Origin of the sequence: Mesorhizobium sp. B2-8-5, assembly GCF_006440675.2 — a bacterium.
Taxonomy (GTDB): domain Bacteria; phylum Pseudomonadota; class Alphaproteobacteria; order Rhizobiales; family Rhizobiaceae; genus Mesorhizobium.
The window spans coordinates 2,219,179-2,329,476 of sequence record NZ_CP083951.1 but is presented as its reverse complement, the minus strand read 5'-3'; the positions used below and the strand labels follow the sequence as shown (position 1 = coordinate 2,329,476).

Below are 110,298 nucleotides of genomic sequence, written 5' to 3'. Positions count from 1 at the left end.
CTGCTCAGGATGCCATGCCAATGGCGGCGGCGGCATGGGCCCTGCGCTGATGGACGAAAAGTGGATCTATGGCAGCTCGATGGAAAGCATTCACGCCACGATCCGCGACGGTCGTCCGAACGGCATGCCGAGCTTTCGCGACAAGATCCCTGACGACCAGATCTGGGAGCTCGCAGCTTTTGTTCGCTCGCTGAGCGGCAACGCACCCTCCTCCGCCGCGCCTTCCCGAAATGACGATATGATGGTGCATCCGTCGGAAAACCGCATGCCGGACGCCGCCACGCTGGGGAAGTCGCCGTGAAACGCTTCGCCTCGATTGCGTTCGCCACGGCAATCGCCCTGCTTCTTCAGGGATGCGCAGGCTGGCAATCGGCGCTCGACCCGAAGGGCCCGGCGGCGAGCGAACTGGCATGGCTGATCTGGTTCTTCACCGGGCTTTGCGCGGTGGTGTGGGTGCTGGTGATGATCGCTCTTGCCGCGCCGCTGATGATGCGGCCGCGGGACCGGTTGGAGCCGCTTGTGCTTGACGCCGGCGCGGACAATCGGAAGCTGCGCGTGGTGACGGCCGCCGTCGGGCTGACCGCCGTCATCCTGATCGGGCTCACTCTGCTGAGCTTCTTCGCCAACAGGACGCTCGCCGCGATCGGCTCGGACGCCGCGCTGACCATTCGCGTCACCGGCCATCAATGGTGGTGGGAGGTGCGCTATGAGGACGCCACACCGAGCCGCATCCTGACGACGGCGAACGAGATCCACATTCCCGCCGGCGAACCGGTTCGGCTTCTCCTCACCTCGACCGATGTTATCCATTCCTTCTGGGTCCCGAGCCTTTCCGGCAAGCTCGACCTCATTCCCGGTCACATGAACGTGCTCGACATCAAGGCGGATAAGCCCGGCGTCTATCGCGGCCAATGCGCCGAGTTCTGCGGCGCGCAGCACGCCAATATGGGTACCTTCATTATCGCCGAGCCGCGGGCAAAGTTCGACGCCTGGTGGAACGACCAGTTGCAGCCGGCCGCTGGCCCGGCGAGCGACGAGGCAAAGACCGGCGAAGACCTCTTTCTCAAGCGGCCCTGCGTGATGTGCCATAGGATCGGGGGCACCCCCGCCGGAGGAACGGTCGCTCCCGACCTGACGCATATAGGCAGCCGGCAAACGCTTGCGGCCGGAACATTGACGATGAGCCGCGGCAATCTCGCCGCCTGGATAGCCGATCCGCAAGGCATCAAGCCGGGTTCTCACATGCCGGTTGTCGATCTGAGCGGCGACGAGCTCAACGCCATCGTCGCTTATCTCGAGGGGCTGAAATGAGCAGCGCGGATCTCACCAGCGAACGCGATCTGCCGCCCGAGCGCGAGGTGTCCGCCAAAGGCGATCTTGCACCCGAGCGTGATGGGCCGCGCGACACCGGCTTGGATGATGCCAGCCTGCATCGCTGGCTGGCGCGGACATGGCGCACGCCCCCCGGCATCATCGGTGCGCTCTCGAGCGTCGATCACAAGGTGATCGCACGGCGCTACCTCATCACCGCCTTCCTGTTTCTGTGCTTGGGTGGGCTCAACGCCGTCGCCATGCGCGTCCAGCTCTCGGGCCCGCAGCGCGGGCTCATCGGCCCGGATCTCTACAACCAGCTTTTCACGATGCATGGCGTCACCATGATGTTCCTGTTCGCCGTGCCCATCGTGCAGGCGACCGGTATTTATCTGGTGCCGTTGATGGTCGGCACCCGCAACATTGCCTTTCCGCGCCTCACCGCGTTCAGCTACTGGGTCTATGTCTCGGGGGGTATCTTCGCCTGGGTATCCTTCGCCCTCTCGATGGCGCCCGATGTCGGCTGGTTCGCCTATGTGCCGCTGTCCGGGCCGGAATACAGTCCCGGCAAGCGCGCCGATGTATGGGCGCAGATGATCACCTATACCGAAGTGTCCTCGCTGTCGGTCGCCGTCGCCACCATCGTGACGGTGCTGAAGCAGCGCGCGCCCGGCATGTCGCTGGACAAGATACCGCTTTACGTCTGGGCGTTGCTGGTCACTTCCTTCGTCATCGTCTTCGCCATGCCGGCGGTGATGATCACGTCGACCTTCCTCATTCTCGACCGGCTCGTCGGCACGCACATCTTCAACCAGGCGGAGGGCGGCGATGCGCTGCTGTTCCAGCATCTGTTTTGGTTCTTTGGGCATCCGGAGGTCTACATCATCTTCCTGCCGGCGACCGGCATGGTCTCCTCCATCATTCCAGCCTTCGCGCGGCGCCCGGCGTTCGGTCATTTGGGGCTGGTGCTGTCGCTGATCGCTGTCGGTTTCCTGTCGTTCGGCCTTTGGGTCCACCACATGTTCGCGACGGGACTGCCGAAGCTCGGCGCCAGCTTCTTCACCGCATCCAGCATGATGATCGCCATCCCCAACGGCGTGCAGATCTTCTGCTGGCTGGCGACATTGTGGGACGGCAGACCGGTGATCCGCACCCCGCTGCTGTTCGTCTTCGGCTTCTTCTTCATCTTCGTCATTGGTGGCCTCACCGGCGTCATGCTCGCCTCGGTGCCGCTCGACCTGCAGGTGCACGACACCTATTTCGTCGTCGCCCACTTCCACTACGTGCTGATCGGCGGCTCGGTCTTCCCGCTGCTGGCCGCAGCCTATTTCTGGTTCCCCAAGATCACCGGCCGCATGATGAGCGAGCGCCTTGGGCGCTGGCACTTCTGGCTGGCCCTGATCGGCTTCAACGCCGCTTTCTTCCCGATGCATATCGTCGGCCTGTGGGGCATGCCACGCAGGGTCTACACTTATCCAGCCGAGCTTGACTGGGGCAACATCAATCTTTTCATCACCGCCGGCGCGGTGCTGTTCTTCCTGAGCTTCGTGCTGTTCACCTTCAATCTCGTGCATGGCGCATTGCGCGGCGCGCCCGCCGGCGACAATCCATGGGACGCCGGCACGCTCGAATGGGCAACCTCCTCTCCGCCACCCAGCTACAATTTCGCGCGCATTCCGGTCGTGACAAATGTCGAGCCGCTGTGGGCCGAACGCGAGGCGCTCCCGGTCGCGACCGGGCTTCGCGTCGACGTGCGCGAGTTGGTCATCTCGACGGTGGCGGAAGCCCATCCAGACATCCGCGAGAAATCGGCGACGCCGTCGATCTGGCCGCTGCTGGCTGCGATCGCGGTCGGCGGCACCTTCCTTTATTCGATCTTCACGCCCTGGGCCATCGTCTGGGGCGTGGGCCCGATCGCCATCACCCTGATCGGCTGGTTCTGGCCCAAGGACGATCCGGAGGACGAGGAATGAACCAGCGTCCCGCCGCAGATCTTTCCGGCCTCCCGACCTTTGGACATGGTCCGGGCAGTCCCACCTGGTGGGGCACGCTTGGCTTCATGGCGCTGGAAGGGACGGGCTTTGCACTGGCGGCCGGCGCTTACCTCTATCTGGCGACCTTGTGGCCCAACTGGCGTCTGAGCGCTCCGGAACCCAACCACTGGCCGGGAACGATCGTGACGCTGCTTCTCATCGTCAGCCTGGTGCCGAACCACATGCTCAACCGCTACGCCAAGGAATGCGCGATCGGGCCGGTGCGGATCGGCATGGTGGTGATGTCGTTGCTCGGCATTGCGCCACTCATTGTGCGCTGGTTCGAGTTTCCGGCACTGAATATTTATTGGGACACGAACGCCTATGGCTCGATGCTGTGGGTGCTGCTTGGTCTCCACACCACGCATCTCATCACCGACGTCGGCGACACGATCGTTCTGACGGTGCTGATGTTCACGCACCATGGCTATAACGGCCGGCGCTTCGGCGATGTCGGCGACAATGTTTTCTACTGGGACTTCGTGGTCCTCACCTGGATCCCGATCTACCTGCTCATCTACTGGCTGCCGAGGTGGGGCTGACATGCGTGCGCTGCGGCTAGGCACCTCCTGGGGTGGTTTGTTGTCGGGGCCTTTGGCCTGGGCAATCTCGACGCAGCTGAACTACGCGCTTGTGCACTGGCAGTGCAATCGTCAGGTGCAGGTCGTGCTCCCGGCGGCGCTGTTGCTCGCCGTGTTTTCGCTGCTCGGCGGCGCGCTGTCATGGCGGGCGAAGCGGCAGGGCGGCGCCGCGTTCAAGCCGGAGCGCACGCGCAGCACCGAACGTTTCGTCGCCGATCTCGGCATGCTCGCGGCTCTGTTGTTTGCCCTCGTCATCGTCATGCAGGGCAGCGCGGCGCTTATCCTCGACGAGTGCCTGCGATGAGCTTCGATGCGTTCTTCTCGACCTCGATATGCTACGGCGCCGGCGCGCCCGAGGCCGGATGGACGTTGGCGTTTCCTATTGCGCTTCCCTTGGCTGCAATCGCGCTCATCTATGGGATCGGCGCAGGCCGGCTGTGGCGCCGCAGCGGCCGAGGCCGACCCGAGCGGCTTCGCCAGGCTCTTTTGTTCGCCGCCGGCTGGGGCGTGTTGACGGGAGCGCTGGTGAGCCCGATCCATGCGCTCGGCGAGCGGGTGTTTTCAGCCCACATGATCGAGCATGAGTTGCTGATGGCCGTGGCGGCGCCGCTTCTTGTCGCCGCCTGCCCGAGCGCGGCCTTGATGTGGGCGTTGCCGGCCACACTTCGGCGGGGGACAGGAAAACTCACCCATGGCAAGATGCTCCAGGCGGTCTGGGCGTTCGCCGCTCGCCCGCTCTACGCGACGATCCTTCACGGGATAGCGATCTGGATCTGGCATATTCCAGCGCTGTTCGAGGCAGCGCTACAGCAGGGCGTGCTGCATTATGCGCAACATGCGAGCTTCCTCGGCACTGCCTTGCTGTTCTGGTCGGTGCTTCTGCCGCGCTCTGGCCGACAGCAAACCTATGGTAGCTCCATCATGCATCTTTTCTTCACGTCGCTGCATACCGGCCTGCTCGGCGTCCTGCTGCTGGTATCGCCCAAACTCTGGTATCCGGAGAATGCCTCCGGCGCCGCGCTCTGGGGTCTGAGTCCCATCGAGGACCAGCAGCTCGCCGGGCTGGTGATGTGGGTTCCGGCCGGGCTCATCTATGGCGGAGCGGCCTTGCTGATCGCCGGCCTTTGGATAAGCAACAGCGGAACCAGGGAGGCAACGCATGCGCTCCGACCTGGCTAGGCTTATCGGCGGCGCCCTGGCCATGAGCCTGCTGCTCGCCGCGGTCGGCCTGGCGGCCTTATGGACCGACCGGCGCGATCGCGTCCGGCACGAGTCGGATGTCGCGACTGGCGGCGTGGGCGCACGCGCCATTCCGATCATGACCGCGAATGGCTGTTCCGGCTGCCATACGATTCCCGGCGTGCCGGGAGCGCAAGGCCAGGTCGGGCCGCGCCTCGACGGCAGCCTCGCCGGCCGCGTCTATATCGGCGGGGTGCTGGCGAACAATCCGGAGAATCTGATCCGCTGGATCCGCTCGGCAAGGGAAATCAACCCGCACACCGCCATGCCATCGATGAGGATTACCGACCAGCAGGCGCGCGATATCGCGGCCTATCTATACGGGCTGAGATGATCAGCAAGGGAACCGAGATCGCAAGCCGCGTGCAAGATCACCGCGGTTCCAGGATGAGAATGACGAATAGGCAGACAGGCAGGCCGCTCGTCCGCGGTTCCGCCCGGAATTGGGTCAAAACAAGAAGATGAGGCGGTTCGCCGTTTCCGTGAAACAGTGAAATGCTCCACCTCCTTGTTTTGACGCAATTCCGGGCGGAAAACCGCTCAGACTTTTCCTGGAATTGATCTAACCGCCGTCTCAGCGCTTGGCGCTGTCGCTATCTGCGTCCGCACGCGTCAGGAACGTCTGGGTGACCTGCGGAAGGTGGTCCTTCAGCCACTCGGCCATGGCTTCCTCTTCGCGCAGGTTCTATTTGCACACGCGGGCAATCTCGGCTTCGCCCACGGCATTGGCCGCGGCGATGAGGATCGTATAGGACGCGATTTCCATATGCTCGAATGTGTAACTCGCCAGAGAGCCTTTCATCACTTCGTCACCGGCGAAGACGCCGCTGATCGACTGCGCGGTGGCGGTCAGCTTGCCGCCTGCGTCCTTCAGCATGGACGATCCTTCGTCGAGGCCATCCAGGCAGGTCTTCAGCCGTCTGGCCTGCTCTTTCGTTTCTTCCAGATGGCTACGGATTCGCTCGTTGAGTTCGGGGTAATTGTCTATCCGACTCAATTGGCCCGACAGCATCGTCTCGGCCTGTTCCTCCATTGCGTGAGCGTCCCTCAACCATTGAACAAGCCATTCGCGCGATTCAGCCATTGCGGTGTCTCCATCAGTTTGACGCCGCCCGAACCGAGGGTGGCCCGCATTGTTCCTTGAACGTGATGAAAAGCGTCTACGATTTCCGGGACGAGGACGGGTCGGAACCGGAGAGTTTCTCCCGCATCGATTTGTCGGTCTTGTCGGCCGCGGCTTTGACAACGCCGCCGGCCTTGTCGGCCAGCGTGCCCTCGCTCGAGGCCTTACGTCCGGCTTCGTCGCTCGCCGTCTGGTAGGCTTCGGCCGCGACTTGCTTTGCAATGTCGAGGCCTTCTTTCAAAGTGTCTTCGGCACTGTCCCGAAGCCTCTCGCGATAGGCACCCAATCGCTCATCCTCGACCTCGGTGTGGGGCAGCATGGCGCCGATCGCAGCTCCGACGGCGAGGCCGATGGCGGCTGCTGCGAGAGGCTGGTCCTGAAGCAGACCATGCGCCGATCGGCTGGCGCTCGTCGCCATATCGGCCGCAGCCGCCGCCGAGCTCGCCAGTGTGTCGGCTGCGCTGCTTGCCAGGTTCGACACCGTGCCGGCTGCTTCGCTTGCCATTCCCGAAACAGTTTCGGCCGCTCCGCTGGCGGCTTCGGCAACAGAGCCTGCCGCATCCGACGCGCTCGAAGCCATTCCAGCGCCGAATGCGCCATGATCGAGGCCAGGACCGCGCCGCGTCACACGATTGGTACCAGCCGGGGTGGCGGAGGCGCCGCTGCCCAACATCAGCCAGGCCAGGCCCGCGCCGATCACGGTCAGCGGCAACGGATTGTCCCGTACCTGGGCCTTCAGGTTGTGAAGCATGTCGGAGCCCGCGCCGCCTCTGAAAAGCCCGGTGAACTCGTCGAAGAGCTGCCCGGGGGTCATCTTGTCGCGAATGGAGTCGGCGGTCGCCACCACCCTTGCGCGTGTGGCTTCCGCCTCGCGTTCGAGCTCGGCTGCGGATCTCTCGGTCATCTCGCTTGTTCCTTGATCACGTTCACGTCACGCTTGAGCTGTTCCTGTGTGCGGTCCGGCGCGAGCTCGGAAGGCGCCATGCTCGCCATGCCGGTCCGCAACAGGATGACGCCGAGCACGGCAACGACCACGCCGACGAGCAAAGCGGACCACCCGGCGCCCAGACCAAGGCGAGCCAGGGCGATGACGAGTGCCTGCAACAAAACCAGCAGCGCGGCGAGCAGACATATCGCGCCGCCCAGCACCTCCACGGCGCCTGCGCCGGCCTTGCTCGCGTTCTCCGATATCTCCGCTCTTAGGAGCCTCGCCTCCGTTTGCACGAGCGTGCTCACCTGCTGCGCCAGATCGGCGACCAATGTGCCGAGACTTGGATTGTCCTCAGTGCTCATTTCTTCAGCTCCGCTGCCTTCCCGGGTATGCCGCCATCGGAACCCCAATTTGCTGGAGCGTTATGCCGGCGCGCGCTCGTTCCCATGCCGGTTTGTCGGGGGTGATCGGGCGTTGCCGCGCCCTGCGTCGGGCGGCGCGTGCCGGGCGGCGAAGCCTTCATGAAGCGGCCAAGTGCCAATCCCGCCAGAACCGAACCGGCAAGAAGCGCCCCAGGATTCTGGCGGCCAAAAGACTGGACGTCTTCCAGCACCTGTCCGAACGGCTTCTCTTTCAACGAGGAGGACAGCCGCTCGAGCCCGCTTGCGGCTCCTGCATGAACTTCGAGGCCGCAGTCTGGTCGCTGTTAGCCAAGTGATTGCTCGCGGCGCGCAGGGCGCCGCCGAAAGCCGAAAGGCTCGATCCGATATCGCGCTGCGTCTGCTCGGCCTTTTCGGAGACGGCCTGCTGGGCTTCGGCGGCATACGCTCCAGCCCTGCGGGCAACCTCGTCGCGGGCATCGTGGAGAGCTTCGCCGGCGCTCTGCGCTTCTTGCCGGATCCGGTCGGAAATGTCGTCCTTCGCTTTGGCAAAGTCGGCGGACTGGGGGTCCCGATCATCCTCGCGCTGCATGGTGCCTCCTAGTGAAAGCCGAGGAAGGAAAGCACTGCGAGCACAACGACGATCAGACCAATGAGATAGATGACACTGTTCATGATGCAGCCTCCTCGATGCAGTCCGAACTTCCCGCCGGCTGCGATGTTCCCCTGGACGAGCGGCTTTTTAGCAAATTCTCATTTGCTCTCGGGCTTTGCCCTCAAAGCGGCAAGCTCCTGGTCCGGGCAAAGCAGCCGGGGGCGTGTCGGATCGGAAATATCGATCTTGTCCCAGGGAATGCGATAAAGGCCCTCATGGCGCCTCAGCGCGAAGAAGTCGAGCAATGCAGCGCCGATAGTCGAAGCGGACAAGCGCTCGAACGCTGCGAAGATGCCGACATGAAATTCGGTGGCGACGAGGTCGTCGCCGTCCCGCTCGGCGACGATCTCTTCGATATAGCCGATGCTCTTGCCGCGCTCGGAGAATACGGGCCTGCCGGCAAGATGCTCGAGATTTACAGTCGCCATCCTCAGGCTCCCGGGATTCGGCCGACGACATGTTCGCGCAGCCAGTCCTGCCAGGCGAAGATCTTGGTGCGTCGCACGTCGATGTCGAATTCGATGTCGACACCGATGTCGCGCACCTTGTGCCACGCGATCCGGTGCGGCCGTGCCTGGCGCTTGCCGCCAAGCTTTGCCGCGAGCCGCGCGGTCCATCGGCCGGGCCGCGCGCCAAGCCGACGTGCCAGCGCGATCGAGCCAAGCTCGATCGCAATGAGCCTGGGCGGCTTACCCGGCCTCAGCTCGGCGACCAGGCCATCAACCTTGCCGATCTTGACCTGCTCGCGATCGACGACCTGTTTGTCCAGGATATCGCGCAGCAGCTGCATCACGTGCCTCCGAATATCTGCAGCGGAATCGTCACGAGCGCCAGCACGAAGCCGAGCGCGATGACGAAAATCACGGCCGCGTTCGAGATGACGCCGTTGCGATGCTTGCCTACATAGCGGTCGTCGTTCAGCAGGAAGAGGAACGGCACAACCGTCAGCGGGAGGCTGGCCGCTGTCAGCGCCATCGAGAAGATAGTGAGCTTCAACGGGTCTAGACCGAGCGCTATCGGGACCGCGGCGAGGAAGAGCGTCAATGTGTAGATGAGGCTGAATCCGGGATCGTCGCGCGGCTTCAGATCCTCGCCCCAGGTCCAGCCGAATCCCTGCGCGACGAGATAGGCCTGCTGCAAGGCCACTTCGAGCGCAGCGCCGAAGCAGGCGATGGCCAGCGACGCGACGAAAAGGACGAAGCCCCAGAAGCCGAACATCGGAATCAACATCAACGGAAGCTGGTTGTAGTCTTCCACTTCGGTAACGCCATGAGCACCAAGAACCAGCGCCGCCACGATCAGAACGCCCACCGAGATCGTGCCGCCGAAACTCATACCGAGCCCGGCTATCGCCCGATTGGCGCCGAGATAGCTCTTGTCCCACTGATCTTCGATCGCGCCAGAGGAATAGAACATGAAAAGGTAAGGCGATATCGAGGCGCCGAGAATGCTGACGGCCATGAACCAGTATTTTGCCGTGTCGTGCTGCGGCAGGCTGGGCACGGCCCCCACCGCCACCTCTTTCCATTCGGGGCGGAGCATCACGGCTGCGACGACGAAGCAGAGCGTTACCAGACCAAGCATCGACACCCCCTTCTCGATGAGCCCGAATGTGCCTTTCCACAACAGCAGCCAAGCCACGAAAGCGACCGGCAAGGCCCACCATTGAAAGCTGATCCCCGTGGCAAGCTCGGCGGCGATAGCCACCCCGCCGATCTCGGCGGAAAGCACCAGGAAGTTGACCAGCAGGGTGGCAAGGAGCGGCCAGATGAACGCATTGAAGCCGAACCGTTCGCGGATGCCGTCGGCAATGGTGTGATGGCTGACCGCGGCGAAGCGACCGGCCATCTCGACCAGGAAGATGATGCAGATGGTACCGAGCACCACCGCCCAGATGAGCCGGAAACCGAACAGTGCGCCGGCCTGCGCCGCCGTCGCCATCGATCCGACCTCCAGGAAGCCGCCGACGCTGGTGACGACACCAAGCGAAATCTCCAGCAGCTTCTTCATCGTTTCGGCGAGAAATAGTTTCGATAGGCTGTTGCGAGATCGCCTTGCGCGGCCCGAAGCTCCTGTTGCGCCTGACCGACCTGCGCATCCTGTCCGGCCTCGACCGCGTCCTTGGCCCGCCTTGCCGCATTCGACAGCCGGCTAACAGCGGCCGCCAACGCATCTCGCTTTCCCCGGTCGGACGGAGACGCCGATTCCACTTGCCGGCCAGCGTCGGCGAGTGTCTCGGCAAAGGACTGCAATGCTGAGGACGCATAATGGGACGGCGCTGCGCCGGAGAGCCAGGCGTCGCTCACCAGCACTGCCGCCTGTGCCGTCGAGGCCGCAAGCTTCGATTGCTGGTCAACGGTTTCAGACGAGGAACAAGAGGCAAGCGCCAGCGCCAGCAGGGGCAGGAAGGCCCGGCTCGGCCGGGCAACGGTGCGCAACATCTTCCCCTCGCTGCAATCGCTTCAAATCCCGAAGATAAAGCCGCAGCCACCCGAAAGTTCCTCCGTGTTCGGGATTTGCGGCATCGAGGCTGGCCGGTTCCATGTCCGACTGAGCTCGCAATGTTTCAGCTTTATAGGGACGATCGTGAACGCGACATAGCCAAGACCTGGCTTGAGCGCGCCAGAGCCCGGGCAATCTCGCTCACCTAACAGAAAAGCGTCACCGGCAGGCAGGGCGGTGCTGCGTTCGGTCGATGGCCGGCAGCGTAGTTGCGGGAGGATCCAGCCTTCCGTCATGTGGAATATCTGGCGAACGAGTCCGGCCTGGAGGCGGCCGGCATTGCGTGACGATACTGCTTCGTGGGACCAGCAGCTCGACCGTGCTCGCGACCGCTCATTGCGACACGATGGCGATGCGCGACTATGGCGAGCTGGAAAATCTCGCCACCGTCCTGACGCTTTGACAGGGGCGTTGCGCGGCTCCCTGGCCGAAGCCGACCTGATCCCGCTGGCGCTAACTGTCGGACTTCGCTTTGTCAGCCCTGGCCGATGGCTTTTGCCGGCCGAGTTCGCGATCCACAGCCTTGCGTGAACCTTCCGCGGGATCTTCTTGCGGCAAGCGCCCGTGCGTCTCGGGCTCAACGGCTTCCAGCGCATCGGCGCCAGCGAACTCTCCTCATCGGGATTCGCTCGGCGGCTCTGTCGAGCACGCGTTGGAGCGTTCATGGAGCACCTCCTCGCATCGACTTAACCGGGCCGTGACGCCGATGTTCCCACAAACTCGAAGCACGAGGAACGAACGGACGGATGGAAGGTTGCAGCTCCAAGACCCGGCGAGGCATTCCATGACTTCCGACACGACAGCGCTTCACGGCAGCAGGACGGCCCGAATCAGGCAACACTCCTTTTCCAGCCGCCCACCATCTCCATCAACGGCGTGATTGATAGCGAGACGGTCAGCTTGTTCGGTTGTCTGGAACGCGATGTTTCAACACGACGGTCTTGTCGGAACTTCAGGTCCCCGGGCGGATTAGGAAAGAGCGCTGCAGGCGCACGATCGCAACCGCAAAGGAGCGTAAAAATGCCGAAGAAAGCTTCGTCCGCGACCTCGAAGGGCTTGGAAAGCCTCTTCCTGGACGGACTCAAAGACATCTACTATGCGGAAAAGAAAATCTTGAAGGTATTGCCAAAGCTGGCGAAAGCAGCACAGTCCGAAAAGATAAGCGCTGCCTTCGAAAAGCACCTCAAGGAAACTGAAGCCCAGGTCGATCGCCTGGAGCAAGTCTTCGACATACTCGGCAAGCCGGCCCGGGGCAAGACCTGCCCGGCCATTGATGGAATCATCGAGGAGGGCTCGGAAATCCTCGAGGAGTACAAGGACGAACCGGCGCTCGACGCGGGTCTGGTGGGCGCCGCACAAGCGGTCGAGCATTACGAAATCGCGCGCTACGGTACGCTGATTGCATGGGCCGAGGAGCTCAGACTCAAGGATGCTCTCCCGCTGCTCCGTCAGACCTTAAAAGAAGAGTCCGACACCGACGAGGCGCTCAACGCTCTCGGCGAGAACGATGCCAATCGACGTGCTCTGCAGGCGGCCTAGCGCCACGACGGAGTTGCAGCGGTCCTGCCGGCCACAGGACCGCTCACGCGAAAGACTGACTGGCTGCCCTCCCGTCCGCGGATGGTCACGAAACGCTTGCCCGTAGCTTGTGTCAAAGCAAGAGTCGTTGTCAGCTAAGGCTGGTTCGTCGAACATTGGGAACTGCGGTCGCTTTGAAGTGAGCCGCTGTTCGCGAGGAACGGGGTCGAGATCGGCGAGGCCGAGTCGCTGGTCGACCTACGTGATCGCCGAGGAACACGATGAAGAAGACCTGAAAGAAACCGACCATGCTCAGGTCGCCGCGGGTTTCGAGATCTCGCGATAACTGCCCGCAGAAATCCGCCCAAGAAGTAGTCTGCAAGTCTGCATGTCCCTTTCAACGGAGGCATGCAATTCCTGCCATAAAACGGCGCTGTCGAGGGCGCGCTCGCGAACGGCTGCGCTATCGCCGAGCTACACCACCTGCGGGGGACACGACCCGCGTTTTTGTGGGCCAAAATCACGAAGCTTCGCGTGTCGTTCCCTATGCTTCCGCGAGCAACCAGCGAGGTACCACCGAAAGTCTCCATCGCCTCGCCCTCTAGACCTGGTCCATAGGTTCAAATCACACCCAAAATCAAGCACTGACGTGGCGCTCGGCGCGTCCGACTGCTTAAATGACCCTCCCCGCGCGTTCAGCTCTCCTTCTCGAGCTCCTGAAGAGCATTTCGAATGGCTGCGACTAGCGTCGCTATCGAATAGGGTTTCTGCACCCAGCCCAGCGGTCTGGCCGCTTCGGCTCGAAGCCGCACGTCGCGATCGCTATGGGCCGTCGTAAAGACGCACCGTATGCCCAACTCGCGGTACAATTCCACGGCCGCGTCGATGCCGTCCCGCTTGCCGAGCAAGCGGATATCCATCAGGGCAAGCACCGGCTTGGTCGAGAGCGCCATACTTATCGCCTCATCGGCGCTGGTCGCGAGGCCCGCCAGCGAGAAGCCTTCGGCCAGCAGTCCCGCCTCTACATCCAGCGCGATCAGGTAGTCGTCTTCGACGATCAGAATCGGCTGGTTCAGAGCGGTTTCGGGGTGTCCTCCGCTCACATCATCTCGGGAGAAGACTACCTGCGGCTTGAAGGGCCGATTGATGTCCCCCGCACGGCTCAACTCAGGTATCGCTGCTTTTGGTCGCAAGGCCAATCTCCTGAGGCATCTGAGAAAAAATAATGGTGCATCTGGACGGGCTCCGGCTGACTTCGAACGTCGCGCCGATCTGTCGCACCAGGCCTTCGACAAGTCGCAGGCCGGACGACGACGAGCGTACCGAACTCAGTTCGAAGCCCGGGCCCTCATCCTCTACCACAAGGCTAATCGCCCGGCCGTTCTGTCTGATGGAAACGCGAATGGTTCCATGCTCATTTCCGGGCAAGCCATACTTCACGGCATTGATCAAAAGCTCGTTGATAATAAGCGCCAGCGGCATCGCAACGTCGTTCGGCAGTTGGATCGGATCTGCCTCGCAGACCAATTGAACGGCTGCGGGAAACATCTGTTTTGCTGTCTCGCAAACAGCTCCCAGGAAAGGTTCGGCACCGAAGTTGATGGCATCGGGCGTGTCATAGAGGACCCGCTGAGCGGCAGCCATGGCGGCCACCCGCTTGCTGGCCTCATGCAGAACGGTTTGAGCCTCCGAACTCTTGCTGGTCCTTGCCGCCATGGAAAGCAGGGACTTCAGCATCATCATGTTGTTCTTCACGCGATGATTGAGCTCGTCGAGCAAGATCCGTTGCTGGCTTTCTGCCTGCTTACGCTCGCTCACATCGACCAGCATGTTTATGGCGCCGGTGATGTTTCCCGCGGCATCGCGCATCGGTGTGGGATAGGGAATGAATGGAACCCGGGTACCATCCGGCCGCTCGGCCACCGCTTCATATCCCCGGAGGGGCCGCCCTTCGCGCAGTGAGATGGCCATGGGACACTGATCGTGGGGGAGCGGCGTTCCATCCGGCCAGTAGAGCTTCCATGTCACGCACCATTCGTCGGTGCCAATGACGGGCGTTCGGCCGGCAAGTTGCACCGCCGCTTCATTGAAGTAGGTGATCTTACCGTCGCCATCCGTGGTGTAGATCGCGGCAGGAATGGCCGCGAGCAGGTCTTGAAGGTGGCGCTCGCTGTCTTGTATCTTCGCTTCCGCTACCTTTTTGTCGGTTATGTTCCGGGCGATTTTGGATGCTCCGACGATATGGCCTGACGCATCCCGCACCGGCGATATTGTGAGAGAGATATCTACCAGCGTTCCGTCTTTGCAGCGGCGAACCGTTTCGAAATGATCGACGAGTTCGCCGTTGCGGATGCGGCCTAATATCAGCGGCTCCTCGTGCTGCCGACCCTCGGGAATGATAGTGGTGATGGGCTTACCGACCATCTCCGCGGCCGTATAGCCGAACAACCGCTCGGCGCCGCGATTCCAGGTCGAGACGACGCCTCTGAGATCCTTGCTTACGATGGCGTCATGGGACGACTCCACGATTGCCGCCAATTGCCGGGTCGCATTCTGTGTCTTGACACGCTCAATGCCAAAGCCGAGCTGGCGTGCAATTGTCCGGGCGACTTCAACCTCTTCGGCCGAGCATTCGTGCGGCTCGTCGAAATAGGCCATGAACTTGCCCAACAGACGCCCACCTTCGGTTATCGGAATGAAGCAGACCGCGTCGATGCCTTCTGTTCGGATTGCCTGTCTCAAGCCGTCGGGGAGTTCGGCCTGTTCCACATCGCGCATGCAAATCGGCTGCGGATCGCGGTCTGCCGCGGACCAGGGCGAATGGCCTTCCACGGCGCCTCGATATGCCTTCGACAAGCCCCGCCAGGCGACAAACTTCATGATCCCGCCTTCCAAGAGCAGAACAGAAGCACGCTGACATCTTAGCCCGCGCTGGATCGCGTCGAGCGCCGCCTCGTAGACGTCTTCGCGGGTACGGGCGTGCTGTAGCATTTCCGTTAATTGATGCAGCGCAGCCTGCTCCTCGGCCCTTTGGGCGAGCGTCGCCTCAATCTCTTTCCGCTCGGTGATATCGTGCTGCACCCGTACCGCGTAGTGAAACCGCCCACTGCCGTCGTAGACGCTGGAAGACGTCACGACAGCCCAGAAAAGCGACCCGTCCTTGCGTACGAACCGCTTCTCGATCGTGTAGCTTTTGATCTCGCCAGCGACCTGTTGGCGATATTTCATGCGATCCGCCTCGACGTCGGGAGGAAAGGTCCGATCGAAAATAGATCGGCCAACAAGGTCCTCCTTCGTACAGGCCAAAAGACGGCACAAATGTCCGTTCACCCGCAGCAGCCGGCCTTCGGCGTCAGCTTCCACGATTCCCACACCAGCGCTGTGATAGGTCAGGGCAAGCCTCTGCTCCTGTTCGCGCAACAACTCTTCCGCTTCGACCTTCTCAGTCACGTCGATGGTGATGCAGCGCGTATTGAGGAACTGACCACCAACCGAACGCACATTCGATGTTATCTCGACCCAACGCATGGAGCCTTCTTTGGCGCGCAACCTCGCACGATAATGTCGAAGCTGCTCATGCCGAGAAAGGCGGTGCAAAATGTCTTCGATCGCGGCGGGATCGGCGTGGAATTCGCGGATGTTCCGGCCGATGTATTCCTCCGCGGCATAGCCGAGCAAGTCCAGTTCGGCTCTATTGGCGCGCAAAATCGTGCCATCATTCGCGACCAGGTGGAGAGCCACGGCTGCATTCTCGAAGAAATCTTCCATATCGCTGCCGGGGAGCAGGACCGCACGGGGCCCTTCGACGTCCCTTTCATCGGCGAAGGATTTCGCGCCAGAAATGCTGGAGGGCAAAGCTCGTTGTTCCATGAAAGATTGAATTCCCCTAAACGCAGCTTAACACTCGATTTCACAAGAGGTTCCAACGGGCTGCACAATTCACCCGGCCATTAACGGCAGGTGTTATGCTGGAAGGCGTTCGCGGGCGCCGGACCAGCAAATCCGGCGACTCGATGATGCCGCTATTTTTCGAGCCGTCGCAGCACGCTTGCACGGCACCGCGACCTGACGCTTATCCAGACCTATGCGGAAAGCAGCCAGTCAAAGATCCGGTTCCCGGCTTGGCTTTTGCCGAGAAGCCGCCCGCTCCAAGGACATGCGCAACGGATGCTGCGGAGCGTTAATATTCTTCTGGACGCTAGTACAAGCCGCTACATATTTAACGATCGGGCAGCTGTCGGAGACCTTCTAGGCACACGACTGCCGACCAAAGGGATGATCCGCTGATTTCGGGATGGAGAAAGGCCGTGGAAGATCGCGCCGGCTCGCTGCCCAACGTAGCTGACTTCGTCATTCACAAGGTTCTGGATACGTTCGAATACTCCGACCGCGGCGCGGTGATCACGATGGTCGATCCGCAGGGCGCACGCATCCGTCTCCACGTCAACATCGTCACCGGGGAGTTGCTTTGCGAACACATTGCCGAAGCGCTGGAGCAGCGATACGGGAAATAGAACGCCTACTTCAACAGCGTCATCGTCCTGTCGACGGCGCGATGCAATAGTCGGCCCAATTGTCGATCAGGAAGTCGGCGATGAACGACGGCCGGTCAATCACCTTTTTCACATCGCGAACCGCCGAGTTGGGGCAGACGAAAATGTAGCTGGTGGGCAGCGTGAATTCGCCCTGGCCCGCATGGTAGAAAATTTCCCGAGCTCGGTGACGAACTCCGCCTTGCCCAAGGGCGATTTCAGGTGCTTACACTGATAATTGTGCCATTCGCCGTCGTAGCGTTGTTGGACAGGAATCCGACGGCGGCGCGACCCATGTCCGCTGATCGCGTGGGACGCTCAAATCCGATATAGCTGCTTTCGAGGCGTGCGAACCTCTTTTTGATTAAATCTTCCAGTTCGCTGTCGGTCAGATTCAGGACAAGGCGGTCTTCGTTAAACGGCATTGTGCGCTATTCCACCTTCGCACAAGAAGTGGCGAATATTCTTTTCGTTCTCAAGCTGTATTCGCCCAAGGTGACGCGGCGGCGGGGATTATATAGGGGCGCTTCAAGCGCAGCGAGCGCTCTCAATGCGGCTGACGCCGGCAAACTCGTATTCCAGTTCCCAAGCTCGAAGCGGACGGGGTTGGCCGCCAGTTGCCAATCTCGGCAGGCCAGTTCGAAGGCCTGCCGTTTTGCGCCTCGCGTCCGCAACCGCCAGACGGCTTGCGGGCCCAAGCCATGGTGCTGCCGACACCGCTCCTCGTCTGGCCGATCAAGGCAGCGGAAACTCATATGGGCCATTCTCATTTCGATGATGCTAGCCGAGGGCGAGCCGCGTTGAATGCGGCAAGAACTTGAGCGCCTATCCGACGTAGCGCGGACGGCCGCTTCAACGCGCTCGGTGGGTTGCTGACCCGTCGGTCTTTCGACTGGGAACCGGTCAGTCCGGCATCGAACTGCTGACGTTGGCTTAGCCCCAGAAGCGTTAATCATGCATCGCCTATTTCGAAAGCGGCGCTACCGCAGCTGCTCGCTCGAACTCTGTAATGGAGCGCGCAGGCGGCCGACCGTAGGCTTCCAGCAGAGCATTTCAGAATCGCAGCAGGAGCGCGCGCCGTTCATCCGGCGTCCAAATCTCCAGCTCTTCGTTCACGTCCACCCAAGGGCTCACAGCCGGGAAGCGTTGCGTTTGGTATTGGCCAGGCAAGACAGTCCCGGTCAGATCACCAGCGCCAAGTTTGATTCCGATCGGACCCTTGCCGCCCATCGTCCTGATGGCGGCGACGTCTCTTGCTCACGGGGATTTCTTTCCCACGTCTCTTGGCGAGCAATGCATGGGAAAATGGGCTCTGTTCGTTCGATTGTCTTCCCTTTGCATGGTTATTGATTTTCCTCTCGCAGGAACATGATGCGGTCGCCGCTGGCGAAAGCTCTCGCGCCGCGTTCCACTTCCACTTGAAATATCTTCGTCGAGATCGCCTGCAGCGCGCATGCGCTCGCGTGCTGCCTGGTTGAGCGCGCGCACCTCGTCGTTTGTGTGGGTGAGAATGATCCGGCTTGCCTCAGGCTGCGTCTGCCTGTCGCGATCCCAGCGTTCGACCAGACCGCTGCGCGCGTCGTCCCGAGTCGCCGCCTGATGCACCATGCCTTGCGCCTCATAGGCGTCGATCGCTGCGCCGATCCTGCCGGTTGCCAAATCGCAGGTGGCACCACGCTGCCAGTCCTCGCGCTGCTTGCGCACCTGGCCGATTTCGACGCCGCAGTGACGTTCGTGGATCGAACGGAACGCAGCACCCGCCTCGATCGCCTGCAGTTGCTGTGGATCGCCGACCAACCATACGGGGCATAGCGCTACTCATCCAAAGTGGCCGAGACTCTCGGCTCGAGTTCTCCAACGCCTCTCGCGGCGCGGGCGCGGCCGGAGACCTCCCAACAAAGCGGCGCGGACGATTCCACGCCCGGCATTCACCCAACTTGGTGGCTGATTGAACGTTCCATTAGCGATTGCTTGACTAAACCGCTGCCCGCTCCAGACTCCCTTTATGGCGAAGGGCAGCATCAAAGTCGGCGACGAGGTCGCCATCACCGCTAAGGTGCGGGGTCGCGTGACGGAGATCGCGTCAGCGTGACGATCCTCTCATACGACTTTCCCCACTCGATTATCGACCGAACGACAAAGATCACGCATGGCCAGGAGATCGAACTGACCGGCGACGTCACCCATGTCGACGAAGCGAAGGTCACGGTCAACCTGGGCATTCCCGTTACGGTCAACGCCGATACGGTAAGGCTGGTCATGCGCAACGTCCCGCCGAAGCGGAAGACGCCTCTGATGGACAAGGCGACATGACGAAGCTTTCGGAGCTCGGCCCATTCGAAGCTCACCTCAACGGAAGGATTTGCGAGCACGAAAGTGAGTATTTCTACCGCTGCCCCCGGTGCGGTCAGATGGTGGATGAGCGGGACGCGCGGCAGGTGGTCTGGCACTCTTTCTCGGAGCATCGGCGGCTGATCATCGATGGTGAGGCGCCTCACTTGCCATAAGCGACGAATTGTAGCTGGCAGCCGAAGCGTGCAGGCCAAAAAAACTGGCAACCGACGGCGGCCGTTTGAGGCGCCCCCATTCGAGCGCCTGCCGGCTGAACCTAGCCATCCTGCTCCTGCGGGAGGCCGTCGGTTAGATCGTAGAAATCGGACTTCGAGCCGACGAAAATATGCTTGGCAAGGCGCAGGCCGGTCGGTCGGTCAAGGGTTCCAGCAGCGACGAAGGTTTGGATGCCCGGAGCCGCCTTCCAGAATAGATTACCACCGCAGCGCGAGCAGAAGCCCCGCTCGACGTCATCTGACGACCGGTACCAACTGAGAGTCGACGACGCTTGCAGTCGGAGATCCTCCGAGCGACAGGCCGCCATAGCCGCGAAGTTGCCGCTTGTGCGGGCGCATTGGGTGCAGTGACAGGCTATAGGCTGTGCAAGCTCGCCCGCTATTTCGTAACGCACAGACCCGCATAGACAACGACCCGATGACATGGAGACCTTACCCGCAGAGGAAGATATTGTTCCATGAAGTTGCAAGCTATTAGAGTCATGGGCTGAAGTAGCGGCCGGAGTTCAAGGCGTCTTCTGAATCCGCTCGCGGCTACGGCGAAAGGCTTCAGATAATGTAAATCGCATACGCCGCTCGACCAGCTTGGGTTGCTAGTCAGCCAAATCGCTCCGCTCCAAAATGAGCACAAAGTAGCTGATCAGGCGGCGGGATCGCTGTCGCTCAGATTGGAAGAACCTTCGGCATTAGAGGATTGGTTGAGTTGGGCCATCTGCTTTGCCTGGGGCGCGCGCCGTCATGTTCTGTTCCTCGAAGGCAACCCGGCCAGGTATCTCTGATTGTGCGGCGAAGCTTCCGATTGGCCGCCCGGTGACTAGCAGGATAGAAAACGACTTGGCCGACCAGACCCAAACAACGAGCTAATCAACTTAACCGCAGACATCGTCTCCGCATATGTCGGCAACAATCCCCTCCCCGTATCGGGGCTGCCCGACCTCATTGCTTCTCTCGATACCTCGCTGTCCGGCATTCGCCAGCCAAGGCACCAGAGCAACCTGCGTTGGCGCCCACGGTCAATCCGAAGCGATCGGTGCTCCCCGACTACATCATCTGCCTCGAGGACGGGAAGAAGTTCAAATCGCTGAAGCGGCATCTTGCGTTGCACGGCCTGACGCCCGACGAGTACCGCGAGAAATGGGGCCCTGGCTTGTTACTATCCGATGGTAGCGCCAAATTATGCCGCGCAGCGGTCGGCACTGGCGAAGGCGAGCGGACTCGGTCGCAAGCCTGGGGCCAAGCCAGGGGGGATCGCCGGAAAAAAGCGCTCGGGCCGGTGATTGTACGCGTCGTCGTTGCGTGGGCGACTGCACCGCATCCGGCCCGGTCTGCATCGACGAATTGAACACTGTTAGAAGCTGGAATCGCCGTTCCGCTACGCCCGCGTCAGCCACCCGCTGAAACGTTGCTGCTCCGCGCGGGTGTGTATCATTTTAATACAATCCTCAATTTGTAGACTCCTGCGATGCATTGGCGGCTATTGGTTCTGGCCGTCATTTAGGAGGGAAAAGCCGCGCGGGAGGAATACCAATGACCATCCAAAAGGAAGACTATCGAACCAACAGAGCCGACTATGCCATCGCATCGATGCAAGGCCAATCGGCCGCTTTTGATGCTCGCCATGAGAGACGGGAAAGCAAGAAATCCCTGTGGCTGAGAGATCGGCGGCTCGCCAGATTGGCCGAAAATCCCTGTGAAACCGTGCCAGGATCAAGAGTCAGACGGCGCGGGAATTAGCGCGCTGGTTGTCGTTAGCCGGTGCCGTGTCTCGCCCCCGAGACCCATCGGCCAGGCCCGGCGTTTGCTGGCAGCTGCCAGCCTGCCGGGCCGCTCCTGCTGTCCTTTGCTCATCGCGCCAGATCACCCGCTTCTCGCACCGGATTTCGACAAGCCGCCGAAAGCGGATCGTGTGGGCCGGCTCGCCGGTCGCGTGAAATAGCTGCGCGCTCATCCATTCGCGGCCGCCGCACTTCTGACAGCGGGCTTTGCCCCTCACCTCGTCGATCGTGACGTTGCCGATGACCTCTCGCAACTCGATCGGCTTGTAGTAGCGCGTGATGTTGCAGCGGGCGGCAGCGGATCCCCGCCCTGCGTCGTGGGCATGCGACAAGGTCCAGGGAGCACCTCTCGGCCACTTCTTGGGTTGCTCAGGCATAGGAGTGAAATGAGGAACGCAATCCTGTGTGGTCAAGGGATCCCTTGACATTTTGTTCTCTTTTCGTTCACTGTCTCTCAATTGCGACGAAAGGAGCCCGAGATGCTGCATAAACCGCTGCACAAGCCGCCTCACATGCCAACTGGTGTCTCTATCGCAATGATGGACGACAGCATAACCAAGGTCGGGGTCTTAACGCTGCAGACGATCGGCGAGGATGTCGAAATTGCAATCAACCTTGAAGCCGTCGCCGTCATGACCAAGGCGCTTAACGCCTTGGCTCAGGAGCTACGCAAATAGAGGGCATTGGGCCGCCGCGTCGACGCAATTGCTTGCGGTTTTCGCAACTCACGTTTTTCGGCCGCAGTCAGCTTATCCACTGTCAATATGCGTTACATATATTAGCAACTGCTTGACAGACGCCGGCCGCCCCAGAATCCCAGAATGGCGAAGGGCTCTTTCAACATCGGCGACGAAGTCGCCATCACAGCGACGCTGCGCGGGCGTATGTGACCGAAGACCGGATCAGCGTGTCGACCCCAGCTACGACTTTCCCCATTCGGTAGTGGACAGGACGTCGAAGGTGAAGCACGGCCAGCCAATCGAGCTGATAGGCGATGTCACCCGCGTCGATGAGGGCAAAGTGACAGTCAATCTCGGCGTGCCGGTCACGTGAACGCCGATAAGGTCAGACTGATGACCACCTACGTTCCGCCGAAGAGAAAGACGCCACTGGTCGACAAGCCGACATGATCCAGAGTCTCAGTTTGAAATTTGCCCTCCCGCACATCCCGTTTGATGACATAGGCGGAAGCGCCTTTATGCTTAGCGCAATGCAAGGGAGGGGCGGCCCGCCGTGATCGTTGCTCAGATGACAAACGACTTCGTCACGGTGCAGGTTTCCGGGAGCCATTTGCGATAGGTGCATTGCCGAAGCCCTGCGTCTCAGCTCTCATGCGCATGCCGCCCAGACCACCGAGGCGTTGGGGACCACTTCGGATTTCATCCGACAGCGCGGGCGGTGCGCCAGATGCTGTAGCGAAAGGACAGTGACAGTCGCGCATCAGGATAAATAAGCGGGCCGTCCAATCCGGGTGATCTGCAAACAGAAAGCCCGTCGCAGCTAATAAGCGTAAGCGACCGGCTTTTCTGCGATGGGTGGTCAGCGGCTACACCCCGTAGAGATCGACCACTTGCCGACTCAGATGCGCGGATTTGGTTGCAGACAAATCAAACGAAAAAGCCGCCGCTCGCTTGAGTTGACTAACACCCTTCGGTGGTTGTTTTCATCTGGCCCGGGGCTGCTGATTTCGCGCTGGTATCTTGCTGGCCCGGAGCCGCCTGTTTTGCGCTGCCGGTCTGTTGGCCAGGTGCACAATCCTTTGCCGAATTGGAATTGGTGCCGCTAGTGGTGGTGGAGTCGGTGCCTTGAGCGCTGGGCATTGTCGTCGTGTTTGAAGAAGATCCACTCGTGGTAGTGCTGTTGGTCTGGGCCAAGCCTAGCCCCGTGGACATGGCCATTATCGCTGATGCTAAAAGTATCTGCCTCATTGTTCTCATCTCCTTGGAAGCTGCAACGTCCCTTCTGTTGCATAACATCGAGACAAGCGGGCGGTTCCAGATCCGCAAGTGCCTGGGGACTGTCAATGCCGATTTTTCAGGAATTGCGCTTCGCGGAGCAAAGCGGTCCAGTCCGTCCCAATCAGATGTATTAGCTCAGCGGCCCGCTGCTCGGTGATCCCGGTCTCTTTTGCCAGCCTCTCGGCCAGCTGCCGCTTTGCAACGCGCGCTCGTATCCGTTCGGTTCCATGTTGCACTCCTTCCGGATAAAAAGCAGGAGCTTTCGATTTTGTTTCGCAATCCCTCGGCTTCAGAAGGGAGAAGCCAGCCGGCGGCCCTCTAACGAACATTAGGGCGCATTAATCCTCACGGCGCCGTGCCGCGCCCCAGAATCGCTGGCATGGCAAAGAGCATCAAGGTAGGCGACGAAGTCGCCATCACGGCAACCGTGCGCAAGCGCGTCAGTCGACGAGGATACTGTGACGGTCGGCGGCAAGGATCTCGGGATTACGGTCAAGCGCAGTGCCGTGCGGCTCTTCACCAGCCATGTGGCACCGAAGCGTAAGGCTTGAAATTAAACCCGCCAGGCACAGGCGCACGCCCCCACACCCGTCCTATTTTGAGGCGGCTCAGTTCATGACACCCGATCTCGGGGCAGCTCGAGCGCGGCAGCGGCAAGCAGTCTGAGTTCCTCTCTTGTCAGGGCTATCTCGTAGTGCTGCTTGGATTTCTTTGTGTAGATGTCATCAGCAGTCACAGAGATTATAACAACGTCTTCCTCTTCCACCTGCACACTATCGATCGGTAGTGGCCCCGAAAATATGCACTTCAACGCGCCAGCCCTTCGGCTCGGCCGAGTATGTATCCGCATCTCGTCACCCCTTTCCGCTCTCGAAAGGGTCCAATGCAGGAAAGATGCCAGATCGTGGCCATTTCAACCTTGGGCCTCAACACCGTCCACGCCTTCGCGGGCTGAATATTAGCAACTGCTTGTATTTGTCCTACCGCAGGCAGATAATGCCATTCGGGACTTTGAGGGAGGTTCCGATGCGCTGGCCCCTTATCGTGATCGCGTTCATCACTGGCTTCATCCTCTGGGACCGCTTCGAAAACGACGGCACCTATACCGCCGACGTCGAGCGAAGTTTCCGTGAGGCATCCTTGGATATGCCGGGCGGGTGGAGGCCACCTACCATCACCATCAATCGCGATTTGCTAAAGCGATAGCCGAGGGGCCATCGTCTCGCTCCGGCCCCTTTTCATCACAGGAATGAAGCCGCAGCCACCCGCTTTAGATTGCTGCTGGCAACGTCGATCAGCGAATGTATATCGCCGGCCGGGCTCAATATTGGATTTCCTATTGCGCGCAGGCCACGTTCTCGGCTCGCTTTGCAAGACTGTTGAAGATCCAGAATTCGCGCATGCGAAGCAACCTGGTGCATGAATTGAGGCAGCTTCTGCCCAACGCCGAGGCTGAAAGGGCGGCGGAGGTGCTCAGCATGCTGATGGATGGCTTCTGGCTGCGAATGGCGGTGACCAAAACCGACCCCTCGCGAAAGGCCGCACTCGACATGCTTACAACCTTGTGGACAAGCTGGTAGGTCCGCATGGCAGCCGGAAGCCGGCCTCGTAGCCATGCAAGCACCGCAGCGCGCCAACCTTCGCCGGTGCGCCCGTGCCCGGACCGGTTGTGAAGATTGTCCCGATATGAGCCGCAAGGTCGTCACGCCTTTGCCAGCAGTCGATAACTGCCCGACCGTTGCTAAATTCCCGAGCCGGGTTGTCAACCCAGCCGTCCGCCACGCTCCACAAGCATTGCGATCGCCAGTGCGACCACCCCTTTTGTCGACGACAAACCTTGATCAGCGTGTCTTGCAGCCATGGGCGGCAACGGGGCCGGCATCAGTATGACCTCCCCAAAGATCCACAACCGTTTTGCCGCCGGCCACCACCGATCCGCCGCCGCCATGCTCGAGGCCTTGTTGCAAGCCTCCAGCGAATGCGTCGCGACCCTGGCAAAGCCTGGATCGCAGTCACCCTCAACGGTCGTGGCGCATGTCTTAATGACGTCGACCCACGAGGCTTTTGCCTAGCGGCTAATCCAGCGCAGCGCCGGCGGTTGAGACTGTCGCTCGCATAATGCGGTCCGAGATCATGGCGACAAGAGCGATCGACAGGCCTGCCACCAGACCCTGGCCGGGATCCGCTTTGCTCAACGCGATATAAACCTGCTGTCCCAGATCCTTGGTGCCGACGAGCGCCGCCACCGGCAGCATCGACAGCGCCCCCATGATCGTCTGGTTCACGCCGAGGACGACCACCGGCTTGGCGACCGGCAACTCAACATGGATCAAGCGCTGCCAAGCAGTGCAGCCAATCTGGCGCGATGTTTCGACAAGATCCGCCGGGACACTTCTCAGCCCGTACTCCACGTAGCGAATTGGCGGCACGATTGCGTACAATGCTATTGCAATCAGGCCGGTAAGCTCGCCGACCTGGAAAAACATCAGAGCGGGGATCAAAAATATGAACTGCGGCATGGTCTGGAGCGCGTCGCAGATGGGCTTCAAGACAGTCGAGAACCTGTCACTCTTGGCTGCGGCAACGCCGAGGAGCCCTCCCGTGAACATGCATATCAGCACGGCCAGGAGGCACAGATATAATGACTGCCCGAGCGGGCGGTAGAGACCGCTGCCGACAATGAAGCAAGTACCGAAAGCCGCGAGCGCGGCCAGGCGCGTACCACTGACCGACAACGCCAGGAATGTCACGACAACAATGAAGGCCGGCCAGGGAAACCCGTTGAAGCCGAGTAACAAAAAGGTCGCGGCTATCAACGTGCCGACCGCCATCTGCCATTGACCCCTGAACCATAGCCAGGCTGCCAGCGCTAGCGTCAGACCGCAATAGACGGCATTGATCTCAGGCGTCCAAGCAAAGCCCCAGGTGAAGGGCGTGACAGCGCCGACCAGACCGATGCGCAGTGGCAGCATGAAATGATAGAGGACAAAGACCTTCAATGCGTCGAGCGGCGCGGAAAAGTCGTGGACAAGCCCGATCACGAAGCGATTCAGGCCTGACGGGTCCATCACACCACGAGCCCGGTCGGCGAAGGCCATGGCCGATGGCGAGGCATGCAACAAGACAGCGATAAAAACAGGTAGCGCCAGGATCGCTAGAGTTCGCAGGATTTTGCGCCACGTCGTCGGCGCTTTGTTACGTTGCGGCTGGGCCATGCCGAAGGTAATACGGTCCACCACCATCGCCAAAACCGCAACGACGAGGCCTGACAGCAAGCTTTGACCGAATTCGGCCTTGCGCATGGCGTTCAGCACCTCCCAACCGACATCGTTGAAACCGCCAATGATGGCCGCCATGATGACCATGCTGAAGGCCGCCATCGTGGTCTGATTGACACCTGTCAGGATCTCTCGCTTTGCCGTCGGCAAAATGACATTCCAGAAGCGTTGCCAGCGCGTGCAGCCAGCCATGGTGCCGGCCTCGAGAAGAGAAAGGGGTACGCGCTCTAGCCCGAGCATCGTGCAATGGACCATGGGGGCCACCGCGTACACAAGGCAGGCGATCAAACCGACGATTGGCCCGAAACCGAACAGCAGCAGGAGCGGGATCAGGAATGCGAAGGCTGGCACCGTCTGCAGCAGATCCAGCACCACCATGGTGACGCTGCGGACAAAACGGGACGAGTGGGCCGCAATGCCGAGCAGGAAACCAAATCCGACGGCGAGCGGTACTGCCAGTACGACCAATGACAAGGTATTCATACCCTGTTCCCAATAGCCGGCCAGCACGACATAGCCCAGCGCTGCCGGCGTGAACAATGCCAACGGCCAGCCCCGGGCCAACCAGCCGAGCACTGCGAAGAAGAGGAGCATTGCCGGCCAAGGCATCCACTGTAGCGCTGCGCTGCAGGCATTCAAAGCCGCGCCTAAAATGGTGGCCAGCACCGCGCAGATCGGGGTTAGCAGGGGTATGATGAAGCCGAAGATCCCGGTGATGAGGGGAGCGACCGGCAACAACCAGGCACTGGGATAGTCTACGAGCCACGGCATCGCGGATCGCATTGCGACACAGATCGCAATGAAGGCCAGAACCGCGAGCCAGAACAATTGCCTGGATTTTATTGGCAGGCTTTCGTTCGGGGCAAACACTGCCTGTTGAGCGCTCACGCCGCTCCCCGCTTGATTGTGTCATTGGCCAATACTTTTGCGATGACCTCGGAATTCAAGAGACCTACCCGGCCCTCACCTTCCCGCGTGATCACAAACGTTCGGGCGCCGGCGATGCTTTGCGGAAGCAGGGCCTCGATCGGCACGGCGGCGTCGATCTCGTACGCGCCCTCATCGCCATTCCAGCCCTGTGGGATTGCTTCCATGACCGAGCCGGCGGTCACCACCTTGGTCAGCGAAACCTCCTCTGTAAAGCTCGCCACATAGGCATCCACCGGGTGAAGCATGATGTCGGCCGGCGTGCCGATCTGGATGATGCGGCCTTCGCGCATGATCGCGATGCGGTCGGCCAGACGAAACGCCTCCTGAATGTCATGGGTGATGAACACGATCGTCTTTTGGAGCAGGCGTTGCAGTCGCAGAAACTCGTCTTGCATCTGGCGCCGGATCAGGGGATCGAGCGCGGAGAAGGGTTCGTCGAGGAACCACAGCTCCGGATTGACGGCAAGCGAGCGTGCGATCCCCACGCGCTGCTGCTGTCCGCCGGAAAGCTCGTGTGGCATGCTGCGCTCGCGGCCCTGCAAGCCGACAAGCGAGATCATTTCACGGCCGGTCTCCAGGCGTTGGGAAAGTGGCATTCCCTGCATTCTGAGCGGGAATATCACATTGTCGAGCGCATTGAGACGCGGAAGCAAGCCAAAGGATTGGAATACCATTCCCATGACTTTGCGGCGCACGTCAACCAATCGACGCTCGGTGGCCAAGAGGAGGTTTTCCTGACCGAGCCATACCTCGCCGTGCGTTGGCTCAACGAGGCGCGACAGGCACCGCACGAGCGTCGACTTGCCCGAGCCTGAAAGACCCATGACAACGAAGATCTCCCCTTGCCGGACGTCAAAGCTGACATCTGCCAGGGCCAGGAAATTGCCGGCAGATTCTAGCCTTCGCCTGAGCGACGCAGGAGACTCGGTCGAGGATAGGGCCATGGCCAGGGCCTTCGCCGGCCGAGGTCCGTAGATCTTCCAGAGACTTCTGGACCTGAGCTTGGCGGGTGCCCTCGGCGCGGCGCTTGATCCATCCACAGGATTGGTCATGTCCAACTTTTCTTCAGCTGGTTCCAGAAGGGCGGCGAGCCGGACTTGGCGCCACCGCTCGCGATTGATCCGGGCTCAATTCAGTTCTGAGCCGCCTTCAGCCAGGACTGCCAGTCGCTCTGGTGTTCCTCGATCCAGCCATCGACGGCCTGATCGAGGTTCTTGCCTTGCTTGTCCACGGCATAAATCATCTTTTGCTGGTCATCGGCATGGATCTGCAGCGATTTCATCAGCTCATAGCCGGCTGGCCATTTTCCGCGAAACCCAGCCCACGCAACCTTGATCACCGGCGGCGCAACGATGCACTGGGCCAGGTTGTTCGGGTCGCAGGGCGGCATTTTGAGCCATTCCACCGGCACTTCGGCCAACACCCAATGCGGCGCCCAGAAACGCATGAGTAAGGGTTTGTGGGCCGCAACCGCTGCCTGTAGCTCGGCAACCAGCGCCCCCTCGGAACCGGCGGGCACCGGCGTAAACGGAATTTCGGCGTTCTTCAGCTCAGGCCCGCTGACCGATCCCCAATCGGCCGGGTAGTCGAGAAGCCGCCCGTTCGGAAATGTTTCCGGCGTTGCAAGCGCCTGCACGCAGGCGGGCTCTTTTAGCGCCGTCCACTCGGGCAATTTCGGACAGACGGTCTTGGTGTCGGCTGTGAACAGCCACCCATCCTTGGTTTCAAGACCGAGCTCGCCGATTTCTTCGAGCTTTCCCTCCGCCTTGGCCTTCGGGTAGACATCACCCAAGTTGCTCGGCCAAACCTCTGGTGACACAGAGAGGCTGCCACTTGCGATACCGGTGAACTGAGGCAACGTGCCGGCAGTGATATATTCCACCTTGTATCCAAGCTTTTCCAGCAACTTGCCGGTGATGTGCGCGGACAGGTTCTGGCCGGTCCATTCGTTGATAGCGATCTTAATCGATGTACTCGTCTCGCCCAAGGGCTTCGCCATCGCCGTCGGAGCGATCGCGAGACCTGCGGCAAGTGGCACTGTCCAAAGTGCAATTTTACGACCTATCATGATTTCTTTCTCCCATTGTCTTTCGTTCTTGTCATCAAACTCGGGGTCCCGGAGGGCTTAAGCCCCAAGTTGGCGCGGCGGAGCGCTGATAGGTGCAAATATCCCGGCAAGCATCCCACCATCGACAGGCAGCTCAGCCCCCGTCACGAGCCGAGCAGCGTCAGACGCGAGGAACAAGACCGCCTCCGCGATGTCCAATGGCACCGGCAGCTTGCGCATCGGCACCACTCCACTCAACCCGGCCACTACCGCTTCGCGGCCGCCGACCACATGTGCGAAGCTTGCAAGCATTTCTGAATCGACATAGGTGGGATGAACCGAGTTGCAGCGCACAGCCAATGAGTTGGCAGCGCAATAGAGCGCAACGCCCTTGGTCAACATCCTCACCGCGCCCTTGCTGGCGGCGTAGGCAACCGCGTCATCAGAAGCAATGTTGCCGTAGATCGAGGCGATGTTGACGATCGATCCGGAGTTGCTCTTTTCCTTCATCGCCGCCACGGCGGCACGGCAGCCCAGGAAAGTCCCGGTGGCGTTGATATCCATCGTGCGTTGCCATTCAGCGAGCGAGTAGCTGATGAAATCGCCGTCACTCCAGATCCCGGCGGAATTGACCAACACATCGAGCCTGCCGGCCCGCTCCAGAACCGCGTCGACCGCGCTTGACCAGGAATTCTCCTTGGTCACGTCGAGCTCGACGTAAGACGCAGACGCCCCGATCTCGGCAGCTGCGGCCTCGCCGCGCCGGCGATCGATATCGCCAAGGAACACGGTGGATCCCTCACGTGCAAAAAGCCGGGCCGTCTCCCTGCCGATCCCCGACGCCGCCCCAGTGATCAGGGTTACTTTGTCAGCGAGCCGCGCGGCCATGGAATTGCTCCTTCACGTTCAGGTCTGTCAGAGCCTATGCAGCCATCCGTTGTCCAACAATGGTGCCAACGGTCACCATCCGCGACGCCATGCGCTATCCCCTCAACCCGGCCGGTGGCCGGGATCGGTGCGCGACAGATGCTCCTCCCAGCTTATGTGAGGGATGCGGTGAGCCAGATAGTCGCTCAGCTGCTCCAGCGCTTCGAGTGCAGAAATTTTTGCCGGCCGCAGTCCGAGCCTGAGCCACAGCCCGTCGATGATTGTGGTTATTCCAAGCGCCACGGCCTCGCATTGATCGGCTGGGACCAGCCCAGACAAGGCGCTCATCAAATTCGAATGCATACGAGCGTGGACGACGCGCTGAATGCGCGCCAGCTGCGGCTCGCGCGGCACTTCGGAACAGAGTGCAAGCCAGGCATGGCAAATTCCCGGCGTAAAAAACGCTGTACTGAAATTGCCGGCGATGATCGCCCACAGGCGCTCGTCCGGGCTACGCGCCAAACGCATCAGCCGAATGACCTCGTCACGCAGCAACGAGTTCGAATGGCGCATCGTGTGCTCGAAAAGCTCCTGCTTGGTTTTGAAGTAGTGATGGACGATGCCTTTCGAGGCGCCCGCCTTCTGGGCGACTTTCTCGATTGTAGCGCCCGCCATGCCCTCGCTTTGCAGAACCTCAAAGGCTGCATGGCGCAGCTCGCGGCGTCGGATGTCACTGATTTTTGTCAGGCTCATGAGTTCACATTGACATATTTGTCCAAAAGGATCAACAATTGGCCAGATGACCAATTTTTGGGCCAAAAGGCCAAGGAGGAGAAATGAACGTCCATTCTCCGGTTAGAAACTACGTTCCGAACCCCGGCCAGATCCGGTCTGAAGTTCGAAACGGCATGGCGGGACTGGGATTTTCCACTGCGATAGGACGCGCGAGCGCCGCGATTGGCGATGATGTCTTCTATGACAGATTGCTCGAGGTGATTGCCTCCTTGGTCGAGGCCGACGCGTTTTCTTTGGTGCGGTATTCAAGTTCCGGAGCGCCGGACCTCATCATTCCACGCGAAATCCGCAGCGAGGTTGCCGCGCCCTACGCATCTGGTCTGTATACGCTCGACCCGTTTCACGATTATTGGCGAAGCGTTGGCTCGCCGGCGGTCTGTTCGTTGCGCCGTCTGGCGCCCGCCGAAATGTGGAAAAGCCGGTATGCCCTTGAGTTCCTGCGCGCGGCCAGCATCAGTGACGAGATTGCCGTGTTCTTGCCGCCGATCGGCGGCGCCAGTCCGACGCTCGTGGTCGATCGCGCCGTCGGCGAATTCGGCGCCGCGGAGCTTGCAACGATCGAGAATGCATTTCCCTTGCTGGCCGGTCTGCACGATGCCCACTTGAAAGCCATCATCAGTCATGGCCTGGCAGCAGATGCCACCGAAAAGCCCCTGCGCCTCCTTGACCGGCGCGGCGACGAACTCGCCGCAAACAGCGCGTGGCGCAGGCTGGTCGCCGATCCAAGGGGCGGGCTGGTGGAGGCATTGGTTGAGCTCGCCAGCACCGGCAACACCAAGGCATTGCTTCCTGATGGCCGGCTCGTCGTCCGATCGGCCCTGGGCGCGGATTTCGGTGCAGCACCTGGTGGCCAATGCGACCAAGTCGAGGTATCTGCCATGCACGCACCGCGTGCCGATCCAAATGACTGGCTATCCATTCTTACCAACCGCGAACGCCAAATCGTCGAGTTGACGCTCGAAGGCCATCCGATCGCCAGCATCGCGGATCGCCTGGGCGTCAAGCGTGGAACCGTCAAAAACCACCGGCTTCGCCTTTATCAGAAGCTCGATATCACCACCGAACGCGAGCTCTTTCTCACCTACGTCCAGCACCTGCGGGTGACAGGCGCCTAACGGCGTTCCTCACTCGGCTGCGGCCCGAAACTCCACATCGGCGACCCTGGGAACCGGCAGCCGGGTGCGCCCGAAGCCAAGAGAACGGGCGCGCTTGCGTCCGCGCTTGAGTTCGCCCTCGAGCTCCGAGAAATAGATGTCCTGGTCGAGCTGCATCGTATGGCGCGCCGACGCGTAATAGCGGCTCATGTGCTTCTTTTCATCGGCGACAATGGTGCGCTTCTGCTCTTCCACGTCGGGCAGTGCATAGTCGCCAGCAAGATATGTCGCTATCCACTTTGCCTGCCGATCTGCAAGCGCAAAGAGCGTGATGCTCGGTTGCGCCAGAGCGATAAAGAACAGGTTTGGTATTCCGGGTTTAAGCACGCGCTTGAACAACGGCAGGCGATTGCCCGGCGCCGAGATCAAGGACGGGTCGAAGAAGGGAAAAGAGACCTTGTAGCCGGTAGCCCAGACGATGATGTCGATCTTCTCACGGCGTCCATCTTCGAAGACGACGCTGTCACCGTCGAGCTCTCTGATGCCGGGCCGAATTTCGATATCGCCCGAGGCAACCAACGTTGGAAATGTGTCCGACACCGAAACGTGCGCTTCGAACACGCGGTGGTCAGGCTTAGGCAACCCGAAATCTTCCATGTGACCGACCGCGAAATGGAAGATCCGACGGCCAACCCAGCGCTGGAGCGACAGCGGCAGCCAAGGATAGAGCTTGCCTTTGTCGGCAGGCTTGCCGAGCAGGAAACGCGGAAAGATATGCGCGCCGCGCCGGGTGCTCACAAAGAGCTTGTTGGTGATATGGCGTGGGCAAAGTTCGTTGGCGATATCCATCGCCGAATTGCCCATGCCAACGACCAGGACGTTCTTGCCCGTGAAATCCACCGGCGTGAACGGGTCGCGATAGCCATGCGAGTGAAGCTGCATGCCCTCGAACTTGCCTGGATAGGCGGGCTCGGGCAGACGCGGATCCCAATGATGTCCGTTGCACACGAACAATGCGTCGTAGGAGCGCGTCTCGCCGTCGCCCAAACGAATCTGCCAGGTCCCATTGGCATCACGATCAGCCTTCTTGACCTCGGTACTGAGTTTGACCTTAGCGGTCAGACCGAAATGGTCCATGTACGACTTCAGGTAGGCCAGCACCTGCGTGTGGTGCAGATAGTGCGGAGTATCTGCGGGCATCGGGAAGTCCGCCAGCTCCAGCTGCAGCTTGGAGGTATCGATGTGCAGCGATCGGTATGCCGCCGACTTCCCATTCGGATTTTCGAATGCCCACTGACCGCCAACCCGATCGCTCATCTCGTACCAGTCGAAGGGAATGCCGCGTTGCGTGAGTGCCTTGGCAGTGACAATTCCGCTGCAGCCTGCTCCGATAATGCAGCATTTGGGAAGGGTATCTGGCTTCATGGCAATGGCTCCCGCGAGACAAATCGTGATCTTGGCAGGACCCTAATTCACGCTTTGAGACCTCAACAATGGTGCCGACGGTCACCATCTCGGACGCGGGTCGGCGAGATGATGCTATCAATAGTGACCTTCGGCACCATTGTTGCGGCAGCGCGCGGTGAAATAGCCTCACCGTTAGCCAAAATCGCCTTTTTCGCCGGAGCCATCACATGACATTCGCCAACCCCTCGCAGGAGAGTTCTTCTGCCCCGTTTCAGGTGCCGCAGCTGCTTGCCGGCCGACGCGCCGTTGTGACGGGCGCGGCCCGCGGAATTGGCAAGGCCATCGCAGACGCATTCGACCAGGCCGGCGCCGCAGTCGTGCGCCTCGACATCAACGCGTCCGAAACGGTTCGGGGCTGTGATATTGCCGACGAAGAGTCCGTAAAACGAATTTTGGCGGAAATCGCTGCTGAAGGTCCCATTGACGACATCGTTCACGCTGCGGCGATCGGTGTTGTCGCCCCGTTGGCCGACATGCAGGTCGCAGACTTTCGCCGTGTACTGGATGTCAACGTGATAGGGGCGTTCCTGGTCGCTCGAGAGGGATCACGGCATCTGCATCGCGGGGGCAACCTCGTCCTCATCGCGTCGCAGTATGGGCTGAAGGGATGGCCTTTGTGGGGTGCTTACTGCGCTTCCAAGGCTGGTGTCCTGCGACTGGCAGATGCGCTGGTGGGAGAACTCGCACCACGGGGCATACGCGTCAACACCATCTCGCCTGGCAGCGTCGACACGGAGATGGTGGCGGCGACGACCGCCAACATTGCGCGGCAGACTGGCAGCGATGCCGCAATCATCCGCGCCAGCTATGAAGCGGCGATCCCGATGGGGCGCTTCGCGCAACCGCAAGAGATCGCCTATGTCGCCGTGGCGCTCTGCTCGGGCCTCTGCTCGTATGTGAATGGGTCCAACATCGTGGTGGACGGCGGCGAGCTTTCTCGCTGATTGGCGGGGCACCAAGTCTCGGCCTGCGTCGTTCGGTGCGCTGCCGTTGCCGTCAATCGCCGCCTTCGTCGGGGGCTGGTGCCTACACTAAAAATAGTGCCGAAGCGTAAATGACGCGCGCAGCGGCGCCGCGTCATATCCGGGACAACAAGGAGGATAAAATGATCCAACGCGTGATGATCACTGCGGGAGGTTCGGGCATCGGGTGGGCTATCGCCCAGGCCTTCGCTGACAGTGGCGCCAAGGTCCATGTCTGTGATGTCGATGAGCGGGCATTGCACAATGTGACAAAGACCCATCCGCAGGTCTCGGGTAAGAAAGTGGATTTGAGCGACGAGAAGGCCATCAACGCCTGGTTTGATGACGCACTCGGTGATCTCGGCGGTCTTGATGTCCTCATCAACAACGCCGGCACCAAGGGTCCTACCGGCTATGTCGAGGAGCTCAAACTGAACGACTGGCGTGACTGTCTCAGTGTGTGCCTTGACGCGCAATTCCTGTGTGCCAGGCGCGCCGCGCCTCTGATGAAGAGCCAGTCCTCCGGCAGCATCATCAACATCTCTTCAACGGCCGGTCTGTACGGCTATGGGTTGAGGACGCCTTATGCCGCCGCCAAATGGGCAGTGATCGGGCTCACGAAATCTCTGGCTGTCGAACTCGGGCCATACGGTGTGCGCGCCAACGCGATTTGCCCTGGATCCGTCGATGGCGCCCGCATGCAGCAAGTTATCAAGGCCGAGGCGGAGAGCCGCGGGGTCGCAATCGATGTCCTCCAGAAGGAATATGTCCAATCCCAGTCGATCAAGCGCTTCGTGAACCCGGAGGAAATCGCCGACATGTGCGTGTTCCTGGCTTCGCCGGCCGCGAAAATGGTGACGGGTCAGGCAATAGCGGTCGACGGCCACACGGAGACTTTCCACATTGGCAGCTGAGCCTCGAGGTTCGACTTTCACGGGGCTTCTGAGAGGTCGACGCAACACGGGCCGCCGTCGCGTTCGGATGCTCAGTGATGCGCCCCAAACCGGCAAGGATCGGAAACATGCCAGCAGACATCGCGGAATGGAAAATCTTCGCCCCAACACGCGATCGGCTGGGCGAGAGCATCCTGTGGCACCCGGCAGAGCAGGCACTCTATTGGATAGACTTCTATGGCCCAACCGTGCACCGGCAACGACAAGGCAGTGGCGCCCGCGACAGCTGGAAAATGGATTTCGCCGAGACTATCGGGTCGCTCGTCCTTACCGAAAAGGGCCTGCTTCTCGCGGTGGATCATGGGCTGCACCTTCTCGACACAGCCACTGGGAAAACCCGGGTTTTCGCAAATCCCAAGCAAGGACAAATGAACCTCGTCTACAATGACGCCAAGGTCGACCGTGCCGGGCGCTATTGGGTGGGAACCTATGATGTGTCGGAGCGGGAGCCAAACGCGCTCTTCTATCGCATGGTCCCCGGCACAGGCTGGGTGGTCGGCGACCGGGGCTTCGTGATCTGCAATGGCCCGACTTTCTCGCCCGACAACCGCAAGCTCTATTTCAGCGATACCGTGGGCCGCCGCATCTTGTCTTACAATCTCGGCAATGACGGATCGATCTCGGGTCGTCGCGTGTTCTTCACCTTTGCCAACAATGATGGAATGCCTGACGGCCTTGCCGTTGATAGTGCGGGCAATGTGTGGTGCGCACTTTATGGCGGCAGCAAGGTTGTCTGTATCGACCCAAAAGGCACGCTTCGACGGTCGCTCTATCTGCCTGCCACATTCGTGACCAGCCTGTGTTTTGCAGGACCAGAACTCAAGACATTGTACGTGACGACCGGCTGGGACGGCAGCACGACCGAGGCGACCAAGGCGAACGACGTCGGAGGCGCGGTATTCATGCGGCGGGTCGATATCGCAGGGTTGCCTGAACCCATCATGGCCCTGTGAGCTGGTGGCCGTTCGGGCCGTCAGACAACCTGCTTGTGACTGCTCCGGGAAAATGGCATTTGCGATCCCAGTAGCCGGAATTGAGGCGCAAAGCTGCCGCTCACATTTGGATACCTGCTGACGCGTACCATGAGGAGGCAAACGCGCCAGGAAGTCGATGCCTAAAAATCGAATTCAGTATCCCCCTTTGTCCATAAGCCCCGCAATTCGGGCTGAGGCGCGACCCAGAAAGTTCGAAAAGCTTCCAAGAACCCCAGTGGATTGCGAGTTGTAGAAAATTTGCCGACCGCTTTGGGGCCGTCTTCTGCCAGTCAGGATTTGGAGCGACAATGCGAAGCGGACCTTCGAATTGCCTGCCCGCCGGAGTCCAAGCCGGCCAAAGTCTTCATGGCGGTGCCCCCCACGGCATTAGGCTTCGGGAGACAGGGGGTAGGAAGCGAATTGTTCTGCAGTCCCGCGCGGACTCTATCGCGCTACGCGACTTGCTGTCTGGCTAGAACCTGCATCCGACGCTCGACCGCTATCTCGCGACCCATAAACGATCCCGAGCACAAGCACAAAATATCCGACTTGCAGAAGCACCAACGTGAGAATGGCCCAGACGGCCGCGATCCATAGGGAGCCTGTCGCGCCATATGCCCGCGCCGCTAAGGCGCCCGACGTCACCACCATTCCCGTGAGAAACTGAGGAAAATACATGCCACCCAATTCCCTGCCATCATCCCCTCGCGGGCCGTATTTCATTATTTTAGCATGTACGCAAGTGCGTCGTATTGACGTGCCAACTGCCTCAGGAGCGCAGGAAGAACGGACATTCAAAACCGCCGCCTAGGGCCAGAAGGCGACATATTGCGCCGCAACGGCAACGGAGGCCAACTCTATTTCACGCTGGCCGCAGCCTGTCGTCCGTGGCGTTTCGGCTGCGGCGACGACATCGTGCCGAGATTGTTCCGGCCGTCACGTCGCGGCTTCAAACCGTCGAACAGCTCCCGCTGGCTCACCATTTCCGCCAGCATGTGTTCGCGAAACAGTCGCACACGCTTGGTGCGTCGGAGATTGGGATGGTAGAGCAGCCAGAGGCCGACATCATGATGCGGCTCCGGGGCGAGATAACGGAGCAGTCGGGCGTCATTGTCGCCCATGAAGCACGGCAGATAGGCGAGGCCCATTCCCTCGCGCAGCGCCGCGAGAGTCAACAAAGTATCGTCGACAAAAAAGCTGTAGTCGCGGTTGGGGCACGCGGCATTTGTCAACGACTGGTGGAAGGCGCAGCATTCCACGCCCAGCCATTTCCGCGTCGCGCCGGAGCGCAATGAGACTACATAGTTGCGCTCGCCATAGACGGCAGAGGCAACCTTGCCGAGCAACGTGCCGACCAGTGTCTCTTGCGGCGTGTTGGTCTGGCGGATCGCAACATCGGCCTGACGCTCGGCCAGGCTGACATACTTGTTCGAGACCTGCACGTGCAGCTCGATTTCTGGATATTTTGCGCTGAAGCGCGCGAATATCGGCATCAGCACCGACGAGGCCATGTTGTTGATCGCAGCGACGCGGAGTACGCCTGTTGGACGATCTTCTTCGCCGCCGAGCGCGCCTTCGACCTCCAGCACCTCGACTTCCATTTTGACGGCAGCGAGCTTCAGCTCCTCGCCCGCGCTGGTGAGCTCGTAGCCCGACGCCTTGCGCTCGATCAGGCGCGTGCCGAGCTGCTGTTCCAGCGCCTTGATGCGGCGCGAGACCGTCGAATGCTGCACGTCGATCCGTTTTGCCGCGCCGCTGATCGATTTATTGCGCGCGACAGCGAGGAAGACCCTCAAAACTTCGGGTAGTGTCTCAGTTTGAAATTTTGACGTTGGTTAAAATTGTCGGGACCGTTGCGCGGTCGCCGCATTAACCGGGGAAGCGGTCGCTCCTTTCAGGGGTGTAGCCGCTTACGAAATCGCAGGAAGCCCGCCGCTCGACTGGGTAGCGGCGGGCTTTTCGTTCCCTGGACGTCCTGCAATCGTTCTTCCGTAGCGTCATCTAATCGACCTGCGGTTGTTAGGAGTTGTCCGCAGCGCGCTTCTTATATGGACCGCGTGCCCGGCTTCGGCGCAACGGCGTCCATTTTCTCGCAAAGGTCTTCCATCGACCACAAAAGTGAACGTGCTTGCTATTTTCCCGAGTGTTTCGCTGCTGCCTTCTTAACGATCTCGGCGCCGCTCTGGCGTCATGTTCTCGGCGCGCTTCTTTCCGCCCTTGGCACCTAGCGCCTTGGCAGCGGGGTCTTTATGATGGGCGGCGCGTGTTTGCGCCGACTGGCAGCACTGCGGCCGCGGTGAAGCGGCAGCTGGCAGCCACGGAGAAGGCGTTATGATCGTCGTTCCGGCCGGCGTGAAAGTGCATCTGGCTTTGGGTCACACCGACATGCGCAAAGGCTCGATGGGCTCGCGACGCTGATCCAGGAACATCTGAAGAAGGAGCCGTTCTCGAGGCATCTGTTCGTGTTCCGCGGCAAGAATGCCTGGCTGCTGAAGATCCTGTTCTGGGATGTCACCGGTCTTTGTCTGTTCACCAAGCGCATGAACCACGGACAGTTCATGTGGCCGAGCCTGGCGGCTCGGTGACGCTGTCGCCGGCACAGCTGTCGGGTTGGCCGAACGTCTGCAATGTTTGGGAGTAGAGGCTGGGCATCCGGGAGAAGTCTAATGCCGGCACTCACCCTGGCAGTCGAGATTGCGGATGCGGTAGCAGCAGCAAAAAAGCGGCGGCGAGCTTCCTTTGATGTGAAATCCAAGGCAGAAGAACTGGCGAGGACTCACTCCAACGCGGGGGCCAGCGTCGGTGATGTCACAGATACTCTCGAAGAGGAGAGCTTGGCCGCTGGCATCATACCGATATCTGAGCCGGGCCATTAGGCCGCGCTCAATCGAGCAGCATGCGTTCCTCTTTAGCGGCAGCCTCGATCGTTCTCGACGGCGCCCGCGTGTTTCGTTCGGGCTTTGCCGGAATGCGGCTCGTCGCTGAGAGGCATTTCTCTTCCTGGTAGAGCAGGTGTGGCGCGGGAGGCCCGGCCTGTCGGCGACCTTCCGCGCCACATGTCAGCTCTTGATTTCGATGCGCTTTGCCTGTGATTGCGCTTTCGCGGTCTTCGGCAGCCTCACCGTCAACACACCGTTTTTGAAGCGGGCGTCGACCTCGCCCTCCTCGACTTCGTAACCGAGGGGGATGCGCCGCTCGAAGCGGCCGTAGTAGCGCTCCGAGAACTGCCGGTCCCTGTCCTCCGTTTCGGAGCGCTTCTCGCCCTTCAGCGTCAGCACGCTGTCATCGAGCAGCACTTCGATGTCCCTTTCCTCCAGACCGGGAACCTCGGCCGTCACCTTGATCTCCTTCTCGCCGTCGGAAATCTCGACGCTCGGCCAGCCGCTGCCGAATGAAGATAGCGTACCGAAGGCCGGTAGCGCAGGGCCGAAGCCACGGAAAGCGTCGTCGAACAGGCGGTTCACCTCGCGATGCAACGAGAGAAAGGGGTCGCGCTCGTCATCGCGAAACAAGCTCGGAAGCCGGCTATTTTCCCGTCTCCAAGGGATCAGATCACGTACACTCATTGTTGTTCTCCTTTCTGTTGATTGGATTTGACCAATCGTTTCGCGACGGCACCGGGCGAGGCCCGATGCCGCGCGCGCCAGACCATCAGCGAGCTCTCAGGCGACCTGCCTCTCAGCTTCGATCTTCCGGTTCGCCGCGACCTTCGGCATCGTCTTGTCGGATGCGATTTCGATCCTGCGCGGCTTCATCTCTTCGGGAATCTCGCGCTTGAGATCGATCGTCAGCAAACCATTGACGAGACCGGCGCCGACAACCTTGACGTGATCGGCCAGTTCAAAACGGCGTTGGAAGGCTCGGCCGGCAATGCCGCGATGCAGGTAATGGCTGTTGTCCTCGCCGACCTTCTGGCCCGACACCATGAGCATGTTCTGCTCCTGCGTGACGGTCAGTTCGTCTTGGCTGAATCCGGCGACCGCCATGGTGATGCGGTAGTCGTCCTCATCGGTCTTGGCGATGTCATAGGGCGGCCAGTTGTCGATCGGCTCGCCTCTGCTCGCAGCCTCGAGCGCGTTCAGCATGCGGTCGAAGCCGATGCTCGACCTGAACAGAGGGGTAAAGTCGAATGTCGTTCTCATAGCTACATCCTCCATTGAGCAATATAGATACGAGGAGCGCCAAGGATGCGGCGCTCCTTGACCTTCGCTGGCCCTTTCAGGCGCCAGCAAAATCGATCTGGGAATTCAATTCCACCGCGTCAAGAGGCAGAGCGGCAATCATCATGGCGCCCGAAGGCATCGCCGGGCCAATCGGGCTGCTGGCTGCCGATGGGGAGGTTCAACGGTTTTGACGCCGGCCATGCGGCAACCTTGACACGGCATGGGCGGCCAACCATCTCGACAAGGGGCGTTCGCCGATGGCGCCGCCCGATTGCTTGCTCGCAAAAAGACTGGAACAACAAACGGAGGAAGTGGTGAACGACGTTGGGTTTCCCGAACCGGTCAAGCTCGAATTTCCCGCCACTTCGCGCAAGGTCGCCAGCAGCTTCGAGGCATTGGAATGCCTGGATCAGCAATGGCCTGAATGGGCGCAGGGACGCAGCTGGCGCGCCGCAGAGCGGGCCTGCCGCGACGCGCTGGATGGTTGGCGCAGCGGCCGTGAGGCTTATAACGCTTTCAAGAAAGCGGCGAAACGGGCCGGCCTGATACCGGCAGATGGCCATTACGCGCTCCGCAAATGCCGTCCGATGAGGACGACCGGAGGCTTGCGATCTGACGCCACGCTCAGTGGATGGCAATGATCCCGTCGACGGCGCGCAATTCCGAAGGTTGGATGAGGCGATGGTGGGCGACTCGCACGGAATGCAGCGCGCCCACCAGTTCACGCTCCCAATAGCCCAGGAATTCTTGCAGCTCCGGAAACTCCGGCGCCAGGTCATATTCTTGCCAGACGTAGAGCTGCAGCAGGCTCGGGTGATCGGGAAAATGGTAATGGATCTCGGCGGTGGTCAGCCCGTAGCCAACCATCTGCAGTCGGAACTCCCTGCTGACCGCGTTGACCATATGCTTCTCCTTACGATTTCATGCGTCCAGTCGGTCAAACATGTGCCGATGATCGGTTGCCGGATATGGCGTCGCAGCCTCGACATCGAGTTTGCACAAAGCATCCATGATCTGGTCCAACGTTACCGGCCGCTCGGTACCCGGCGGCTGACGCAGCGCTGGCATGGATCCCACAGCGCAGGCATCCGAAGCCCAGGACGACAGAATCGCCCGCTTTTCCTGACGATCGAGCGTCTCGTCCTTCAAGACCTCGTCAGGATGCTTGAAATGCCTGGCCGGCGCCAGCAGGCGATCGAGCGAATAGTCGGATGTTTCGGGGGCAAGAGAGGAAATTATCGGCGAAAACGTCTGGTGGTTCATCGATGTCCTCCGTCTGCAAAAACTCCTCGAATAGCGTTCGTGTTCCAGGCTGCCGTCCCATGGGCAGCAGCAGCGATAATTTTGTCTGCGAGTCGCGAAAATTCAAGCTGCAAAGTCTCCCGTTCGAACGAAATAGCTGCACGATAACAGTCCGTTGGCACTCTCATATGCCGAGTGCTAATTTTTTTGCATCGGCCCCTTGAAACCCGAAAATCCCAAAACTAGCTCGATATGCGCGCGCGATGCCCGAGAGGGTCGCGTCGCCCCGCACCGGCCGATATTGCCGGTCCGGTGCGGGGGAACCTCAAAACCTGTTTGTCCTTGAAGGAGAACGACATGGCGTTCCGTCCATTGCATGACCGTATCCTGGTCCGCCGCATCGAAGCCGACGAAAAAACGGCGGGTGGCATCATCATCCCCGATACCGCCAAAGAAAAGCCGAGCGAAGGCGAAGTCATCGCCGTCGGCTCTGGCGTTCGTGACGACGGCGGCAAGCTGGTCGAACTCGACGTGAAGGTCGGCGACCGGATCCTGTTCGGAAAATGGTCCGGCACCGAGATCAAGCTGAACGGTGAGGACCTGCTCATCATGAAGGAGAGCGACGTGATGGGCGTGATCGAGCAGACTGCCACAATGAAGAAGGCCGCCTGAGGGCTTTTTCAAACAGTCAACCAGTCAATGAAAGCTGCCTAACGAGGAGTTATCCAATGGCCGCCAAAGAGGTGAAATTCCATACCGAAGCCCGCGAGAAGATGTTGCGGGGCGTCGACATCCTCGCCAACGCCGTGAAAGTGACGCTGGGACCAAAGGGCCGCAACGTCGTCATCGATAAATCGTTCGGCGCGCCGCGCATCACCAAGGACGGCGTCACCGTCGCCAAGGAGATCGAGCTCGAGGACAAGTTCGAGAATATGGGCGCGCAGATGGTGCGCGAAGTGGCATCGAAGACCAACGACATCGCCGGCGACGGCACGACCACGGCAACGGTTCTTGCGCAAGCGATCGTCAAGGAGGGGGCCAAAGCCGTGGCCTCGGGCATGAATCCCATGGACCTGAAGCGCGGCATCGACAAGGCCGTCGACGCAGTGGTCGCGGAGCTGAAGGCCAACGCCCGTAAGGTGACGAAGAACGACGAAATCGCGCAGGTCGGCACCATATCGGCCAATGGCGATGCCGAGATCGGCCGCTTCCTGGCTGAGGCCATGGAGAAGGTCGGCAATGAAGGCGTCATCACGGTCGAGGAAGCCAAGACCGCCGAGACCGAGCTCGAAGTCGTCGAAGGCATGCAGTTCGACCGCGGCTATCTCAGCCCCTACTTCATCACCAACCAGGACAAGATGCGCGTCGAGCTCGAGGAGCCCTACGTGCTCATTCATGAGAAGAAGCTCTCCAACCTGCAGGCCATGCTCCCGGTGCTTGAAGCGGTGGTGCAGTCAGGCAAGCCGCTGCTGATCATCGCCGAGGACGTCGAGGGCGAAGCGCTGGCCACGCTGATCGTCAACAAGCTGCGCGGCGGTCTGAAGGTCGCGGCCGTCAAGGCTCCGGGCTTCGGCGACCGTCGCAAGGCCATGCTCGAGGACATCGCCATCCTCACCGGCGGCACCGCGATTTCGGAAGACCTCGGCATCAAGCTGGAGAATGTTACGATCCAGATGCTGGGCCGCGCCAAGAAAGTAGCGATCGAGAAGGAAAACACCACGATCGTCGACGGCGTCGGCCGCAAGGAAGAGATCCAGGGCCGCATCGCCCAGATCAAGGCGCAGATCGAGGAGACCACCTCGGACTACGACCGCGAGAAGCTGCAGGAGCGGTTGGCTAAGCTCGCCGGCGGCGTCGCGGTGATCCGCGTCGGCGGCTCGACCGAGGTCGAGGTCAAGGAACGCAAGGACCGTGTCGACGACGCGCTTCATGCGACCCGCGCGGCTGTCGAGGAAGGCGTGCTGCCCGGCGGCGGCGTCGCACTGCTCAGGGCTGCAAAGGCGCTCGATAACGTCGCTGTCGACAATGCCGACCAGAAGACCGGGGTCGAAATCGTTCGCCGCGCGATCGAAACCCCGGTGCGCCAGATCGCCGAGAACGCGGGAGCCGAGGGGTCGATCATCGTCGGCAAGCTGCGCGAGAAGGCGGAGTTCGGCTGGGGCTGGAATGCCCAGACCAACGAGTTCGGCGATCTCTATACGCAGGGCGTTATCGACCCGGCGAAGGTCGTGCGCACCGCACTGCAGGACGCCGCCTCGGTCGCGGGCCTGCTCGTCACCACGGAAGCCATGGTGGCCGAAAAGCCTAAGAAGGAAGCACCGGTCCCGGCGATGCCGGGCGGCGGCGGAATGGATTTCTGAGCGCCGGCAGACTCGCTCCCCACATGGGGAGCGAGCATCGCCAGATCGATTGGGGAGAATATCATGAATGTGATGACCGGCGAGGGAACCGTTCCGGCCCCGGCATGCTCGCCGAGCGAATTCCTTGCCTACGAAGAGGAATGCCAAACGGCGCTCAAGCCGCTGCTGACGGGCTTGCTGGACATGGCCGAATCTGCGGGCTGGAACCGGCGCACGGTGACGTCAACGCTGATCCTGTCGGCGCACGTGTCGCGGCATCGGGAGTGTCTGCGGAGAGCCGAACCTGATGCTCGGATCTCGCGTCTTGGCAGAATCCGGGCAGGGCGTCGAGTTGTCCTTGCGGACAGGCCCGTTGCTCGGCACGCCGCAGTCGCAACGCTATCGATAGAGACTCAAGTCATGACAAACACGCGCTTTGAACAACCTGTCACAATCCTGGTCGGAATGGGTTTCCCGGTGACAATCGAGAACGCGATGGAAGCATGTTCCCTGCTTCAGGACTGGCCCGCCCCCGGCCGTAACGGGGCTCATGCGGTCGCGCTCAACGCCTGCAAAGCCGGCATTGCCGGTGAGGTCGATCCGGAGATCGTGCGGGCAACCCTGGTCGCCTTCGCACGTCGCAATGACATACTGGTGCCGAACACGCTGGTAGCGAAAACGATCTCACGGACCGCATCCACGGATCGGACCGCGTAGTCCACCAGCCGTCACGCAAAATCGCGCCTCGGGGGGCGCCGGCGAGCGCCACCGTCTTGCCGCCCCGCGAGGAAGAGAACCCCGCAATCCAATCTTAAAGCGTCGACCAGTGGCGACGGCCTCGATTGGGCCACTCAAGTAGGTTCTCGACGGCTGCCTGGACTTTGTTGACCTCTTAGCAGACGCCATGCTGCCGGTCTTAACCGAGACCGGCGGCGAGAACCAAAGGACGCCGTGGGTGCGCATCACTCATGCAAATCGAAGGCGACGAACCGGCCGAGCAAAACCGCCTCGAATATGATGAGTTCGGTGAGTTCGCAATCCTTCGAGGTGAGTTCGAGGCCAAGTTCACGGGCTGCCGCGATAGTTGCTTTAATGGAAATCGTTTCGTCCAGAGGCGCGCTTAGGAGCGCTGCATGGACAAGCTCTTTAGCGGTGCTCGCCGGCCTATGAGCGATTTAACGTCCACCAGCCCAACTCCACTGTACCCCGAATGCTCAATCGTTGTGGCAAGGCTCGCGGGAAATCAACCAAAATCTGTGTGAAAAAGAGATGAGGGGCCAGTCTACCCGGCTGGCCCTCTAAGTCCGCAGCCTTTTCCAAGAAGGGGGACTCCCAGGCTGGCGGGCTGGTGGAGAGGATAGCGGCATTAGGCGGACGGTTATTGATTTATGATAAAATGGTTGCGAGGAGACGTAACCACTGACCCTGACATCCGCTGATTGAGACGATTTGACGAGAGTGCGCCGGATCGAGATTGGCAATAGCTAAAACAGAAAATTCACATCTTGCAAAGGAACAGGGCCTGCACCGGCTAACACCGGCGCTATGCAGCTTGGGCACAGACGGTCCGGTTCATCCAGAAAGGTACCACTCTGCTGGCGATCCCCATCTTGGCGCAACGTCGTCGCTGGCCGTTACGAGAAGGTGGACGGCGAGGGCACCATCTAGCCGCCCTCGCCTATTGGAAGAGCAGTGATCGGGATCCGCGCAGCTCACCTCACGTTGCTCAGTTGGAATTCTTCGGTAAGCATTCGCTGGTTGGGATCGATCGGACCCAGGTTCTTCACGACCCTGAATCGACCGCTCTGTGCCTGTGCGATGTACATGTTCATCCGCACATGATGCTGGCCGGGAACCATCTCCGCCGGGCCCCCAGGTCCCTCACTGATCCGAGCGTGATCGAGCGCCCGGATAACCGCGTCGCGCTCGACGGTGGCGGCCTCATGAACGGCGGCCTCCCACATCTTGATCGCCCGGTAGTGACCAGTGCACCCGCTGCCCGCAGTCAAGGTAGCGCCACCGGGGAACCGCGCGCTGTAGCGCCGCAACAGTGCGCGACCGAACGGTTCGTCGAGTTCCTGGTAATAGTCGAGGCAGCTGTAGAGGCCCTCGATCTGGTCGGGCGGCACCAGGTTGAAGAAGTTCTCATCGAAGTAGGTACAGACGATCCGGCCGCCGCGTTTGCCGAAGCCGGCCTTGTGCAGTTCTTCGAGGAACGGTGTCAGCCCCGGCGGGACGATGGTGTTGAAAACCACGTCGGTGCCGCTCGCCATGATCTGCTGCACCGTCCGCCGGAAATCGACAGTGTCCAGCGGAAAATACTCCTCGCCGACGATCTCGCCGCCATTGGCGCGCACCACCTGGCTCGCGGCCTTGTTCAGCAAATGAGGCCAGATGTAATCGGCCGATGGCAGGTAGAATTTCCTGGCTCCCGTGGACTCCATGAGCCATGGGATCAGCGGCTCGACCTGCTGCGCGGGCACCGGGCCCGTGCAGAAGATCAAGGGATCGTTCTCCTGTCCCTCATACTGCTCGGTATAGATGTAAAGCGTCCTGCCCCGGGTGACCGCCTCGCTTTTGATGGCCAAGCGGGTCGAGCTGTATATGCCGCCGACGACCACATCGATCTTGTCGACGTCGATCAGCTTTGCGGTCCTTGCCTTGGCGGCGCCGTCGTTCGTCTCGCCATCCTCAATGACGAGCTCCACCGGCCGGCCGAGGAGGCCGCCCTTGGCGTTGATGTCGTCGACGAGCATGGTGGTGAGGTTCGCATTGGCGACGCCCATGAAAGACAACGGGCCGGTGAGTTCGGCGATAAGGCCGATCTTGATGGGTTTCGGATTCATGTCATTTCTCCGATTCTGGGTGTTGCGAGTTTTGGGGAATTCGGCTTCCGAGGTGTTTGCCGGGCGCGCCGCCGCCAGCCAGCAGGCGACGCGCAGCGTGGACGTCAGGCCTCGTAGTGACCGAGCAGCAATGCCGCCTGCGGCTTGCCCACATGGCCGGCTTCCTGCAGGATCGCAGGCACCTCCGGATCCGACACGAAATTCTTCCAACCCTCGGCGTCCCAGTCGAAGATCGCCCAGACGCGGTCAGGTTCGCTCGGGTCGCGGAACACGGTTGCGCCGTTCGAGCCGTGCAGCCGGCGCTTGTCGGCGCCCTTGGTCGAAAAGATCCGGATGAAGTGGTCGACGTCCGCCACCTTGGTCGTTGCGAGAAGCATCTGATTTCCTCCTGTCGGTCGCGGCCACCATTGGTCCATCGACAGGATCACGATGCGCGCGCCGAAGCGGGCGCACATGGGGTGGATTCCCTATGCCGGCATTTCGCCCGGTCGGACAAGGCCGTGCTCGACCGCATAGAGCGCGGCACCGGCGCGGGTGGTCACGCCGACCTTGGAGTAGACGCTCTGGATGTGGTGGTCGGCGGTCTTGGGCGAGATATCGAGCTTGCGAGCCGTCTCCTTCGCCGTAAGGCCGGCGGCGATCAGGCGCAGCACCTCGATTTCGCGCCGCGTCATGCCGGCTAGCGCCTGCGGTAAGGCCCGGCGCGACTGCTGCCCGGCGAAGGACAACACCGCCTCGGCGGCGTCGGGGCAGATACAGCCGTCACGAACAGCTGCACGCAACTGCGTCGCCGCCGCCTCGCTGGACAGCGCCTTGCGGTGCGGACGTTCCTCCCGCGACGTCTGAAAGGCCTCGGCGGCGGCCAGGATCCTGGCCGCCGGAGACAGATCGGAGCCGCTGACCTTGCGGTGATATCCCGAACCGTCCAGGCGCTCGTGATGGCGCAGCACGAGCGCGCCCATCGCATCGCCGCCGTGGCCGAAGGAAGCCAACGCCCGCTCACCGTAATAAGCGTGCAGTTGCGCCGCGTCGCGCTCACGCACCGACAAAGGGCCGTTGCGCATCCAGGTCGCCACCGGCACCACCAGTTCGCCGATGTCATGGATGCAGCCCGACCAGCGCAGGGCGCGGACATCGGCAGTGGGCAACCCGATCCGCTGGCCCGCACCCGCGGCCAGTTCCGACACAATTCGCGAATGGCCCTGCGTAAAGGGCATGCGCATGTCGATCATGTCGGCGATGGCGAGGAACGCCTCGTCACAAGCCGCCTCATCCAGCGTCACCGGCGGATCGGGCTCCAGCGCCAAAATCGTCTCGCGATCGACTGTCGCACCGATATCCTTCATCAGCGCGGTCGCGTTGGCCGAGACGAGCCGGGCTAGACCCGCTTCGTATGGGCCATCGCCGCGACTGGCAACGGTTTCGGCCATCGCGTCGATACCGACAGCATCGCTGAGCGCAATCACATCCTGCGCCAATGTGATCAGGCGGACGGCCGGCAGAACATCCTCGCCGCTCAGCCCGCGCGGCAGGCCCTTGCCGTCCCAGCGTTCGTAGATCTGGCCAAGGTTGCGCCGGATGTCCTCGGACAGGCCAAGCCGCTCGCCGATACGCTGGGCGACCTCGCAATGCGCAGTCAGCACCGGGCGGGCCACGGCCAGCGCCTGCGCCATCGCAGCCTCGATCGCCCTGGCCTGCGCGTCAGGCTCGAGATAGTAGTAGAACCGCTTGAAGGCCTGCACGAAGACCCTGCCCAATTCTGCACGGTTGCCCATGTCGAGAGCGACAAGATCCTGGCGCAGTGCGATTTCGTCACCGAAGGTGGCCGCCAGAAGGTCCGTATCCGCATTGCAGCCGACATAGCGCAGCATCGACTGGTGGTAGGCATTGCGCCGGTCCTGCTCGGAAACACCCGCAAGGTCCGCGATCCGCATTGCAAGTACGCAAGATTTCAGCGCGAAGTCGCGGGAATGGCCTGTCGCGAGGTCCGACGCATAAGCGAGGACCATCATGAAGTCCGCTCGGCGTATCGAGACTTCTGTCATCGCACACCCCAACCAGCACATATGCTATCCCGGCGCGCGCCGAATACCTAGGGCAAAAGTCGGAGGCCGGATGTGTATGCTATAAACATCCCGGCGACTCGACGGTAGCTGGTCGCGAATGCCTTGGGCGCCTCACCATTCGCGATGACGAGCGCTCTGGCTCCTGCTCGTGCAGATCAGCGGTGCCGGGTGCATTGGAAGATCAATCATTCGACCTGTTGGTGAGTACAAGTTTTGGCCGTTCAAGCCTCATTGGGCGTAAGCCATCGACAGGCGAGCATCCTATCGACGGCTCGGCTCAAGACGCTCGCCGGTCGTTGGCCACAGGAAAGCTCGGTCTAAGCCTCCTCCTTCTTTGCTTTCGCAAAACCGCGGTCCGTTGCGATGAACCGTTCAAGCATCGGCGCGATCAAGCGCGATGGATCGGCAGACGGCCGCCCGGTCTCGCGCCCAAGGATCTCTGCGTATTTCACCAAATCGCGATGCAGGGGAGCCGGCAGTTCCACCGTAATCTTCACTGGCTTGTCGTCGGCGATCGTTGCGAGTTTCAACTTGGCCATGTCAACCTCCGTATGGTTCAAGGGCAAGGTCGCGGGTGACGAGGACGCGAACGGGAAACCCCGGCCGGATCGTGAGCGTCGGGGCGATAGCGAGTTGCCGCTGAACGACCTGCTGGCCTACCTGGCTGACGCTATCGGAAGCGCCGCTTCGCAGAGCCCGCACAATATCGCTGTCTTGATCAGAAGAACCGGCCTGCGCGCCAACGCTCAGAATGGTCGACAACGCCGCGGCCTTGAACAACTCGCCCCAGTGATAATCGACGTCGTCCTCTAGGCCGGCATAGCCCTGTGCGTCCGCGCCAGGCTGCCGCTCCAGCACCATGGAACGTCCGTCGGGAAAGATCAGCCTGTTCCAGACAAGCAGCACGCGGCGCTGCCCGGAACCAATTCCGCTATCGTACTGCCCAACAATACGAGTGCCTTGCGGGACAAGCAGCGAGCGGCCGGTGGGGCTGTCATAGACATTTTCGGTCACCTGAGCGCTGATCTGCCCGGGAAGGTCCGACCGGATACCCGTAATGAGCGCGGCCGGGATCACGGCACCGGCTTGAAGCACATAGGGTGACGCGGGAGGTGTGATGTGATCCGGGGCCACTGTACGCCGGTCAGCGGCGGCAGACAGGAAGGAAAGCTGGCGATCCTGCGCATTTGGCTGAGCATACTGACTGGCAAGATCGCTAACAGGAGGGACGGACGCTTCGGCGGTCTTGGGATCTCCTTGCGCTGTCTGGAAGAAGACGCGCGAGGTTCTGGCCGCTTCCTCTTCGGCTCGTCGGCGCTGCTCAGCTTCGTCAACCGCAGGGCTCGCGATTGAGGGGGGCACGACGGCCTGCCCCTTCTTCTGGGCATCGAGGATCGGCCTGCCGAGATCGCCAGGCAGCGGCGGCCCAAGGATCGGGCCGACATAGTCGCGCGGCAGGCTTGCCAGTCCGTCCGCAGGCGGCCGATTGGAGGTAGGGTAGAGCTCCTCGCCCTGCTTGAATGTGTCGGCGTCCTGCAGAGCGTAAATCAGCGCGCCGCCGACACCGAGCGAGGCGACGAAGCCGATGCCTGCGAGCATCTTGCGCGACAGACGCGTCACACGCGGCGGGTCGGCGCGAAGCCGCATGGGTCCGACGTCCTTATCGTCCTCATTCATGGCTGCAGCGCTCTCCTGTGCATTGCGTTCGGCACCTTCGACGCGGCGCTGACGCTTGGCCTCCGCCACAATCCATGGTCTGTTCCTCCATCAATGCGCACGATCCTTACCGTCTGCTGCCGCTTGCCAGCGCCAAGACGCAGTTCGGCCGCACCAAAAAGGCGGTCGACGATCAGGACGTTTCGATAGACGCGGCTGTTGGTGATTTCAGCCTCGCCGTCCGGACCGATGACGAAAATCGGCGGCATCTCGCCTTGCACGATGCCGCGCGGAAACTCGATATAAACCCTGCGCCCATCATCGTAGGCGCTCACCGGCTTCCAGGGCGGGCTGTCCCCGGTGAGGCCGTAGCGATCGTTGCGCACTGTAACGTCCGGTATGACCGGCGTTGTGGCGATCGTCTGCGGGAGGTCCGCTTTCAGAGCCGGATAGGACCACGCAACGGCAGGCATGTAGGGCTTCGCGCCTGAGCGTAGCTCAAGCATATAGCTGCGCCGGTCCGTGGCGATGATAAGGTTCGTAGTGATGTCCGCCCGCGAGGGTTTCACCAGGACGTGGACGCGTCGGGCAATGCCGGACCCGCTTTCGGTGTCGCCGATGATCCAGCGTGCGGTATCACCGGCGGCGATCGGACCGTTTCCGGTCAGGCTCTCGCCCGGCTCGAGCGCGATGTCCGTTATCTGGCCAGGTGAGGCGTAGACCTGGTAGAGCGCTCCCTCGCTCCACGGGTAGATCTGAATCGCGTTGTAATAGCCCTCACGGCGCGGTTCCACGCGCGCCGCGGCGTTTGCGTTTTCGATTCGGGCGGTCGGCGTTTGCCCGACGGCGCCGCCCCGCGCGGGTGCCCAGCCTGGTGGCACGCGAAGAGGCTTCGGCCTTTGGTCGGTCGCGGCGGCCGGAGCCGGCGGCAAGGGTGGAACATAGGTATCGTAGCTGATCGTCGGCGGCTTTTTCGCAGGCGTGGCGCAACCCGCAAGCAGCGTCGTCCCCGACACCAGCATGGCCGACAGCAGATATCTTGGGAAAGTCGTGCCGGCAACAAGACGCGATGTCGGGCTCATTGGCTCATCTCCCGCGACCAGTTGATGGCGTTGACGTAAATACCGAGCGGATTGGCGCGAAGCCGTTCGGCGTCGCTTGGCATCTGAGTCACGATCGTCAGGATCGCGGTCCAGCGCTCGGTGCCTGAAAGCTGACCGTTTTCGTAGTGGTGCTCGATCCAGGCGACACGAAAGGAGCCCGGCGAGGCTCTGATGACCGAAGAAATGTCCACCGCGACCTGCTGCTTGCCGACCTTGGAGAAAGGATCCGCAGCGCGCGCATAGTCGTTGAGCGCCGCAGCACCCAGGTCGGTGGTCCAATCATAGGCGCGCAGCCAGTCCTGGCGCAGGATGATCGGGTCAGCGGGGATGGAGCGTACCTGCTCGATAAAGCGGGCGAGATGCCACGCGATCTGCGGATCGGTCGGCTTATAGTCGGCGGTTGCCGGCTCGATCGCTTGAGCCTGGCCGAGCTTATCGACCTGCACGACCCAGGGCACGACCGTGCCGCGGCCCAACTGCCAGACCAGTGAGGTGGCTAGCCCCGCCGACAGGATGAGCGACCCGAACGCCATGGCGCGCCAGTTGCGAGCCTGCACGCGTGCGGAGCCGATGCGTTCATCCCAGATCTGCTCAGCCTTTTGATAGGAAGTTTCCGGTCGAGGGCTCTTGCCGTAGTGGACGGCGGGGCGCCTAAAGGTGCTCATGGTTCATTCGCCTTCAGAAAGAGAAATCGAGGCTCCGCCGCCATGGCTGTCACCGGCGCGCACCGCGTGGGCGGCGGTCTGGGCGCCGTGGGCGAGGCGCTGGGAGCGATGCAAGCGTCTGGCCCATTCGGGCTGTCCTTGAGTGCTGGATGGCTTGCCCACGCCGGACGCGGTTGGCGCAGCGGCGCCGCCAATCGTTCCCATGGTCGACGAGCCGCCGGTGATTTCAGCGGCCGAACCGACGCCAGAGGCAAAGTTCGACTTAAGAGCTTGATCGGTGTTTGCAGCGGCGCGCTTGAGTGGAGAGATTGCCGCTGAAGCGCCAGCGCGCGCAATGCCGCCCAAGCCGGAGGCGATGCTTGTCACGCCAGACTGGCCGGCGGCGCCAAGCATATAGGCGGCCGAACCGCCGCCAGCGAGTGAGGTCCCGCCACGCACGGTTGAGGCCGCCCCCGCGAATGCGGCTGTTCCGCCTCGCGTCGCGAGGCTGGCTGCTCCGTAGCCTGCAACGGCGATGCCACCCGCGGCCAGGCCAGTCCCGACGGCCGCACCGGCGCCAAGCTGCGGTCCACCCGCGACGAGGCCGTTGGCGATGCCGGGACCGAAGATGCCGAGACCAAGCAGCGACAGCGCTGCCAGCACGATCGCCATGGCCTGGTCGATGGTGGGGTTCTCGCCGCCGAAGCCTTGGGTGAATTCGCCGAAGAGCGTGGATCCGATGCCGATGACCACGGCAAGCACCAGAACCTTTATGCCGGACGAGATGACGTTGCCGAGCACGCGTTCGGCCATGAAGGCCGTCTTGCCGAAGAGCCCGAAGGGGATCAGCACGAAGCCGGCCAGCGTCGCCAGCTTGAACTCGATCAGCGTCACAAAGAGCTGCACCGCCAGGATGAAGAAGGCGAGCAGGACGAGCGCCCAGGCAAAGAGCAGGCAAGCGATCTGGATGAAGTTTTCAAAGAAGGAGACGTAGCCCATCAGACCGGAGATCGCCTCAAGCAATGGTCGTCCGGCGTCGAGGCCGGTTTGCGCCACCTTGCCCGGGTGCAGCAGATCCTGTGCCGAGAAGCCGGTTCCACTCGCCTTGAGACCAAGACCGGAGAAACTCTCGAAGATGATTTGGGCGAGGCTGTTCCAATTCGAAATCAGGTAGGCGAAGACACCGACAAAGAGCGTCTTCTTGACGAGCCGCGCGAGGATGTCGTCGTCGGCGCCCCAGCTCCAGAAGAGCGCGGCAAGCGTTACGTCAATAACGATTAGCGTGGTGGCGACGAAGGCGACCTCGCCGCCGAGCAGGCCGAAGCCGCTGTCGATATAACGGGTGAAGGTGGCCAGGAATTGGTCGATGACGCCGGTATTGCCCATGTCTACCGGGCCTCGTGCTGGCTAGCATCCGGCGACCGCGAAGTGGCCGGCTCGACGATCGAATTCCCCGACGGCTTTTCCAGACCGAGGAAGCGATCACGCTGTTCGGCCCACAGCCGCGCACATCCATCATCACGCAGGGCAGCCTCGCCGAGCGCCTGGCAGCGGCGCAGGCCATCGCGATGCGAATTCGGGACCGAGGCCGCCGGTGTGTGCTGACCCTCCCCCACCGGTTTGTGTTCCTTCCGGCTCATCTCGAGCGCCGTCGCCGTCATGGCGACGGCGACCAAGACGACGGCCACGACGCGAGCGAGGGTTTTGCCGTCCATGGCGATCGACCTCAGCGGTTGAACATCTGGACCGAGCCGGCCTGGTAGCCGGAGCCAGGCGCCAGAAAGCGGCGGCGTTGCTCACGCCCCTGATCGACCGCGGCAGCACGCTCGGCCTCGGTCAGCGCCTGGGCGCGACCATTGGCGGCTACCAGGGCGGTCAAGTCCGCAAGCTGCTGGCCCTGAAGCGCAAGCAACTGATTGCTGGCTTGCGTCGCCTGCAGCGCACCGGTCGCCGACTGGCTGGCGCCGACCAGCGCCGACATCTGCGCGCGGCCGGTGTCGATGTTTCCGACGACGCCCGCCTGGACGCGCATTGCGTCCTGGAGAGCTCCCACTGTGTTTTGCCAGCGCGAGCGCGCGTCCGTGACGAGTTGCTGGTCGGAAGCAGAGAGCGAGACGCTGCTGTATTGCTGCTGAAATGCCTTGTCGACCTGCTGGACGTCGAAGGCGATGTTCTGTGCTTCGCCGAGAAGCTGTTGCGTGCGCTGCACCGACTGTTGCAGTTGCTGCAGCGAGGACAAAGGCAGGCTCGCCAGGTTGCGCGCCTGGTTGATCAGCATCTGGGCCTGGTTCTGAAGCGAGGTGATCTGGTTCGTGATCTGCTGCAGCGAGCGCGCAGCCGTCAGGACATTCTGGGAGTAGTTCGATGGATCAAACACGATCAAGGCATGCGCTGGCAAAGTCATCATCGGCGAGATCGCGATCGGCGCGGCGAGCGTCGCCGCGACCAGAAGAAGGACGCGCCGGCGGCTTTGACGAACAGTCATGGTTTGGAATCCTTTTCAGGTTCGGGAACGGAGAGGTTGGGAATGAGGTCGGCGGCCCACCCGACGTCGCGGGCACGCAGCCACGCCGACAGGAAGCCGTCGCGGCCATGCTCGGCGATGATGCTGCCGATCAGGGCCTGATCGCTCTTCGAGGACGCGGCGCAAAGCGCGAGCCCGACCTCGGACAGGCCGAGCTCGAAGAGACGATTGCCGCGACGGGACTGGCAGTAATAATCGCGCTTGGGTGTGGCCCGGGCCAGAATCTCGATCTGGCGGTCGTTCAGGCCGAAGCGGCGATAAATGGCGGTAATTTGCGGCTCAATCGCGCGTTCATTGGGCAACAGCAGCCTGGTTGGACAGCTTTCGATGATCGCCGGCGCGATAGCCGAATTGTCGATGTCGGAGAGTGACTGGGTGGCGAAGACGACGCTGGCATTCTTCTTGCGGAGCGTCTTCAGCCACTCGCGCAACTGCCCGGCGAACGCGTCATCATCGAGGGCAAGCCAGCCCTCGTCGATGATGAGCAGTGTCGGACGACCGTCGAGCCGGTCGCCGATGCGATGAAACAGATAGGACAGGACGGCCGGCGCGGCCTGCGTGCCCACCAGACCTTCGATTTCGAACGCCTGCACGGATGCCTGGCCAAGGTGTTCGGCCTCTGCGTCGAGCAGCCGGCCGTTCGGGCCACCAACACAGTAGGGACGAAGCGCCTGTTTCAGGTCATTGGCTTGCAGAAGCACGCTGAGCCCGGTGATGGTGCGCTCCTCGACCGGAGCCGAGGCGAGCGAGGTCAGCGCCGCCCAGATATGCTCCTTTGCGTCCGGCGTGATCTGGATATCCTCGCGCGTCAGGATCGCGACGATCCAGTCAGCCGCCCAGGCGCGCTCGTACGTGTCATGAACGCGGGCGAGCGGCTGCAGCGAAACGGAAGCGTCCATGCCTTCGGTGAGATGACCCCCGAGATCGTGCCAGTCGCCGCCCATGGCGAGCGTCGCCGCGCGGATCGAGCCGCCGAAGTCGAAGGCGAAGACCTGAGCGTTGCGGTAGCGGCAGAATTGCAGCGCCATCAACGCCAGCAGCACCGACTTGCCGGCGCCGGTCGGGCCGACGACCAGCGTGTGACCGACGTCGCCGACATGAAGAACCAACCGGAACGGGGTCGAGCCTTCGGTCTTGCCGTAAAGCAAGGGAGGACTGACCAGATGCTCGTCCCGTTCCGGCCCCGCCCACACGGCAGAGAGGGGGATCATGTGGGCGAGATTGAGCGTCGAGATAGGCGGCTGACGGACGTTGGCATAAGCATGCCCGGGTAACGAGCCGAGCCAGGCGTCGACGGCGTTGACGGTCTCGACGATCGCCGTGAAGTCGCGGCCCTGGATGATTTTCTCGACGAGCCGTAGTTTCTCGTCCGCGACGCGCGAATCGGAATCCCATATGGCCACGGTCGCGGTGACATAGGCCATGCCTGCCATGTCGGCGCCGAGCTCCTGCAACGCCGCGTCGGCGTCGGCCGCCTTGTTGGCGGCGTCGGTGTCGAGGAGTGCTGATGCCTCGTTGGTCATCACCTCCTTCAGGATCGAGGCGATGCTCTTGCGCTTGGCGAACCATTGCCGCCGTATCCTGGTCAAAAGGCGGACAGCGTCGACCTTGTCGAGCAGGATCGCGCGGGTCGACCAGCGGTACGGGAAGGCCAACTTATTGAGGTCATCAAGCAGGCCAGGTGTCGTGGCGGTCGGGAAGCCGACAATGGTGAGCACGCGAAGATGCTTGTCGCCAAGCCGCGGTTCGAGCCCACCGGCGAGCGGCTCGTCGGCCAGCAGCGCATCGAGATAGATTGGGGTCTCGGGGACGCGCACCGGATGGCGCTTGGTCGAGATAGTCGAATGCAGGTAGGTCAGCGTCTGGCCGTCATCGAGCCAGTGGCATTCAGGCATGAACCCGTCGAGCAGGGACAGCACGCGCTCAGTCCGGTCGACGAAAGCGCGGACGATTTCGCCCGGATCCGCGCCGGCCTGGTCGCGACCCTCATAAAGCCAGCCCTCGGCGCGCGTGGCGTCTTCGGGCGGCGGCAGGAACAGGAATGTGAGAAAGTAGCTCGATACGAAGTGAACCCCTTCCTCGTCGAAGTCGGCTTTGCGCTCGGCATCGAGCAGGCCGGAGGCCGCATTGGGAAACTGGCTCTCGGGATAAGAAGCCGCTTCGTGCCGCTGCGCTTCGACGAAGATGCTCCAGCCCGAGCCGAGACGACGAAAGGCATTGTTGATGCGCGATGCCACCGCGACAAGTTCCGCCGCTACGGCGGAGTCGAGATCGGGTCCGCGAAACCTCGCGGTGCGCTGAAAGCTGCCATCCTTGTTGAGCACGACCCCGGGGGCGACGAGTGCCGCCCAAGGCAGAAAGTCGGCAAGGCGAGCAGCAGTCCGGCGGTATTCGGCAAGGCTCATCATAGCGGCGCCCTCAAACCGACAGATGCCCGGGCAGCCGCATGTGCCGGCGCCCGACTTCGAAAAAAAGCGGATCGCGCCTGGCAGCCCATGCCGCCGTAAAATGTCCGATTGCCCATATCAGAAGACCGGCCAGCCAGAGCCGCAGCCCAAGACCGACAGCGCCCGCCAGCGTGCCATTCAGGATCGCGATTGCGCGCGGCGCGCCCCCGAGCAGGATCTGCTCGGTCAGCGCCCGGTGCACGGGCACGGTCCACCCCGGCACTGTGTCGAGCTGTTCGAAAGCGGTTGTCATCAGATCAACGCTCCGCCGCCGAACGAGAAGAACGAAAGGAAAAAGCTTGAGGCCGCGAAGGCGATCGAAAGGCCGAAAACGATCTGGATCAGCCGCCTGAAGCCACCCGAACTGTCGCCGAAGGCCAGCGTCAGGCCGGTGACGATGATGATGATGACGGCGACGATCTTGGACACCGGTCCTTCGACCGACTGCAGGATCTTCTCGAGCGGCTGTTCCCACGGCATCGAGGAGCCCGACGCAAAGGCGCCCGGCGCGACCATGAGGTTGAGGGCAATGGCGGAACTGGCCGCCGCCAGGCTGGCGTGGCAGCGCGAAGAAAGGCGGATCATGAAATTTCTCCTGTGTTGATCGGGTTAGCTTCAGCGATGCGATAATCGCCATCGGGGCCCAGACCCTCGACCCTGACCAGTTCGATCAGCCGTCGCGCGGCGCCGCGTCCGGCGAGCACGGCGACAAGGCCGATCGTGTCGGCGATCAGCGCACGCGGGACAGTGACGACGGCCTCCTGGATCAGTTGTTCAAGTCGGCGCAGAGCGCCAATACCGGAGCCGGCATGAAGGGTGCCGATGCCACCGGGATGCCCGGTGCCCCATGCCTTCAAGAGGTCCAGCGCTTCGGCGCCGCGCACCTCGCCGATGGGAATGCGATCGGGCCGCAGGCGCAGCGAGGAACGAACCAGGTCGGAAAGCGTGGCGACGCCATCCTTGGTGCGCATCGCGACGAGGTTGGGGGCAGCGCATTGCAGTTCGCGGGTGTCCTCGATGATGACGACCCGGTCCGTCCCTTTCGCCACTTCGGCGAGCAGCGCGTTGGTCAGGGTAGTCTTGCCCGTCGACGTGCCACCGGCAACGAGGATGTTTGCGCGGCCAGCAACCGCGGCGCGCAACATAGCGGCGTCGCCAGAAGTCATGATGCCCGCCGCGACATAGTCATCGAGCGTGAAGACGGCGACCGCGGGCTTACGGATCGCGAAGGCCGGCGCGGCAACAACGGGCGGCAGCAGGCCTTCGAAACGCTCGCCGGTTTGCGGCAACTCGGCCGAGACGCGTGGGGACCGGGAATGGACCTCGGCGCCGATATGATGGGCGACCAGCCGCACGATCCGCTCGCCAGCGGCAGGCGCGAGCATTTCGCCCGTATCGGCCAAACCTTCCGAAAGCCGATCCACCCAGATCCGGCCATCCGGGTTCAGCATGACCTCGACGATCGCGGGGTCGTCCAGGAACCGGGCGATGGCGGGTCCGAGCGCGGTGCGCAGCATACGCGAGCTGCGCGCGCGTCCTTCGGTATCGTTGTGCGAGATAGCCATCCTGTCCCCGTTTGGCCCGGGAACCCGTCGAGCAGTTCCGGTCGGGGATGAGCAAGAGAGGCCTTAAGCAGCCCGGTTCAACAGCTTTCGACCGCCGTCGTAGCGCAGCGAGCAAAAACCGGCGAACGGCGGCGCAGAGCTCAGGAAGCTCTGTGGCGGCGTTTCGCGGCGTTCCAAGATTGGCAGAATATAAACTTTCGCAATACTATGTACATGTTTATTGACACCTGACTCCCACCGGGTTTATGAGAGGGCATCGATGACCTGGCCGAACGGGCGATCGCCCTTTCCACGGCGCGGAGGATTGTCATGCGGTTTGGTCCGGAGGGCTCGGTTTCGCAGCGCCAAACAGGCGTTTCCAAATATGCTCGAGGCGCCACGACCGTCGCAACGCCGCGCCCCTTCACGGCAAAGGGCGGCGAAGCTTCATGAGCATGCTCGACATCTGGCTTGGGATCCTGCAAGGGCTGCGCATAACGGCAGCGGTTACCGCCTATGGCTTGGTCTTCGCAGTGCCCTTCGCGCTTGTTTTCGGGGTCGCGCAGTTTCTGACCACCGGCTTGACGCGCTTTCTGGTCACGGCAGTAATCGAATTCTGGCGCAGTTCGGCGGTCGTCGTCCTGCTCTTCGTCTTTTACTACGTTCTGCCGGTCATGGGGGTCACTCTATCGGCAATGACCGTCAGTGCATTGGTGCTCGGCCTCAATAGCGGCGGCTACGCCAGCCAAGCGGTGCGGGCCGGGCTCCAATCTCTTCCTGCCGGCCAACGCGAGGCTGGCATGGCGCTCGGCCTCTCGCGCCCGGCGATCCTGCTTCTGATCGAGCTGCCCCAGGCGTTGGTCGCCATGAGCCCCACATTCGTCAACAATCTCATTCAGCTCGTCAAGGCGACTTCCCTTGTCTCGTTGGTCACGTTGACGGACATGACCTTCCGCGCCAAGGAAATCTCGCAGACCGAGTACGACCCGGTCGCGATTTATTCGGCGCTGCTGCTAGCCTTCTTCGTCGTCTGTTATCCGATCGCGCTCGCCGGCCGCTGGCTCGAGGCGCGGGTCAGTCCCGAAAGAGGAACGCCTCGTGGGATTTAACTTCGGCTTCGCGCTCTCGATCATCCCGACCATTATCGGTGCGATCGGGGCCACCCTGCTCGCCACGGTCTTGAGTTGCCTTGGCGCTTCGGCGCTTGGCTTCACTTTCGAAATGATCCGCCGCGGCGGGGGTGCGCCTGGCCTCGCCGTGCGCTTCCTGATCGACTTCATCCGCTCGACGCCGGTTCTGGCCTGGCTCTATTTCCTGTATTTCGTCATGCCCTTCTACGGGATCCGGCTTGGCGCCATGACGGTGGGCATATTGGGGCTAAGCCTGTATTACAGCGGTTATCTGGCGGAGGTGTTCAAGGCGGGCATCGACGCTATTCCGAGGGGCCAGCAGGAAGCAGCCAGAGCCTTGTCGCTCACGCGCCGCGACACGGTCATCTTCGTCATCGCACCCCAAATGCTGCGCAACATCGCCGCGCCCCTGGGCAACTACCTGGTTTCGATCCTCAAGGCGACGCCTTATCTCGCGATCCTGGCGGTGCCGGAAATGCTCGGGCGCGCCTTCGATATCGCTTCCGAAACCTATCGCTACGCTGAGCCGCTGACCGTCGCCGGCGTTCTGTTTCTCGCCCTGGCGCTGATCGTTTCTTATGGCGTGAAGCGCATCGAGAAGTTCCTGCTTGCGAGCGGGCGTCGCTGATGCTCGACCGGCGCGCGCTTCCGACCTCGAGACATGAATCCCTCCCCCTCGTGCGGATCGACGGCCTCAACAAATGGTTCGGTGCCCTGCACGTTTTGAAAAACATAGATCTGACCTTACGGCCGGGTGCACGCGTCGTCGTTTGCGGACCGTCCGGGTCCGGCAAGTCGACATTGATTCGCTGCATCAACGGTCTTGAGCGTTTCCAAAAGGGGACGATAGAGTTTGAAGGGAGAAGTCTGGGAAAAAGCGATCGCGATGCCGCGACGGCGCGCCGGCTAACCGGCATGGTGTTCCAAAGCTTCAACCTCTTCCCTCACCTCACCGTGCTTGCCAACTGCACGCTGGCGCTGCGCCGGGTCCTCTTGAAATCGGCGCACGAGGCCGAAGAGATCGCCATGCGGCATCTGACGGCCGTGCACATCCCCGAAAAGGCGCGGGCCTATCCGGCCCAGCTGTCAGGCGGTCAACAACAGCGAGCGGCGATCGCGCGCGCGCTCTGCCTCGATCCCCGCATCATGCTGTTCGATGAACCCACCTCGGCGCTCGACCCGGAAATGATCAAGGAAGTGCTCGACGTCATGATCGCGCTCGCGAAAACCGGCGTGACCATGGTTTGCGTGACGCATGAAATGGGCTTTGCACGCGAAGTCGCCGATGAGATCATTTTCATGGACGAAGGCAGCATCGTCGAGCATGCCTCTTCCAACGACTTTTTCTCTAGAGCCGCTCACCCGCGCACGCGGCTGTTCCTGGATACTATCCTGAGCCATTGAGAACAGATTGCGTATGCACCGGCGTGCCGGCAATGGACGTGCACGAACGCCAACAGGGCGATCGGCAGGTGCGGAATCGCCGAGCAGGTTACCAGTCCGGCGCGAACGCGTAGCCGGCCGAGCGGACGGTCCGGATCACATCGCTTCCCACGCATGCCCGAAGCCTTTTGCGCAACCTGGCAATATGAACGTCAACACCCCGTATATCGGTTGCGGCGGCGTGTTCAGGCCATGCGGTCGCGACCAGTTCCTCCCGGCTGAAGACCTTGCCAGGTTGCGCCAGAAGGCTGCGCAAAAGCTTGAACTCGATCGGCGGCATAACGATCTCTTTTTGCTTGAAGAATGTCCGGTGGGTCTGTCGCTCCAGCCGGAAATCGCCCTGCACCAGATCGCCTGTCTTGGTTTCGCGCGAAAGCTTCGCGACACCTGCTTTGCCATGCAGCCAGGTCAGAAGCTGCTCGGGCGCAAACGGCCGCGAAAATATCTCGTCGACGCCAGCCTTGATAAGGTCCAGGTGCAGTTTGCCGGAACGAGGCGCGACGAGACCTGCAAGAGGCGTTGCTCTTGTCGCTTCGGACGACTTCAGCGACAGGCATTGCTTGGCGATTGCGCGGTCGCCCGGATGACAGTCCAGGATAACGGCAAGCGGCGTTTCGGCCACGATGGCAGGCGCAATCTCCTTGTCTGCCGTGATGAGGCGGGTTTCGAAGCCGGCGACTGAAAGGATGTGCCCGAAAACCAGAAAGAAATCCGGGTCCTTCGAAGAGATCAGGACCAGCGGCGTCATGAGTCCATCAACCGAATTCGGTGCATCATAGGGCTGACTACCGCGCAAATGGGCGCGATGACAATATCCCCTGGCGTGCGAACCTTTAGCTGCCGGTGGCAATCAGCCTAGATTTTATCCGCAAGTATGACGCCGCTGATGCCATAAGCGCGGCGCGTCTGCTCAATGGCCTCAGGCGTGACATCGATCAGCAGCGCGATGATGTCTCCATCCGGATGCTTGAGAGCGTTGCCGAGTTCGAAAAGCGACCAGCCGAGCGCGCGCAGGCGTTTCGGCCAGAATGTCTCGCACACCACGCTGATCTGTCGAATCCCCAGACTCTGCGCCGTCTCAAGAAGACCGCACAGCACGATGCCGGCGATCGGCGACGACGCTCCGTGCGTGCGAAGCGATGGGACGACAAAAAACCGCGCCCATTCGAAAATTTCGGCCGCTCTCGGAGGCGTGCCGCCGGCGAGAACCGGGAAGACCTCGCTCATCAGATGCGGCTCCAGCGTCGGAACAAGACGGGAGCCGCCGACGATCTTGCCGTTGGTATCGAGCGCCAGCACATAAAGCGCATGCTCGTTGTCGAAGGCGTCGATCTCGATGTTGATGGGCCGGGCGACGGCGCGCCATCGTCTCTGCTTGACGTAAATGTCGTACCGGATGCGGAAATAGCGCTCCAGCACTCTTCTATACTGCTTCCTGTTTTCCCAAGTGACCAGATGAATACGGACCATGTCGCCTCCAAAAGTGGAGGTCGTAGGAAAACGCGCTTCGTGCCCGTATAATGGTATTCAGGTATTGCTAAATCTGGATTTCCTGTCGTCGCAGAGCTTTGACGATGGCGTGGGACACGTTGATGGCGTCGAGCTTTCCTCGAATGTTGCGTTGATGACTCTCGACCGTGTTTCTGGTAACGCCGAGGATGCAAGCGATGTCTTCCGTGGATTTGCCTTGTGCGCTCCACTCCAGAAGCTCGCGCTCGCGCGCCGTCAACGGCGTGGGCTGATCTCCCCCGCCAGGTGTTCCTAACGCTGAAAGGCTTCGGAACGTATGTACGCACAGCGTCTCGATGAAGGGCATGGCGCTCGGCGGTAATTCAATCCGGTCACTCGCGGCGGTGACGACGCCGGGACCTGACAGCGGGACGTGTACCGGGACGCAGATGCCTTCTTTCATCCCGAACTCCGCCGCCTCGTCCATCACCAATCTTGCGCGTTTAAACAGTCTTGCGGCTGGAAGGTCGCCCCACAGGAAGGGCTGTGGCGAGTGCCGGCACTGAGCAACGCAAGGATCATGCAAGAAATGATCCTCCGAGACATATCGAAGATACCATTCGGGAGGCCAGCCGTCCCCCAGGATCTCGCGTTGCCAGTCCGCGTCGTGCGGCCCCGGCAGGCCGGTGATCAGAAAATTGCGCAATCCATACCGTCCCATGACGGAGCGAAACTCCTGGAGGATTGCATCAGTCGACCGCGCAGTGTCGATCCTTGAGATTGCTGCGTAAAGGTCAGCAACACCTTCGCTCTCCATTGGCAGACCTCGACAAAAGCCAAGCCGCACGCCGCGCCACACTTATGCGCGTCTCCACGATCTTCAATGGGAGCTAGAGCGAATGTACACTGCAGGAGTCAATTAGACGGCTAAAGTCGACAAAAGTGGAAATGTGCTCAATATCTCGAAAGAACACCTGAGCCTTCATTCTGTCGACTTCGCAGCCCCTTGTTTCGTCACACGCACAGCTCGCCGATTCGATGGAGCGGCCGCGATCAACTCTTGCGGCTCGACATCCAAGGCCTTCGCCAGGATCTCGACTGTATCCAGCGTGGCGTTGCGCCGACCGGCCTCAACGCTGCTGATATAGGCTCGCGTGCGGCCCGAAACGAAAGACAACTGCTCCTGAGACAGTCTTCTTTCTCTGCGTAGCCGCTGCACGTTCAAACCAAAAACGCCGCGCAGTTTCATCGAACAACGGATGCTACGACGCGCACTATGGTGCGACACACTATAGTGCACATTCCGCATTGACAGCTGCACCGTTCGCTGTTTGAAACAACGAGCGAATTCATCGTTTCCTGACGCAGGAATAGCCATGCCGAGCCGGCCGTTTCGCAACCTCGCGCACAACATGTCCGCGCATTCTTCGGGAGAGATCAGCCGTCCCGGGATGAACAAAAGCCGGGTCCTTAAATTCGTCTGCATCCGATGCGGCGCTCCCTACCCCGCCGATGTCACCATCGACTCCAAGGGGTGCGCGCGGTGCCAGAACACCGCGCCGGCAAATCTTCGGCCGGTTTATCCGGACCCGCATCCTGATCCCTTGGACGGCGCCACCCCCTCGCGCTCGCTATGGCGTTTTGCGCATAGTCTGCCTTGCACAGCCGCGGATGCAGTGAGCCTTGGCGAGGGTTTGACACCGTTGCTTGCGGCGCCACGCATCGGCGCGTTCCTCGGTGTGCCCAACCTCGCAATCAAGGACGAAGGCCGAAACCCGACGTGGTCGCATAAGGACCGCTTTTCGACGGTCGCGGTCAGCGTGGCGCGCGCACGTGGCGCGAAGATCGTCGCGACCGCCTCCTCCGGCAACGCCGGCGCTTCGTTGGCGGCCTACGCTTCCAGAGCCGGGCTGAAGTGCGTTGTCACGACTTTCGCCGGGTCGGCCGGCGCGATGCTGGCTCAGATCCGAAAATATGGCGCGACGGTGCTGCCCTTGGTCAACAAGATGGATCGATGGTCGCTGCTGGAACAGGCGGCTGCCCGCTATGACTGGTTCATCGCCTCGCCCTATCACGGTCCGGTCGTCGGCAGCCATCCACTCGGCATCGAGGGCTACAAGACGATTGCCTACGAGATCGTCGAGCAATCGGATGGCACGGCGCCAGACTGGTGCGTCCTGCCGGTCTGCTATGGCGATGCATTGTCGGGCGTGTGGGCGGGCTTTTGCGAGTTGTACGCGCAAGGGACGATCACGCAGCTGCCCCGTCTCGTCGCCGCGGAGGTGCACGGGTCATTGGCGGACGCGCTTGCCAGCGGCGCCGATGCCTTGAGTGAACGCAAAATGCTCTTCGACAGCCTCGCCGTATCGATCGGCACGCCGCGCAGCACCTTTCAGGCTCTGAAGGCTCTGCGCGAATCCGGCGGACACGCCGTCCCCGTCGACAATCACGGCCTGATCGCGATGCAGGAACGTCTTGCGCGGGACGAAGGGATCTTTGCCGAACTGGCGTCTGTCACGCCGCTGATCGCCATATCGACGTTGAAGAATCAAGGTATCATCGCAGCCACAGACCGCGTCGTGGCCGTTGTGACCGCCAGCGGTCTCAAGGACCTCGATCGGTCCACTGGATCGAACGAACACGATCAGATCTTCCAGACGACGGAAGACGCCTGGCGCTGGCTCGACAAAAGCGGGCTGGATCTCGTTTCATAGATTCTCCACCGCACCAATAGCCGATGGCACCTCACTTGCTGTCTGCGTTTTCAGCACATCGTCGAGACTACGGCGCAGCCAAAGAAAACGCGTCCATTGCGCCTCTGCGGCCGGTGCGATTGTCGTCAGCGTCCTCGGCTCGGACAAGTCCTTGCAGGGCCAGCCAGGCAGGGTCGAAAGCCAGTCGTCATTGTAGACAGTCTCGGCATGGCGATGGCCTTCGTCAGGCATGATGACCGCTACTTGCGCGTCCGGCAGGGTCGTTGCAACCCATTGCGCCACCAACGCGGCGGCGCCGCTGGTCGGCCCCATGAATATACCGTGCTCGCGCAGCAAACGGTGCGCGCTCAGATACGCCGGATAGGCGCCAACCCAGTGGATCTCGTCGACAAGCTCATGCCTGACGTTTTTCGGCAGAACGCTGTTGCCCAAGCCCCGCAGCATGCGTTTGCCGACGGGCTGCCCGAACAGAATGCTGCGATGGGTGTCGACGGCAAACACCGTCAGATGGGGAAAGACCGTTCGCAGAAAGGACGCGGTGCCGCATAGCGAACCGCCAGTGCCGACGCAGCCGACCAGGCAGTCAACCCTGCCCACCGCCCGGATGAACAGTTCAGCCAGCCGCGCGTAGGCGAGCCAATTTCCCGGACTGTCGTATTGGCGGGTCCAGAAGCCGTCCGGCTCCTTGGCCAGGATTTCCTGCAGGCGCTCAAGCCGGCCAGGCTGATTGCCGTTACCGCGCGGATCGTCAAGTGCAATGACCGTGGCGCCGATGCGCTCCAGCCGGGCTTTGTATTTGGCATCGATAAGCGTTGAAGCGGTGACGAGGGTAAGGCGATAGTCACGCGCCGCCGCGAGCAGCGCCACCGCCATGCCGAAGGTGCCGGACGTCGTCTCGACAATGTGGGACCCCGCCTTCAGTTCGCCATTCGACGCTGCCCTATCCAGGATGTAGCGGGCCGGCATCAGCTTCATCAATGGAAAAGCCGCCGCCACCAAATTTGGCGCCAGGCGAGCAAGGCGTGGGGTCTCAAGATCCCTGAAATAGTCCACTCCGAGGGTCACCATGTCCAGCCCTCCGCATTGACCAGATGGACCTCGACTTCCTTGAAGCCGGCGCGCCTTATCTGTTGCGCGACCAAAGCTGCCCGTCGCTTCAGATTCAATGCGAAAAGATCGAAAATCAGACCAAACAACGAGCCGCTATGGGCGACTTGCACCCCGCACGCTCCAGCCCGCCTGGCGATTTCGGCGATCTCGTCGAAACCCTCTTTCGGCAAGTGCCGTTGACTGATCAAGGCGCTGGCCGAGGCGGCACGTCCAAGAAGATTCGGATCCTGAAGGTAGACCGCCCGCGCCACCAGCGCCCGAAGCACGCCGAATTCCTGGATTTCGGCGCTGTCGTAACGCGCCGGCGGCAGCTGCAATGTGTCGACCGGGACGCCGCCATTCGCCTTGAACCCGACCAGTAGCAGCGGCGGCAGCGAGCCGCCGAAATTCTCGATCACCGTGCCCTCGCGTTGCGCGAACAGGACCGCATGCTCATCGAATGCGATCGCGTCGCTGGCGCGCTCGGCGGCAACGGCGAGACGCCCGATGCTCGAGGGCCGCAACTGGACCTTGTGGGCCGCGGCTACAGCGCGAATGGAAGCGACGACGTCCGCGGTCGATGAGCCGTAGCCGTGCCCCACGGGAATCGAGCTTTGAAGTGTCAGCACGCCACCGCCGGTTACCTTCAAGAAATCGAGCGTGAGCCGCGCGGCTGACGACGCCTTGACCTTATGATCAGGGTGGACAATGACCGCATCGCCGTCGGTTCTGGCAAAGGTGGCCTCGGACCTCAAACCGGCGACCGGCAGCGTGACGAGCCCGCGATGAAGGCGCCCGCCATCATCCTTGAAGACGCCCTGGATGAGTTCGCCGTGATGCGCTATCGCCGCTCCCGTCCCGATCGAAGACCGCAGCGTTTCACGGCTCATAAAATCGCCGGCGCCAGCCATTTTCAGTTCTCCCCCACGCTCTCTCGCAGCGGAGGAGGATGGCGCCGACGGCTGACACCCGCCCTCAAGGAATTCCGGTATTGACGGCTTCCTGTCGAACGAGCCAGCCGGAGGCGATGTGGGATCGATCGTCAGGCGGCGGAGCCGAGGTGCCTCAGCGGCCGGCCAACCGAAACCGCTTGAGCCGCGGCCATAATACCTTGCGCGTCGATCCCGTAATGCCGGTAGAGATCCGCGATCGTGCCGGTCTGGCCGAAATGCTCGACGCCCAAAGCGCGCGTACGGTGGCCATGGACCGACCCCAGCCAAGCGAGCGTCGCGGGGTGCCCGTCCAAGACCGTAACGATGGCGCAGGAAGCCGGAAGGCCGGCCAGAAGGCGCTCGACATGACTTGAGGCGCGCGGATGGCCGTATTGGCGCGCCCGGGCCGCGGCTGACCAGCCGGCGTTCAGCCGATCAGCCGAGGTCACGGCCAGAAGCCCGACATCGCGCCGATCGCCGGCCATCAAGCCCAGCGCCTGTACCGCTTCCGGCGCGACTGCCCCGGAGTAAGCTATCACCAGGTCGGCGTTCGGGCCGGGCGGGCGCAGCCAGTAGGCGCCATCGACGATGTCGCGCGCCAGCTTGCTTTCCATCGGGCGTGTCGGCTGCTCGATCGAGCGCGTCGAGAGCCTCAGGTAGACCGAACCCCCGGTTTGATCACGCAGCCAGGTATGGTCGTCAGGCTCGGCTTCGCCGGTACGCTGCATATACTCGAATGCCCAACGCAGGATGATTGCCAGTTCATCGACATAGGCCGGCTCGAACATCGCGAGACCGTCCTGCGCCATGCCGATCAGCGGCGTGGCGATCGACTGATGCGCTCCGCCTTCGGGAGCCAGCGTCACGCCGGAGGGCGTCGCGGCCAGGATAAAGCGGGCATCCTGGTAACAGGCATAATTGAGCGCATCGAGGCCCCGCTCGATGAAGGGGTCATAGAGGGTTCCGACCGGAAGCAGTCGCTCGCCGTGAAGCGAGTGCGACAGGCCGAGCGCCGAAAGCATCGTGAAAAGGTTCATCTCGGAGATGCCCAGCTCGATATGCTGTCCGGACGGCGCAAACGTCCAGTTGAAGGTGGAGGGGATGCGCTCCTCGCGGAAAATGTCCGCCTGACCGCCGCGCGCGAACAGACCCCGCTTGTTTACCCAGGCGCCGAGATTGGTCGAGACGGTGACGTCGGGGGATGTCGTGACGACACGGCTTGCAAAATCGCTGTCCGACTTTGCGATCTCGTGCATCAAAAGCCCGAAACCTTGTTGTGTCGACATGGACGGCTGAGCGCCGAAGCTGATGCGCGCTGGCACCGGAATAGCTGTGGCATTGTGACGACGCGGGGCTGCCTGCGCGAAAGGCGACGACGCGAGGAAGGATCGTATCGCAGCCTCGTCGTAGGCGAGGCCCTCGAACATGTCCCATTCGCGGCCCTCGCCCACTCCCATACCTTGGCGCAGGGCTTCGACTTGCGCCGGTGTCATCAATCCGGCGTGGTTGTCTTTGTGGCCGGCGAGCGGCAGGCCGAAGCCCTTGATCGTATAGGCGATGAAGCAGGTCGGGCGATCATGCCCGCGCGCTTCTTCGAAGGCATCGATGATGGTCTCAAGATCGTGGCCGCCGAGGTTTGCCATCAATACGGCAAGCTCATCGTCGCTGCGCTTCTCGATCAGGCGGCTGACCGGTCCCTGATCGCCCAGATCGTCCAGCAGGCGCCTGCGCCATGCAGCGCCGCCCTGGAAGGTCAGCGCGGAATAGAGCTGATTGGGACATGCGTCGATCCAGGCCCGCAGCTTTTCGCCGCCCTCCTTCTCGAAGGCGGCCTGTTGCAATGTCCCGTGTTTGAGGATCACCACATCCCAGCCGAAGTTGCGAAAGATGGTTTCGAAACGCTGCCACAGGCCTTCGCGCACCACCGCGTCCAGGCTCTGCCTGTTGTAGTCGACGATCCACCAGGTGTTGCGCAGGCCGTGCTTCCAGCCCTCGAGAAGCGCCTCGAAGATATTGCCTTCATCCATTTCGGCGTCGCCGAGCAGAGCGACCATCCGGCCTTCCGGCTTATCGGTCTTCCACCCTTTTGCGCTGACATAATCTTGGACCAGGGAGGAGAACAGGCTCTGCGCGACTCCCAGTCCAACCGACCCGGTCGAGAAATCGACATCGTCGATATCCTTGGTTCGGGACGGATAGGACTGCGCGCCGCGATAGCCACGAAAATTCTGCAGCTGCTCGAGCGTCTGCTTGCCGAACAAATACTGGATGGCATGGAAAACCGGGCTGGCATGCGGCTTGACGGCGACGCGGTCCTGCGGCCTCAGGATCTTGAAGTAGAGCGCCGTCATCAAGGTCGAGGCGGACGCCGAAGACGCCTGGTGGCCGCCGACCTTGAGGCCGTCCGTCGACTCGCGAAGATGATTGGCGTGATGGATCATCCAGACGGCCAGCCAGAGGACCTTGCGCTCAAGCTCGGAAAGGATCGTCATCGTCGGCTCCTGTGAAATCGCGCCTAAACGATACCTGCGTCGATCTTCCGAATGTGGCTATTCTTGCACAAAGCGATCGATGATATTGGCTGATCCAGCCAATTACGGCCCACCGATGAGGGAAACATGCCAAATCCGGCGCTTGACGCAATCGACCTGAAGATCATCGCCGCGCTGCAGAAGAACGCCAAGGCGACTTCGAGCGACCTCGCCGAAGCCGTCGGACTTTCGCCCTCCCCTTGCGCGCGGCGCGTCAGGCTCCTGGAGAACGCCGGCGTCATCAAGGGCTACACCGTGGTCGTCGACCAGAAGAAGCTCGGCCTGCCGATCAGCGCTTTCGCGTCGATCAAGCTTGAAAGGCAACGCGAGGACGATCTCGACCGGTTCTCGCAAGCCGTGCTTCGCTGGCCAGAGGTGGTCGACTGTTATCTGATGACCGGCCAGCGCGACTACCTGATGCGCATCGTGGTGCGCGACCTCGAGGCCTATGAGCGGTTCATCAAGGACAAGCTGACGCGGCTGGACAATATCGCTTCGATCGAAAGCAGTTTCGCCCTGGGCCAGGTCAAGCGCTCGGAAGTCCTGCCCATATGATCGAGCGAGTATTCTGGGACGCCCATCGCGGCGGCAGCCGGTCTGCGTGCCCTTGCGCTGATCGAGGGCAGATGCGCCTCAAGATCGGCCGTCCCTGGCCGCGTCCTCGATCAATTTCGCCAGCAAGTGGCGGAATCTTTGGTCAGACTTATCGCCAATGCTTCCTATATCTTCCGCCACCATGCCGGGTGCAGAAACTGACGCCTCCCCACTTATCGAAACGCTGACCCTGAACGCCCTTGCCTGGCTTTTCTCGCCTGCTCCGTTCCGGTAAATTCGGAATTCAACAGACGGCGCAATGGCGCTAGCCTCGCGGCGCGGCATGGGGTTTACATCGATGGTCACCTCTCCCGCCACGTCTGCCTTGGCCGCTTCCAACGACGCAACGACGACCTCCGTTAGCCAAGCTCTGGCTTGGGCGCCAAAGTCCACCTTTGGGGTATTCCCATCCGCTCTCTCGTCCTGCCGACGGCGAGCTTTCTTTCCCCGCTCAAGGGCCTCTTTGAACTTGGACATTGTGGCGGCCTCCGACTGGTCAGCACATGAGGATGCGGCAGATCGGCCGCAACTCTTCAATTTAAAGAACGCACGCAATCCTGGGATGTTGCGCCTAGACGAAATTGGTGCTTTGGCCACGCATACCTGATGGCGCTCCCCAGGCTCGCTTACTGAGTGCAAGGCTGGACCCCGGTTCTGATGGCCTTTCGCAAGCGCACGTCGGCATCGAAGTGGGCGGAGGTCTTAAAGTGATTTGGGCCGCGTGGTTGCTCGCCTTCGCTTCCAGAAGGATGAACTGAGCGCCGCAAGTTAAGCGGCTTCTCACTACGCTGCCTTTCGAACAGCAGCCCTGAATGGATGGTCGATGGTGAAGGCGTCCGGCCGGATTCCCCGCTCGATCTGCGTCCATGTGACAGGATGGGCAATAGGAAAGCCGGGCCGCGCTCGTGGCGAGAACGTACCGACTGCAGTATTGCCGCGCCCGTTGCGAAGATAGTCGAGGAAAATGCGACCAGTCGGGCTGCTGGATCGGCTGACAAGAGGTAACGGTCCGGCTTAGCATCGATGAGGCACTGGGCAAGCGATTTAGCCAGTTGCCGCGCCCTGTCGTGGGTCACACCCGAAGCCAGCGGAGCCGTCAGGTGAATGCCTTTGCCCCCGGTGACCTTCGGCCAGCTCCGCAACCCAGCAGCTTCCATGATGTGACGTACCGACAGCGCCGTCTCGATCACCGCATCCCATGGCACGCCTTCGCCAGGATCGAGGTCGAGCACGAGCTGGTCAGCATGCTCGATATCGTCAATCGTAGCGTTCCAAGGATGTAGCTCGACGGCATCCATTTCGACCAACCCAAGCAGCCCGTCGAGACCATCTACCCAGACCCGGACACCTTCGCCGCCCTCGCGCTTCTGAACGCGTAGCTGGTGCACCGGTCCTGGTATCGGGGGCAGCGGTCCCTTGTGATAGAAGGTGGCCCCCTGCGCATGACGTACCAGCTTCAGTGGTCTTCGTCCCAGATGGATCAGGGCTCGGTCAGCCACCCGCCGCCAGTAGCCCATCAGCTCTTCCCTGGAAGGTGCAACAGCATCGGGTAACAGCTGGAGAATGTTCTCGCGAGGAACGCCATGTTGGCCCTCCAACCTGCGCTTGGAGGGGGACGGCGGCTTCGCCGGGATCACCTGGAGATCCTCGCGCAATCCCTTGAACACGGCCTCGCGCAAGATGCCGCATGCACTCGAACTCCTGGACCGGGATTCAAACCGGGCCGGAGCAATCGGTTCCGAAGAGTTTAGCAAAATTGAATATGATCGCGGCCGCCGGCGCGGTCGGCTGCTGCCTCTGAAGCTTTTAGAAACCTTGTAGCAATGATCGTGCGCTGAGCCTTATTCGCTCAACGGTCAGTCCAGCGGTGAGCCGCCAAAGAGGGCTCGAGTAGGAAGACCGAACGGTGAAAAGCGCGCCTGACCGAGAGTCTGCTGATCTGCATCGTCTGCGGGGTTGGGGCCTGGAAAATTGAAGACTCCAAATATTCGGCCCGGTCACCTCGCCTCCCATTGTTTGAGAGGCGGCAATATTTTGTACATATTTTGTATATCTATATTGACGCATTGCCTGCCCTCAACGTAGCGTTGAACGGCTGGGGCCGAACCCCTGCGCGCAACTCAATCTCATGGGAGGACTGCACGATGAAATTTCGAGCCCGATCGGCCGCCATCGGCCTGGCCTGCATCGCCTACGCCGCGATTGTCGGATCTGTGCTGCCGGCCACGGCGGAAACGACAAAGGAACGCATCTTGAGAGAGGGCAGGATCGTGATCGGCATCCACAACCGCGCGCCATGGGGCTACAAGAAGGAAGAGACCGGCGAGTTGCTCGGCTGGCACCCGGACCTGCTCAGAGCGGCGTTCGCCGACCTCGGCGTCAAGCAGATCGACTTTCAGGTCACCGAGTTCGGCGCGTTGATCCCCGGCTTGATGGCCGGGCGTTTCGACGCCGTGGCGTCCGGCCTATCGATAACGCCGCCGCGATGCCAGCAGGTCGCCTTCGGCGCTCCCGACCTGAGGCAGGAGGACGCGGCGATCGTACTCGCCGGCAACCCAAAGGCGATCCATAGCTATGCGGATCTTGCCAAGAAGGCCGACACCATCATGGGTGGCGGCCGCGGCAGCAACGTCATCCAGAACGCCATCGCCGAGGGCGTCCCTCAGGATCGCATCCTGCAGTTTCCCGACATCGAGACCAACATCGCGGCACTGCGCGCCGGCCGTATCGACGCCGCGGTATTTTCGTCCCCGACTGCGATCGGGCTGCTGGCCGGCAAAAAGAGCCCCGATCTGGAGCGCGCCAACCCATTCACGACCGATGAGAAGTCGATCAGCTACGTCGCGATCGCGTTCAGGAAGGATGATGGTGACCTGCGCGACCTCTACAACCAACGGCTGGCCAAGGTGATGTCGAACGGCACGATTGCCACCATCATGGCGAGGTACGGGTTTGGTCCCACGGAAAAGGTGCCGCCAGGTTTGACGACTTCGCAGTTGTGCGGAGCCGCCAACTGACCGGGTCGGCAACGGGAAGACGTCCAGCAATCGACAGGACCTGAAGGCGCCGCGCGAGCTCCGGCGGCGCCTTCGCCCGCAGGCCCTCGCATCACTATCGCTCGGGATCGCCGGGTGGCACGATGTCCTCGGGAATTTCCTGCCGCAAGCTCGGCCCCTTGGCCAGCCGCCTGCCAAGCGCGGAAACGAAGGCGTCATAACGCTCGCTTGCCTTGGCGCGCGCCGCCTGGGCCAGCGGCTCAGGCAAGGCCGGAGTGGTGGCAAGCCAGAAGCGAATGAAGACCGCGTGGGTTTCAACCGAAATGCCGACGTCGCGCTCTACCCGGGCGATCCGGCGATCGATCCGGTCGAGACGTTTGGAGATCGCCGCCTCGCGTTGCGCGTCGGCATCCGGAGAGAGGAACGAGGCGATCGCCGCCTCAGCAATGAGCGACTGCGAGCGATCGCGCCGGGCGGCATAGTCGACCAGCAAGGCCATCACGGCAGGGTCGAGATAGACGGAAATTTGGACCTTCTTCTTTCTTGCTGTCACGAGCTTCACAACTCCATGCCATCGTCCGGGTCGAGCGCGATCTGACGTGCCACGCCCCGAACAAGGCGAGCCATCCGGCTGCTCTTCGCGGCGAGATCATCCGTCTCGTCAGGCGCTTCGATCTCGAATTCGTTGACGGGCGGCAACTCCGCCGCAGCCGGGAGAAGCGGATCGAGCTCCGGCTGGCGTCGCAACTCGCTCTCGATCGATCCCTCCTGGACCTTCGCCGCCGCGCTCACGGCTGCCGTACCCGGTGGCGGAACCGGCAACGGAAGCGCCGTCCAATCGTCAGGCTCCGCCTCGGTTCGAGCCATGACAGCCGGTGGCGGCATGATGCGCTCCCGCAGCCGCGGGTCTTCGAAATAGCGCGCCTTCTTCGCCCGGATCGGCGGCGTCCCCGCCAGCATGACGATCTCGTCGCCTGCCGGCAGTTGCATGATCTCGCCGGGTGTCAGCAATGGCCGCGCCGTCTCCGAGCGCGAGACCATGAGATGACCGAGCCATGGCGAGAGCCGGTGACCGGCATAGTTCTTCATCGCCTTCAGCTCGGTTGCCGTACCAAGGGCGTCCGAGACGCGCTTGGCGGTGCGCTCGTCATTGGTCGCGAAGCTGACCCTTACATGACAGTTGTCCAGAATAGAGTTGTTCGGGCCGTAGGCCTTCTCGATCTGGTTGAGGGACTGCGCGATCAGGAAGCTTTTCAACCCATAGCCGGCCATGAAAGCGAGCGCGGATTCGAAGAAGTCGAGCCGTCCGAGCGCCGGGAACTCGTCCAGCATCAGAAGCAGTCGATGCCGATCCGCCCTCGCCTGCAGATCCTCGGTCAGACGGCGGCCGATCTGGTTGAGGATGAGACGGATCAGCGGCTTGGTGCGGCTGATGTCGGAGGGTGGAACGACGAGATAGAGCGTCGCCGGACGAGGATCGGCGACCAGGTCGGCGATGCGCCAGCCGCATGCGCGCGTCACCTCCGCCACCACCGGATCGCGATAGAGCCCAAGGAAGGACATGGCGGTCGAGAGCACGCCGGAGCGTTCATTGTCCGACTTGTTCAACAACTCACGGGCTGCGCTGGCGATGACCGGGTGCGGACCACCCTCCCCAAGATGCGGAGTCGTCATCATCGCGGCCAGGGTTGATTCGATCGGCCGCTTCGGATCGGACAGGAATGCCGCGACGCCAGCAAGCGTCTTGTCCGGTCCGGCATAGAGCACATGCAGGATCGCGCCGACCAGCAGCGCGTGGCTCGTCTTTTCCCAATGATTGCGCCTTTCGAGTGAGCCTTCGGGGTCGACCAGGATGTCGGCGATGTTTTGCACATCGCGGACTTCCCATTCACCGCGGCGCACCTCGAGCAAAGGATTGTATGGGTCCGATCTTGCATTGGTCGGATCAAACAGCAGAACCCGGCCGTGGCGGGCGCGGAAGCCGGCGGTCAGACCCCAGTTCTCGCCCTTGATGTCATGGACGATTGCCGAGCCAGGCCAGGTCAGCAGCGACGGCACAACAAGCCCGACACCCTTTCCCGAACGCGTCGGCGCAAAGCAAAGCACATGCTCGGGCCCGTCGTGGCGCAGATAATGAGTTCCATAGCGCCCCAGCACCACGCCGTCGGGGGCAAGCAGGCCTGCCGCCTGCACCTCGCTTCTTTCGGCCCAGCGCGCGGAGCCATAGGTCGCGACCTCCCTCGCCTCGCGGGCACGCCATAGCGACATGCCGATCGCTACGGCGATCGCGATGAAGCCGCCCGAGGCGGCAATCAGACCGCCGCGCGCGAAGATGGCTGGTGCGTAGGCGTCGTAGAAATACCACCACCAGAAGATGGCGGGCGGATAATAGACTGGCATGCCGCCAATGACGAACCAAGGCGCTCCCAGCCGTTCCTGATAGCCCAGCTGCCAGGCGGACCATTGCGTCGAGGCCCAGATCGTGAAGAGCACGATCAAGATGACCACGACAATCTGTCCCCAAAGGACTTTCGTTCCCGACATTCGCTTCTCCTTGTGGCGAGAGGTCAGCAAGGTTGGCGCGACATTCAACAGCGGGCTCACGCCGATCGCGTCGCGTCGTACTGTCGGCAAGGAAGACAGGGAATCGGGAAGCCCAAGAGCCCGGGGCGCGAGCGAGGGCGCCGTCCTCCTGGATTGCGCATTTGAGCATCAAACATCATACGCGATTGCGTATATCCGATCTCTATACGCAGTTGCGTATACGGTAGATCTATACGCGATCACGTATATTGCCAAGTCATACGCGATCGCGTATATATGCTCAGGAGACTATCATGACCGAACAGATCGCTCGTAACGAAAAGCAACTCGGCGCCATTCTGCGTCGCGCCCGCAGGCAAGCCGACCTCACGCAACAGACGCTTGGCAGCCGGATCCACCTGCGTCAGGCCACCGTGTCTCGCCTTGAAGCCGGCGAGCCGGCAGTGCAGCTCAGTACGTTGATGGCTGCGCTCTCCGCCCTCGACCTTGAACTCGTCGTTCGCCCGCGCGGCAAAAGCAGCGCCACCGACATCGCGGACCTGTTCTGATGGCGCGGCGACCGGCTCACACGCCGCTCAATGTCTTCGTGAACGGTCGGCTGGTGGGCGTGCTGCGCAGGCAATCCACCGGCGCCGTGGACTTTCAATATGCCCGCGAATGGCTGGACTGGCACGGTACCTTCCCTGTCTCGCTTTCGCTTCCCTTGCGGGAGGACCGCTATATCGGCGCGCCTGTAGTCAATGTCTTCGACAACCCCCTGCGGCGCAGCTAAGACTGCCTCTTCTCGGACCCACGGCATCGCTAACTTCCGAAATCTTGGCGCAGCTTCGCCCCTTTCGCCAGGCCGTCTCGCACCGTAATGAAGGGCTGGTAGCGTTCGCCCGCCTCCTGCGCGCGCAGGCGCATAAGTGGACGGGCAAGCCGGCGCGATCGACCAGCGCGGCCCGAGGTGCGGCCGAACGCCAAGTCTCCATGCCGCGATTGTGTCGCCGTCGAAGTCGTCAACACCACGCTCAGGAAAACGGTGGGGATCTGCTCCCAAAGGATTTGGCGGCGGACATGGCAGGATCCATTCTTTCAGCTGCTAGAGACCTAGCCCGCGCTTGCGGGCAAAGCTCCAATCGACACCGCCGTGGCCGCGAGTGCTGCCGCTGACATGCTGGCCAAGGTGCTTCTCGAGCGAAGGCGTCCAGGGCACGAGCTGGAACCCGAGGCCATCATCGATCATCGCGAAACGGCCGGACGCGAGCGTAAAACGCTGCCTGTAGGTGCCGGACACGGATTCGCCACTTGCCGCACGGTTGAAGGTGCGCGCGGATTGGGTCGCGATCCTGCCGCCCAGCGCATCGAGTTCCTTTCGGCGCAGCGTGTCGATCAAGTTGCCGGCAAAGACGGTCCCGCCCGGCTGCCGCTCAGCCAGCCCCAGTCCGATCAGATGCTCGACGCGCCGATCGAGCGCCTGGCGCACTTCGGCGCCGAAGCCGCCGTCGGAAAGAGCCGCCGCAGGACGGGCAAGCGCCTGCCGGTCGAGCCAGGTTGCCCCCTCAGCAACCACCTGTCTGTCGACATCGAGGTCGGAGCGCACGGCAAGCGCCAGTCGCGGGCGTCCCTGAGCGTCCTCGAATTTGCGCAGTTCGACGATCGCGCCCGGCGCACCGTCGCCCGCCGCCTCGAGATCGGCGAGCCGCACGTGATGGCAACGACCGTCGACGCCATCGATGATTGCATAGGCACTGCCACTCAGTTCGTCATCCAGTCCGCGCTCGATCAGACGGCCGCTAATCGTCTCGCCGATGGTCTCTGCGGCCAGCACATAGCTGGCGCTCGCGCGTTCGATGTCGCGGGCTGAGAATGCGCGATGCAGGCGTTTGATGATATCGGCGCGCTCACCCATCTGGCGCAGCGTCGCCTCGGCTCTCTCGCTGAGGATCCATTTGCCAGGACCGAGTTGCTCGGCGAGGCCCAGCGTTTCCAGCCTGCGCAGCCGCCCGATCTTTGGCGCGATGAATTCGTCAGGCCGGCGATCGGCACGTGGCGTGAGATCGGTGACGCCGTTGTCGCGTGCGTCGCGGAGCAACTGGCGATCGAGCCCGGTCCACCGCTCGGCCTCGACCTGGCGCTCGACATGCCGGAGGATCTCAAGATCCGACCGGGGGCCGAGCTCCTGCGTGACGAGGTCGCTGGCGCGATCGCGCATGCCACGGCTGATGTAGTCGCGCGAGATCACGAGGTCCTGGCCGTCGTCGGCCCGGCCGCGCAGGATGACGTGGACATGCGGATTGTCGGTGTTCCAATGATCGACCGCGATCCAGTCGAGCGTCGTGCCGAGATCCTTCTGCATGCGCCACATGAGATCACGGGTGAAGGATTTCAGGTCGGCCATCTCGGCGGCATCCTCGGGCGAGACAATGAAGCGGAAATGGTGCCGGTCGTCCTTGCAGCGATCGACGAAATCCGAGGTCGACGCATCGTCGACCTCCGGTCCGAACATGCGGGCTCTCGCGTCGTCGCGTGTGACCCCCTCGCGGCGCAGATAATTGAGGTGGGTCGCCAGCGGCGCGCCGCGTTTCGAATGGCGAACCACGCGGGTCTTGATCATGCAGATGCGGGAGCGGGCGGTGAGGAAGCGATTGGCTTGAAGGCTCGCTGCCCTGCCCCGCCCGAACCGCGAACTGTTGCCTGTCCCGATCCGGCCTGAGCGCGATACGCCGCCGCCAGCCTTTTGCGCCGCCGCAAGCGCTTGGGCCATGAAGGGCCGCGACGATTGGGCTCGCGTCGAGCGAATGCGGCCTGGACGGATGCGGAACTCGTGCTCATCGGACACGGCACCGGCCCTCACCTTGCCATAAGTACGGCAAATACAATGATTTGCCTGTTCTCAGCACATTGCGCCGTGGCGCTGCAATGTGCGGGAAGCGGCAAAAAACCCAGCAAATGCAACCAACCGACCGCAGCACAATGTGCGCCCTTTTATCTTGCCATCCCTCGGTTGTTATCTCGTGGCCTATGCGCATCAAAGGCCGCGACGCCCAACGAGAGGCCGGGATGCGATGTGACTGAGACTCCGTCATCGCTGCGCTCTCCGCAGGTCGGACCCAGTGAACAGTTGCCGCGGCTGCGAACTGGCCGCGAAAAGTTTGCCCACCAACGGTGACGATGAGACGTCGACGGAAGCGTGTTCTCCGGACGAAAGACCGGAACCGGCCAGGGACCCCGACCGCACTATGAACAGCGGCGCGGTCTTCCGGGTGACGGCCTTGCTATGGCTGGCGATGAGCGCGCCGGTCGCATCACCGCCGCCCGACAAAGGGCGAAGCTTTGCAACATAGGCCCGGGTTTCGGCCGGCAGCGGGCGGCCCCTCAAGGAGGCTTCGTAGCGCCCCGGCCCCGCATTGTAGGCGGCAAGAAAGCCCGGTGAACCGTATCGATCATAGAGTTCGCGAAGATAGGCGGTGCCGGCAAGGATGTTGTCGTGCGGATCATAGGGATCGCTGCCGAGCTGGTGACGAAGGCGCAGCTCGGCCCAGGTTTCGGGCATGATCTGCATCAGACCCACTGCACCCTTTCGCGACACGGCACGCGGGTCGCGGGCGCTCTCGAGGTGCATGACCGCCCGTATCCAGAGCTGAGGAACGCGGAAGCGATGCGACGCCTCGGCGATATGGGCGGCATATGGATCGTCGGCGGATTTGTGGGAGACCGGCGCGGATTGTGCGGCCGCCCCCGTGATCGCGTGGCAGAGGATCAGCGTGCCAGCGACAAGCCAACGTGCTTGCCTCCGACCAGGCAAGCAACTGACGGGGCGGCTTTCGTCCGCATATCTCGGCGCCGATAGCCCACTCATCGAGCGCGCTCCGGCCGCCATTTCGGCCGGATCCAGCGCAGCGACCAGGAACCGTCGTCGGATCGGAAGAGACCGGCGCGAAAGCGTCGACCAAACAGCGGATCCTCCAGTCGACAAGACAGATAGTCGCCAGCCGTCTGCCCGGTTTCCTTCCAGGCCGCGCCGACCTCGGGGCCGCTGCCATCGCCGATGTGGATGCGAAAATCCGGCGCATTGCCGCTGGACGTCCTGATCGGGACGAGCACCAGCTCGACGTCCACCAGCAGTGTTCGAATGCGTCCGGAATAACCGGATTCCGTTTCCTGGAAGACGCCGATCTCGGCCATGGACTATCTCCTTCCTGTTGTTGGATGTGCTGAATTTCAGTTCGCGGGAGCGAGCCAGGTGTAGTGGCCATCGCCCCTCTCGTCTGTCCAAAGCGGCAGCGCGCGTCCGACGATCGAGCTCGCCGGGAACGGGCCGAAATAGCGGCCGTCGAGACTGTCCTGGACCTTCCGGTTCATGACGAAGATTTCGGCGGCGGCGATAGTGCGGCAGCCCTGCCAGTCAGGCAGCGCGCGTCCGTTACGATCGCGCTCCAGTGCGGTGCCGATCGCGATCCCGTCGACCGTGATGACGCCGGCAACGCGACAAACTTCCTGTCCAGGAAGCCCTTCAATGCGCTTCAGCATTGGCACACCAAGCGGAAGGTAGCCGCGCTCGGCGGCGAACCGAGCGACGGTCTCTGGCGGTTCGATGACGGCGAGCGCGCCAGCCGCCGGAACGGCCATTTTCCGGATCGCATAGAGCCCGAGGGGCGCGCTGGCCGACGCGTTCCATAGCAGCAGCGGCGGCATTTCCACGGCAGCCGGAGCGGCCGTCGCGACGACGGCCGCAAGCGTCGCGGCCATGCAAGCGGCGCGGCTCATGATGTCGCTCGCTTGCGCAACAGAAAGGCCTGGTGCTGCTCGAGCGAATAGGCACACGGCGTTCCGCCGGCAACCATTCGGTTGTGGGTCTGACGCCAGTACTCAGGGGCGGCGTCGACCGGATCGAGGCCGATCGCCTCGATCGCATCGATCAGTTGGAGAACCCGCTCAACCTTGCCCCAGCCTGCGATCTTGAGCAGGATCTCGGCGCCTGGCCGGATGTAAGGCAGCGTCTGAAAAGGTTCAGCGGGCAAGACGGCGCGCACGATGTCGATGCGCGAAACGACAGTGCCAAAGTCATTCGCCGCCCAGCGCACGAACGCAAAGACACTGCCCGGCGCAAATCCGACGACGCGGCGCCGCTTGTCGATGATCGTCTCGTGCGCAGGGCATCCGAAGCGGATGCGGTGCTCGATCCGCTTCTCGATCCAGATCAGCTCGACCGTCGTGAGGCCGCCACGCGGCGTCGGTTGGGAAGACGGCATCATGTGTCGTCTCTCTCGCGCCGGCCAACGCACCTCCGCTTCTGCTCCCCGCCGCCAGTCCGCGGCTTCTCCGCAAGACTGTTAGATTGGGAGTTAGACTCTAAGTTAGGAGCGCGATTTCCCATTTCGGCCCCGTCCCTTAAGCCAAATCGCGGTTCCCGAAAGCACGACGATGCGGTTCCCGATGGCACGATAGTTCGGGTTCCTGATGGCACGATCCTGTCAACAAGCGTCGGCGCCGGTTCGAAAGCCAACAGCACACGGCCGCTGGCTTCGACCTCCGTGAACAGAAGGTACCCGGGAAGCGGTTGGCGGCGCACGATGTCACGCAGCTCGAAGGCGAAGCGCTTGAGCGGCGAGAGGCTGCCGGACTTCCGATGCAGGTGGCTGATCTCGAAACGCCAGCCGGCGCGCTGGCGCCCGCCATGCTTGCGCACCAGCCGATAGAGCCAGCGCTCCAGGCCGCCGGTCAGCCCGAAATAGGCGCGATCGATGGTCAGAATCAGGGCGTCGTCCATGACGGCGCGATAGAACCAATCCGGCAGGATCAATTCGACGCCGAGCGGGCGGCCGTTTCGACCGCAGCGCTCCTGCCATTCGTTGATCCACGAGAAACGATGGCGCCGGCCCTCCGCGGGTTGGCGGATGGAGGTGACGACGCTTGTCGACTGCAGGCGATCGAGTGCCGCCTTGAGGCGCAGGTAATCTCGCTTCGAGACACCGCGGCCGATGAAGGTAAGCATCTCGTATGGCGTCGCGGCCATCAGGCGCGACGTGCGCAATCCGGCGTCCCGCGCGCTGACGATCTGGCTCGCGGCCCAGATCAGGATATCGGCATCCCAGATCGTCGCCATGCCGTGATCGGGCATAGCTTCGACACGGATCGCCACATCGCCGGCGCGAAAGTCGATCGGCACGACGCGCCTGGATTTGCCGAGGGAGAAGAAGGGATAGGCCATGAGGTCCTGCGCATCGCGTGGCGCGACGACGCCCGGCAGCGCCTGGAACAGGTCGAGCTGTTCGCGCTCCAATGGTTGACGTGGTCTGGCCGACAAGGGGGAGATCAGCGGGCTCAACGCCTTTCGCGCCCGGCATAGGGGATCAGGCGGGCGGCCTGAGGCTTGGCGGGCAGCACCGAGCCATGCGGATCGGATGTCGAGGTCTTCGCGCCGCGCTGAACCCAGGCCTGGAGGTCGTCGACGGCGTAGACGACGCGGCCGCCAAGTTTGCGATAGGCAGGCCCGGTCCCATAGGTGCGGTGTTTTTCCAGGGTGCGCGCAGAAAGACTGAGGAAATGCGCAGCTTCCGAAGTGCGCAGGTAGCGCGGCGGCAATGGCGCGGCGGCGGCGTTCATAAGGTGTCTCCTTCCGGCCGTTGCGGTTGAACGGCAATCGATGGCCAGGATGGAGGAGCGTGGGGACGGTGATCAGGTGCGCAATTGAGGGGCGCTATTTCGCACCGCTAAGAGGCCTTCAGGAGCGGCGCCGGCGAGCGCGCAGCAATCGGCGGTAGCGGCGCTCGACCATCTTCACGCCGTCGCGCATCAGCAACGTATCTGATGATAAGAAGCCCGTCATGGCGGCCGGCGGCGCGGAGAGCTTGCGCGATCACCGGCAGAAGATGCCTCGCCCGGTAGCGGGCGAGGCATCTCCAAGTTCACTCGCCGTTGCGGCGGTTGGGGCGGGACCAGATGAGGCTGTGGCCCTCGCCTTCCTCGTCGGCGAAGAGGTTGGCGTAGATCGGGGCGGTGAAGCTCGGATCGTCCAGCTTGAGTCCGAGATAATCGCGGCCCTCGTTGGAGCGCTTGGACCAGGCGGCGCCGATCTCGGCCTTGCCGACCACAACGCGGTGGCTTGGAGCGTTCTCGCCGCTGGCCCGGGTGTCGGGGACGATGCGCACCCCTTTGGCCTGGACGCTGAGGGTGACGATCTCGCCGGCGAACTCGTTCGCATTGGTCTTCTTGAAGGTCCCGATGGTAGCCATTTTCAGTCTCCGTTCTCGTTTCCGAGCCCGCACCATGCGGCCTCGATGGCGATCTTGAGGCCGAAGGCGACCGCTGCCGCATCGCTTGCGACCGCAGCAAAGCGCAGGATGGCGCAGGCGCGCGTTTCTTGGTTGCGCGAGGAATGGGCTTCGCCCAGGGGAAGAAACTCGCGATGCGTCATTGCGGCATAGGCGGTCGAGGCGCAGCCGTCCTTCGGCCAGATCAGCCCGTTCGAGAGGTCGTTGGTGCGCTCCGAGAAATGGAAGACGGGGACGATGGGATCATCTGCGACTAGGAGATGATGTGGACCGTTTCGCCGGTGCTGATGTCCACCACGGCCTGACATGTGCCGCATCAGAGCCTGGATCCATCTGGCGATTGCGGATCGGATCGACCTTGTCTCCGCGTGCATGACTGGGTAATGCCGTTGCTGGCTGCTATCGGAGCTGGTCCAGACACGCGCTCCTACTGGAGCAGCCATGAAAAGGCACGCCGAAGAAAGGCTTCGCCACCCGTCCTGACGATCTCGCCGTGCGCCACGACGACGTTCTCGGGATGTTGTCCGATCAACTCACGAATCTTTGGGCGCGCGGTTGCACGGTTGCGGAAACTGATCCGATAGTCGATCGGCGGATAGCCCCATCCTTCGACCATTTTCGAAAGTCTTGCGATTGGCCGCATCCACCAGGGCCAATGGCGTTTCAAGAACGTCTCGCTGAAGGTCTGCGAGAGGTCGGCGATGATGACGGTGCGCGATGCGTGGTGAAAGAAGATCAGTTCGTCCATGAATGGTGAATTGGTGAAATAGAACTGGTCGATCTGTCCTTTCCATTCGGCTGGCGGCTCGTCGGTCAGAGCTCGGGAAAAATGAAGTTCCTTGCACTTGGCGATTGTCGCCACGGTCGCCCATAAACTCGCGTCCGGGAACGCGGCCTGCCACTCGCCTAGGAACAGATAGTGTAGCTTATTGGGGCTGACTATATGCCGAACAGGCCCCAGAGCTCGAATCTCAGCCTCGATCGCAGCCGTCCTTTCGACCGGCGACCACAACCACAGTCCCCCATCGGCAAGGCGCACAACGGCCATGCGTGTTGGATAATCGAATCCTTTGAACGAGACGATTCCGCCATCCGCAATCCATAGGTTCGATCCCAGCGGTTCCAGCATGCTCGCCAAGTCTAGTCCGCCAGATGGACGCTTTCCAGCCAATAAGGGCAGTCGCAGCGCGATTGCAACGCATCGAAAACAGTGGTCCGACGGCCGAATGTCCTGGATCCGGAAAAGAACCTTTCCCCGGTTTGGACATTGATTTCAGCCAGATGGCTCCTTGACTTCCAAACTCTTTCTTTGACCCGCTGACTTCTGGCGGCGGGTTTTCATTTGGAACATCGCGGTCGTTCTTAGGTCGCGCCACTCCTCAGGTCAGCAGCATCCGAGACCAATATGCACCAATCGCCATTTGGACGGCGAACGCGCTGAACCTGAGACTGACCCCGAGCCGGTTGGTCGAGACGAGGTGGATCATCGACTGCACGATTCGCGCGCCTAACAGCGTGTAGGCCAAGGGATCCGTGACCTCTGTTTTTGAAATCATGATGGAGACTCCGATCAGACCTCCGAAGATCGGAAGCCCTTCAATGCAGTTGGCGTGGGCGCGGGCAAACCTCTGCATGAATGGGGAGAGTGTTGCGTTGTCTGGCGTGAAGCCGTTTGCCGGGACTTGCCTCGAGATCACCAGGTAGGTCCGGATGACTTCCATGACGATCAGCAGGGCCAGTGCCCATGAGATGAATCCAGTCATTGCATAAGCACTCGCCGACATATGCCGTCGCTTGTTCACCCTCTCGGCAGTTGTAACTGATCAACTGGTCCACTGCCAATCGACGAAGGTGAGGCGGCGTTGGGGCCGCAAGCGGACTGGCCATTCGCAGGCGTGATCGCCGGATCCTGGACGTGGCTTCGGACCTCCTGCTGGCGAGAAAGGCAATCCAGGTTCGAATTCGGTTCGAATGTGGCTTCTATTCTCGATTTGGCGCATGTTCGCGCCTCGGAGGGCTGGGGACCGTGAAGATTAGCCGAAGCACGAAATGGGTGTCTGACCGGATGCTCAACGCTTTACTACGCGAATATGAGGTGAACACCGAACTGAGCAAAGGTGGTCTCAGCTACAAGCGCTACGACTTCAGGGAGCTGTACGAGATCTTGCCTGACGCTTTCGTTGTGAGCCCCATGATTCGCCGTTCGGAAGCGATCGGCCTGTTCTCCAAGGCGCTCCGAGAATGCCGCCGGGCCGGCACGATGAACTCCGAGGCAATAATCAAACACGCAACCGCAATTCAGAAGAAGGCGCTCGCCGTGCCGCAGGACCCCTATACCCTATGGACGAAATTCCGGGCCCGCGACATGGCGCACAGCAAGGGGTTCACGCTTGCTTGGCGTGGAGTGAAGCTTCGCACCGCCTCGCATCTGCCCGCTTGGTTGCAGCGCGAAGAATATCTTCTGAACGGCGTCGGTCGTATTTATCCGCGCAAGCCCGATTTCTACGGGCATGTGATCCTCGCATGTGACGACCGGAACGAGGATCGCGCGGTTGATCGGATGATGGATGCGCTCCAGCTCATGTACGGGCTTCTCAACCTCTACGAAACTTGGCGACGGCACACCCATTGGGGCGGGCGCAATTCGACCGAGGGCAAGCTCTGGCCCGGGCCAAATCAGTTCGTGTTCCGAAAAAAGGAATTCCGCGGTGAGGATCGCATCTGGTTCAATCCTGATTACGAGGAGGAGGCATGGGAACGGTTCCCGCCGCCGATGCAGCGCATCCTCCAGGTCGTCCCTTGGGCGCGCAAGGCCCTTGCCGCGCTTGATGCACATCCGTTATGCGATGTGCTGGTTCGGGCAATCATGCTGCTCCAGGACGGCTTCGCGACTCGCGACAGCAGTCACCGCCTCTTGCGCTACTGGTCGGCGCTCGAACAGCTCTATGTCGAGCCCGACGCGAAGAGTCGCTCCAATGACAAGGTCCTCGAACGTGCGGTGTTCGCCGAGTTCGAGCCCGAGCTATCGAGATGGAAGCTTGAGCATATCGCGCGGCTCAGGAATGACTATGTTCATGCTGGCGGGTCGGGCGACGATCTTCACCACATGTGCCAATTCCTGCGTGAATTGCTCGCGCGCCATATCAACCACTGGATCTTCCATGGACAGGACTTTGCTGACCATGCCGCTTTACTCCAGCTCGTCAAATTGCCGTCAGACCGCGCGGCGCTGGTGCAGATGCGAGAGATGATCAGCCGTCGCCTGGCCTATCTCGACACGCAGCCGGCTGAGAACGGTGCCGAATGAGCACACTGAGCCTTTTGAGCCGGACTCCCGACGCGAAGTATGGCAGCTTTTGGAGTTCGTCCCGACCAGCGGAACGACCTACTTGGGGCGCAAAACTCCCGTTCACTTCAGAATGGTAGGCCTGAGCCTGAAGACAGTGCAATAGGTGGACCAGGCGGCGGTTGGAAGCCTTCAGGAATGGCGCCTTCGTGCGCGCAGCAATTGGCGATAGCCGCGCTCAACCATCGTCCGGCCATCGCGCACGAGGCGATGCGTCTGGTAGCGAAAACTCGAGTCGTGCCAGTCGGCGACGCTGACCAGTCGCCGACCGAACAAGGCGGTCGCGACTTCAAAATGGGATGCCTGCTCTTCCCGGCCATCGAGGCATCGCAGCATGTGGCCAAGGCGCCGGCGCTGGGCCGCGGTCAAGCGGGCGTCGGGAAGGTGCTGCCTGTCGATCGAGCGGATGAACCGCTCGATGGCTTGCAGCCGTTCGTGCGCCGTGTCGTCCAGCGGTATGATGGCGGCGAGCGGTTCACCTGGCTGCGCGTCGCCGAGAAGCGCCAGTTGTGTGCCGCCAGACCGCATATGAAGGCCGACCTCGTCACGCCGGCCCGCGGCCAGCTGGACGCCGGAGGTGCTGCCCTGGCTCGTGCGCAGTTCGGCCGGAGCCTCGACAAGGTTGACGACCCCAGGGTCAATCTGAGGCGCCCAATAGACGGGCTGCTCGACCGCGGACCGGTCAGGCCGGGCGGCGAAACTGCAAACCCCAGCGCTCGCGTAATGCGCGCATCGCCTTAGCCGAGCGGGAGGTTGCGAAGTCCTGCTGATACTGCGGATTGCGTCGCAGGAACTCCCAAGCGATCTCATCGGCGGATGCGCCTTTGACGAATGCATATGCCTGTGGGTCACGCCACTGCGATGTATTGGGCTTCATCCGCGTCTTTCCCTTCTCAAGGATTTGATAGGGGGACGCGGCGTTAAGCGAAATCCTTGGATTCCGTCATTGACGAATGGACGAGGAGAGAACCCGGGGCCGAACGATCAGGCCGGGACGTCAGCGATGCCTATTGGCTTGCGCCTTGCAGTATTTTGAATGTGCGCGTCCAGGTGCGATAGCCTTCGTCGTCACCCTGGCACCACGCGCTGAAGGCGCGCCAGGCCGCAAGAGACGAGGCGGGCTGCTCGAACAACGAGCCAATCGATTGGTCGCCGGCGCGCAAGCCAGCTGACTGATCGCTTATCGCGTCCTGCGTAAGACGCCGCAGATCGGCCAAGGCCGAACGGATGTGCGGCAGCGGAAATTCGAAGATGTCGGTGTTGTTCTTCGCTTCCCGAACCACGGCCGCAAGCTTGGCGATCACGCCTGCCAACGATTGAGCAGGCGTCGCCGCAAGCTCGGCCAACAGGGTGTCGGCCTTGTCGGCGGCATCCTGCTCCGCCGCTCGCAAATCTAAATAGCCGGGGTCCGCGTCAGCTCCCTTTCCGCGCCGGCAGACTTCGCCGGTTGAAAAGTGCGCGGCGCTCTCCAGGAGCTTCTCCTCGGCCTGCTGCTGCCGAACACAGGAAGCAAGCATCGCAACGTACGCATCAATCCAAGCAAGGGAAATTAGGACCGCAGGATCGGCTGACGGCCGGTCCTCGGCTGCACGGTCGGCAGAAGGCCTGGGATGCTTTGTGGTCAACGGAGGTCAAGCTCCCGTCCAAGCGTGACGGAAGGCAAACTCGTGGTATTGTCGGAATCAGCCATGATCCGAGCTCCACACAGCTTGGCATTGGTCAGGTCGAAAAGGGTGTTCGCGCACCCTCTTCGACCGCAAGTTCGAGACAGGGATATTATACAAATTGATTGAGGTCAATCATAATATTGGGGAGAAGGCGGCGAATTTCAGCGCCGAACAGTGCCGTGGCGCACGTGCAATGTTGGGATGGAGCCAAGATGATCTGGCCCGCGCGGCGACCGTCGCGCGGCAGACAATCGCTGATTTCGAACGCGGCGCGCGGACTCCGATTGCAAACAACATATTAGCGATCGTGAATGCGCTTGAGAGAGCTGGCATCGAAGTACTGCCCAACAATGGAATTCTGTTGCGAAAGAGCAGCTGACCGCGGCTTTACCACTGAGGACCACTGCAAATGAAGAAGCCGTCCGACTGGAGTCGAACGGGCTCGCTTGACAGTTATTCAGAGTTGCGGCGGTTGGGGCGGGACCAGATGAGGCTATGGCCCTCGCCTTCTTCGTCGGCGAAGAGGTTGGCGTAGATCGGAGCGGTGAAGCTCGGATCGTCGAGCTTGAGCCCGAGATAATCGCGACCCTCGTTGGAGCGCTTGGACCAAGCGGCGCCGATCTCGGCCTTGCCGACCACGACGCGGTGGCTTGTGCGTTCTCGCCGCTGGCCCGGGTGTCGGGGACGATGCGCACGCCCTTGGCCTGGACGCTGAGGGTGACGATCTCGCCGGCGAACTCGTTCGCATTGGTCTTCTTGAAATTGCCTCAGTTTTAACGCAAAGGTTAGACGGCTTCGAGCTTCTGTATCCCCATGAGACCGCGCTCAACCAACTGGTCGATCAGGCCGAGCGCGCAGGTACGCCGAATTGGATGTTCGCTATTTGAAGCATAGATCTTAAGCGCCAGTTCGCCGATTTCGTGCAATTCATATGCTCGAGGATCCCGACCAGAATCATTCCTCTTCCTGACCGTTTCTTCAAGGAGGTTGAGCACGAGATCGTCGAGACCAGGAGGTGCATGTTCAAGCCGATGCAGGAAATAGGTTCGCTCGCTCTCGAAATACTTGGACGCCGCATAAGCCTTAAACACCTCAGCATGAGCTGAGATGTCTTCAGTCTTCATACGACGAAAACAGTCAAACGCCTCCTGTCGTACGGCTGTCTCGTCATCGTCGAAAAACCGGATCAACCAATCAGTACAAGTGGTACCGGAGCGCGCAGATTCGAAATTGGCAGCGGCGACCGCAGCTGCTGCAGAGCGATACTCAGCATCGGCTTCAATCAAATTTTCGGCGAATGACAACCAGTCTCGATCATCGAGGCATCGCCGGAAGATGGCTAGCGCGCCAAATCCTCTAGCGAGCGGGTCCTTGTTAATCAGATAAACTTTGATCAGTTGCGCGAAGCCTTCGATATCGAGTTCAGCGACCCAGCTCAGGATCTGCTGACCATCGTTGGAATACAGAGCTTCGGGACAGTTGCGCGCAACGCGGAGCACCCACTCGATGGCTTGCTTGCCTCCGCCATCGTCGCCATGGGCTGGACGGACCTCGTCGGTATCGAGCCACGACAGATCGCCTTCGGCCTCGCCGTGCCCTCGCTTGCGGAAGAAGAGGACGTCCACCACCACATCGGTGCCGGCGTCGGCCCGGAAGCTGCCCTCGGGAAGGCGGATGGCGGCGACGAGATCGGCGGTCTTGCCGATGTGCTCGCGTACCGAACAATCCGTCTTGTCCATGGTGCCCGAGCTGGTGACGAACGCCGCGAGACCGCCGGGCTTCAACAGGTCGATCGAGCGGGCGATGAAGTAATCATGCAGGCGCAGCCCCATCGACCTATAGGCGCGATCCGAGCGGACGATACGGTTTGAGAAGGGTGGGTTGCCGATGGCGAGATCGAAGCCAGCCGGCAAGTCGGTGCGGGCGAAGTCGGCGTTGAGAATGCGTGCCGGAGGCTGGAGTAGCCTGGCAATTCGCACGGTCACCGGATCGAGCTCGACGCCGGTGACGTGCACCTGGTCGCGCAGCTTTGCCGGCATCAGGGCCACAAACAATCCCGTGCCGATACCCGGCTCAAGCACCCTGCCCCCACGCCAGCCGAGACGCACGAGGCCTGCCCACATCGCGCGGACGATGAACTCTGGCGTGAAGTGCGCATACTGCGTGCAGCGCGCGAGCGAGGCGTAGTCGGTGCTCGACACCATCTCCTCGAGCTCGGCGCCCATCGCGTCCCAGCCGGGGCGGAAACCATCGTCGCCGGGACGGCGAAACATGGCATTGGCGAGCTCGGAGGCACCGAAGCCGGTGAAGCGGATCAGCCGCGCCTGTTCCTCGCGCGTCGCGGGCCGATCGGCGCTCTCGATTTCGGCGGCGAGCCGCATCGCATCGAGATTATCGCGGGCTCGCTGCTTCCAGCCCCGGCCAAGACCGCGATCGGTCTGGAGGACGAAGTCATCGCCACCGAGCCCGGCCGCGCGGCGCGGCGAGTGGACTGGCGGGGAGGCCGGCTGTGGCTCCGGCACGGCGGGCGTCGGAGTCTCTTTAGTTTTGGGCTCGCCAGCGCCGAAGTCGTTGCCGAAGGCGGTGACGCCGAGACCGAGGCCCGACGAGAGCGTGGTGGTGTTAAACAGATCGAGCGTGAATGGATCGTCGTTGGACATCTGGAGAAATCCTCGTCGTGAAGGCGCGCGCGAGCCCCCCGGCCGAGCGGGTCGGCCAGGCGATCGACGTCGTGGGTTGGGAAGTCAGCGGGTGATCAGCGAGAGCGCGATTTCGGTCTCGGTGAGTTCGATGTTGAGGTGAGTAGCCCGCAAGTTGCGGTCGAACAGCGGAAGCAGACGCTCGGCCTCGATGAACTCGATGCCGTCATCGGCGCCGAAGTGGCGGCGCTTGTAGTCGCACCAGTCAATGTCGCCCCTGGGGTGGCATTGCTCGGCATAGATGACGAGCGCGCGTATCCCTTCGACGAGCCTGCCGTTGGACATGATGTAGACGCCCTCGTCGCCGACCAGCCACAGACCCGGCCTCTCGCCCTCGCCGGGGCGGGTGCCGTAGTAGGGATTGCGGAAGCCGCCATTGGCCGCGGCATCGTCAATTCCGCGCTCTATGACCTTGCGCACCGCTACGATCGGGAAGGTAAACATCGCCGCCTCCCTCACGCCGCTGCGCGGACGGGGAGGTGCCTGAGATGCACCGGCAGCTTGGCCGCGATCTCGTCATCGGTCAGGTCATCGAGCAGCTTCTGCTCGGTCGTCCCCAGGCCATAGACGAGGATGGTGCGTTTGCCGCGATGCTCGGCTCCGAAGCGCTCCCCGGCGTAGCCGCGGTACTCGTCATGGGTCGCGCTCCAGACATGCTCGAGGCGCTCCGCACGCGTCATCGCCTTCACTGGCCAGGACTCGCGCTCGACGATGGCGTCGCGCATTTCGACCGGCGAGCGCGGCCGCGCGAGGTCGCAATAGGCATGGAAGTAGCGCGTCCTGCCGTCGATGCGCAGTGTGTAGAAGACGCTGGTCACGCTCTCGGTCAGGAACTCGCGCAGGGCGAACATCTCGCCGCGCATCCAGAGCGGCGGCAGCAGGTCGAGCATGTAGTCGTGCTCGGCTCGCGCGATCTCGAACCACTCGCCGGCGAACAGGCCGCCGTCGTCATTCTCCCAGCGATTGGGCCGCTGGGCGTGGCGGTCGAAGAGGCGGAACATCTGCCGGCGATCGGCGACGCCGAAGTAGATCTTGCGGATGGAGGATTGGGTCATGGGGAGGCTCCTGGCCTTGTGCGGGCCGGAGCGCGGTTCATCCCCTATGGATCACCATCTTCTTCGGCTCTTCCGGACCCCTCCCCCGCGGCCGCCTCTCCGCCCGGGCGGGTCAAGGGCCGGCGCGAGCCGGGCGAAGCTTCACCCTTGAGGCGACCGGCGGGCATGCGGCAGCTCCCTCCTTCCTCCCCTCCTGCTTCCGCTTTCATTCTCAGATCGGCGTTCCAGTCGTCCGCCACAGGTCGAAGGCGATCACCGCCGCACCCAGCTTCCTCCCCCAGTCCGAGCAGGCGGTCGGCATAGATGTCGCCCTGTTTGTTGTTGTCGGTAGCAGCGACGAGCTCAACACCCGGCTTGGCGGCAAGCGCGCGGAGCGCCGCATCGGTTGCCGGCGACCAGCCGCCGCCGGTGCTGAGATAGAGCGTGTCGGCGCGAAGGCCCTCAAGCGCGGCAAGGCTCATGGCATCGATCGCCGCTTCGGTCACGCAAAGGCGCAGCGCATCAGGACGGCCGAGGCGGCACAGCACCTTGGCGCCGCCGGCGGCAAAGCCGCGCCAGTCCGGTCCGCGTTCTTCCCAGCCGGTAACGGTGCCGTCGGTGTCGACATGGGCAGCCCACATCGAGCCGTGCGGGCCTTCGCGCAGAATGCCGGCGCTGATTGCGGCGCGGACGATGCAGTCGGGAAGATGGCGAGCGTCGGTGAGATAGCGCCAGGTCGCCGATCCGCGCCATGGCCTGCGCCGTGCGTGCCAGCGCTCCGGTATCGACAGGTCAGGCTCCCGCTCGCGGGATACCCGCTGCCAGACCGGCGCGGACGGCACGAACCCGACGAGGCTGGCGACGTCGTTCATTGCTTCGACGAACGGCACCCTCTCGAGATGTTCGACCAGGCGAAAGACATCGCCTTTGTCGTCGCCAAGCGGGTCGAACCAGCCCTTGCCGTCATGGATGACGATGATGATCAACGCCTCACGGCGATACTTCATCGCCTTTCGCGTGCTCTCCTTGACGTCGAGGGCGAACCCCGCGCGCTCCAGCACCGCAGCGCAGGGCACCTTGTCCTTCAGCCTTTCAAGTTCTGCTTTTTCCATTTTCGCCCGCGCACCTTTGCAGCGCTTCCCTTCTATTCGGTTCTCGCCCAAACACTCGGGCAGGAACAGGAGAGGCCGCGAAGAGCAAGGCGGGCAAGGGCGCGGCATGCAACGCGGCGATAGTGACGGGTTGCGCCGCGGCGCAGCTTCCCTTGCCGGGCGCGGCACGCAAGCGGCACGGCGCGCCACCGTCAGTTTCGGTGACGCTCCCCCTCCGCGACCACTGCACGCATCGCGTCGATGTTCATTTCCGCAAACGGAGCGATTCGGGCGACCTCGCAGCCCACCTTGGCCCAGTGGTAGAACTCGGCACGGGCAGGGCAGCGTGGCGCTGCGCGAGCGTCTTGTCCGAAACTTGTAGCATTCTTCGGACTTTAAACGTTGCTGCTGTCCGAAACTTGTGGCATATTTCGGACATGATCACGGTGACACCTGAGACCGACACTCGCAGGCGCGTGCTTGCACGCATCCAGTCCAAGCCCGACGAGGTGTGGACGCCGGGGGACTTCGCCGATCTGGGCGCGCGTGCGGCGATCGACAAGACGCTGCAGCGGCTGGCGGCGGCCCATGAGCTGCGCCGGATCGATCGTGGCCTCTACGATCGACCCCGGACGAACAGCCTGACCGGGCGAGCGACTGTGCCCGACTATCGGGCCGTGATCCGGGCTGTGACCCGGCGCGACAATGCGCGGGCCGTCATCGATGGCATGACGGCAGCCAACGATTTGGGCCTCACCACGGCCGTGCCGGCAAAGATCGAGGTGCTGGTCGACGCGCGATTGAAACCGATTAAGCTGGGCACCCAGGAAATTCACTTCAAATACGCGGCGCCAAGTCGCCTCTATTGGTCTGGGCGGCCGGGGATGCGGGTCGTCCAGGCATTGCATTGGATGCAGGACATGCTCGCCCAGGAGAGCGAACGAGAACGCATCCGCACGGAGTTGCGCCGCCTGCTTGACGATCCGAAGCATGGTGAGGCTATCCGCGAGGACCTGCGCGGCGGGCTTTCCGCGGTGCCGATCTGGATGCAGGAGTTCTTGCGCGAGTTGCTCGTACCCAATGCTTCGGTCGAGGCAAGCCATGAGCACTGACGCTTACCGCCAAATCATTGCCGCGCCACCACGCGACAGGCTCGACCTGTTCCTCGCCACGGCCAATCGCATTGGCGCTCCGGTGGGCAATGTGGAAAAAGACTTCTGGGTCTGCTGGACACTCAATGCGCTCTATCACGAGCGGCCCGCGAGCGAGCCGCGGCTGCTCTTCAAGGGCGGCACCTCGCTGTCGAAAGGCTATGACCTCATCAAGCGGTTTTCCGAGGACATCGACGTTACCGTGTTCCGCGGCGACCTCGAGGAGCCAGCCTCAGTCGAAGAACTCGAAGCGCTGTCCAATAAAAAGCGCCGCGCCAAACTCGACGCCATTCGAAACGCATGCCGCGCCTATATCACCGGGCCGCTCAACGCGTTCCTCGCCGCTCAATTGGCCGACGTCACCAATGGGGCAGGACGCGTGGAGGTCGATGACGCCGATCCCGACGGACAGACCTTGCTGCTGTGGTACCCAGAGGTGGAGCCGCGTGACAGGGCATATGTTCGACCGGCCATACGCCTCGAGTCGGGCGCAAAATCGGCGCTCGATCCCCACGGGCCGCTGACGATCACACCCTATGTCGCCGAGGAAGCGGCCGGCACAGATCTGGCCGTGCACGAAGTGACGACGATCGAGGCGGCGCGGACCTTCTGGGACAAGGTGGTCATTGCTCATGGGTTGCGCCGCTGGTTTGAGCAGCGCGGGGAACTTCGACAGGAGGGCCAGCGGGTGTCGCGCCACTATTACGACCTGCACTGCCTTGTGCAATCGGACACCGGCAAGGCTGCGCTCGCCGACCTCGATCTCGGCGCCGATTGCGTGCGGCATGCCCGCATGTTCTTCGATCGCCCGGACTTCGACCTGGCCTCCGCCGTCCCCGGAACCTTCGCGATCGAGCCTGCGAAAAAAATGGCGGATGCGCTCGCCCGCGACTACGCCAACACGACCGCCATGATTTTCGGCGCGGCACCGAGCTTTGATGATGCTCTGGCCTCGGCCCGACAGATCGAAAAGGCCCTGAACGCCGGCAGCTAGCGCGCCGGCCAGATGCGCCTGCGGCCCCGATGCTAAATCAATCGCCTCCTTCCTCGACAGACTGGCGGCGCAGCTTCTGCTTCGCCGGGCCGAAGCGACCTAAGGTCTCTAGCTATGATTTTTCGCGCCGAGATCGCCACCCCGTACGCCTCCTGAGCGCGAGACCCTGTCGATAGGTTAGACACCTTTGAGTTGGAAATCCGCTTTCGACGACGGCACCCCCCACGATAAGCACGTTGGTTCCGCTGTAGCTGCGATCCGTACTGGAATTCTTCGGCAGGAGAGCAAAGGCTTTGCTCCTCTCTTTCCGTTATCAACCGGTCGCTGAAAATCCGGCCCTTCTCGGACTCTCCGTCGGGAGAGCCCACTGCTCTCCTGACCAATGTGAAAAGGGCGTACAGAGTGGAGGCACCGAAATGTCCGTAAGCGCAAACAAGTCAGTTCGGTGCTGGAGCAGGTTCGTGGCCCTGAGACCGGTTCAACAGGGGCGGCCGAAGGAGCATCAGCATAGCGCCGCCGTAAGGCGGATGCGGGACCGACAGCCCCCGGCGAAGGGCGCCATATGATGACGACCAGTCCGGTTCCAGCAATACTGGTTTCGATGTGATCGATACCAAATGAAACCGGGTGAGAAATGCCGCGGAGTCGTGCGTCGCAAAGCCAATTTCTGGATGCTGATGGCATCTAAAAGCCAAATACGCTAGCCTCAACCACTCACCCGTTGCAGCGAAGCCGGAACTGGCAGCTGGATGAGTGGGGGGAAGGCGGTAACGCTCTCCCGCTACCAACCTACTTATAAGCTATTGAAATCACAGTAAAAACATTAGCCTTTGGTAGCGCCCTGTCCGAAAAATCTTCAATGATTTCAGGGCCGAGCCTGCTACCTTGTGGTCCAACGTACGTCGCAAATGCGCCGGAAGCGGTCTTTGCTGAGCAGATGTTCTAATGTCGCCTTTGGACGGGAACGGCCAGTCTGCTTTTAGGCCGGCCACCAACAAGCTGCCGCTCCCAACCACACAGGGTCGCCGGCGGAAGCGCCAGACGGCGTTTCGATCATCCTGTCTCATCCGCCGATGTAGGCCGCCAATTCATCAGGTGTCCCCCTGGGAAAGGCTTCCTTCAAATGGCCGAGGAACGCAGACACGCGGGCGCTCAGCAAGCGCCGGGACGGATAGAGCGTCCATAATGCGATGTCTGGGCCGTCGACATCGCCCCAATGCATCAACGTTCCGGCTGCCAGATCGTGACTTACAAGCGAGATCGGGAGACGTCCTGCGCCGACTCCCGTCCGCACGGCATCGCGGATCATGAGGAGCGACGAAAGGCGAAGGACGGGCTCGATCGCGATGCGTGACCGTCCGGCTGGCGCCACGATGTCCCAGGCTGCAATACGGTCGCCGGCCCCCCGCACGATGGCCGGAACGGCGAGATCGTCGGGCGGTCTGGCGAGGCCCGGGCTCGCGACCACGACCAGCCGATCGCGCAGGAAAATCCGTCCGACAAGGCTTTCATCGGGCTCGGGATTTACCCGGATCACCAGGTCATATCCCTCCTCGATCATATCGACGGACCGGTCTTCCGTCGTGACCTCGAGCCGGACTTCAGGATATTTCAGCGCGAACCCGGAGGCCAGCCTCCCCATGGCGGTTTGGGAGAAGAGCAGCGGCGCGCTGATCCGCAGCCTGCCGCGTGGCGTGTGTCCGCCCGAAGCTATCGCCGTCGCGGTTTCGTCGAGTTCGGTCAGCAGCGCTCCCGTCCGCTCGAAGAGCGCGCGTCCTTCCTCGGTGAGCTTCAGCGCGCGCGCCCCGCGCTCGAACAGACGCAACTCGAGGGCGGCCTCCAGTTCCGCGACCCGGCGGGACAGGGTCGCTTTCGGGCGCCCCGCGGCGCGCGCCGCCTTGCCGAACCCTCCGTGCCGCGCAACCAGGTTGAAATCAGCGAGGGCGAGAAGATCCATCTGTTCCACCATTGAGACGCCATGTCCAGATATAGCGTCTATCGGTTCGAATGTGGATCACTCATCTACAGGGTGTCTTTTGACCCAACCCGGAGTGAACCCCATGACCATTCTCGTTACCGGCGCGACCGGCAATGTCGGCAGCCATGTCGTCGACCAACTCGTCAAGCGTGGCGCCGACGTCCGTGCTCTTGTCCGCGATCCCTCGAAGGCGAGCTTCCCTGCGGACGTCGCCGTCGTGCAGGGCGACCTGCTCGACGTCGATTCCCTGCGCAGCGCCTTCTCGGGCGTTTCCACCCTGTTCCTGCTCAACGCCGTGGTGGCGGATGAATTCACCCAGGCGCTGGTTGCGCTCAACCTGGCCCGCGAGGCAGGCATCGAACGGATCGTCTACCTGTCGGTGATGCACGGCGAGCTTTACGTGAACGTGCCGCACTTTGCCGGCAAGCTCGCGGTCGAGCGCATGATCGAGCAGATGGGCCTCAACGCCACCATCCTTCGCCCCGCCTACTTCATGAACAACGAGTTCATGATCAAGGACGTGATCCTCGGCCACGGCGTCTATCCGATGCCGATCGGCAGCAAAGGCTTGGCAATGGTCGACGCGCGCGACATAGCCGGGGTCGCGGCGATCGAGCTGCTTCGCCGCGAGCAGGCCGAAATTGCCCTCCCGCTCACACGGATCAACGTCGTCGGTCCCGAAACGCTGACCGGCCCGGACGTCGCGGCGATCTGGTCGGATGTGCTGGGTCGCCCGATCGCCTACCCCGGCGAAGACCTTGCAGGCTTCGAACAGAACCTGCGGCAGTCCATGCCGGGCTGGCTGGCGCTCGACATGCGCCTGATGGGCGAGCGCTTCATCAGCGAGGGCATGGTGCCGGATGCCGGCGATGTCGACCGCCTGACCAAGTTGCTCGGCCGTCCGCTGCGCACCTATCGCGACTTCGCTGCGGAAATCGCTGCCTCGGCCTGACGCCAAGGGCAGCCTGCCACCCGACATCAACCCCGACAAAGAGGATACGACCATGATCTATTCAACCGCCACTGTCCCGGTGAATCCCGAAGGCGCGACCAGGCTGAGCCGTGCGCAAGCATGGGCCGGCCTGGAACTCAAGGCTCGCGACGCCCGCGAATTCCTGCCGCCCGGCCTCTGCACGCGCTGCGACGTCGTGGAAGAAAGCGCGACGCATTTCGTGCGCGAGGCGACCATCGCGGGTGCGGATCTGCGCGAGATCATCACGCTGGAACCGGAGAGCAAAGTCACATTCTTCCAAGCCACCGGGCCGCGCGAGGGCGCGATCATCAACGAACTGTTCGAGGAAGCCGACGGCACGCTCCATCTGCGCTTCTACTGCTATCTCGGCCTGCGCGGCAAAGAGCCTGATGGCCCGGAGGAGCAGGCCGAACAGGCGCAGTTCGACAGCGACCAAGGCTACAAGGCTGCCCTTCTGTCGACGCTGAAGCGCACCCGCGAGCTAGTCGCGCAAGGCCGGCTCTGACCATCACCCATGAAAATAAATCAGGGGCTGCCTCTTGAGAGGCGCCCCGTCTTGGCTCGCCTCGCACAACGGCGTGCGCGGGTTTTTCTTGAGGCTGTGACTTCTTCGACAGGCGAGGCCAAATGGTTTGAGGATCTGTGATGGAGGCAGCGTCTGTGAACAGCTAAACGGCTATCACGGCCTTGATAAGTCCCGACTTTTGGTTGACCCAATGCGGGATATCGCGGACGCTATCGCGCAGGGTCGTGCGGTCCGTTATAAGCTTGGCCACAGGAACGGTGTCATTGTGCATTGCCGCCATGACGTGGTCAAAGTCGACACGAAGCGCGTTGCGGCTGCCGATCAACATCATCTCGCGTTTGTGGAACTCGGGGTCGGAAAAGCTGATCTCGTCCTTGATGACGCTGACCATGACCAAGGCGCCGCCATGCGCCACATAAGCGAAAGCAGCCTCTATCGACGCCTTATTGCCGGTCGCATCGAAAACGAGGTCAAAACACTCGCCATCGGTTCGCTCTCGCACCAGGTCGATGGGTGACAACGAAAGTCCATCGATAACGGGAAAACCGAGTTGACCTTCGGCGAAATCGAGCCTTTCCCGGCGGACGTCCATGATCGTCACTATCTGGCCGGCAATACGTGCAAACAAAGCCGTGCCGAGTCCGATAGGACCGGCACCGATGACCAGAGCACGTGTACCGGCAGCAAGCCTGGAGCGCCTCACGGCGTGGGCACCGATGGCCAGGAATTCGATCGCTGCCGCATGGTCGAGCGACAATCCTCCGATCGGATAGAGATTGTCGGCAGGCACGAGCAACTCTTCGCACATACCGCCGTCGCGATGAACGCCCAACACCTCGATCCCCGTGCAGCAATTCGGCTTGTCATGACGGCAGGCTATGCATCTGCCGCAAGCAAAATAGGGATTTACGACGACGCGTTCGCCGATGCGGATAGGGGCGCCTTCCCCGATCGCTGTCACCGTGCCTGCAAGTTCATGCCCCATGACACGGGGATAGGCCAGATAGGGATGCTTGCCTTCGAAGATGTGATAATCGGTGCCACATATTCCGACATGGCTGATGCTGACCAGCGCCCATCCTGCCTCCGGCGGGCCGGGTGGGGAGCGATCTTCGAAGATCAGTTCGCCGGGTCGTCGGCAAACGAGCGCTTTCATGCGGATCACCTTCCTTGGAGTGTTCCAAAACGAACCCGGCGGTTGAGAAGACCGCCGGGCCAAGGTGTGGGAGCCTATTCGAAGTCCTTGACGTTCTGCGGCGTTACGAGGCCAGCGCCAGTGTCCACATCGGCGTCGACGGCCTCTCCACGGATCGCCTTGACCACAGTGTCGATGCCCAGCTCGCCCATCTTCGCCGGAAATTGTGCTACGCTGGCGTCTTCCGCACCCGACTTGATCGCTTCGATCTCGCCGCAGCAGGCGTCGAAGCCGACCAGTATGATCTTATGATTGGCCATGCCCGCATTGCTGATCGACTTGACGGCGCCTGGGATTGGCGGGCCACAGGCCGAGTAGATCGCCTTGAGATCGGGATTGGCGGTGAGGATGTCTTCGGTCACCGACGTGCCAAGTTCGAGCGTGCAGTTGGTTGCGCCCTTGCCGACAACGTCGACCTTGACGTCGCCCAACCCCTGCATCATGCCGGTGACGCGGTCGTCCAGTGCCGGCACCCCGGGAACGCCCTGCAGGATACCGATCTTGTCGCCACTCTTCAGCACGGTCTTGAGGTACTCCCCGGCGATCTTGCCGCCGTTGAGATTGTTGGTCGAGACCAGTGCCGTCTGACCTTTCCAGTTGGGAATGCTGTTGTCGACGAGAACCACCTTGATGCCGGCGGCGACCGCCTTGTCGAGCGCCGGCGCAACCGTCGGATCGACCGGAGTGACAGCCAGGCCCTTGACGCCTTGCGTGATCATGGACTCGATCAGCGCAATCTGGCCCTCGATGTCGGTCGCGGCCTGACCCTGGCCGGTGACCAGTTCGATCTCCGGATGAGCGGCCGCGTATTTCTTGGCGGCATCCTCCATCGTCGAGTAGAAAGGCACAGGAAATTTCGTAATCAGGCCGACCTTGATCTTGTCGGCCGCCGAAGCCGGCACCGCAACCGCAACGGCGATCGCCAGCCCAGCGAACAGTTTTGAGTTGATTGGCATTCCATTCCTCCCTTGAATTGAGACGCCTCCCGGCGGGAAACGCTTCAGGCATTTGAGGGCCGCAGCGGTCCCCAAAATCTCGAACGGATCAGGCTCCAACGATCATGGAAACCAGCTCTTGTTTGTTGTGCCTTGTCGGCACCAGCTCGCCGACCTTGCGGCCCTGGCGAAGCACCACGGCGCGATCGGCGAGTTCGACGACATGCTCCATATTGTGAGTTATCATGATCACGGCATTGCCCTGGTCGCGGAGCGCTGCAACCAGATTGAGCACTTGGCGTGATTCACGCAGACCCAGTGCAGCGGTCGGCTCATCCAGGATGACCACCTTGCGGGCAAATACGGTGGACCGGGCCACGGCGATGGCTTGCCTTTGTCCACCCGACATCATGGCGACGACGGCATCCAATCGAGGTAGCGAAACCTTGAGGTTTGCCAACAGAACGCGGGTCTCGGCATCCATCCTGCGCTGCTGCAGAAATCGCAGGCCGCGAGGAAGCCATTGCGGCCAGGCCAACTCGCGACCGGCAAAGAAGTTTTGTCCCGGCGTCAGATTGTCGAACAGCGCCAGGTCCTGATAGACGGTCTCGATGCCGGCGAAGCGCGCATCCGCAGGGGAGCGTATCTGCGTTAGCGCACCGTCCAGAAGGATCGCGCCGGCATCGAGTTGGTGCACACCACTGATGCATTTGGTCAGCGTCGACTTGCCCGCGCCATTGTCGCCGAGCAGGCCGACGATCTCGCCTTGGCGCACTTCGATATTGACATCGTCCAGGGCCAGAACCGAACCGAAACGCTTGGTAGCACTGCGTACGGCCAGCACGGGTTGGTCGGCAGTGGCGGCACGATCGGCGTTGGCCGCAACGGCGGTCATGGCTGCCTCCCAGCCTGCATGACACGCACACGCCCTTCGAGATAGTTGCGCAGCACGTCGGACTCGACCGCGATGACGATGACCACGCCGATGACAATGAGCTGGAAGAAGACGTTCACGTTGAGCAGGTTGAGTGCGTTGCGGATGACGCCAATCATGATGGCGCCGATCAAGGCATGGCCGAGATGGCCGCGGCCGCCAAGAAAACTGGCGCCGCCGATGATCACCGCCGCAATCGTATCCAGTTCGAGCAAATTGCCGAACAAAGGGGAACCGGCATCGGTGCGACCGGCGAGTAGGACCGCGCCGATGCCGGCGCACAGCCCTGAGATTACATAGACCGAAACCAGGACCCAGGACACAGGAATGCCCATGCGCAAGGCGGCGTCGGGTCGACCGCCGACGGCGTAAATCCACCGCCCCCAGACCATCGTCTTGGCCACGGCGAAAAGGACCGCGGCAACGCCTGCAACGACAAAAACCGATCCGGGCAGACCCCAGACCGCATCGCGCCCAAGCGCATCTATCGAATCCGGCATTCCAGGAATGGCGCGCCCATCGGCCAGTTGAAGCGCCAAGCCTTTGGCGATGCTCAATGTCGCCAGCGTAATGATGAAAGGATGCGGCAGCCGCCCGAAGACGTAGAAGAGCCCGTTGATGGCGCCGACCGCAGCACCCGAGGCGATCATTACCGCGATCACCACGAAAGCAGGGGCGCCGGCATGAAAGCTGAGGGCGCCCACGACGGAGGCTAGTGCCAGGTTCGAGCCAACGGAAAGATCAATGCCGCGGGTCAGGATGACCAGATGCTGTCCCATCGCAACCACCGAGATGACGGCGGTCTGGGCGAGGATGTTGCTGAGATTGCGCCCTGTCAGGAAATACGGGGACAGGAAGCTGAGGACGATTATCAGCAACACCAAGATGACGACCGGACCAGCGCTCAGCAATGCTAGGCCGAGCGCCAGGCCAGGGAGGGCGCCCGCCTTCTTCGGCCTCAGCATTGAGGCTTCGCTGACAGCGGTGCCGGTGTTTTCCGTTTTGGGCAAAACCCCCTCCCCGCCCAGGCTTACCTAAGCTTGGAGCGTCAGAACCAAGACTGTATTTCAGCTTCCTCTTATCGATAAAAAACAATCAACCCCCACTTGGTCAAGTTGTTTTTTATGGATAAAGTTCATGCAAAAAGAACAAGGTTGGTGAGAGGCAAGTCCGATGCGAACAGACACTGTCTACAAGAAGGCTTTCAACCGCGCCGCCACCATGCTGCGCGATGGACAATTGACTGGCGAACTGCCCTCAGAAAATGAGCTCAGACGGCGAGTGGGAGTAAGCCGCACGACGGTCCGAAAGGTCCTGCAGGAACTTGCTCACCGCGAACTTATCGCCGAGCGCAGCGGCGTCAGGATGGCAGGCCGTGCGGTGGAGGATAGCGACTACTATCCCGACGCCGAAACCACGTCACGTGCCAAGCATGTCGAAGAGCAGTTCATGGAATGGATGCTGCGGGGTGACACCAGACCCGGCACCAGCATCAACGAACTCGAGCTCGCGCGGCAATTCGGCGTTGCGACCAACGGCATTCGCGAGTTCCTCATCCGCTTCAGCCGATTTGGATTGCTGGAAAAAAGGCCGAATACCGGCTGGCTCTTCAAGGGGTTCACAGAAGACTTCGCCCTCGAACTGTTCGAGATTCGGGTGATGTTCGAGTTGCGGTCGGCGCATTTGTTCTCAAGGCAGCCTGACAACTCGCCACTTTGGGGAAAACTCGCAGCGCTCAAGAGCGCCCATACCGAACTACTAAAGCGGATTGAAAGCCGCTTTCAGGACTTCTCGGGTCTCGACAACCGGTTTCATCGCCTCATAAACGAAGCTTCGCCGAACCGCTTTATCGACGATTTCTATGACATCATTACCTTCATTTTTCACTATCACTATCAGTGGAACAAGCGGGACGAGAAGCAGCGCAACCAAGCGGCGATCCTTGAGCATCTCTCCTATATCGACGCCCTTGAAAGCCGCGACTGCGAGCGGATTGAGCGAGCCTGCGAAGCGCATCTGGCTTCGGCAAGAGCAACGCTGATGCGCTCGCTGGTTGGACTTGATGAATGATGAAACCGCTGATTGGCAACGGGGTATCTCTGGAATATCTGGAGACCAAAGGTTGACACATGACAGATTCCCACCCGCGCGCTAGCCGGTATGCTTGTCATTGTCGTCGTTGACGAGAGCAAGCAGTTGCTCGATCCCGATCCGCCCAATCGGCACCCAACCCGAACTTGGACAGATCGACCGCAGCGCATCGACCACTTGAGCTGACGGAAGGCGCTGCTCGCCTGGCGGCCCCATCATTCGGTGGCCATCAGCATCTTGCGCCGGCGGGAGCGCCGCGACAGGTAGAAAGGCAAGATGGCGACGGCCGCGGCCAGAACCCAGAGCAGGTTGCAGATGGTACTGCTGAAGAGGATAGACGGATCACCGCCGCTGATCGCCAAAGCATTGCGCAGGTTCACCTCCATCAGCCGGCCCAGTACGAAGCCGAGGATGATCGGCGCCATCTCGAAGCCCGCCTTACGCAGCAGCCACCCCACCATGCCGATGCTCATCATCAGGAAGATAGAGAAGACCGACGAGTGAGTGGAATAGACGCCGACCACCGACAGGACCAGGATGCCCGGTACGAGCAGCCAGTTCGGCACGGTCAGGACGCGAGCGAATATCTGGACGAGCGGGAGGTTGAGCGCCAGCAGGATCAGGTTGCCTACAAATAGCGAGGCGACGAGACCGCCCACGATCTCGGGCCGTTCGGTGAGTAGCATCGGGCCCGGCTGGATGTTGTAGAGCATCAGCGCGCCAAGCATGACGGCGGTGGTGCCCGAACCGGGAACACCGAGCGTCAACATGGGCACGAAGGCGCCGCAGGCCGTCGCGTTGTTGGCGGCTTCGGGCGCGGCGAGGCCACGCACGTCGCCCTTGCCGAAGGTTCCTTCAGTATCGGATAAGCGCTTGGCTGTCGTGTAGGAGATGGCGCTGGAGACCGAGGCGCCCGTACCCGGCAGAACACCGATGACGAAGCCGATGAGTGAGCTGCGCAGGGTCGTGCCGGTGCATTTCACGATGTCGCTCATGCGTGCGGTCATCCGACCCAGTTCACGGATTACAGTCATGCCGCGGCCCTGGTTTTCCAGGATGATCAGCGCTTCGGAGATCGAGAACAAGCCGATGACGAGCACGACGAACTCGATGCCATCGCCAAGCTCCGGCTCACTGAAGGTGAAGCGGTAGGCGCCAGACGTTGCGTCAAGACCGACCGTTGCCAGCATCAGGCCGAGCGTGCAGCCGATGAGCGTCTTCGCAGGATAGCTGCCGACCATCGAACCCAGTGTCGCAAAGGCAAACATCATCAGCACAAAGTATTCGGCGGGGCCAAAACCGATCGCCAGACCCGCCAGCAGGGGCGCGAACAGCGCGAGGCCAATGGAACCGAGTATGCCGCCCACAAAGGAGGCGAGGCCGGAGAGGGCGAGTGCTTCTCCTGCACGCCCCTGGCGTGCCATGGGATAGCCGTCCATTGCCGTCATGACGGCGCCGGCATCCCCTGGCACATTCAGCAAGATCGAGGAAATGCGGCCGCCATATTCGGCGCCGCAATAGATTGCCGCGAGCAGGATCATGGTGCTCTCCGCTGGCAGGCCCATCGTATAGGCAATGGGAAGCAGCAGCGCTATACCGTTTATGGGGCCAATGGCTGGCAGTGCGCCGACGAGCGTACCGATGAAGCAGCCGATTAAGCCGATGAGCAGATTCTGTCCGGTCAGAGCGACCCCAAAGCCCTGCCAGAGATATTCGAGGTTCATGGAATTGACCTTTCCGATTCCGACCTGTCTCAGCCTCTGAATAGCGTGCCGACCGGCAGGTAGACTTCCAGCAGGTAGGAGAAGATGACCCACCAGAGGGTGGCATGGCCGGCCGCTCCGATAAGCGCCTTACCCGGCGGCGCACCGAAGATAACTGCGGAGCCGAGCGTTAGGATGAAAATGGAAACAGCAAAGCCTGCCGATTCGAACAGGACGACGGAAACGACCAGGAGAACCGGCAGCGCAAGCACGCGGGCAAGCAGAGCGCCGGACGGAAAACCCTTCGCAGGGCCAGGCGAGAAGAAATACCAGACAGCAAGCAGGCCGAGCACCACGGCAAGCGCTATTGGAAAGACCCGCGGGCCGAGGGGATCGGAGGAGAAGGAGTATTCGATGACGCCTCCGCCAATGCCGTAGGCGACGGCAAGCGCGAGCAGACATGTGGCTGCGCCGCGGCCGATCACCTGCACGGCCCGCGGAGAGGGATGCGATTCATCAGACATGGGCATTCCTTTATTTCCGAGACCGCGGCCGATGTCCGCTGCCTTCCTCGCTTTCCGACCCGCGCCATCGGCATGCCGATGGCGAGGGTCCTCCGCCTTGTGTCTTGACGGGAGTATGCGAGGGCATCGCATTACATGCCGGCTTCCTTGGCGAGGATCTTGAAGCGGGCGACATCCGTCTTCACGCGCTCCTCGAAGTCCTTGCCAAGCAGGGTGAACTCGAACAGGCCCCGCGCTTCACGCTCCTTGGCGAATTCCGACGTTTCGGAAGCTTTCTTGAAAGCATCCACCCACCAGTCGTAATCCGCATCCGAGACGTCCTTGCCGACATAGTAACCGCGCCAGACCGGCCAATCGATGTCGAAGCCTTGTTCATGCACTGTCGGAACATCCGCAAGGTCACCCGGCAGACGTTCCGGCGACATGACCGCAAGGATGCGGATCTTGCCGGCAACATGGTGCTTGACCATCTCAGCCGCATCGCCCGAACCGACTTTCACATGGCCGCCTTCGAGGGCGGTCAGAACCGCGCCACCGCCTTCAAGCGCGACATAGCGCATGGATTTGGGCTCTTGGCCGGCCGCCTTGGCGAGCAGCGAACCCTTCATCCAGTCCTGCGAGCCCACGGCGCCGCCACCGGCAATTGCAAAGCTAGCCGGATCGGCCTTGTAGGCCTCGACCAGTTCGCCGAGTGACTTGTAGGGCGAATCCGCCGCGACGACGAGCACGCCATAGTCGGCGCCGAGCGCACCGAGCCAGCGCACGGCGTTCTCATCATACTGGCCGAACTTGCCCTGGGCGAGAAGCAGCGCTGATCCGGAAGACGCCGCGGTGATCACGTTGCCGTCCTTGCCGCGCTTGCCGATGACGTGATTGTAAGCGACGGCGCCAACTCCGCCTTCCATGTAGGTGACGGCCATGGGCTTGGAAATCTGCTTCGTCTCGAGCAGAGCATTAGCCGCAAGTCGGCAGGTCAAGTCGAAGCCGCCGCCGGGCTTAGCGCCGGCAAGGCATTCCGGCTTCGTCGGTTCCGCCTTTGCGGATGCTGCAAATGCCAGAGCGGCCATCGCCGCGCCAAAAAGGGCACTGCTGAAAACTTGTTTCATAGGGTTCCTCCCACGGAATCTTGAGCGGTAACGAGAGAATTCCGCACGCCGCTGACTGCATCAGACCATTTGGCCTGGCATGTCAGTGGACATGTCTGATTTCCTCCCGGACCGGCCCCTTCGCTCTCCACCGGGCCGGCACGATCACACTAGCCCGCGTTCCTGTCACCATCCTGTCACGCCTTTGCCGCAGCTGTGAGCGCGTCCCTTCATCAACTTGTTGGCGGCACGGACGCATGCGATCATGGCGCGTGCGTATTCTCTTGGTCGAAGACACTCATGACGTGGGCGAAGCCATTAGCCGGCGCTTTCAGCAGACGGGCCACACCGTCGACTGGGAGACCGATGGGGTTGCCGCATCCGAAATCCTGAACTTCACCGAATACGACCTCGTCATCCTCGACGTCATGCTCCCCGGCGTCGACGGCTTCTCCATCCTCAGGAAGCTGCGCCAGTCCGGGAGCGGCGTCCCCGTCCTCGTGCTGACGGCCCGCTCCGAGGTGGACGACCGGGTCAGTGCGCTCGATCTCGGCGCCGACGACTATCTGGTCAAACCTTTCGATTTTCGCGAGTTGGAGGCGAGGGCGCGCGTCCTTCTGCGACGGCGAAGCGGCGGCGAGCCGACCAACGTGATCGTTTGCGGCGATATCAGCCTCGATCGCGCCAACCGCAATGTGATGGTAGGCAAGCGCGAGATCCAGCTTAAGCGCCGCGAGATCGTCTTGCTCGAGATCCTCGCTTCGCGCCCCGGCAAGGTCTTCAGCAAGGATGAACTGCTGGACCAGTTGTTCGGCTTCGAGGAGGCTGCGGGCGAGAACGCAATCGAACTCTATATAGGGCGCCTGCGCAAGAAACTGGAGGGCGCGCGCGCGCGGATCGTCACACTCAGGGGCAGCGGCTATCAACTGGTCTCCGACGATGCCGCATAGAAGTTCGTTGTTCTCCCGCCTCATGGGGCGCGTCGGCGTCGTTCTGGCGCTGGGTGCGGGAACACTCATCACCGCCGCCTGGATTTACGCGCGCGCCGCCGCGGACGATGCCTATGACCGACTGCTCCTCGGCGCCGCCTTCCAGATGAGCGAAAGCCTCAGCGTCGCCGACGGAAATCTCCGGTTCATCCTTCCGCCCTCGGCGTTCGAACTTCTCGGGCTCGCCAATGACGACCGCATCTTCTACCGGGTCATCGACCCTTCCGGCGCGACCCTTACCGGCTATGCCGATCTGGCAGCCAAGGCGGACCTTTCCGCGAGCCGTGCCGCCCCCATCTTCGGCGATGACGCCTATCTGGGCGCCCCGGTGCGCACTGTAACCGTGTCGCACGCCATGAGCATGCCCGAAGGGCCGGGCTGGGCCTATGTCGTCGTGGCGCAGACTGTCGAGGCCCGCCATGCGCTCGCCTCGGAGCTGACGGCGCGGGCGACGATGCTGGTCGCGCTGATGAGCCTCTTCGCCGTCGCCGGGACAGCGCTGGCGGTGCGTTACTCGCTGCGACCGGTCGATGACCTTGCCGCCGCGCTGCGGCAACGCGACCCGCAGGATCTTACACCTCTCACGGTCGCGGTGCCCGACGAACTGTCCCCCTTCGTGACGTCCATCAACTACTTCATCATCCGCCTCGACGAGCGCATTAAACTGCTACAGCGCTACATCGCCGACAGCGCCCACCAGATCCGCACGCCGCTGACGGCGCTTTCCGCCCAGGTGAGCCTGATCGACGAACAGAAGCTTGCGCCGGAAGATCGCCGCCATCTGAAGCGCGTTCAAAGCCGCACTCTCGAATTGGCGGGCTTCACCAATCAGCTTCTCAACCATGCAATGGTCATCCACCGCTTCGACTCAGTCCAGCTCGCGCCCGTCTCGCTGAACGATGTCGCGCGCATGGCATTTCGTAACGCCGTCCCGATCACTGTGGATCCCGACATTATCGTCTCCTTCGAGCCGGCAGATGAAGACCTCATGGCGATGGGCGACGTCCTCAGCCTTCGGGAGGCGGTCGTCAACGTCATCGATAATGCGCTGCGTCATGGCGCGATCGCCAAATTGGAGGTGCGTGTGCGTCAGCGAGAAAATTTCGGCCGAATCGAGGTGATCGACGATGGACCGGGGATCAAGGAGGACGATTGGCCGAATGTCATCAGCCGCTTCTATTCGCGAAGCCCCGATGCGCGCGGGTCCTCAGGGCTCGGTTTCGCCATCGCGTCGGAAGTCGCGACGGTCCTGCGTGGCCAGCTCGGTTTCCGTAAGCGATCTGAAAACGAGCCGTTTTGTGTCTACCTGGAGTTGCCGCTAGTGGGAGGACAGCCATGACAGCGCGCATTCGCACCCTCGCGCTCGTCGGGCTCGCCTGGCTGGTGGTCCCCACCCTTGCCGGCGCCCTGGAAGGTGAACGCGAGACTTTCCCCGCGAGAGCGAAGGAGACGGGCCACCTGGTGATCCACGCGGCGACGGATCTCGAGGCCATGCGACCGCTGCTGCGCGATTTCCAGGCACTCGACCCTAACATCCGGATCGACTACGTAGACTACGTCACCAACGATCTTTTCCGCGAGGCACGGGACGCATGCAGAGCGGGGACCTCCGAGGCGGACATCCTCCTCTCCTCGTCGGTCGACCAGTTGGTTCGG

115 protein-coding genes and 6 pseudogenes (2 of these 121 cut by a window edge) are annotated in these 110,298 nt (G+C 61.9%); 42 read left to right on the top strand and 79 right to left on the bottom strand.

Annotation, left to right across the window (positions count from 1 at the left end):
• The 7 genes in view from FJ430_RS11285 to FJ430_RS11255 are tightly spaced (at most 1 nt apart) and all read left to right on the top strand, a layout consistent with a single transcriptional unit that may run on beyond the window.
• A protein-coding gene (locus FJ430_RS11285) for a c-type cytochrome (protein ID WP_140654249.1) crosses the window boundary here: on the top strand, positions 1-301 show its 3' portion. 233 nt of this gene lie to the left of the window's left edge; 301 of the gene's 534 nt are visible here — the last part of the coding sequence; the start codon falls outside the window, past its left edge; the stop codon is at positions 299-301.
• Positions 298-1,311: a cytochrome c oxidase subunit II gene (gene coxB / locus FJ430_RS11280; protein WP_181166811.1), complete on the top strand. Its 1,014-nt coding sequence runs from the start codon at positions 298-300 to the stop codon at positions 1,309-1,311. Before FJ430_RS11285 ends, coxB begins: the two co-directional genes overlap by 4 nt.
• On the top strand, positions 1,308-3,284 hold the full coding sequence (gene ctaD, locus FJ430_RS11275; RefSeq protein ID WP_140710523.1) for a cytochrome c oxidase subunit I: 1,977 nt from the start codon (positions 1,308-1,310) through the stop codon (positions 3,282-3,284). Before coxB ends, ctaD begins: the two co-directional genes overlap by 4 nt.
• Complete coding sequence (locus tag FJ430_RS11270) at positions 3,281-3,886, top strand: heme-copper oxidase subunit III (protein WP_140710521.1); 606 nt, start codon at positions 3,281-3,283, stop codon at positions 3,884-3,886. The genes ctaD and FJ430_RS11270 overlap by 4 nt, the downstream gene beginning before the upstream one ends.
• Before the next feature lies 1 nt (position 3,887).
• Positions 3,888-4,229 (top strand): hypothetical protein, encoded by a 342-nt coding sequence (locus tag FJ430_RS11265; RefSeq protein WP_140646416.1) that lies wholly within the window; start codon positions 3,888-3,890, stop codon positions 4,227-4,229.
• Positions 4,226-5,104, top strand: a complete 879-nt coding sequence (locus FJ430_RS11260) for a cytochrome c oxidase assembly protein (protein ID WP_140710519.1) — start codon at positions 4,226-4,228, stop codon at positions 5,102-5,104. The genes FJ430_RS11265 and FJ430_RS11260 overlap by 4 nt, the downstream gene beginning before the upstream one ends.
• Positions 5,085-5,498 (top strand): c-type cytochrome, encoded by a 414-nt coding sequence (locus tag FJ430_RS11255; RefSeq protein ID WP_140646420.1) that lies wholly within the window; start codon positions 5,085-5,087, stop codon positions 5,496-5,498. The genes FJ430_RS11260 and FJ430_RS11255 overlap by 20 nt, the downstream gene beginning before the upstream one ends.
• 240 nt (positions 5,499-5,738) lie before the next feature.
• Here the strand turns inward: FJ430_RS11255 and FJ430_RS11250 are convergent.
• The 9 genes and pseudogenes from FJ430_RS11250 to FJ430_RS11210 all read right to left on the bottom strand — a co-directional run bounded on the left by FJ430_RS11250 (position 5,739) and on the right by FJ430_RS11210 (position 10,694).
• Positions 5,739-6,248: pseudogene (locus FJ430_RS11250) on the bottom strand (ferritin-like domain-containing protein).
• Between the two features lie 76 nt (positions 6,249-6,324).
• Positions 6,325-7,191 (bottom strand): DUF3618 domain-containing protein, encoded by an 867-nt coding sequence (locus FJ430_RS11245; RefSeq protein WP_140710517.1) that lies wholly within the window; start codon positions 7,189-7,191, stop codon positions 6,325-6,327.
• Entirely contained in the window at positions 7,188-7,580 is a 393-nt protein-coding gene (locus FJ430_RS11240) for a phage holin family protein (RefSeq protein WP_140710515.1), read from the bottom strand. The genes FJ430_RS11245 and FJ430_RS11240 overlap by 4 nt, the downstream gene beginning before the upstream one ends.
• Complete coding sequence (locus tag FJ430_RS11235; RefSeq protein ID WP_226892154.1) at positions 7,577-7,855, bottom strand: hypothetical protein; 279 nt, start codon at positions 7,853-7,855, stop codon at positions 7,577-7,579. The genes FJ430_RS11240 and FJ430_RS11235 overlap by 4 nt, the downstream gene beginning before the upstream one ends.
• Complete coding sequence (locus FJ430_RS11230; RefSeq protein WP_226892153.1) at positions 7,852-8,190, bottom strand: hypothetical protein; 339 nt, start codon at positions 8,188-8,190, stop codon at positions 7,852-7,854. The genes FJ430_RS11235 and FJ430_RS11230 overlap by 4 nt, the downstream gene beginning before the upstream one ends.
• Before the next feature lie 161 nt (positions 8,191-8,351).
• Positions 8,352-8,681, bottom strand: coding sequence for a PRC-barrel domain-containing protein (locus tag FJ430_RS11225; RefSeq protein WP_140646425.1), 330 nt, complete (start codon positions 8,679-8,681; stop codon positions 8,352-8,354).
• 2 nt (positions 8,682-8,683) lie between these two features.
• Positions 8,684-9,043, bottom strand: a complete 360-nt coding sequence (locus tag FJ430_RS11220; RefSeq protein ID WP_140646427.1) for a hypothetical protein — start codon at positions 9,041-9,043, stop codon at positions 8,684-8,686.
• On the bottom strand, positions 9,043-10,263 hold the full coding sequence (locus FJ430_RS11215) for an NRAMP family divalent metal transporter (RefSeq protein ID WP_140646429.1): 1,221 nt from the start codon (positions 10,261-10,263) through the stop codon (positions 9,043-9,045). The genes FJ430_RS11220 and FJ430_RS11215 overlap by 1 nt, the downstream gene beginning before the upstream one ends.
• Positions 10,260-10,694 (bottom strand): hypothetical protein, encoded by a 435-nt coding sequence (locus FJ430_RS11210; RefSeq protein WP_140710513.1) that lies wholly within the window; start codon positions 10,692-10,694, stop codon positions 10,260-10,262. Before FJ430_RS11210 ends, FJ430_RS11215 begins: the two co-directional genes overlap by 4 nt.
• Positions 10,695-11,775: 1,081 nt before the next feature.
• Here FJ430_RS11210 and FJ430_RS11205 point away from each other — a divergent pair.
• Entirely contained in the window at positions 11,776-12,294 is a 519-nt protein-coding gene (locus tag FJ430_RS11205; protein WP_140646431.1) for a ferritin-like domain-containing protein, read from the top strand.
• 674 nt (positions 12,295-12,968) lie between these two features.
• Here FJ430_RS11205 and FJ430_RS11200 read toward each other — a convergent pair.
• Positions 12,969-13,466, bottom strand: a complete 498-nt coding sequence (locus tag FJ430_RS11200; RefSeq protein ID WP_226892151.1) for a response regulator — start codon at positions 13,464-13,466, stop codon at positions 12,969-12,971.
• Complete coding sequence (locus FJ430_RS11195; protein WP_226892150.1) at positions 13,441-16,143, bottom strand: PAS domain S-box protein; 2,703 nt, start codon at positions 16,141-16,143, stop codon at positions 13,441-13,443. The genes FJ430_RS11200 and FJ430_RS11195 overlap by 26 nt, the downstream gene beginning before the upstream one ends.
• A gap of 437 nt (positions 16,144-16,580) precedes the next feature.
• On the opposite strand from FJ430_RS11195, the gene FJ430_RS11190 reads away from it, so the two are divergent.
• Complete coding sequence (locus tag FJ430_RS11190) at positions 16,581-16,787, top strand: hypothetical protein (RefSeq protein WP_140646433.1); 207 nt, start codon at positions 16,581-16,583, stop codon at positions 16,785-16,787.
• 236 nt (positions 16,788-17,023) lie between these two features.
• Here the strand turns inward: FJ430_RS11190 and FJ430_RS11185 are convergent, their stop codons facing one another.
• Entirely contained in the window at positions 17,024-17,230 is a 207-nt protein-coding gene (locus tag FJ430_RS11185) for a hypothetical protein (protein ID WP_140710511.1), read from the bottom strand.
• Between the two features lie 927 nt (positions 17,231-18,157).
• Positions 18,158-18,608, bottom strand: a pseudogene (locus FJ430_RS11180) (AAA family ATPase); the annotation flags it as partial.
• A 285-nt stretch (positions 18,609-18,893) separates the two neighbouring features.
• Here FJ430_RS11180 and FJ430_RS11175 point away from each other — a divergent pair.
• Positions 18,894-19,118: a hypothetical protein gene (locus tag FJ430_RS11175; protein WP_319023004.1), complete on the top strand. Its 225-nt coding sequence runs from the start codon at positions 18,894-18,896 to the stop codon at positions 19,116-19,118.
• A gap of 295 nt (positions 19,119-19,413) precedes the next feature.
• Here FJ430_RS11175 and FJ430_RS11170 read toward each other — a convergent pair whose 3' ends face one another.
• Complete coding sequence (locus FJ430_RS11170) at positions 19,414-19,680, bottom strand: GFA family protein (protein WP_246682878.1); 267 nt, start codon at positions 19,678-19,680, stop codon at positions 19,414-19,416.
• Positions 19,681-20,235: 555 nt separating this feature from the next.
• Here FJ430_RS11170 and FJ430_RS11165 point away from each other — a divergent pair.
• A pseudogene (locus tag FJ430_RS11165) lies at positions 20,236-20,649 on the top strand (MucR family transcriptional regulator).
• 437 nt (positions 20,650-21,086) lie between these two features.
• Here FJ430_RS11165 and FJ430_RS11160 read toward each other — a convergent pair.
• Positions 21,087-21,479 carry a hypothetical protein gene (locus tag FJ430_RS11160; protein WP_226892149.1) on the bottom strand — a complete coding sequence of 131 codons (393 nt, stop codon included), beginning with the start codon at positions 21,477-21,479 and terminating at the stop codon, positions 21,087-21,089.
• A 147-nt stretch (positions 21,480-21,626) separates the two neighbouring features.
• Here FJ430_RS11160 and FJ430_RS11155 point away from each other — a divergent pair, with 147 nt between their 5' ends.
• The 3 genes from FJ430_RS11155 (at position 21,627) to FJ430_RS11140 (ending at position 24,685) form a co-directional block, all read left to right on the top strand.
• Positions 21,627-21,824: a hypothetical protein gene (locus tag FJ430_RS11155; RefSeq protein WP_140710507.1), complete on the top strand. Its 198-nt coding sequence runs from the start codon at positions 21,627-21,629 to the stop codon at positions 21,822-21,824.
• 2,307 nt (positions 21,825-24,131) lie between these two features.
• Positions 24,132-24,311 carry a hypothetical protein gene (locus tag FJ430_RS11145; RefSeq protein WP_140648186.1) on the top strand — a complete coding sequence of 60 codons (180 nt, stop codon included), beginning with the start codon at positions 24,132-24,134 and terminating at the stop codon, positions 24,309-24,311.
• 95 nt (positions 24,312-24,406) lie between these two features.
• Entirely contained in the window at positions 24,407-24,685 is a 279-nt protein-coding gene (locus tag FJ430_RS11140) for a TetR family transcriptional regulator C-terminal domain-containing protein (protein ID WP_140708153.1), read from the top strand.
• A 495-nt stretch (positions 24,686-25,180) separates the two neighbouring features.
• Here the strand turns inward: FJ430_RS11140 and FJ430_RS11135 are convergent, their stop codons facing one another.
• The 5 genes from FJ430_RS11135 to betI all read right to left on the bottom strand — a co-directional run bounded on the left by FJ430_RS11135 (position 25,181) and on the right by betI (position 30,980).
• A complete protein-coding gene (locus FJ430_RS11135) occupies positions 25,181-27,271 on the bottom strand; it encodes an ABC transporter permease (RefSeq protein ID WP_140708155.1) in 2,091 nt (696 codons plus the stop codon).
• Positions 27,268-28,365, bottom strand: coding sequence for an ATP-binding cassette domain-containing protein (locus tag FJ430_RS11130; RefSeq protein ID WP_140708157.1), 1,098 nt, complete (start codon positions 28,363-28,365; stop codon positions 27,268-27,270). The genes FJ430_RS11135 and FJ430_RS11130 overlap by 4 nt, the downstream gene beginning before the upstream one ends.
• Before the next feature lie 80 nt (positions 28,366-28,445).
• Positions 28,446-29,381: an ABC transporter substrate-binding protein gene (locus FJ430_RS11125; RefSeq protein WP_226892148.1), complete on the bottom strand. Its 936-nt coding sequence runs from the start codon at positions 29,379-29,381 to the stop codon at positions 28,446-28,448.
• 57 nt (positions 29,382-29,438) lie between these two features.
• Complete coding sequence (locus FJ430_RS11120) at positions 29,439-30,248, bottom strand: SDR family oxidoreductase (protein WP_140708159.1); 810 nt, start codon at positions 30,246-30,248, stop codon at positions 29,439-29,441.
• 102 nt (positions 30,249-30,350) lie between these two features.
• Positions 30,351-30,980 carry a choline-responsive transcriptional repressor BetI gene (gene betI / locus FJ430_RS11115; RefSeq protein ID WP_140708161.1) on the bottom strand — a complete coding sequence of 210 codons (630 nt, stop codon included), beginning with the start codon at positions 30,978-30,980 and terminating at the stop codon, positions 30,351-30,353.
• 83 nt (positions 30,981-31,063) lie between these two features.
• Between betI and FJ430_RS11110 the strand changes: the two genes are divergently transcribed.
• Positions 31,064-32,137 (top strand): helix-turn-helix transcriptional regulator, encoded by a 1,074-nt coding sequence (locus FJ430_RS11110; RefSeq protein ID WP_226892147.1) that lies wholly within the window; start codon positions 31,064-31,066, stop codon positions 32,135-32,137.
• A 9-nt stretch (positions 32,138-32,146) separates the two neighbouring features.
• On the opposite strand, the gene FJ430_RS11105 is transcribed toward FJ430_RS11110, so the two are convergent.
• Positions 32,147-33,541 (bottom strand): flavin-containing monooxygenase, encoded by a 1,395-nt coding sequence (locus FJ430_RS11105; RefSeq protein WP_140708163.1) that lies wholly within the window; start codon positions 33,539-33,541, stop codon positions 32,147-32,149.
• Positions 33,542-33,750: 209 nt separating this feature from the next.
• On the opposite strand from FJ430_RS11105, the gene FJ430_RS11100 reads away from it, so the two are divergent.
• The 3 genes from FJ430_RS11100 to FJ430_RS11090 all read left to right on the top strand — a co-directional run bounded on the left by FJ430_RS11100 (position 33,751) and on the right by FJ430_RS11090 (position 36,451).
• On the top strand, positions 33,751-34,527 hold the full coding sequence (locus tag FJ430_RS11100) for an SDR family NAD(P)-dependent oxidoreductase (RefSeq protein WP_140708165.1): 777 nt from the start codon (positions 33,751-33,753) through the stop codon (positions 34,525-34,527).
• 110 nt (positions 34,528-34,637) lie between these two features.
• Positions 34,638-35,459 (top strand): SDR family oxidoreductase, encoded by an 822-nt coding sequence (locus FJ430_RS11095; protein ID WP_226892146.1) that lies wholly within the window; start codon positions 34,638-34,640, stop codon positions 35,457-35,459.
• A gap of 107 nt (positions 35,460-35,566) precedes the next feature.
• Positions 35,567-36,451, top strand: a complete 885-nt coding sequence (locus FJ430_RS11090; RefSeq protein WP_181175509.1) for an SMP-30/gluconolactonase/LRE family protein — start codon at positions 35,567-35,569, stop codon at positions 36,449-36,451.
• Between the two features lie 878 nt (positions 36,452-37,329).
• Here FJ430_RS11090 and FJ430_RS11085 read toward each other — a convergent pair.
• Positions 37,330-38,268: a LysR family transcriptional regulator gene (locus FJ430_RS11085; RefSeq protein ID WP_140708169.1), complete on the bottom strand. Its 939-nt coding sequence runs from the start codon at positions 38,266-38,268 to the stop codon at positions 37,330-37,332.
• Between the two features lie 618 nt (positions 38,269-38,886).
• On the opposite strand from FJ430_RS11085, the gene tnpB reads away from it, so the two are divergent.
• Both tnpB and FJ430_RS11075 read left to right on the top strand, forming a co-directional pair.
• Positions 38,887-39,057, top strand: a complete 171-nt coding sequence (tnpB, locus tag FJ430_RS11080) for an IS66 family insertion sequence element accessory protein TnpB (RefSeq protein WP_319023014.1) — start codon at positions 38,887-38,889, stop codon at positions 39,055-39,057.
• Between the two features lie 81 nt (positions 39,058-39,138).
• Entirely contained in the window at positions 39,139-39,348 is a 210-nt protein-coding gene (locus FJ430_RS11075) for a hypothetical protein (protein WP_140708171.1), read from the top strand.
• 183 nt (positions 39,349-39,531) lie between these two features.
• Here the strand turns inward: FJ430_RS11075 and FJ430_RS11070 are convergent, their stop codons facing one another.
• Entirely contained in the window at positions 39,532-40,038 is a 507-nt protein-coding gene (locus tag FJ430_RS11070; RefSeq protein WP_140645537.1) for an Hsp20/alpha crystallin family protein, read from the bottom strand.
• Between the two features lie 96 nt (positions 40,039-40,134).
• Positions 40,135-40,614, bottom strand: a complete 480-nt coding sequence (locus FJ430_RS11065) for an Hsp20 family protein (protein WP_140645538.1) — start codon at positions 40,612-40,614, stop codon at positions 40,135-40,137.
• A 278-nt stretch (positions 40,615-40,892) separates the two neighbouring features.
• Between FJ430_RS11065 and FJ430_RS11060 the strand changes: the two genes are divergently transcribed.
• On the top strand, positions 40,893-41,276 hold the full coding sequence (locus FJ430_RS11060) for a DUF982 domain-containing protein (RefSeq protein WP_226892145.1): 384 nt from the start codon (positions 40,893-40,895) through the stop codon (positions 41,274-41,276).
• On the opposite strand, the gene FJ430_RS11055 is transcribed toward FJ430_RS11060, so the two are convergent.
• Positions 41,260-41,538: an usg protein gene (locus FJ430_RS11055; RefSeq protein ID WP_140708173.1), complete on the bottom strand. Its 279-nt coding sequence runs from the start codon at positions 41,536-41,538 to the stop codon at positions 41,260-41,262. The genes FJ430_RS11060 and FJ430_RS11055 overlap by 17 nt on opposite strands.
• 18 nt (positions 41,539-41,556) lie before the next feature.
• Positions 41,557-41,898, bottom strand: a complete 342-nt coding sequence (locus tag FJ430_RS11050; RefSeq protein ID WP_140708175.1) for a hypothetical protein — start codon at positions 41,896-41,898, stop codon at positions 41,557-41,559.
• Positions 41,899-42,234: 336 nt separating this feature from the next.
• Between FJ430_RS11050 and FJ430_RS11045 the strand changes: the two genes are divergently transcribed.
• From FJ430_RS11045 to FJ430_RS11035, 3 genes are all read left to right on the top strand, one after another.
• A complete protein-coding gene (locus FJ430_RS11045; protein ID WP_140645542.1) occupies positions 42,235-42,549 on the top strand; it encodes a co-chaperone GroES in 315 nt (104 codons plus the stop codon).
• Between the two features lie 56 nt (positions 42,550-42,605).
• On the top strand, positions 42,606-44,237 hold the full coding sequence (groL, locus tag FJ430_RS11040; protein WP_140708178.1) for a chaperonin GroEL: 1,632 nt from the start codon (positions 42,606-42,608) through the stop codon (positions 44,235-44,237).
• Positions 44,238-44,300: 63 nt separating this feature from the next.
• Positions 44,301-44,933 (top strand): DUF982 domain-containing protein, encoded by a 633-nt coding sequence (locus FJ430_RS11035; RefSeq protein ID WP_226892144.1) that lies wholly within the window; start codon positions 44,301-44,303, stop codon positions 44,931-44,933.
• Positions 44,934-45,928: 995 nt separating this feature from the next.
• Here FJ430_RS11035 and FJ430_RS11030 read toward each other — a convergent pair.
• The 14 genes from FJ430_RS11030 to trbB form a co-directional block, all read right to left on the bottom strand.
• The gene (locus tag FJ430_RS11030) at positions 45,929-47,062 is read right to left on the bottom strand and encodes a substrate-binding protein (RefSeq protein ID WP_140708180.1); all 1,134 of its coding nucleotides are present in this window, start codon (positions 47,060-47,062) and stop codon (positions 45,929-45,931) included.
• A gap of 104 nt (positions 47,063-47,166) precedes the next feature.
• Complete coding sequence (locus FJ430_RS11025) at positions 47,167-47,439, bottom strand: hypothetical protein (protein WP_027024197.1); 273 nt, start codon at positions 47,437-47,439, stop codon at positions 47,167-47,169.
• A gap of 90 nt (positions 47,440-47,529) precedes the next feature.
• Entirely contained in the window at positions 47,530-48,933 is a 1,404-nt protein-coding gene (locus tag FJ430_RS11020) for an HD domain-containing phosphohydrolase (protein ID WP_226892143.1), read from the bottom strand.
• A gap of 512 nt (positions 48,934-49,445) precedes the next feature.
• Positions 49,446-49,667 carry a DUF2274 domain-containing protein gene (locus FJ430_RS11015; protein WP_140645548.1) on the bottom strand — a complete coding sequence of 74 codons (222 nt, stop codon included), beginning with the start codon at positions 49,665-49,667 and terminating at the stop codon, positions 49,446-49,448.
• A gap of 1 nt (position 49,668) precedes the next feature.
• Positions 49,669-50,805, bottom strand: a complete 1,137-nt coding sequence (locus tag FJ430_RS11010; protein WP_140645549.1) for a TrbI/VirB10 family protein — start codon at positions 50,803-50,805, stop codon at positions 49,669-49,671.
• Complete coding sequence (trbG, locus tag FJ430_RS11005; RefSeq protein ID WP_140708184.1) at positions 50,802-51,866, bottom strand: P-type conjugative transfer protein TrbG; 1,065 nt, start codon at positions 51,864-51,866, stop codon at positions 50,802-50,804. Before trbG ends, FJ430_RS11010 begins: the two co-directional genes overlap by 4 nt.
• The gene (gene trbF / locus FJ430_RS11000) at positions 51,863-52,552 is read right to left on the bottom strand and encodes a conjugal transfer protein TrbF (RefSeq protein ID WP_140708186.1); all 690 of its coding nucleotides are present in this window, start codon (positions 52,550-52,552) and stop codon (positions 51,863-51,865) included. The genes trbG and trbF overlap by 4 nt, the downstream gene beginning before the upstream one ends.
• A gap of 3 nt (positions 52,553-52,555) precedes the next feature.
• Positions 52,556-53,917 carry a P-type conjugative transfer protein TrbL gene (gene trbL, locus FJ430_RS10995; RefSeq protein ID WP_140645552.1) on the bottom strand — a complete coding sequence of 454 codons (1,362 nt, stop codon included), beginning with the start codon at positions 53,915-53,917 and terminating at the stop codon, positions 52,556-52,558.
• Positions 53,918-53,919: 2 nt separating this feature from the next.
• Complete coding sequence (trbK-alt, locus tag FJ430_RS10990; RefSeq protein ID WP_140708188.1) at positions 53,920-54,246, bottom strand: putative entry exclusion protein TrbK-alt; 327 nt, start codon at positions 54,244-54,246, stop codon at positions 53,920-53,922.
• 11 nt (positions 54,247-54,257) lie between these two features.
• A complete protein-coding gene (gene trbJ / locus FJ430_RS10985; RefSeq protein ID WP_140708190.1) occupies positions 54,258-55,016 on the bottom strand; it encodes a P-type conjugative transfer protein TrbJ in 759 nt (252 codons plus the stop codon).
• Positions 55,013-57,463, bottom strand: coding sequence for a conjugal transfer protein TrbE (gene trbE / locus FJ430_RS10980; protein WP_140708192.1), 2,451 nt, complete (start codon positions 57,461-57,463; stop codon positions 55,013-55,015). The genes trbJ and trbE overlap by 4 nt, the downstream gene beginning before the upstream one ends.
• A 10-nt stretch (positions 57,464-57,473) precedes the next feature.
• Complete coding sequence (locus FJ430_RS10975; RefSeq protein ID WP_140708194.1) at positions 57,474-57,755, bottom strand: VirB3 family type IV secretion system protein; 282 nt, start codon at positions 57,753-57,755, stop codon at positions 57,474-57,476.
• Entirely contained in the window at positions 57,755-58,087 is a 333-nt protein-coding gene (locus tag FJ430_RS10970) for a TrbC/VirB2 family protein (RefSeq protein WP_140708196.1), read from the bottom strand. Before FJ430_RS10970 ends, FJ430_RS10975 begins: the two co-directional genes overlap by 1 nt.
• Positions 58,084-59,067, bottom strand: a complete 984-nt coding sequence (gene trbB / locus FJ430_RS10965) for a P-type conjugative transfer ATPase TrbB (RefSeq protein WP_140708198.1) — start codon at positions 59,065-59,067, stop codon at positions 58,084-58,086. The genes FJ430_RS10970 and trbB overlap by 4 nt, the downstream gene beginning before the upstream one ends.
• 428 nt (positions 59,068-59,495) lie before the next feature.
• On the opposite strand from trbB, the gene FJ430_RS10960 reads away from it, so the two are divergent.
• From FJ430_RS10960 to FJ430_RS10950, 3 genes are read left to right on the top strand one after another with little or no spacing between them, the layout of a single operon-like run.
• Positions 59,496-60,155 (top strand): amino acid ABC transporter permease, encoded by a 660-nt coding sequence (locus tag FJ430_RS10960; protein WP_140708200.1) that lies wholly within the window; start codon positions 59,496-59,498, stop codon positions 60,153-60,155.
• Positions 60,145-60,804 (top strand): ectoine/hydroxyectoine ABC transporter permease subunit EhuD, encoded by a 660-nt coding sequence (gene ehuD, locus FJ430_RS10955; protein ID WP_140708202.1) that lies wholly within the window; start codon positions 60,145-60,147, stop codon positions 60,802-60,804. Before FJ430_RS10960 ends, ehuD begins: the two co-directional genes overlap by 11 nt.
• Positions 60,804-61,580 (top strand): amino acid ABC transporter ATP-binding protein, encoded by a 777-nt coding sequence (locus FJ430_RS10950; protein ID WP_140708204.1) that lies wholly within the window; start codon positions 60,804-60,806, stop codon positions 61,578-61,580. Before ehuD ends, FJ430_RS10950 begins: the two co-directional genes overlap by 1 nt.
• An 88-nt stretch (positions 61,581-61,668) precedes the next feature.
• On the opposite strand, the gene FJ430_RS10945 is transcribed toward FJ430_RS10950, so the two are convergent.
• The 4 genes from FJ430_RS10945 to FJ430_RS10930 form a co-directional block, all read right to left on the bottom strand.
• Positions 61,669-62,367 (bottom strand): response regulator transcription factor, encoded by a 699-nt coding sequence (locus tag FJ430_RS10945; protein WP_140645561.1) that lies wholly within the window; start codon positions 62,365-62,367, stop codon positions 61,669-61,671.
• Positions 62,368-62,474: 107 nt separating this feature from the next.
• On the bottom strand, positions 62,475-63,038 hold the full coding sequence (locus FJ430_RS10940) for an acyl-homoserine-lactone synthase (RefSeq protein ID WP_264296141.1): 564 nt from the start codon (positions 63,036-63,038) through the stop codon (positions 62,475-62,477).
• A 118-nt stretch (positions 63,039-63,156) separates the two neighbouring features.
• Positions 63,157-63,885 (bottom strand): LuxR family transcriptional regulator, encoded by a 729-nt coding sequence (locus tag FJ430_RS10935; RefSeq protein WP_140708208.1) that lies wholly within the window; start codon positions 63,883-63,885, stop codon positions 63,157-63,159.
• Positions 63,886-64,050: 165 nt separating this feature from the next.
• Positions 64,051-64,317 (bottom strand): helix-turn-helix domain-containing protein, encoded by a 267-nt coding sequence (locus FJ430_RS10930; protein WP_140708210.1) that lies wholly within the window; start codon positions 64,315-64,317, stop codon positions 64,051-64,053.
• 202 nt (positions 64,318-64,519) lie between these two features.
• On the opposite strand from FJ430_RS10930, the gene FJ430_RS10925 reads away from it, so the two are divergent.
• Positions 64,520-65,782, top strand: coding sequence for a threonine synthase (locus FJ430_RS10925; protein WP_140708393.1), 1,263 nt, complete (start codon positions 64,520-64,522; stop codon positions 65,780-65,782).
• Here FJ430_RS10925 and FJ430_RS10920 read toward each other — a convergent pair.
• The 3 genes from FJ430_RS10920 to FJ430_RS10910 form a co-directional block, all read right to left on the bottom strand.
• The gene (locus FJ430_RS10920) at positions 65,777-66,850 is read right to left on the bottom strand and encodes a PLP-dependent cysteine synthase family protein (RefSeq protein ID WP_140708212.1); all 1,074 of its coding nucleotides are present in this window, start codon (positions 66,848-66,850) and stop codon (positions 65,777-65,779) included. The genes FJ430_RS10925 and FJ430_RS10920 overlap by 6 nt on opposite strands.
• Positions 66,844-67,782, bottom strand: coding sequence for a kinase (locus FJ430_RS10915; protein WP_140708214.1), 939 nt, complete (start codon positions 67,780-67,782; stop codon positions 66,844-66,846). Before FJ430_RS10915 ends, FJ430_RS10920 begins: the two co-directional genes overlap by 7 nt.
• A 131-nt stretch (positions 67,783-67,913) precedes the next feature.
• A complete protein-coding gene (locus tag FJ430_RS10910) occupies positions 67,914-70,295 on the bottom strand; it encodes a transketolase (RefSeq protein WP_140708216.1) in 2,382 nt (793 codons plus the stop codon).
• Positions 70,296-70,421: 126 nt separating this feature from the next.
• Between FJ430_RS10910 and FJ430_RS10905 the strand changes: the two genes are divergently transcribed.
• Positions 70,422-70,889, top strand: a complete 468-nt coding sequence (locus tag FJ430_RS10905) for an Lrp/AsnC family transcriptional regulator (protein WP_140708218.1) — start codon at positions 70,422-70,424, stop codon at positions 70,887-70,889.
• A 78-nt stretch (positions 70,890-70,967) separates the two neighbouring features.
• Here FJ430_RS10905 and FJ430_RS10900 read toward each other — a convergent pair whose 3' ends face one another.
• Both FJ430_RS10900 and FJ430_RS10895 read right to left on the bottom strand, forming a co-directional pair.
• Positions 70,968-71,405, bottom strand: coding sequence for a hypothetical protein (locus FJ430_RS10900; RefSeq protein ID WP_140708220.1), 438 nt, complete (start codon positions 71,403-71,405; stop codon positions 70,968-70,970).
• 306 nt (positions 71,406-71,711) lie between these two features.
• A pseudogene (locus tag FJ430_RS10895) lies at positions 71,712-72,613 on the bottom strand (DNA ligase D); the annotation flags it as partial.
• Positions 72,614-72,940: 327 nt separating this feature from the next.
• On the opposite strand from FJ430_RS10895, the gene ehuB reads away from it, so the two are divergent.
• Positions 72,941-73,945 (top strand): ectoine/hydroxyectoine ABC transporter substrate-binding protein EhuB, encoded by a 1,005-nt coding sequence (gene ehuB, locus FJ430_RS10890; protein WP_226892142.1) that lies wholly within the window; start codon positions 72,941-72,943, stop codon positions 73,943-73,945.
• A 94-nt stretch (positions 73,946-74,039) separates the two neighbouring features.
• Here ehuB and FJ430_RS10885 read toward each other — a convergent pair whose 3' ends face one another.
• Together FJ430_RS10885 and FJ430_RS10880 are read right to left on the bottom strand one after the other, a co-directional pair.
• On the bottom strand, positions 74,040-74,477 hold the full coding sequence (locus FJ430_RS10885) for a CopG family transcriptional regulator (protein WP_140708222.1): 438 nt from the start codon (positions 74,475-74,477) through the stop codon (positions 74,040-74,042).
• Positions 74,478-74,482: 5 nt separating this feature from the next.
• Positions 74,483-76,468, bottom strand: a complete 1,986-nt coding sequence (locus tag FJ430_RS10880; RefSeq protein ID WP_140708224.1) for a conjugal transfer protein TraG — start codon at positions 76,466-76,468, stop codon at positions 74,483-74,485.
• Between the two features lie 293 nt (positions 76,469-76,761).
• Between FJ430_RS10880 and FJ430_RS10875 the strand changes: the two genes are divergently transcribed.
• Positions 76,762-77,016 carry a helix-turn-helix domain-containing protein gene (locus FJ430_RS10875; protein WP_140708226.1) on the top strand — a complete coding sequence of 85 codons (255 nt, stop codon included), beginning with the start codon at positions 76,762-76,764 and terminating at the stop codon, positions 77,014-77,016.
• Complete coding sequence (locus FJ430_RS10870; protein WP_226892141.1) at positions 77,016-77,240, top strand: HipA N-terminal domain-containing protein; 225 nt, start codon at positions 77,016-77,018, stop codon at positions 77,238-77,240. The genes FJ430_RS10875 and FJ430_RS10870 overlap by 1 nt, the downstream gene beginning before the upstream one ends.
• A 312-nt stretch (positions 77,241-77,552) precedes the next feature.
• Here FJ430_RS10870 and FJ430_RS10865 read toward each other — a convergent pair whose 3' ends face one another.
• The 11 genes from FJ430_RS10865 to FJ430_RS10815 all read right to left on the bottom strand — a co-directional run bounded on the left by FJ430_RS10865 (position 77,553) and on the right by FJ430_RS10815 (position 85,490).
• On the bottom strand, positions 77,553-79,292 hold the full coding sequence (locus tag FJ430_RS10865; protein ID WP_140708228.1) for a relaxase/mobilization nuclease domain-containing protein: 1,740 nt from the start codon (positions 79,290-79,292) through the stop codon (positions 77,553-77,555).
• Between the two features lie 243 nt (positions 79,293-79,535).
• Entirely contained in the window at positions 79,536-80,312 is a 777-nt protein-coding gene (locus FJ430_RS10860) for a lytic transglycosylase domain-containing protein (RefSeq protein ID WP_140708230.1), read from the bottom strand.
• Positions 80,309-80,638, bottom strand: coding sequence for a DUF736 domain-containing protein (locus tag FJ430_RS10855; protein ID WP_140708232.1), 330 nt, complete (start codon positions 80,636-80,638; stop codon positions 80,309-80,311). The genes FJ430_RS10860 and FJ430_RS10855 overlap by 4 nt, the downstream gene beginning before the upstream one ends.
• Positions 80,639-80,674: 36 nt before the next feature.
• Positions 80,675-81,220: a S26 family signal peptidase gene (locus FJ430_RS10850; RefSeq protein ID WP_140708234.1), complete on the bottom strand. Its 546-nt coding sequence runs from the start codon at positions 81,218-81,220 to the stop codon at positions 80,675-80,677.
• On the bottom strand, positions 81,217-81,708 hold the full coding sequence (locus tag FJ430_RS10845; protein WP_140708236.1) for a DUF2840 domain-containing protein: 492 nt from the start codon (positions 81,706-81,708) through the stop codon (positions 81,217-81,219). The genes FJ430_RS10850 and FJ430_RS10845 overlap by 4 nt, the downstream gene beginning before the upstream one ends.
• On the bottom strand, positions 81,705-82,760 hold the full coding sequence (locus FJ430_RS10840) for a replication initiator protein A (protein WP_140708397.1): 1,056 nt from the start codon (positions 82,758-82,760) through the stop codon (positions 81,705-81,707). The genes FJ430_RS10845 and FJ430_RS10840 overlap by 4 nt, the downstream gene beginning before the upstream one ends.
• Positions 82,761-82,777: 17 nt before the next feature.
• A complete protein-coding gene (locus tag FJ430_RS10835) occupies positions 82,778-83,059 on the bottom strand; it encodes a helix-turn-helix transcriptional regulator (protein ID WP_140708238.1) in 282 nt (93 codons plus the stop codon).
• Between the two features lie 302 nt (positions 83,060-83,361).
• The gene (locus tag FJ430_RS10830) at positions 83,362-83,688 is read right to left on the bottom strand and encodes a DUF736 domain-containing protein (protein WP_181175510.1); all 327 of its coding nucleotides are present in this window, start codon (positions 83,686-83,688) and stop codon (positions 83,362-83,364) included.
• Between the two features lie 2 nt (positions 83,689-83,690).
• Positions 83,691-84,035: a hypothetical protein gene (locus FJ430_RS10825; RefSeq protein ID WP_140708240.1), complete on the bottom strand. Its 345-nt coding sequence runs from the start codon at positions 84,033-84,035 to the stop codon at positions 83,691-83,693.
• A 119-nt stretch (positions 84,036-84,154) separates the two neighbouring features.
• A complete protein-coding gene (locus tag FJ430_RS10820; RefSeq protein ID WP_226892229.1) occupies positions 84,155-84,856 on the bottom strand; it encodes a DUF4336 domain-containing protein in 702 nt (233 codons plus the stop codon).
• A 250-nt stretch (positions 84,857-85,106) separates the two neighbouring features.
• Positions 85,107-85,490: an MAPEG family protein gene (locus FJ430_RS10815; protein WP_210242105.1), complete on the bottom strand. Its 384-nt coding sequence runs from the start codon at positions 85,488-85,490 to the stop codon at positions 85,107-85,109.
• A 152-nt stretch (positions 85,491-85,642) separates the two neighbouring features.
• On the opposite strand from FJ430_RS10815, the gene FJ430_RS10810 reads away from it, so the two are divergent.
• Entirely contained in the window at positions 85,643-87,034 is a 1,392-nt protein-coding gene (locus FJ430_RS10810; protein WP_140708246.1) for a hypothetical protein, read from the top strand.
• A 171-nt stretch (positions 87,035-87,205) separates the two neighbouring features.
• On the opposite strand, the gene FJ430_RS10805 is transcribed toward FJ430_RS10810, so the two are convergent.
• From FJ430_RS10805 to FJ430_RS10795, 3 genes are all read right to left on the bottom strand, one after another.
• The gene (locus tag FJ430_RS10805) at positions 87,206-87,601 is read right to left on the bottom strand and encodes a DUF2285 domain-containing protein (RefSeq protein WP_226892140.1); all 396 of its coding nucleotides are present in this window, start codon (positions 87,599-87,601) and stop codon (positions 87,206-87,208) included.
• A 154-nt stretch (positions 87,602-87,755) separates the two neighbouring features.
• Positions 87,756-87,950 (bottom strand): transcriptional regulator domain-containing protein, encoded by a 195-nt coding sequence (locus FJ430_RS10800; protein WP_140708248.1) that lies wholly within the window; start codon positions 87,948-87,950, stop codon positions 87,756-87,758.
• A gap of 130 nt (positions 87,951-88,080) precedes the next feature.
• The gene (locus FJ430_RS10795) at positions 88,081-88,698 is read right to left on the bottom strand and encodes a hypothetical protein (RefSeq protein ID WP_226892139.1); all 618 of its coding nucleotides are present in this window, start codon (positions 88,696-88,698) and stop codon (positions 88,081-88,083) included.
• Positions 88,699-88,858: 160 nt separating this feature from the next.
• On the opposite strand from FJ430_RS10795, the gene FJ430_RS10790 reads away from it, so the two are divergent.
• Complete coding sequence (locus FJ430_RS10790; protein ID WP_226892138.1) at positions 88,859-89,119, top strand: helix-turn-helix transcriptional regulator; 261 nt, start codon at positions 88,859-88,861, stop codon at positions 89,117-89,119.
• Between the two features lie 74 nt (positions 89,120-89,193).
• Here FJ430_RS10790 and FJ430_RS10785 read toward each other — a convergent pair.
• The 5 genes and pseudogenes from FJ430_RS10785 to FJ430_RS10765 all read right to left on the bottom strand — a co-directional run bounded on the left by FJ430_RS10785 (position 89,194) and on the right by FJ430_RS10765 (position 93,585).
• Positions 89,194-89,465: pseudogene (locus FJ430_RS10785) on the bottom strand (DUF736 domain-containing protein).
• 798 nt (positions 89,466-90,263) lie between these two features.
• Positions 90,264-91,400, bottom strand: a pseudogene (locus FJ430_RS10780) (N-6 DNA methylase); the annotation flags it as partial.
• 84 nt (positions 91,401-91,484) lie between these two features.
• The gene (locus tag FJ430_RS10775; protein WP_140708252.1) at positions 91,485-91,883 is read right to left on the bottom strand and encodes a DUF3085 domain-containing protein; all 399 of its coding nucleotides are present in this window, start codon (positions 91,881-91,883) and stop codon (positions 91,485-91,487) included.
• Positions 91,884-91,894: 11 nt separating this feature from the next.
• Positions 91,895-92,494 (bottom strand): DUF1419 domain-containing protein, encoded by a 600-nt coding sequence (locus FJ430_RS10770; protein ID WP_140708254.1) that lies wholly within the window; start codon positions 92,492-92,494, stop codon positions 91,895-91,897.
• A 44-nt stretch (positions 92,495-92,538) separates the two neighbouring features.
• Positions 92,539-93,585 carry a DUF3991 and toprim domain-containing protein gene (locus tag FJ430_RS10765; RefSeq protein ID WP_140708256.1) on the bottom strand — a complete coding sequence of 349 codons (1,047 nt, stop codon included), beginning with the start codon at positions 93,583-93,585 and terminating at the stop codon, positions 92,539-92,541.
• 416 nt (positions 93,586-94,001) lie between these two features.
• Here FJ430_RS10765 and FJ430_RS10760 point away from each other — a divergent pair, with 416 nt between their 5' ends.
• Positions 94,002-94,676 carry a DUF6088 family protein gene (locus tag FJ430_RS10760; protein ID WP_181166816.1) on the top strand — a complete coding sequence of 225 codons (675 nt, stop codon included), beginning with the start codon at positions 94,002-94,004 and terminating at the stop codon, positions 94,674-94,676.
• Positions 94,666-95,709, top strand: a complete 1,044-nt coding sequence (locus FJ430_RS10755) for a nucleotidyl transferase AbiEii/AbiGii toxin family protein (protein ID WP_140708258.1) — start codon at positions 94,666-94,668, stop codon at positions 95,707-95,709. The genes FJ430_RS10760 and FJ430_RS10755 overlap by 11 nt, the downstream gene beginning before the upstream one ends.
• Positions 95,710-95,821: 112 nt before the next feature.
• Here the strand turns inward: FJ430_RS10755 and FJ430_RS10750 are convergent, their stop codons facing one another.
• Together FJ430_RS10750 and FJ430_RS10745 are read right to left on the bottom strand one after the other, a co-directional pair.
• Positions 95,822-95,944 (bottom strand): hypothetical protein, encoded by a 123-nt coding sequence (locus tag FJ430_RS10750; RefSeq protein WP_413467840.1) that lies wholly within the window; start codon positions 95,942-95,944, stop codon positions 95,822-95,824.
• A gap of 828 nt (positions 95,945-96,772) precedes the next feature.
• A complete protein-coding gene (locus FJ430_RS10745; RefSeq protein ID WP_140708260.1) occupies positions 96,773-97,666 on the bottom strand; it encodes a LysR family transcriptional regulator in 894 nt (297 codons plus the stop codon).
• A 103-nt stretch (positions 97,667-97,769) separates the two neighbouring features.
• Between FJ430_RS10745 and FJ430_RS10740 the strand changes: the two genes are divergently transcribed.
• Together FJ430_RS10740 and FJ430_RS10735 are read left to right on the top strand one after the other, a co-directional pair.
• Entirely contained in the window at positions 97,770-98,639 is an 870-nt protein-coding gene (locus FJ430_RS10740) for an SDR family oxidoreductase (protein WP_140708262.1), read from the top strand.
• Between the two features lie 52 nt (positions 98,640-98,691).
• Entirely contained in the window at positions 98,692-99,165 is a 474-nt protein-coding gene (locus FJ430_RS10735; RefSeq protein ID WP_140708264.1) for an SRPBCC family protein, read from the top strand.
• A 163-nt stretch (positions 99,166-99,328) separates the two neighbouring features.
• On the opposite strand, the gene FJ430_RS10730 is transcribed toward FJ430_RS10735, so the two are convergent.
• The 4 genes from FJ430_RS10730 to FJ430_RS10715 all read right to left on the bottom strand — a co-directional run bounded on the left by FJ430_RS10730 (position 99,329) and on the right by FJ430_RS10715 (position 103,215).
• Positions 99,329-100,342: a zinc-binding alcohol dehydrogenase family protein gene (locus tag FJ430_RS10730; RefSeq protein WP_140708266.1), complete on the bottom strand. Its 1,014-nt coding sequence runs from the start codon at positions 100,340-100,342 to the stop codon at positions 99,329-99,331.
• A 74-nt stretch (positions 100,343-100,416) separates the two neighbouring features.
• Positions 100,417-101,337, bottom strand: a complete 921-nt coding sequence (locus FJ430_RS10725; protein ID WP_140645614.1) for a sugar ABC transporter substrate-binding protein — start codon at positions 101,335-101,337, stop codon at positions 100,417-100,419.
• An 88-nt stretch (positions 101,338-101,425) separates the two neighbouring features.
• Positions 101,426-102,211: an ATP-binding cassette domain-containing protein gene (locus FJ430_RS10720; RefSeq protein WP_140708268.1), complete on the bottom strand. Its 786-nt coding sequence runs from the start codon at positions 102,209-102,211 to the stop codon at positions 101,426-101,428.
• The gene (locus FJ430_RS10715) at positions 102,208-103,215 is read right to left on the bottom strand and encodes an ABC transporter permease (protein ID WP_140708403.1); all 1,008 of its coding nucleotides are present in this window, start codon (positions 103,213-103,215) and stop codon (positions 102,208-102,210) included. Before FJ430_RS10715 ends, FJ430_RS10720 begins: the two co-directional genes overlap by 4 nt.
• 208 nt (positions 103,216-103,423) lie before the next feature.
• Between FJ430_RS10715 and FJ430_RS10710 the strand changes: the two genes are divergently transcribed.
• Positions 103,424-104,320 (top strand): GntR family transcriptional regulator, encoded by an 897-nt coding sequence (locus FJ430_RS10710; RefSeq protein ID WP_140708270.1) that lies wholly within the window; start codon positions 103,424-103,426, stop codon positions 104,318-104,320.
• A 236-nt stretch (positions 104,321-104,556) separates the two neighbouring features.
• Here the strand turns inward: FJ430_RS10710 and FJ430_RS10705 are convergent, their stop codons facing one another.
• The 3 genes from FJ430_RS10705 to FJ430_RS10695 all read right to left on the bottom strand — a co-directional run bounded on the left by FJ430_RS10705 (position 104,557) and on the right by FJ430_RS10695 (position 107,674).
• Positions 104,557-106,065: a tripartite tricarboxylate transporter permease gene (locus FJ430_RS10705; RefSeq protein ID WP_140708272.1), complete on the bottom strand. Its 1,509-nt coding sequence runs from the start codon at positions 106,063-106,065 to the stop codon at positions 104,557-104,559.
• A gap of 29 nt (positions 106,066-106,094) precedes the next feature.
• A complete protein-coding gene (locus tag FJ430_RS10700; RefSeq protein WP_140708274.1) occupies positions 106,095-106,568 on the bottom strand; it encodes a tripartite tricarboxylate transporter TctB family protein in 474 nt (157 codons plus the stop codon).
• A gap of 131 nt (positions 106,569-106,699) precedes the next feature.
• Complete coding sequence (locus tag FJ430_RS10695) at positions 106,700-107,674, bottom strand: Bug family tripartite tricarboxylate transporter substrate binding protein (protein ID WP_140708276.1); 975 nt, start codon at positions 107,672-107,674, stop codon at positions 106,700-106,702.
• Positions 107,675-107,925: 251 nt separating this feature from the next.
• On the opposite strand from FJ430_RS10695, the gene FJ430_RS10690 reads away from it, so the two are divergent.
• The 3 genes in view from FJ430_RS10690 to FJ430_RS10680 are tightly spaced (at most 7 nt apart) and all read left to right on the top strand, a layout consistent with a single transcriptional unit that may run on beyond the window.
• Complete coding sequence (locus FJ430_RS10690; protein WP_140708278.1) at positions 107,926-108,603, top strand: response regulator transcription factor; 678 nt, start codon at positions 107,926-107,928, stop codon at positions 108,601-108,603.
• Positions 108,604-108,610: 7 nt separating this feature from the next.
• Entirely contained in the window at positions 108,611-109,981 is a 1,371-nt protein-coding gene (locus tag FJ430_RS10685; RefSeq protein ID WP_226892137.1) for a sensor histidine kinase, read from the top strand.
• Positions 109,978-110,298 carry the 5' portion of an ABC transporter substrate-binding protein gene (locus FJ430_RS10680; protein WP_140708282.1) on the top strand. The gene runs 774 nt beyond the window's last position, so the window shows 321 of its 1,095 coding nt (coding positions 1-321); its start codon is at positions 109,978-109,980; its stop codon lies off the right edge, out of view. The genes FJ430_RS10685 and FJ430_RS10680 overlap by 4 nt, the downstream gene beginning before the upstream one ends.

Excerpts from the sequence above, each read along its gene's own strand:
- ctaD (WP_140710523.1), top strand. The coding sequence starts at position 1,308 with ATGAGCAGCGCGGATCTCACCAGCGAACGCGATCTGCCGCCCGAGCGC.
- FJ430_RS11270 (WP_140710521.1), top strand. The coding sequence starts at position 3,281 with ATGAACCAGCGTCCCGCCGCAGATCTTTCCGGCCTCCCGACCTTTGGA.
- FJ430_RS11265 (WP_140646416.1), top strand. The coding sequence starts at position 3,888 with ATGCGTGCGCTGCGGCTAGGCACCTCCTGGGGTGGTTTGTTGTCGGGG.
- FJ430_RS11260 (WP_140710519.1), top strand. The coding sequence starts at position 4,226 with ATGAGCTTCGATGCGTTCTTCTCGACCTCGATATGCTACGGCGCCGGC.
- FJ430_RS11255 (WP_140646420.1), top strand. The coding sequence starts at position 5,085 with ATGCGCTCCGACCTGGCTAGGCTTATCGGCGGCGCCCTGGCCATGAGC.
- FJ430_RS11245 (WP_140710517.1), bottom strand. The coding sequence starts at position 7,191 with ATGACCGAGAGATCCGCAGCCGAGCTCGAACGCGAGGCGGAAGCCACA.
- FJ430_RS11240 (WP_140710515.1), bottom strand. The coding sequence starts at position 7,580 with ATGAGCACTGAGGACAATCCAAGTCTCGGCACATTGGTCGCCGATCTG.
- FJ430_RS11230 (WP_226892153.1), bottom strand. The coding sequence starts at position 8,190 with ATGCAGCGCGAGGATGATCGGGACCCCCAGTCCGCCGACTTTGCCAAA.
- FJ430_RS11225 (WP_140646425.1), bottom strand. The coding sequence starts at position 8,681 with ATGGCGACTGTAAATCTCGAGCATCTTGCCGGCAGGCCCGTATTCTCC.
- FJ430_RS11220 (WP_140646427.1), bottom strand. The coding sequence starts at position 9,043 with ATGCAGCTGCTGCGCGATATCCTGGACAAACAGGTCGTCGATCGCGAG.
- FJ430_RS11215 (WP_140646429.1), bottom strand. The coding sequence starts at position 10,263 with ATGAAGAAGCTGCTGGAGATTTCGCTTGGTGTCGTCACCAGCGTCGGC.
- FJ430_RS11210 (WP_140710513.1), bottom strand. The coding sequence starts at position 10,694 with ATGTTGCGCACCGTTGCCCGGCCGAGCCGGGCCTTCCTGCCCCTGCTG.
- FJ430_RS11205 (WP_140646431.1), top strand. The coding sequence starts at position 11,776 with ATGCCGAAGAAAGCTTCGTCCGCGACCTCGAAGGGCTTGGAAAGCCTC.
- FJ430_RS11195 (WP_226892150.1), bottom strand. The coding sequence starts at position 16,143 with ATGGAACAACGAGCTTTGCCCTCCAGCATTTCTGGCGCGAAATCCTTC.
- FJ430_RS11185 (WP_140710511.1), bottom strand. The coding sequence starts at position 17,230 with ATGCCGTTTAACGAAGACCGCCTTGTCCTGAATCTGACCGACAGCGAA.
- FJ430_RS11170 (WP_246682878.1), bottom strand. The coding sequence starts at position 19,680 with ATGGCGGCCTGTCGCTCGGAGGATCTCCGACTGCAAGCGTCGTCGACT.
- FJ430_RS11155 (WP_140710507.1), top strand. The coding sequence starts at position 21,627 with ATGCTGCATAAACCGCTGCACAAGCCGCCTCACATGCCAACTGGTGTC.
- FJ430_RS11145 (WP_140648186.1), top strand. The coding sequence starts at position 24,132 with ATGCGCTGGCCCCTTATCGTGATCGCGTTCATCACTGGCTTCATCCTC.
- FJ430_RS11140 (WP_140708153.1), top strand. The coding sequence starts at position 24,407 with ATGTATATCGCCGGCCGGGCTCAATATTGGATTTCCTATTGCGCGCAG.
- FJ430_RS11130 (WP_140708157.1), bottom strand. The coding sequence starts at position 28,365 with ATGACCAATCCTGTGGATGGATCAAGCGCCGCGCCGAGGGCACCCGCC.
- FJ430_RS11125 (WP_226892148.1), bottom strand. The coding sequence starts at position 29,381 with ATGATAGGTCGTAAAATTGCACTTTGGACAGTGCCACTTGCCGCAGGT.
- FJ430_RS11120 (WP_140708159.1), bottom strand. The coding sequence starts at position 30,248 with ATGGCCGCGCGGCTCGCTGACAAAGTAACCCTGATCACTGGGGCGGCG.
- betI (WP_140708161.1), bottom strand. The coding sequence starts at position 30,980 with ATGAGCCTGACAAAAATCAGTGACATCCGACGCCGCGAGCTGCGCCAT.
- FJ430_RS11110 (WP_226892147.1), top strand. The coding sequence starts at position 31,064 with ATGAACGTCCATTCTCCGGTTAGAAACTACGTTCCGAACCCCGGCCAG.
- FJ430_RS11105 (WP_140708163.1), bottom strand. The coding sequence starts at position 33,541 with ATGAAGCCAGATACCCTTCCCAAATGCTGCATTATCGGAGCAGGCTGC.
- FJ430_RS11100 (WP_140708165.1), top strand. The coding sequence starts at position 33,751 with ATGACATTCGCCAACCCCTCGCAGGAGAGTTCTTCTGCCCCGTTTCAG.
- FJ430_RS11095 (WP_226892146.1), top strand. The coding sequence starts at position 34,638 with ATGACGCGCGCAGCGGCGCCGCGTCATATCCGGGACAACAAGGAGGAT.
- FJ430_RS11090 (WP_181175509.1), top strand. The coding sequence starts at position 35,567 with ATGCCAGCAGACATCGCGGAATGGAAAATCTTCGCCCCAACACGCGAT.
- FJ430_RS11075 (WP_140708171.1), top strand. The coding sequence starts at position 39,139 with ATGCCGGCACTCACCCTGGCAGTCGAGATTGCGGATGCGGTAGCAGCA.
- FJ430_RS11070 (WP_140645537.1), bottom strand. The coding sequence starts at position 40,038 with ATGAGTGTACGTGATCTGATCCCTTGGAGACGGGAAAATAGCCGGCTT.
- FJ430_RS11065 (WP_140645538.1), bottom strand. The coding sequence starts at position 40,614 with ATGAGAACGACATTCGACTTTACCCCTCTGTTCAGGTCGAGCATCGGC.
- FJ430_RS11060 (WP_226892145.1), top strand. The coding sequence starts at position 40,893 with ATGGCGCCGCCCGATTGCTTGCTCGCAAAAAGACTGGAACAACAAACG.
- FJ430_RS11055 (WP_140708173.1), bottom strand. The coding sequence starts at position 41,538 with ATGGTCAACGCGGTCAGCAGGGAGTTCCGACTGCAGATGGTTGGCTAC.
- FJ430_RS11050 (WP_140708175.1), bottom strand. The coding sequence starts at position 41,898 with ATGAACCACCAGACGTTTTCGCCGATAATTTCCTCTCTTGCCCCCGAA.
- FJ430_RS11045 (WP_140645542.1), top strand. The coding sequence starts at position 42,235 with ATGGCGTTCCGTCCATTGCATGACCGTATCCTGGTCCGCCGCATCGAA.
- groL (WP_140708178.1), top strand. The coding sequence starts at position 42,606 with ATGGCCGCCAAAGAGGTGAAATTCCATACCGAAGCCCGCGAGAAGATG.
- FJ430_RS11035 (WP_226892144.1), top strand. The coding sequence starts at position 44,301 with ATGAATGTGATGACCGGCGAGGGAACCGTTCCGGCCCCGGCATGCTCG.
- FJ430_RS11030 (WP_140708180.1), bottom strand. The coding sequence starts at position 47,062 with ATGAATCCGAAACCCATCAAGATCGGCCTTATCGCCGAACTCACCGGC.
- FJ430_RS11025 (WP_027024197.1), bottom strand. The coding sequence starts at position 47,439 with ATGCTTCTCGCAACGACCAAGGTGGCGGACGTCGACCACTTCATCCGG.
- FJ430_RS11020 (WP_226892143.1), bottom strand. The coding sequence starts at position 48,933 with ATGCTGCGCTATGTCGGCTGCAATGCGGATACGGACCTTCTGGCGGCC.
- FJ430_RS11015 (WP_140645548.1), bottom strand. The coding sequence starts at position 49,667 with ATGGCCAAGTTGAAACTCGCAACGATCGCCGACGACAAGCCAGTGAAG.
- FJ430_RS11010 (WP_140645549.1), bottom strand. The coding sequence starts at position 50,805 with ATGAATGAGGACGATAAGGACGTCGGACCCATGCGGCTTCGCGCCGAC.
- trbG (WP_140708184.1), bottom strand. The coding sequence starts at position 51,866 with ATGAGCCCGACATCGCGTCTTGTTGCCGGCACGACTTTCCCAAGATAT.
- trbF (WP_140708186.1), bottom strand. The coding sequence starts at position 52,552 with ATGAGCACCTTTAGGCGCCCCGCCGTCCACTACGGCAAGAGCCCTCGA.
- trbL (WP_140645552.1), bottom strand. The coding sequence starts at position 53,917 with ATGGGCAATACCGGCGTCATCGACCAATTCCTGGCCACCTTCACCCGT.
- trbK-alt (WP_140708188.1), bottom strand. The coding sequence starts at position 54,246 with ATGGACGGCAAAACCCTCGCTCGCGTCGTGGCCGTCGTCTTGGTCGCC.
- trbJ (WP_140708190.1), bottom strand. The coding sequence starts at position 55,016 with ATGACTGTTCGTCAAAGCCGCCGGCGCGTCCTTCTTCTGGTCGCGGCG.
- trbE (WP_140708192.1), bottom strand. The coding sequence starts at position 57,463 with ATGATGAGCCTTGCCGAATACCGCCGGACTGCTGCTCGCCTTGCCGAC.
- FJ430_RS10975 (WP_140708194.1), bottom strand. The coding sequence starts at position 57,755 with ATGACAACCGCTTTCGAACAGCTCGACACAGTGCCGGGGTGGACCGTG.
- FJ430_RS10970 (WP_140708196.1), bottom strand. The coding sequence starts at position 58,087 with ATGATCCGCCTTTCTTCGCGCTGCCACGCCAGCCTGGCGGCGGCCAGT.
- trbB (WP_140708198.1), bottom strand. The coding sequence starts at position 59,067 with ATGGCTATCTCGCACAACGATACCGAAGGACGCGCGCGCAGCTCGCGT.
- FJ430_RS10960 (WP_140708200.1), top strand. The coding sequence starts at position 59,496 with ATGAGCATGCTCGACATCTGGCTTGGGATCCTGCAAGGGCTGCGCATA.
- FJ430_RS10950 (WP_140708204.1), top strand. The coding sequence starts at position 60,804 with ATGCTCGACCGGCGCGCGCTTCCGACCTCGAGACATGAATCCCTCCCC.
- FJ430_RS10945 (WP_140645561.1), bottom strand. The coding sequence starts at position 62,367 with ATGACGCCGCTGGTCCTGATCTCTTCGAAGGACCCGGATTTCTTTCTG.
- FJ430_RS10935 (WP_140708208.1), bottom strand. The coding sequence starts at position 63,885 with ATGGAGAGCGAAGGTGTTGCTGACCTTTACGCAGCAATCTCAAGGATC.
- FJ430_RS10930 (WP_140708210.1), bottom strand. The coding sequence starts at position 64,317 with ATGAAACTGCGCGGCGTTTTTGGTTTGAACGTGCAGCGGCTACGCAGA.
- FJ430_RS10925 (WP_140708393.1), top strand. The coding sequence starts at position 64,520 with ATGAACAAAAGCCGGGTCCTTAAATTCGTCTGCATCCGATGCGGCGCT.
- FJ430_RS10920 (WP_140708212.1), bottom strand. The coding sequence starts at position 66,850 with ATGGTGACCCTCGGAGTGGACTATTTCAGGGATCTTGAGACCCCACGC.
- FJ430_RS10915 (WP_140708214.1), bottom strand. The coding sequence starts at position 67,782 with ATGGCTGGCGCCGGCGATTTTATGAGCCGTGAAACGCTGCGGTCTTCG.
- FJ430_RS10910 (WP_140708216.1), bottom strand. The coding sequence starts at position 70,295 with ATGACGATCCTTTCCGAGCTTGAGCGCAAGGTCCTCTGGCTGGCCGTC.
- FJ430_RS10905 (WP_140708218.1), top strand. The coding sequence starts at position 70,422 with ATGCCAAATCCGGCGCTTGACGCAATCGACCTGAAGATCATCGCCGCG.
- FJ430_RS10900 (WP_140708220.1), bottom strand. The coding sequence starts at position 71,405 with ATGTCCAAGTTCAAAGAGGCCCTTGAGCGGGGAAAGAAAGCTCGCCGT.
- FJ430_RS10880 (WP_140708224.1), bottom strand. The coding sequence starts at position 76,468 with ATGTCGGGAACGAAAGTCCTTTGGGGACAGATTGTCGTGGTCATCTTG.
- FJ430_RS10875 (WP_140708226.1), top strand. The coding sequence starts at position 76,762 with ATGACCGAACAGATCGCTCGTAACGAAAAGCAACTCGGCGCCATTCTG.
- FJ430_RS10870 (WP_226892141.1), top strand. The coding sequence starts at position 77,016 with ATGGCGCGGCGACCGGCTCACACGCCGCTCAATGTCTTCGTGAACGGT.
- FJ430_RS10860 (WP_140708230.1), bottom strand. The coding sequence starts at position 80,312 with ATGAGTGGGCTATCGGCGCCGAGATATGCGGACGAAAGCCGCCCCGTC.
- FJ430_RS10855 (WP_140708232.1), bottom strand. The coding sequence starts at position 80,638 with ATGGCCGAGATCGGCGTCTTCCAGGAAACGGAATCCGGTTATTCCGGA.
- FJ430_RS10850 (WP_140708234.1), bottom strand. The coding sequence starts at position 81,220 with ATGAGCCGCGCCGCTTGCATGGCCGCGACGCTTGCGGCCGTCGTCGCG.
- FJ430_RS10845 (WP_140708236.1), bottom strand. The coding sequence starts at position 81,708 with ATGATGCCGTCTTCCCAACCGACGCCGCGTGGCGGCCTCACGACGGTC.
- FJ430_RS10835 (WP_140708238.1), bottom strand. The coding sequence starts at position 83,059 with ATGAACGCCGCCGCCGCGCCATTGCCGCCGCGCTACCTGCGCACTTCG.
- FJ430_RS10830 (WP_181175510.1), bottom strand. The coding sequence starts at position 83,688 with ATGGCTACCATCGGGACCTTCAAGAAGACCAATGCGAACGAGTTCGCC.
- FJ430_RS10825 (WP_140708240.1), bottom strand. The coding sequence starts at position 84,035 with ATGTCAGGCCGTGGTGGACATCAGCACCGGCGAAACGGTCCACATCAT.
- FJ430_RS10820 (WP_226892229.1), bottom strand. The coding sequence starts at position 84,856 with ATGCTGGAACCGCTGGGATCGAACCTATGGATTGCGGATGGCGGAATC.
- FJ430_RS10815 (WP_210242105.1), bottom strand. The coding sequence starts at position 85,490 with ATGACTGGATTCATCTCATGGGCACTGGCCCTGCTGATCGTCATGGAA.
- FJ430_RS10805 (WP_226892140.1), bottom strand. The coding sequence starts at position 87,601 with ATGCGGTCTGGCGGCACACAACTGGCGCTTCTCGGCGACGCGCAGCCA.
- FJ430_RS10800 (WP_140708248.1), bottom strand. The coding sequence starts at position 87,950 with ATGAAGCCCAATACATCGCAGTGGCGTGACCCACAGGCATATGCATTC.
- FJ430_RS10775 (WP_140708252.1), bottom strand. The coding sequence starts at position 91,883 with ATGTTTACCTTCCCGATCGTAGCGGTGCGCAAGGTCATAGAGCGCGGA.
- FJ430_RS10770 (WP_140708254.1), bottom strand. The coding sequence starts at position 92,494 with ATGACCCAATCCTCCATCCGCAAGATCTACTTCGGCGTCGCCGATCGC.
- FJ430_RS10765 (WP_140708256.1), bottom strand. The coding sequence starts at position 93,585 with ATGGAAAAAGCAGAACTTGAAAGGCTGAAGGACAAGGTGCCCTGCGCT.
- FJ430_RS10760 (WP_181166816.1), top strand. The coding sequence starts at position 94,002 with ATGATCACGGTGACACCTGAGACCGACACTCGCAGGCGCGTGCTTGCA.
- FJ430_RS10755 (WP_140708258.1), top strand. The coding sequence starts at position 94,666 with ATGAGCACTGACGCTTACCGCCAAATCATTGCCGCGCCACCACGCGAC.
- FJ430_RS10745 (WP_140708260.1), bottom strand. The coding sequence starts at position 97,666 with ATGGATCTTCTCGCCCTCGCTGATTTCAACCTGGTTGCGCGGCACGGA.
- FJ430_RS10740 (WP_140708262.1), top strand. The coding sequence starts at position 97,770 with ATGACCATTCTCGTTACCGGCGCGACCGGCAATGTCGGCAGCCATGTC.
- FJ430_RS10735 (WP_140708264.1), top strand. The coding sequence starts at position 98,692 with ATGATCTATTCAACCGCCACTGTCCCGGTGAATCCCGAAGGCGCGACC.
- FJ430_RS10730 (WP_140708266.1), bottom strand. The coding sequence starts at position 100,342 with ATGAAAGCGCTCGTTTGCCGACGACCCGGCGAACTGATCTTCGAAGAT.
- FJ430_RS10725 (WP_140645614.1), bottom strand. The coding sequence starts at position 101,337 with ATGCCAATCAACTCAAAACTGTTCGCTGGGCTGGCGATCGCCGTTGCG.
- FJ430_RS10720 (WP_140708268.1), bottom strand. The coding sequence starts at position 102,211 with ATGACCGCCGTTGCGGCCAACGCCGATCGTGCCGCCACTGCCGACCAA.
- FJ430_RS10715 (WP_140708403.1), bottom strand. The coding sequence starts at position 103,215 with ATGCTGAGGCCGAAGAAGGCGGGCGCCCTCCCTGGCCTGGCGCTCGGC.
- FJ430_RS10710 (WP_140708270.1), top strand. The coding sequence starts at position 103,424 with ATGCGAACAGACACTGTCTACAAGAAGGCTTTCAACCGCGCCGCCACC.
- FJ430_RS10705 (WP_140708272.1), bottom strand. The coding sequence starts at position 106,065 with ATGAACCTCGAATATCTCTGGCAGGGCTTTGGGGTCGCTCTGACCGGA.
- FJ430_RS10700 (WP_140708274.1), bottom strand. The coding sequence starts at position 106,568 with ATGTCTGATGAATCGCATCCCTCTCCGCGGGCCGTGCAGGTGATCGGC.
- FJ430_RS10695 (WP_140708276.1), bottom strand. The coding sequence starts at position 107,674 with ATGAAACAAGTTTTCAGCAGTGCCCTTTTTGGCGCGGCGATGGCCGCT.